This is a genomic window from Exiguobacterium sp. s194, from assembly GCF_018618275.1.
GTDB lineage: Bacteria > Bacillota > Bacilli > Exiguobacteriales > Exiguobacteriaceae > Exiguobacterium > Exiguobacterium chiriqhucha.
This window is the reverse complement of the sequence record NZ_JACSLT010000006.1, coordinates 56984-172326: the sequence shown is the minus strand read 5'-3', so window position 1 is coordinate 172326 and position 115343 is coordinate 56984. Positions and strand designations below refer to the sequence as shown.

The window sequence follows — 115343 nt, the reverse complement described above, 5'->3', positions numbered from 1 at the left end:
TTCGTTTTTGACGTCATTCCAACACGTGCCGGTGCTATTGATTGATGACATCGGGGCCGAGGCGATCAGTCCGTGGGTACGGGATGAACTGTTCGGGATCATCTTGCAGTATCGCATGATGCATCGCTTGCCGACGCTTTACAGCTCGAACTTCAGCGGAGAAGAGCTCGAGACCCACTTCTCGATCGACGGTTCGCCACAGAACAAAATGAAGGCGCAGCGGCTCATGCAACGCATCTCGACGACGACGACGCAAATCGAGTTAAAAGGTGAGAATCGACGGCGGTAAAGGGATTGTATTTCTGGAACGAGTTGACTATACTAATAAGCATATAACCGATGCATTGAAGAGGACATGAGACGTCGTAACGGGTTTCAAAGCGAGGGAAGGCTGGTGAGAGCTTCCTAAACACGCCGATCGCCTTACTCCCTCAGAGCACCGTACGGGTCAATCGTGCGGCGATTCACACTCGTTATCGTGTGTTCGAGCCAAGCGGATCGCTTGGGAACGAGGGTGGTACCACGAGAATCAAAGCTCGTCCCTTTCATAGGGATGGGCTTTTTTTATTTTCTTTTAAATGTAGAGAGGGGAAGTTGACACATGATTCAATTGACATTTCCAGATGGGGCCGTCAAGGAGTTTGAGGCCGGCATCACAGCAGAAGAAGTAGCGGGTTCAATCAGTCCAGGACTTCGTAAAAAAGCAATCGCCGCCAAAATCGATGGTGAGATGATCGATTACCGTCGTCCGATTGAACACGACGGTAAAATCGAGCTCGTCATGCCCGACTCAGAAGACGGCATCGATTTGATGCGCCACTCGTCAGCCCACTTGATGGCCCAAGCCATCAAACGGTTGTACGGCGAAGAAGGTAGCATCTACCTCGGCATCGGACCGACAATCGAGAACGGGTTCTATTACGACATCGAGATGGATCGCCGCATCAACGAGGAAGACCTTCCAGAAATCGAGAAGATGATGAAACGAATCGTCGACGAGAACTTGGACATCACACGCGAAGTCGTCTCGCGCGACGAAGCGCTCGAGCGCTACAAACAGCTCGGGGACCCACTCAAAATCGAATTGATTGAAGATATCCCGGCGAGCGAGACGCTCACGATTTACCATCAAGGCGAATTCTTCGACTTGTGCCGCGGACCGCACGTCCCGTCGACATCGAAATTGAAAGTGTTCAAGTTGATGAGTGTGGCCGGTGCTTACTGGCGCGGCGACTCGGACAACAAAATGCTCCAGCGGATTTACGGAACGGCGTTCGCGACGAAAGAACAACTCGCGGAGCACCTGCGTCTATTGGAAGAAGCGAAAGAGCGCGATCACCGCAAGCTCGGGAAAGAACTCGATCTCTTCTTCGTGTCGCAAGAAGTCGGCCAAGGTTTGCCGATGTGGCTTCCGAAAGGTGCCTCGATTCGTCGTACGGTCGAACGTTATATCGTCGACAAAGAGCTCGAACTCGGGTATCAGCACGTCTACACACCGGTCCTCGGTTCGGTCGACCTGTATAAGACATCGGGGCACTGGGATCACTATCAAGACGATATGTTCCCGAAAATGGAGATGGACAACGAAGAACTCGTCCTTCGTCCGATGAACTGTCCGCACCACATGACGATCTATAAACATGAGCCGCGCTCATACCGCGAACTCCCGCTTCGTATCGCCGAGCTCGGCGGTATGCACCGTTACGAGATGTCAGGGGCGCTCACAGGCCTCCAACGCGTCCGTTACATGGTGTTAAACGACGGGCATACGTTCGTCACACCGGAGCAGATGAAACAAGAGTTCAAAGATATCGTCCATTTGATTCAAGAAGTGTACGCTGACTTTGGCATCAAGGATTATCGCTTCCGCTTGTCGTACCGTGACCCGGCCGATAAAGAGAAGTACTTCGACAACGATGCGATTTGGGAAACAGCCCAACGTCAATTGAAAGAGACGATGGATGAGCTCGGTCTCCCGTATTTCGAAGCGGAAGGCGAAGCGGCGTTCTACGGACCGAAGCTTGACGTCCAAGTCCGCACAGCGCTCGGCAAAGAAGAGACGTTGTCGACGGTCCAACTCGACTTCTTGCTCCCTGAGCGATTCGACTTGACGTACACAGGACCAGACGGCAAAGACCATCGCCCGATCGTCCTTCACCGTGGTGTCGTCTCGACGATGGAGCGTTTCGTCGCTTACTTGATCGAAGAGTATAAAGGAGCGTTCCCGACATGGCTCGCCCCGGTTCAAGTCAAATTGATTCCTGTCTCGCACGTTCACGACGAATATGTCGCAGAAGTGAAGGCAGAGCTCGTCAAGCGCGGTGTCCGTGTCGAAACGGACCTCCGTGACGAGAAGCTCGGCTATAAGATCCGAGAAGCACAGATGAAGAAAATCCCGATGACACTCGTCCTCGGTGATAAAGAGCGCGATGAGCGTGCGGTCAACATCCGCCGCTATGGACAGCAAGAACAAGTATCGGCCACACTCGATGCGTTCTTGGCATCCCTCACAGAAGAAATCGCGAACCGTTCACGTTAATCGGTCGACCATCCTTCGCCGGAAGGGTGGTCGTTTTTTCGGTCTCAAGACGGATGCGGAACGGATGATGGAAACGTAAGGTAGAAGAAAGGAGTGATTCATTTTGAATTATATGAAACCATTAGTGGCGTTGACGATCGGTTCGGTCGTCGCGACAAGCATGATTCCAAAAGTAAACGCAGAAGCCATCGTCGATGACACGATTGTCACACTCGGTGAATCATTATCAGCCAGCCAACGGGATTGGGTGCTCGAACGAGTTGAGGCACCGGCTGGAATTGAACCGATCATCACGACCGCGGCCGATGAAGATAAGTACTTAGGGGATGCCGTCCCACAAGCACAACGCGGCGGGGGTATGTATTCATCAGCCCGTATCAAACTGACTGACGGGACTGGACTCGATATCAAAACGGAAAACGTGACATGGGTCACCGAAGATATGTATGCGAACGCGCTCGTGACCGCCGGTGTCACCGATGCCGACATATACATCACATCTCCGATTCGTGTCACCGGGACGTCGGCCTTGACGGGCATCATGAAAGCGTACGATCAGACAGCGGAAGAGACAGGCATTCAATTGTCCGAAGAGCGGAAAGACTTGGCGCAGGAAGAACTGGCTGTCACGTCTGAAATCGGGAAGACAGTTGGTCAAGAAGATGTGGCCGGTCTCATGAACGAGATTAAAGCTGAGATTGCGAACAAGGCACCGGAGACGAACATCGAGATTCGCGATATCGTCATCCAAGTGTTGAATCAAAACAACGTCCAATTGTCTGATACGCAGTTGACGCAATTGACGACGCTGTTCGAGAACATGCAGCAAGCGAACCTGGACTGGGGAGCGATCAGCAACGGGCTACAAGGGGCCGGACAAGACGTCCAGGCGTTCCTCGAGACCGAGGAAGTTCAAGGTTTCTTCGCCCGCTTGTTCGAAGCACTCAGCAACTTCTTCAAATCATTAACGAATTGATCGACGTTGACCACGTGACAGATGGTATTGAAAAAAGGGCGAGCGCCCTTTTTCAATACCATCGTTTATGGATATAGTCGCGAGCGGACTCATGGTCGTCGACAATCTTCAACGTGATTCGGTTCATTTCTTCTAATAAGTCCGTCAAAATCGCTTCGAGCTTGGCATCACTCACCTCATGGTGGCGCATCGTCTCTTGTACGATGTGTTTGATTTGGTCGTGATAATCATGGTCGCCTTTCACTTGCTTTCTCCAAGACACGGTCCATCCCTCCTTTTTTATTTTATTCCCTTGGAAAAGGTATTGCGAAACAGCGAAATGACTGTTATCATCATAAAAGTGTGAGCTACCAATTATTCATGCGCGAATTCTTGACATCTTAATCCTATTGGTGTTAAGATGACATAGTGATTAAATACAACAAAGCAGAAGCGCCCGCTTCTCACCTCGTCCGAACAGATTCGGTCAGGTCCATCATGTACGTGAAGCAGTCGAGCCTTGGTCTCTACTGTCTCCGAAATGATGTGTGGGCGGGAAACTGCCGACGCTTTTTTTATTGCCATGTTGTCTTATCAATCTAAAACTCGTGCAACCGCACGATGGAGGTGCTAACCATTAGCAAAGAGCTCTTTATCAACGAAAACATTCGTGCCCGTGAAGTTCGCTTAATTGGAGCGGACGGTGCACAACTCGGTGTGCAATCGCGTAATGAAGCATTACGTTTAGCAGAAGAGGCTGAACTCGATCTCGTCTTGGTCGCCGATAAAGCTAACCCACCGGTCGCTAAAATTATGGACTATGGGAAATACCGTTTCGAACTCCAGAAAAAGGAGAAAGAAGCGCGTAAAAACCAAAAAGTCATCCAATTGAAAGAAGTGCGCCTCAGCCCGACAATCGAGGAAAACGATTTCCAAACGAAATTGCGTAACGCTCGCAAATTCCTTGAAAATGGTAACAAAGTGAAAGCGTCGATCCGTTTCCGCGGACGCGCCATCACACACTCGGAAATCGGCCGACGCGTCATGGAGAAATTGGCGGCGGAATGTGCCGACTTGGCAACAGTTGAGCAAAAGCCGAAGATGGAAGGACGCAGCATGTTCTTAGTGCTGGCTCCGAAGAAAGAAGATTAATCATCGAGTCATAGTGGGGAGGAAATACTCATGCCGAAAATGAAATCGCACCGTGGTGCTTCTAAACGTTTCAAACGTACTGCATCAGGTAAACTCAAGCGTTCACACGCTTACACAAGTCACTTGTTTGGTAACAAATCGACTAAAGCGAAACGTAAGCTCCGTAAAGGTGCTATCGTCTCAGCTGGAGACTTCAAACGCATTCGCAACATGATCGCGAAGTAATACAGAAAGAATTTAGGAGGGAAACCATATGCCACGCGTAAAAGGCGGTTATACGACTCGTCAACGTCGTAAAAAGCAAATCAAGCTTGCCAAAGGTTATTTTGGCTCGAAACACATTCTATTTAAAGTAGCAAAACAACAAGTCATGAAGTCACTCATGTACGCTTACCGTGACCGTCGTCAAAAGAAACGTGATTTCCGTCGTCTTTGGATCACACGTATCAATGCGGCAGCACGCACAAACGGTCTTTCATACAGCCGTATGATGCACGGCCTCAAGCTTGCAGGAATCGACATCAACCGTAAGATGCTTGCTGAGCTTGCTGTGACAGATGCACAGGCATTCGCGTCACTTGCTGATACAGCTAAATCAAAATTGAACGCGTAATCGTTCAATCGACAGCGCCGAGACCTTATCTCGGCGCTTTCTTTTTTCTGATTTATTCCTTAAACTTAAGATAAGGAGGGCGGACTATGAATCCATCTGTTTTGGCCATCGTCGCGTTGGCACTCATCGTCTTGAACGTCTACACCTATTTGCAGGCGAAACGGTACACGCTCGGCGAAGGTGATTTCAACGTCTTATATGCTTATGCCGGCGGTGCGATCGGTGCTCTGTTCGGGCTTCATTTGACGCGGAAAAAGGCGGTTCATGCCCCAAAAAGCGTTCAAATACAAGTATTGATTTTGGCAGTCGGCTGGTCTTTAATGATTTTAGTACTGCTTTGAATGCAGAATAGGAGGAGCAACCGGTGAACTGGACAACATTATTTGATCGGCAGCGTGAATTAGATGAGCGGATCAAAGAAGAACATCAACTATCCGGGAACCAATTTGATGAGCGGCTACTCGCTTTGCTCGTCGAACTCGGTGAACTCGCCAATGAGACCCGTAGCTTTAAATTTTGGTCAACGAAGGGCCCGTCGCCTCAAGACGTGATCTTAGAAGAGTATGTCGACGGCATTCATTTCTTATTGTCGCTCGGTCTTGCCCTCGGGTATGAACGCGATTCGTTCCCAGCAGGTAGCTCGTATCTTGATGCGACTGACGCTTTTTTAGACGTGTTCCGCAAAGTGACGAACTTTGGTTTGTCGAAGACGGAACCGATGTACGAGACGCTGATGGCGGCTTATCTCGAACTTGGCTATACGCTCGGCATCAACGAAGAGTTGATGGTGATGGCGTATATGGCAAAAAATGAAAAGAACCATGAGCGACAAAATCAAGGTTACTAATCGAAACGAAGGAGCGATGTCCCATGAACGAATCATTACATATGCTGAAACGCTTGACGGATGCCACCGGTGTCCCGGGAAATGAAGGAGAAGTCCGCTCATTGATGCGCGAATACTTGGAGCCTCACGTGGAAGCGTTCGAACAAGACGGGTTAGGCAGTCTGTTTGGACGGGTGACGGGCAACGCGGATGGACCGCGTGTCATGATTGCCGGCCATATGGATGAAGTCGGCTTCATGGTGACACGAATCGAAGAAGGGGGCTTCTTACGTTTCCAAGCGCTCGGTGGCTGGTGGAACCAAGTATTGCTCGCGCAACGCATGGACGTCGTCACACGCTCAGGCGAAAAAATCCCTGGAGTCATCGGTGCGAAACCGCCGCACGTGCTTCCGCTCGAGGCGCGCAAGAAACCTGTCGAGATTAAAGACATGTTCCTCGATATCGGTGCGACGTCGAAAGATCAAGTCGCGGAGTGGGGCATTCGCCCGGGCGATACGGTCGTCCCACACTGTGAGTTCACGGTCATGAAAAATGAAGACTTCTTGATGGCCAAAGCGTGGGATAACCGAATCGGTTGTGCCATCGCCATCGAGGCGGCGAAACGATTGAAAGACGACGAAGTTCCGGGTGTTGTCTTTACTGGAGCGACGGTCCAAGAAGAAGTCGGGTTGCGCGGTGCCGTCACGGCTGCCAACTTGGTCAAACCGGACGTCGCCATCGCCGTCGATACGGGTATTCCTGGAGATACACCAGGGATGACACCGGCAGAAGGATTGTCGAAACTCGGGGAAGGCGTTCAAGTCATCTTCTTCGATGCGACGACCATCACGAACCCGCGCCTCATCGATTTGATCGTCGAAGTGGCGAAAGAGAACGACATCAAGTACCAATTGGATTTGACGCCGGGCGGTGGAACGGACGCTGGCCGCTTCCATTTGGCAGGTGTCGGGATGCCGGCCGTCGCGCTCACGGTACCGGTCCGTTATTTGCATACGAATGTCTCAATCATTCACAAAGCAGATTATGAAGCAGCCGTCGATTTGGTCGTAGCGCTCACGAAACGACTCGACCACGAAACGGTTCAATGGTTGAAAGAGGGATAATATGACGAAAATCACGTCTACGAAAAGTGAGACGATTAAGCGCTTAAAGCGTTTGATGACGAAAAAAGGCAGACAAGAGTCCGGACAATTTTTGGTCGAAGGCGAGCATTTGGTCGACGAGGCCATCCGTGCCGGACGTCTCGTCCAGCTGATTATGGGGGAGTCGTATACCCCGAAAGGATCATGGCGCCTTGATGAGATGCCTGTCCTCGAACTATCCGACCATGTGGCCGATTTGTTATCAGAGACGGAGAAAACGCAAGGTGTGTTCGCTGTCGTCAAGATGGCCCCGGTCGAACGAAAGATGAAACATGTGCTCGTCCTCGATCGCATCCAAGACCCAGGTAACCTTGGGACGATGATTCGGACGGCGGACGCGGCCGGCTTTGATACGGTCCTTCTCGGCAAAGGGACGGTCGACCCGTTCAATGCCAAAGTCGTGCGCGCGACACAAGGTTCTTTGTTCCACGTCAACGTGAGCTCGGTCGATTTGCTCGAGACGTTGCCTGAATTGAAGAACGAAGGCTTCCAGATTTACGGCACGGCTCTCGCGAAAGCGACATCGTACGAGCAAGTCGATTTTAGTGAGAAGGTCGCGCTCGTCATCGGCAACGAGGCACAAGGCGTACATCAAGACGTGCTCGACTTGTGTGACACGCGTGTCCATATCCCGGTTCTCGGCGATGCCGAATCGTTGAATGCGGCCGTCGCGGCCGGTATTCTCATGTATCGGATTGCGCTACAATAACCTTGTCAGCACTGACAAATCGTGATAGGTTAATTACATCGAACATAATATCGAATAGACGTTGAAAGAGCATAGTACGCGAACTACCGAACGAGTACAGGGAGCATGGGCCGAGACTGCGAGCCGATGCCTTGGGCGGCGCTGAATTCACTCTCGAGTCGTGTTGGAGACAACACCGAAGTAGCATCCCGATACCGATGCTCTCAAGTGGGCCGATTTCGGCCAAGTAGGGTGGTACCGCGATTATTCGTCCCTTCAGTCATCGACTGAAGGGACTTTTTTTGTAGAGGAGGAAATAAGAATGAAAGAACAGTTGGAACAATTACAACAAGAGGCGTTGCAAGAGATTCAAGCGGCATCTTCGCAAAAAGAGTTGAACGATGTCCGCATCAAATATTTAGGGAAAAAGGGGCCGATGACCGAGGTGCTTCGCGGGATGGGGAAACTCTCACCTGAAGAACGACCAGTCGTGGGTGAACTCGTCAACACGGTCCGGACGACAATCCAAGACACGTTAGAGGCACGGATTGAGGAAGTGAAGGCAGTCGAGCTCGAAGCGAAACTGGCGGCTGAAACGATTGATGTCACGCTCCCAGGTCGGACGTCACTGCCAGGTCATACCCACTTGCTCCAACAAATTGTCAATGAGATGGAAGATTTGTTCGTCGGTCTAGGCTATACGATTGCCGAAGGTCCGGAAGTCGAGACGGATTTATACAATTTTGAGATGCTCAATCTCCCGAAAGATCACCCGGCCCGTGATATGCAGGATTCGTTCTATATCACAGACGAGACGCTCCTCCGGACACATACGTCGCCTGTCCAGGCGCGGACGATGCTCCAAGCAGAAGGGAAGCCGATTCGCATCATCTGCCCGGGTAAAGTATACCGTCGTGATGAGGATGACGCGACACATTCGCATCAGTTCATGCAAATCGAAGGACTCGTCGTCGATGAGCATATCTCGATGGCCGATTTGAAAGGCACGCTCGAAGTGTTCGTCAAACAGTTGTTTGGTGAGACGCGTGAGATTCGTCTCCGTCCGAGCTTCTTCCCGTTCACAGAGCCGTCGGTCGAAGTCGATATCTCTTGTTTCAAGTGCGGCGGCAAAGGCTGCAACGTCTGTAAGAAGACAGGCTGGATTGAGATTCTCGGAGGCGGAATGGTGCATCCACGCGTGCTTGAGATGGCAGGCTATGATTCGACGAAGATGTCCGGATTTGCATTCGGAATCGGTGTCGAACGGATGGCGATGTTAAAACATGGGGTGGACGATATTCGTCACTTCTATACAAACGACTTACGCTTCATCGAGCAATTCTAAGGGGGATCACACATGTTATTATCAAAAAAATGGTTGAATCAATATATTGACGTATCCGATTTGAGCGGACAAACGCTCGGTGACTTAATCACGAAAAACGGGATTGAAGTCGAGAGCGTCGTCAGCCGGTCGGAAGGCTTGTCGGGACTCGTCGTCGGGCATGTCCTCGCTTGCGAGAAGCATCCTGAGGCAGACAAATTGAACGTGACGACGGTCGATATCGGTGCGGATAGCCCGGTTCAAATCGTCTGTGGCGCGCCGAACGTCGCCGCTGGTCAACACGTCATCGTGGCGACGGTCGGAGCTCGTCTCCCAGGCCTTAAAATTAAGAAAGCGAAGCTGCGCGGCGTCGAGTCGCAAGGGATGATTTGCTCGCTCGAGGAACTCGGGTTCGAGAAGAAACAAATTCGTGAAGACGAGCAGGATGGCATTCACACGTTCCGCGAACCGGTCGAAGTCGGTGCGGACATCATCCGTCTGTTAGACCTCGACGATGAAGTGATCGAGCTCGGATTGACACCGAACCGTTCAGATTGCTTAAGCCTTTACGGGATCATTCATGAAGTCGCGGCCATCCTTGAGCGCCCATACACATTACCGACTGCCGACGTGACGACAGATGTCGCGAACACGGTCAGCGTTCGTCTCGAGACAGATAACTGTCCGTACTATGCGACACGCCGTGTCGACGGCGTCGTCATCGGTGACTCGCCGCAATGGTTGAAAAACATCTTGATTGCAGAAGGCGTTCGCCCAATCAACAACGTCGTCGATGTGACGAACTACGTCATGCTCGAGCTCGGTCAACCGCTTCATGCGTTCGATACGGCGAAACTCGGAACGACGATTGCTGTTCGCCAAGCGTATGACGGGGAAGAAATCGTCACGCTCGATGACGTGACGCGAACGCTCGATACCTCGATGATGGTCATCACGAACGGCGAGCAGCCGGTCGCCATCGCTGGCGTCATGGGGGGAGCGAACACCGAAGTCGATGCGACGACGTCGAGTATCATCCTCGAGTCGGCCTACTTCGCACCGGCATCGGTCCGTAAGACGAGCCGTACGCTCGGTTTACGCTCGGATTCGAGTGCCCGCTTTGAAAAAGGGGTCGACCCGGAACGGTTACAATTGGCCCTTGACCGTGCGGCCGAACTCATCGTCGAAGTGAGCGGTGGCACAATTAGCGACATCGTCATCGCTGGGGACAAAGACTCTGCGGCTCGGACGATTGATGTCTCGGTCGCTTATATCAACCATCGACTCGGAATGGACCTCGAGCAAGAGACGATTGTCCGCATCTTGGAACGTCTCGGTCTCGATGTGACCGGGGACGAGACGTTGACGGTCCACGTACCGTCGCGTCGCCCTGACTTGGAGTTGCCGGCTGACATCACGGAAGAAGTGGCACGCCTCTATGGCTATGACAGTCTTCCGTCGAGCCTTCCGGCGTCACACTCGAAAGGTTACCTCCCGAAAGAAAACGTGTTGCGCCGTCGCGTCCGTCGCATCCTCCAAGGCGCAGGATTGTCGCAAGCGATCACGTACTCGCTTACGAGCGTCGGGAACGCCTCACGCTTCAGTGGAGCCGACTTGACGCAAGTGAACTTGGCAATGCCGATGAGCGAAGAGCGTTCGGTACTCCGGACATCGCTCATTCCAGGTCTGTTGGAGGCGGCTCGTTACAATACGTCGCGACAACAAGCGAACGTGCGATTGTATGAGACAGGACGCGTCTATGTTGAACAAGGCGAGACGTTGCCACGTGAAACGGAGCGCGTCGCCGGCGTATTGACGGGACTTTGGTACGATCACCGTTCACAAGGTACGCGTGTCCCGGTCGACTATTTCGTCGCTAAAGGAGCCGTTGAGACGCTCTTGTCTGCGCTACGTGTCGAAGCGACGTATGAGGCGGCCGTGATTGCCGATATGCACCCAGGTCGTACCGCAAACGTGCTCATCGACGGACGTGTCATTGGTTACGTCGGACAAGTCCACCCAGGTGTGTCGAAAGACGTGTATGGATTGAAAGAAGTGTACGTGTTCGAACTCGACTTGGACGTGTTGCAACAGTCAGCCGAGCTCATCTATGAAGACGTACCACGTTTCCCATCCATCACACGTGATTTGGCGCTCGTGTTGAAACGGGACATCCCGGCCGGTCAAGTCGAAGCGACCATCAAACAGGCGGCAGGACCGCTCTTGATTGACCTCGCCTTGTTCGATGTCTATATCGGGGAGAACGTAAGGGACGATGAGAAATCAATCGCCTTCTCGCTCAAGTATCAAGATCCGACCCGCACCCTTCAAGATGAAGAAGTGACGGCGTCGTATGAAGCGATTCTCACTGCCGTTCAAGCGGCACACGGTGCGGAAGTTCGCGCATAACTTAAAAAGGTGTCCACCACGTGTGGACACCTTTTTTGAGTTTACTGGACTTCAAGAGCCAAGTCGCCAAACTTTGTCCAACCGACGAGGCATGTCACTTTATACAAGACGAGCGTGATGACGGCTGGAAGGACGACTCCCGTTCCAACGAAGATGAGGAACGCGTCCATTCCTTGCGCGGCAAGGATGTTAAGCGGTGCAATCAATGAGTTGAGCCCGAGTCCCGCGATCTCATAAGGGACTTCGAGTGAGAAGACGAGCGTCGCAATCGGCGCGCTGATCATCGCCGCGATGAAAGGCGGCATGACGACGCGAGGGTTTTTGACGACGTTCGGGAACTGGACTTTCGGTGTGACGAAGAACGAGGCGACCAAACCGCCCGGATCTGTTTGACGATATGCCATGAGCGTGAAGCCGACGAACTGGGCCGTACATCCGATCAACGCGGCGGCACTGGCGACCGGGTCGAGTTGAAGCGCGATGGCGAGTGCGGCCGATGAAGCAGGTGACATGAGCATGACACTAAATACGAGCGCGATGACGAGTGATGTCGCGATTGGTGACGTATTGACCGAAGCGGTGATGCTGGCGCTGATTGAGTTGATGAGCGGTGTCGTGACGGCTGCTGCACCGACTCCGACGATGCCGCCTCCAAGGACAGCCGTGACCGGGACGACCATCATATCAAATTTCGTTTTCCCGAGGACACGTTTGCCTAACCATACCGCAGCCGCTGCTGCAATCAAGGCGCTGATCGGTTGACCGGGCACGAGGACGAGCCCGCTCTCGGTCGCTTGGAGCGCCGCACCACCGACGGTTGCCGCAATCATCGAGCTGAACAAAATGAGCGTATTGCCGCCGAGGTGATAAGCGACACCGGCACCGAGTGCCGGGGCGAGCAATGATTTCGCGACTTGCCCAATCAAGACGAGTGTCTCGATGCCGGCCATCTTCCCAATCGTTTCAATCAAGAGTCCAACCCCGAGCGTGACGAGGACGGCGCTTGCCATTCCTGCTGATATTTTGATCATTCGGTCCATTGCGTACTGTTTCACTTCCATCATCTCCTCTATGTGTGTCAATCCAATAAAAAAACCTATCCGGATGGGATAGGCGCGTCGGTCATACCATGAGCGCCTCGTCCGAAACCATCGAAACAAGGGCCCAAAAATTCGTCTCGGTCATCGAGTCGATTTTCAGTCCCTCAGTCGAATAATAATCAGTAGGCCGTGTTGCGCATGGGTTTTCATCATTGCCAGCTCCTCCGTTTGTTAAGATTTGTCTAAGAGTAACACGATATTTTTCAATAATCAATATTTTCTGAAAATTTATTTGAAAAAAATTGAAAACAGTCCAAAAAGAAAGACGACCCAATGAAGGATCGTCTCGTATTAAGACGTGCTGGCTGCAAGAGAGCCGACTTGTTGATCGATGAATGCCATCGAGATTGAATTGAAATGATCGGGTTGGTCGACATTCACGACATGGCCCGAGTCAGTGACGACTTGGACGCGTGCCGTCGGCTGATGTTTCGCGGTCCGTTCGACGGCTTCGAGGAACATGTAGTCCTCGTCACCCATAATATAGAGAATCGGTACGTTCGTCTCGATCGAAGAGAAATGACGAAGCAACGGATTCATATTCTCGGTCATCTTGAACCAGCGGATGAACTCGCGCTGACACAGGTTGGCCGCATCGCGGACGAACATCATGCGTGATTTCTTATGACGCTTCTTCGGTAATAAAATCCACGCGAACAGCTGATATAGCCACATGTACGGCACGAAGCTCTGTACGAGACTACCGAGGCGAATCAACAACGTCGAGCGGACGTTGAACTTGACGATGGCCCCGCCGAGCACGACTGAAGCGATTCGTTCCGGATGGTGCTCGAACATCGCTTGAATGACAATCGTCCCGAGCGATAGGCCGACCATGTGGCCTTTTTCAATCTGTAAGTGGTCCATGACCTCGACGACGTCTTCGACAACGACATCGAGCGTATACGCGTTCAGCGGTTGATTCAACGACTGTTCTGCGTTGTAAGAGCCGCCATGTCCGCGTAGGTCGAGCAGGAGCACGTTATATTTCTTTTTGAACGGCCGAATTTGACGATACCAATGCGACAGACTTCCACCCGCGCCATGGATGAAGATGACCCAAGGATGGTCGTCGCTTAATGTGTACGTTTTATAATGCAACATGAACGCTATCCTCCAAAAATTTTTAAGTTCATTAAACCCTAAAAATAATATACCATATCTACAAATGTAGGACTATCGTTTCAACTCGCTCAACCGGATTGCTTTTTTCGTGTTGGCGAAGTGAACTTTCGCGACCTCGTTCAAACGGGATTGACCATAACGAAGAATCAAATCGGCCGCGACTTGGTCGACTTTGGCGCCGGCGCCTTTCGGTAACGTGACCCCGAGTGTCGCACTTAACTTGTCCATTTCTTTTAAGAACAAGGCGCGAGCGAGAATCGAGGCGGCGGCCACGGCGACATGCAGTCCTTCCGCTTTCGTCGAGAAATAGACGTCGTCTTTGACGACTGCTTTTTCGGACCGAAGGTGGTTATAGTAGATGTTCTTTTCAGCGAACTGATCGATTAAAATGGCGTCCGGTGTCGCATCGAGCTTCTGTAATAAGGCCGACAAGGCGGCGTTATGGGCGACGGCCGTCATTTTGCCTTGCGTCATCGTCCGTTGCATTTTATTATACGCCGGATTGTGCAACGTCGCCTTCTGATAGGTGATGGTGACGTGCAAGTCTTTGGCGATTCGGACGATCTCTGTGTCCGACAGCAGTTTGGAGTCTTTGACCCCGAGCTCTTTGACGAGAGCGATTTTCTCTTTTGGCACGTAGGCGGCGACGACGACGAGCGGTCCGAAATAATCACCTTTTCCGACTTCGTCGCTCCCGATGACAGACCAGTCCGAAAAGCCTTCCGGCAGAACATTTTTCGGAACGCTCGGTTCTTTTTTAATGCTCGTTCCCCATTTGGCGGCTTCCGTGTCGGCATCACGTCCTTGGAACATGACTTTACCCGAATTGTAGACCGTAATCACACACTGAGGTGTTTTAGCACTGAATCGTGCGTGTGGCGGAGGATTGACTGAATGGGCCCGATAACTCGCGATGAGTTCCTCCTGGGCGGTAGCTGATAATTTAATGACTTGATTGCCCAATGTGAGCACTTCCTTTCTAACGCTAGCAAATCAATCTTACATTTTTTTTAGTTATTTTGAAACCAAAGTTTCGCTCTAAACGTATAGACAAGTGAGTAAAGAAAGAAGCGAGGTGAGTCGGAGATGTGGTGGCGCGATGACACGGATGAAGATGAGGCAGAATCTCTCTATAAACATATTCTCGAGCTAGAAGCTCGGATTGCAAAACTGATCGCCCATCAAGTCAGGGTGCGTCGCTTGCTCATGCAGGAATCGTCGGAAGCGGCGACCGAGCAAATCATTGCGTTACAAGCGGAAGTCGATCACTATTTGTCACTTCTGCGACAAGAACGGATGGAGGCGGTCGACCGCTATGATCGCTTACGTCTCGAGCAGACGTTAGGACGGGTCCGACAGTCGGTCAATCAACCGACCCGACCGTTGGCAGAGTGGGACACGATTGAACAGGCGCTCGCGCTCGAAGTCGAACATTTGCGCCGCGTCCTTTCGTACGAACGACAGCGTCGCGCCGAGGAGGAGTGGTAATGGAATCGTTAGATCAGCTGTATTGGTGGGTACTCATCATCGCGGGTCTCGGTACATTCGTGTACATGATTTTTTCAGATGCGTTCGATGTATTTGATGGTTGGTTCAATCCCGCCGTCATCTTATCCTTTTTAGCGCTCGGTGCGGGAATCGGATTGATTTTAAATGCGCTTGCCCACGTGTCGCCAATGATAGGGCTTGCCGTCGCCCTCGTCGGTTCATTCGCGCTCACGACGCTCCTGTACTTATTCGTCCTCTTGCCGCTATCGAACGCGGAAGAATCGATCGGAATGACCGATGAATCCCTCGTCGGCCTGATTGGTCGATTGACGGTCCCGGTCCCAGAAGGTGGGTTTGGCGAAGTGCTCGTCGAATCGGTAACGGGATCCGTACTAAAAACGGCCAAGAGTGTCGACGGAAAAGCCATCGATACGACACAACGCGTCGTCATCATCGAAGTCGAACGAAACATTGCGGTCGTCATGGAGTATGACGAACCGACAATCCGAAAGGAGTTTTAACGTATGAACACAGCTATTTTAGCCAGTATTATCGTCGGGGTGATTTTGCTCGCCTTAATTTTCGTCTTCGTGTTGAAGTATCGCACGGTCGGACCAGATGAGGCGCTCATCGTTACCGGCAGCTACTTAGGGAAAAAGAACGTCCATAGCGACGCGTCAGGCAACCGTGTGAAGATTATCCGTGGGGGCGGAACGTTCGTCTTGCCGGTGTTCCAGCAGGCTGAACCACTCAGTCTTCTCTCGAGCAAGCTCGAAGTGACGACGCCGGAAGTGTATACCGAGCAAGGTGTACCGGTCATGGCGGACGGGACGGCCATCATCAAAATCGGCGGCTCGATCAGTGAGATTGCCACGGCGGCCGAACAATTCCTCGGCAAACCGAAAATCGAACGCGAGAACGAGGCGAAAGAAGTGCTCGAAGGTCACCTCCGTTCAATCCTCGGTTCAATGACAGTTGAAGAGATTTATAAGAACCGTGATAAGTTCTCACAAGAAGTGCAACGCGTCGCCTCACAAGACTTGGCCAAGATGGGGCTCGTTATCGTCTCGTTCACCATCAAAGATGTTCGTGACAAGAACGGCTATCTTGAATCACTCGGGAAGCCGCGAATCGCGCAAGTGAAACGAGATGCCGATATCGCCACGGCCGAAGCGGACAAAGAGACGCGCATCAAACAAGCAGAAGCGATGAAGGACGCGAAGAAAGCGGAACTCGAACGTGCTTCAGAAATCGCGGAAGCCGAGAAAGAGAACCAGCTTCGCATCGCAGCGTATCGCCGTGAACAAGACGTCGCCAAGGCCCGCGCCGACCAAGCGTATGAGCTCGAAGAAGCGAAAGCGAAGCAAGAAGTCACCGAGCAACAGATGCAGGTCCAAATCATCGAACGTCAAAAGCAAATCGAGCTCGAAGAGAAAGAAATCATGCGTCGTGAGAAACAGTACGATTCTGAAGTGAAGAAGAAAGCCGACGCCGACCGTTACGCAATCGAGCAGTCAGCCGAAGCCGACAAGGCACGTCAAATCGCCGCAGCCGACGCCGAGAAGTACCGCATCGAAGCGGAAGCGAAAGCCGACGCCGAACGGGTCCGCCTCGCCGGTGTGGCCGAGGCCGATTCGGAACGGGCCAAAGGGGAAGCCGAAGCCGACATTATCCGCTTGACGGGTCTCGCCGAAGCCGAAGCGAAACAAAAGATTGCCGAAGCGTTTGAGCAGTATGGTCAAGCCGCCATCCTCGACATGGTCGTCAAGATGCTTCCGGATTATGCGAAACAAATCGCAGCACCGCTTGGCAATATCGACAAGATTACGGTCGTCGATACGGGCAGCGGCAAAGACGGCGGAGCCGGCAAAGTCACGGGTTACGCCACCGACTTGATGGCATCGCTGCAACAGACGCTCAAAGCGTCGTCAGGAATCGATATGAAAGATTTACTCGACAACTTTGCTGGAAAAGGCAACGTTCAGACGAGTGCGAATCGCGAGTTGAGCGAGTCAACGTTCGCCGCGACGGAAGAATAAGTAGGGAGCCACAGACAAGTCATCGTCTGTGGCTTTTTTTGTTTCACTCAAATTCCCCTAAATTTGAAACGAAAGGCTTCAAACTCGATCGGTTTCTGACGATAAGTGAGATGTCAGACCATTAGAGAGAGGAAGTAGCGATTATGAAGAAATCACTCATCATCGGCTTGTTGGCCGCATGTGTGACTTGGTTACCAGGTTGTCAGTCTGTGATTGACCAACCGGAAGCAACCGTTGAAACCCGTCAATCGATGGGCGTTGTGTTGTCTGATGTTGGTCTCGGGGACCAGTCATTCAGCGATGCGGCGATGCGCGGCATGGGACAACTCCGTGAGACGGGGGAATGGTTCGTCGATTACCGCGAGTTGGATGAGACGGAAACGTACAAGGCCGGGTTCGAACAGCTCGTCGCCGACGGACATGACGTCATCATCGGGCTCGGGTTCGCTTGTCAAGAGGACTTGGAAGCGGTAGCGGCCGAACATCCGGAGCAACAGTTCGCGTTGATCGATGCCGTATCGACATTACCGAACGTCATGTCCGTGACGTTCAAAGAGACGGAAGGAAGTGCGCTAGCCGGTGCAGTCGCGGGGCTCGAGACGGAATCGAACAAAATCGGATTTATCGGGGGCGTCGACAACGAACTGATTCAAAAGTTTGGGACTGGCTTCGAACTCGGAGCGAAAAGTGTCAACGATGACGTGACGATGCTCGTCGACTATGCGAACGATTTTGCATCACCTGAAATCGGGCGCGAATTGGCAGAGAAACAGATTGAAGCCGGAGCGGACGTGTTATACGCCGCTGCAGGACTGACAGGGGTCGGAGTTCTAGAGGCGGCTGAGCGGAACGGTGTGAAGGCCATCGGGGTCGACAGTGATCAATCGATGATTGCACCGGACGCGGTCATCACGTCGATGTTGAAACAAGTTGATTTGGCCATCGTTGAAATCGCGAATCGACTCGAGAACGAGGCGTTCAATACCCACGTCGAACTCGGAATCGATCAAAACGGTGTCGGTTTGGCCGCTCTTCGTCGTGTCCAGTGGGATGACGAAGAGACAAAACAGTTTGAGGCGTTTCAGAAACAGTTGATGGAGGGGACGCTGAAATGAGTTTACGGAAACGGTTTATCTTTTCGACCGTGTTCACGGTCTTGTTGATTGTGTTGATGATGAGTTACGTTTTGACGACACTCAATCGTCTGCAGACGTACAATGAACAGTATGGGATGCAAATGATCGAGCTGTCACAGCTCGAGACGTCGCTCTTGCAAGAACAGTCGCTTTGGACATCGCTCGGCGAGCAGATGAGTCAATCGACGCTGACGCAACTCGAGCGCATCCGGGCGACGAACGGAGAAACGTTTGCGATGCTCGAACAGACATATCTGATTCCAGAGTTCGCGACGCACCTTGAACGGGCGACAACGAAGTATGAACGGATTGAAGCTGAAGTGGAGACGGCCGAGGCAGGCGGAATTGCGGCCCGGATTCAAGCCGCCAAACTCGAAGGAGTATTGAACGATGTGAACACGCTCCTCTTGAAAAATGGTACGTTCTATGAAGCGCTACAGGCCGAGGCGGCGAGCGAGACGAAACGTCTCCTGCTCGTATCGGTATTGTTGACGGTCTTCGTCATCGGCGCACTCAGTGTCTATAACTTCTTCTTCGCCCGCTCGATCACCCATCCGCTCGAGCGAAACGTTGAGGCGGCGGAAGCAATCGCGGCCGGCCGGTTAATCACGTTGCCGGATTCGACGCGCCGTGATGAAATCGGACGGTTAGAGCGGGCCATGCAAGAGATGACGATGTCGCTCCAGACGGTCATCGGGTCCATTCGCGTCACTTCGATGAAAGTGAACGATATGACGGAGACAGCGGCCGCCGAGAACGAGGCCGTGGTCAGCACGACGTCGAACATCACGAATGCAGTCGATGAGATGGCGAACGGGGCACAGTCGATTGCAACGGAACTGCAAGAGACGCTCGAATCGGTCGGCATCATGGCGACCTCGTTCGAGACGAGTTTGAACCAGACGAAGCAGACGACTGAACAGACGACCGAGATGACTCGTGAAGTCGCGGCCGGTATCGAGACGCTGACGGACCAGGAAGCGATTCTAGAGCGCTCTAGCGCGCGCAACGCATCACTCGTCAATCGGATGGATGACTTCGCCCGGAAGACCGAAGAGATTGAGAAAATGGCGAAACTCGTGGAAGACGTCGCCGCCCAGACGAACCTGCTCGCCTTGAACGCCGCCATCGAGGCTGCACGGGCTGGCGAGGCCGGACGAGGGTTTGCAGTCGTTGCCAGCGAAGTCAAGAAACTGGCTGAAGAAAGTAACGTGGCGACACGTTCGATTTTCGGAGTCGTCCAGACGATTCGCGATGAGGTCGCCCGCTTGACGGACATGGTCGAAGAGTCGAGTCGTGAGCAGACGGCACAGCTCGAGGCGTTCGGATTGACGAAGCAGGCGTTCAGTCGAATCCATGACCGGACCGATCACGTCGCCTCGTTCGTCGGGACGATCGAGCGCGAGATGGTCGCATCGAGCACGGAAGTCACGAACGTCTTGAAACGGGTCGAGGAAGTGAGCGGCGTGACCGAGGAACTCGCGGCGGGCAATGAAGAAGTCGCGGCCTCGATGAGAGAGCAACAAGCGAGCTTCGATCAAATTTTCGCCTTGATGCAGGAGTTAGAAGGGCAGGCCGCCGCACTCGCGAGCCAAGTCCAACATTTTGAAGAGCACTGAGACAAGTTTCGGCTTGTCTCTTTTTTGTCGTCTCGAAGCGGATGCGACACACGTCCATCAGGGTCATAAGCGCGTCAGAAACGTCAAAGGAGGAACGGGCGCACCGATGTCTATTTGCTCATACTAGAGGGGAGACTCACGCGAGGAGGAGACGTATGGAAAAGTGGAGACGGTATGTCGTCGTGCTGCTCGTCGGATTATTCATTGGGGTGGGCTATATGTTTTACTCGAAAGAACCGGAGACGCCGATGGTCGAACAGTTCGTGGCGACACCCAAGCCGGAAATCGAGCCGAGCGTCCCGACTGAAATCGTCGTCTATGTGACCGGGGCGGTCGAGGCGCCCGATATGTATACGATGCCGCAAGGGGCCCGTGTCGGGGATGTGTTGTCTCTCGCCGTCTTGACGGACGAGGCTGATCCCGAACAATTGAATTTGGCCCAATTGCTCGTCGATGGGACGAAAGTGAGCGTCCCGAAAAAAGGGGAGACGGTCGTTGTGCCGGCCGCTGAAGAAGCGGGCGGGGGGACGAACGGGGTCCATGTCAACAGTGCGACGAAGGACGAATTGATGACCGTACCGGGCATCGGTCCGGCCAAAGCCGAGGCGATTCTCAATCATTTGAAACAGCATGGGCCGTTCAAGTCATACGAAGAGATCGGCAACGTCAAAGGGTTCGGGGAGAAGACGTTAGAAAGTATGGAAGGTTATCTCTTGGTTCCATGACATGCCACTATATCCATTGTTGCCAATCAGCCTATTCATTGCCGGGATACACGGATCAGTCGCCCTCTGCCTCCTGTTGTCTGTCGCCATCGCCTTCACTTGGCGTGGTCAATCCGTCTATGCGCACATTGGTGCCGTCCTGCTCGTCCTGTTCGTGTTCGTACGTCCTGACGCCGAGCCGTTGCCGGTGGACGGACCCTATCTGTTCGCCATCGAGAGCAGGCGGAACAATGGCCAATCGGGGCGGCTGTATGGACAAATCGACGGAAGGGAAGGTGTGTTGACCGGTCGTGACCTCTCGCTCGGTCGTCCCGGAGAGACGTGCCTCGTCACGTTCACGCAGACCCCGTTCGCACCGTTGCGCAATACGGGTGGGTTCGACGAGGCGGCTTGGGCGTACGGGGCCGGACTTGCGTTCAAAGGGAGTGACGTCGCCATCGAGGCGTGTCGTCCGAGTGACGGCATGAGTGGACGGATGCTCCGTTGGAAGGAACGACAGCTCGCAAGAATCGAGACGACGTATCGGCCGGATGTGGCGCTTTATATGGAGGCGTTATTGTTCGGGGAGAGTCGGTTGCTCGATGAGGATACCTCGTTTTCTTACCGGGTGACCGGTCTGCTCCATCTGCTCGTCATCTCCGGGTCACATATCGCGCTCCTCGTGCTCGGATTGCGTTGGACGACGCGGCCGTTGCCGCTCCGACGAGAGACGAAGACAATGTTGATTCTCGTTGTGGTCACGTTGTTCGGATGGTTGACCGGGTTTTCGCCGCCAGTGGCGCGGGCCGTGCTCGTCGCCGACGTGTTGCTCGGGCTGTCACTGTTCGGTTACCGTGTCCGCGACCCGATTCGGTTGCTCAGTTGGTGCGCGGCGTTCTTGCTCGCGTTGCAACCGTACTTGCTATGGAATTTAGGGTTCCAGTTGACGGTTGCGATGACGTTGTTCTTGCTCGTGACTCGCCCGATTTGGACAGGACCGTTCGGGCTAGCCGTATATGCTCAATGGTTCGGGCTCATCTTGTTATGGCCCGTTCAACCGATTATATCGGTGTTAGCACCCGTGTATAACGTCGTCGGCGCTTTCTTAATTTCCTGGATCGTCATTCCGCTCGCCCTGTTCGCGTATATCGTGCCGACCGCTGAACCGCTCCTGCATCCGATCCTCGATGGCCTGAATGGAACGTTCGCCCTGCATCACGATTGGCGGCCTTGGCTTCCGCTGCATGAGTTTACGTTTTGGCACGCTCTTGGCCTCGCTGTCGTCCTGTGGGGCGGATTGATGCTCCTTGAGTGGAAACGATGGAGCGGTTGGGGGCTTGCCGTGATTGCGCTCTTGCTCATGCATGGCGTCCTTGAATGGGTCGAAGAGCCGCGCGTCACGTTTTTAGACGTCGGACAAGGCGATGCCGTCGTCGTCGAGTACGGCGAGGTCACGGGAGTCATCGATGTCGGCGGAGTGTTTCAAGACCCGAAAGAATCGAAACGGTCCACCTATGACCCGGGAGCGGACGTCGTCGCCCCGTACATATGGAAGCGAGGGGAGACGCGCCTCGACTTCTTATTGCTTACCCATGCCGATCATGATCACGTCGGCGGACTGTCCGGTTTGCTCTCGTCCATCGAAGTCGATGAGGTGTGGCTCTCGGCGGAAGTAGCGGATCAAGGCAAACGAGACGAGTTACTGGCCGAGCTGGAGACCTATCAAGTCCCGGTCAGGCTCCTGTCGAGCGGGGATAGGCCGTATCCATGGATGTGGGTCGTCGCACCGGGAGAGGCGGGCGAGGACGAGAATGCGAACTCGGTGTCGCTGTTCATGCAGGTCGGGGCGCTCACGTATTTATTGACTGGGGATTTGCCGGACACGCGGGAAGAGATGATTCCGACCGTTGACGTCGATGTGTTCAAATTAGGGCATCATGGGTCGAACACATCGTCGAGTGAGGCGCTGTTGAACCGAATCAATCCGGAATGGGTCATCATCAGTGTCGGAAGGAACAATCGTTACGGACATCCGCATCTTGACACGCTGCAACGTCTCGAGGGAAAGCGGGTATTACGGACGGACGAGGACGGGATGGTCGTCTGTGAACGAAATCGGTGTCGCGGGATTGTGACGAAGGCAGTACCGCCATGAAAAACTATGATAAACTAAAAAAGCGATTGCTCCCCCGGGGCAATCGCTTTCTGACTGACTTATAAGCTCAAGAACTTGATGAGGACACCAATCGCGAAGATGGTGAAGAAAAAGCCGAACGGGACGATGAAGCCGATTGCTGAATCGATGGCATCGTTACGTTTGCACTGTACGTCGTTCTCGAACGGGTTTTCGCTTTGTGGGCGAACAGAGTTAATATGCATAGTGAGTCCCTCCTTGAAATGGTTCCGTCCTAAGTATAGCGAATCAGTGAAGGATAATCTATGTTTAGATAAGAATAAATTGTGAAAGTGGTGTGTGTTTTGAATGAACCGTGGCTGCATAACGGAAAGTTGTCGAACGTGTACGTCCTGTTTGGGACAGAAAAATATTTGCTAGAGACGTGGGAGCGGGCCATTATCAAAGCGGCCAACCCATCTGGTGACCACTTTGATGTCATGCAGCTCGACTTGCACGAGACGTCACTCGACACGGCGCTCGATGAGGCGGAGACGGTACCGTTCTTTAGCGAGTATCGGACCGTCATCGTCAAACAAGCGCAGTTCTTGACGGGGGCAAAAGAGAAGCAAAAGCAAAACGTCGAGCGATTGACCGAATACGCGTTACAACCAGCGCCTTATTCCGTACTCGTCTTTATTATCGAAGCGGAGAAGCTCGACGAACGGAAAAAAGTCGTCAAGCGCTTAAAAGAGCGGGCCATCGTGCTCGAAGCGAAAAAGCCGAGCCAGTCGGAGCTGATGCGCTACGTAGGCGACGAGCTGAACCGGCGCGGCCAAAAAATGGAGCGGGCGACCGTCGAACGGCTGTTGTTCCTCTGTCAGGATGATTGGGGCAAACTCGTCCGAGAGCTCGAGAAGTTGCAACTGTACGCGAGTGAAGGGGCAGAGATTCCGATTGATATCGTCAACGATCTCGTCCCGCGGACACTCGAAGACAACGTGTTCCAACTGTCCGAATTCTTAGTGGCCCGTCGTGCGGATGCGGCGCTTCGGCTCGTCCGTGATTTAGAGAAGCAAGGTCAAGAGCTGATCGGTTTGTTAGCACTCCTCGCGCGACAGTACCGGAATATGTATCTCGCGAAACAGCTGTCGGAGAAGGGGTATGGCGAGAAGCAAATCGCCTCGAAAATCGGGGCGCATCCGTATACGGTGAAACTGGCCTCGCAAGCGAGCCGAAATTTCTCCGAGGCTCAGCTCGGACGGGCACTGACATTGATTGCCGACGCGGATGAGGCGATGAAGACGGGACGGGGTGACAAGCAGATCGTGTTTGATACGCTCGTCTGCCAATTGACATTACTGTGAGGTGAGGACATGGGGTTACAGGAAGTAGGGTTAGAAGCAGTGATTCCGCTTCGACATGAAGTGTTGCGGCCAGGATTGCCGGTGGAGACGTGTTATTTTGAAGGGGATGACGCGGAGACGACGCGTCACTTCGCCTGGGTCGAAGGCGGTCGTGTCGTGTCGATTGCGACCGTCATGCGGCAACGCCGTGAGTTTGCGGGCGAATACGTGCCGTTTCAATTGCGCGGCATGGCGACCGCTCCCGATGTCGCCGGGAGGGGCATCGGCTCTGCCTTCTTGCAGGCGCTCCATCGTGAGCTCGACGCCGACTGGTGGTGTAACGCTCGAGCCGTAGCGGTCCGGTTTTATGAACGGAACGGATTGGAGACGGTCGGTGACGCTTTTGACATCCCAGGCATTGGTGACCATTACGTCATGCGAACTCAAAAAACAGCCGGCTCCTAATGGAGGCGGCTGTTTCGTTTTAGTCTCTAATTAGAGAGCTGCGATGCGAGCTGCAAGACGTGATTTGTCACGGCCAGCTTTGTTTTGGTGGATAAGACCTTTTGCTGCAGCTTTGTCGATTTTCTTCGTAGCGAGGACGAAAGCTTCTTGAGCAGCTTCTTTGTTTCCTTCGAGTACGAGAGCGTCAACACGTTTCACTGCTGTACGCATTGCTGCTTTCTCTTGCGAGTTCGCGACGCGACGCTTTTCAGAAGTTTTTGCACGTTTGATTGCTGATTTGATGTTTGCCATTGTTTTGTCACCCCCTGAAACAAGAAAGTGTATGTTCTTATTACTTCAAGTAATCATTCAACAGAACAAGCACAATTGTAGCAAACGCTTATTCGAAAAGCAACCACTTGATGATTATTCTGAAAACTATATGTGGTATTGTTGAAGTAGGTCGTACACATTAACTTAGGATTTTGATATAATGACACGGTATGCATGAGAAGGATAGGTGAACCCATATATGAACAAACAAGAATTAGAGAATCGTCAGAAGAAGATTCGGAACTTTTCTATCATCGCTCACATCGATCATGGGAAGTCGACGCTCGCTGACCGGATTCTCGAGAGAACTGGTGCGCTCACGGCGCGTGAAATGAAAGAACAGACGCTCGATGCGATGGATCTCGAACGGGAACGTGGGATTACAATCAAGTTGAACGCCGTTAAATTGAACTATACCGCAAAAGACGGAGAAGAGTACATCCTTCACTTGATCGATACACCGGGACACGTCGACTTCACGTATGAAGTGTCACGTTCACTCGCAGCATGTGAAGGGGCTGTCCTCGTCGTCGATGCGGCGCAAGGTATTGAGGCCCAGACGCTCGCGAACGTTTATCTCGCGCTTGATAACGACCTTGAAATCATCCCGGTCATCAACAAGATCGACTTGCCATCTGCGGACGTCGAACGCGTCCGTCAAGAGATTGAGGACGTCATCGGTTTGGATGCGAGTGATGCCGTACCGGCTTCGGCCAAAGCGGGAATCGGGATTGAAGAGATTCTCGAACAAATCGTCGAACTCGTCCCAGCACCGACGGGAGATCCGTCAGCGCCACTTCAGGCGTTGATTTTCGACTCGTATTATGACGCTTATCGCGGCGTCGTCGCTTCGATTCGAATCGTCAACGGTTCGGTCAAAGTCGGAGACAAGGTACAAATGATGTCGACGGGCAAATCGTTTGAAGTCACGGACCTCGGCGTCTCAACACCGAAACCGTTATCGGTGAAAGAATTGAATGTCGGCGATGTTGGGACGCTCTCGGCGTCGATTAAAACGGTCGGCGACGTTCGTGTCGGTGATACGATCACACTCGCCAAAAACCCTTCGACGGAACAACTCCCGGGTTACCGGAAGATGAACCCGATGGTATACTGCGGTCTCTATCCGATTGACGCGGCGAAGTACAACGATTTGCGTGAAGCACTTGAACGGCTTCAGTTGTCGGACGCGGCGCTCGAGTTCGAGCCGGAGACGTCACAGGCACTCGGATTCGGATTCCGGAGCGGATTCCTCGGCATGCTCCACATGGAAATCATTCAAGAGCGAATCGAGCGCGAATTCGGCATTGATTTGATTACGACGGCACCGTCGGTTATCTATCACGTCACGACGACAGCAGGGGACGTCATCCACGTCGACAACCCGTCGAAGATGCCAGAACAGCAAAAAGTTGAATTGATTGAAGAGCCATACGTCAAAGCGGCCATCATGACACCGAACGATTATGTCGGTGCCATCATGGAGCTCTGTCAGAAGAAACGCGGTAGCTTCATCGATATGCAGTATATCGACACGACCCGCGTCAAAATCACGTACGACATCCCGCTCAGTGAGATCGTCTACGACTTCTTCGACCAGTTGAAGTCGAGCACGAAAGGCTATGCGTCGCTCGATTACGACTTGATCGGCTATCGTCCGTCGCGACTCGTCAAGATGGATATCCTCCTCAACAACGAGCTCGTCGATGCCTTGAGCTTCATCGTGCACCGTGATTTCGCCTACGAACGTGGGAAGGTCATCGTCGAGAAGCTGAAAGCACTCATCCCGCGGATGCAGTTCGAAGTGCCGATTCAAGCAGCAGTCGGAACGAAGATTGTGGCCCGCTCGACAATCAAGGCACTCCGTAAGAACGTTCTCGCCAAATGTTACGGTGGTGACATCTCGCGGAAACGTAAATTGCTCGAGAAGCAAAAAGAAGGTAAAAAGCGCATGAAGATGGTTGGTTCCGTCGAAGTGCCACAAGAAGCATTCATGTCCGTCTTGTCGATGGACGAAGAATAATCGTTCGCCCTTATCTCCGGATAAGGGCGATTTTTGTCATTTGGCAGGATTCGGCACGTCGGGCACGGAATAGTACGTACTTACAGAGAAATAGAGGAGGAGTGGCGGTGATCTATAATTTTTCAGCCGGGCCGGGCGTCTTGCCGGAACCGGTCTTACGTGAAGTGCAAGCCGAGTTTCTTTCCTATAAACAAGGGGTGTCCATCGTCGAGATGAGTCACCGTTCCGACACGTTCGCCACAATCGTCGAGCAGCTCGAGGCGAGACTGCGGCGATTGATGCAGATTCCTGACGACTATGCCGTCCTGTTTCTACAAGGCGGTGCCACCCTACAATTCTCGATGGTGCCGATGAACCTGCGCGAGTCGGGGCGCTTCGCCTATCTCGACAGCGGGATTTGGTCGAAAAAAGCGATTGCTGATGCGAAACACTACGGTGACGTCGTCGTCGCCGGCAGTTCGGCAGCGGTCAAGTATCGAGACCTTCCCGCATGGCCAGAGACGATTTCAGACGTCGACTATCTTCATGTGACGTTGAACAACACGATTGAAGGGACGCGCTATACGAAACTGCCGGACACGGGAGTCCCGATCGTCGCCGACGTCTCGTCGAACATCTTGGCGGAAGCGATTGACGTCAAGCGCTATGGGCTATTATATGCCGGTGCCCAAAAAAATATCGGGCCGGCCGGATTGACGCTCGTCATCATCCGTCGCGATTTGATTGTCGACCGTGACTTGCCGTCATACCTCGCGTACAGCAAGCACGTCGATACGCTGCTCAACACGCCATCGACGTTCAGTCTATACGTCGCCGAGCGCGTGCTCGCCTGGGTCGAGGGAGAAGGCGGGGTCGAGGCGATGGAACGTCGCAACGTCGAGAAGAGTGGTCTATTTTACGACGCCTTGGATGCATCGCCAATGTTTCATGCCGTCGTCTCGGGCAAGCAGCGGTCGCTGACGAACATCCCGTTCACGACCGGGGATGCCGAGACGGACCGGGCGTTTCAACGATTCGCCGAGGCACGCGGATTAATCGAGCTCGGGGGTCACCGTTCGGTCGGCGGCCTGCGAGCCAGTCTATACAACGCGATGCCGCTCGAAGGCGTGAAGCGTCTCATCGATGTGATGCATGAGTTTGAACAGGAGGGACAAGATGTTTCATATAAAAACGTATAATCAAATCGCAGAAGACGGGTTACGGCGTTTCGAGCCGAGCGAGTATGCCGTAAATGACGCCGAACAAGCGGACGCCTGGGTCATTCGGAGCCATGACGTCCATCAGGCGGACATCCCGCCTTACTTGCTCGCCATCGCCCGGGCCGGTGCCGGCGTGAACAACATCCCGCTCGACCGGCTCGCCCGTCAAGGGGTCGTCGTGTTCCATACGCCGGGCGCGAATGCGAACGCGGTCAAAGAACTCGTGCTCGCCAGCATGCTGTTATCGGTCCGTCCGATTTTGGAAGGGGCGAACTGGGTCAACGATCACACGTTTGCCGATCAGACATCGCTCGAAGAAGCGATGGAACAACAGAAACGGCGTTTCGTCGGTTCCGAACTGCGAGGCAAGCGCGTCGGCATCGTCGGTCTCGGTGCAATCGGGGCGTCGCTCGCGAACGATTTGCTCCATCTCGGCATCGACGTCATCGGGTACGACCCGCACTTATCGGTCGACGGGGCCTGGAATATCTCACAACAAGTGAAACGGGCGAAGCAGTTGAGCGAGTTGCTCGCCGACGTCGACATCCTGACGATTCATATGCCGCTTACGGATGACACGCGCCACATGATTGATGCGACATGGTTCAAGCAGATGAAACCGGGCGCCACCGTTTTGAATTTCGCGCGGGGTGAACTCGTGAATGACGCCGATTTGTTAGAAGCGCTTGATGACAACGTGGCGACATACATCACCGACTTCCCGAAACAAGTGCTGCTCGGACATCCGCAAGTCGTCGCGTTCCCGCACCTCGGCGCCTCGACCCACGAGTCTGAGGTGAACTGTGCAATCCAAGCCGTCGATACGCTCAAACTGTATCTCGAGACCGGTAGTATCCGAAACTCGGCCAATTTCCCGAACACGGAACTCCCTTACGTCGGCAAGCGGCGTTTGGCCGTGCTCCATTTGAACGTCCCGAACATGGTCGGTCAAATCGCCAGCCGGCTCGCCGAGAACGGAATCAATATAGATAACATGGTCAACCGGAGCCGCAACGACGTGGCCTATACGTTGATCGACATCGACAACCATAAACATGAGACGCTATCTGTGCACGCCCTGTACGACATCGAGGGCGTCATGCGCGTCCGCGAATTTTAAGGAGGAATAATTATGGTCGTATTCAAACCGTTTGCCCCATACATGCCAACCCATCCCGAGAACGTCGCAGCCGACCCGTACGATATCGTCAGCGTCGAACAAGCACGTGAAGACGTCAAACTGCGTCCCGACTCGTTCCTTGCGGTCGATAAACCAGAAGTGTTCACGGCGGACATGCCGCTCGAGGCGTGGGGACAACGAGCCCGTCATGAGCTCGAACGGCTTTACGAGAGCGAGTTGACCGAACGGACCCACGGATTTTATGTTTACCGGCTCACCGATCAAGGGCGTGTCCAGACAGGGCTCGTCGCCACATTCTCGGTGACCGATTATGAGGCCGGTCGCATCAAGATTCATGAGCACACCCGTGCCGCGAAAGAACGCGAACGCGTCGAGCACGTATCGGCGACGAAAGCGCACACTGGCCCGATTTTGATGAGCCACGCGCCGGACGAAGGGTTGCGTCGCATCTTGGACGATGCGACGACAGGAGAGGCGTTGTTCGCCTTCACGGACAGTGAAGGTGTCATCCATGAAGGCTATGCCGTGCCATCCAAGCATCAAGCACGCGTCATCATGCTCGGGGCCAGCATTCCGGCCATCTATATCGCCGATGGGCATCACCGGGCCAAAGCCGCAGCCGTCGTCGCACGGAGCCCGATTCATGAAGGGGAATCGAAACAAGAGCGGGATCACTTCCTCGGCGTCTTGTTCCCGAGCGATGAGCTGACGATTTTGCCATATCACCGGATCCTGAATCAAGTGGGCACAGAAGAAGTGATGGTACTGCTCGAAAATCTGGATTTATCGTATGACCTCGAGTCGGTCCCTGCTTTGTATGTCCCGAACGAGCGGGGCACGTTCGGTTTGTCTTACCGGGGCGAGCATTTCATGCTCAAAAAATTGCAGACGACGACGTCGCTCGACGTCGCGACGCTGCAACGGGATGTGCTCGAACCGTATTTTCACGTCACGGACGTTCGCACCGATCACCGAATCGATTTCATCGGCGGCAAGGACGCACCGAAACGTCTCGCCGACTTGGCTAAACGTGATGACGTCGTCGTATTGACGTGTCATGCCACGGCGATGGAAGAGCTGATGCGCGTCGCCGACGAGAACGGTCAAATGCCGCCAAAATCGACGTGGTTCGAACCGAAACTGAAGAGCGGTCTGTTCATTCATCGGTTCGATTGAACGTGCAGAGTGGCGTCCCGGCGTGAAAAGCGTTATAAATGGAAGAGAAGAAAGGGGTGGCCGCCATGGCTAAAGCCGTATATCTTCACATTCCATTTTGTGAACATATTTGTTATTACTGTGATTTCAACAAGGTGTTCTTAAAGAACCAACCGGTTGATGACTATTTAGATGCACTTGAACGGGAAATCATCCTCTCGCTCGAACAATACCCGACCGATACGATCGAGACGATCTTTATCGGCGGTGGGACACCGACGGCGCTCAATGAGGCGCAGATGAAACGACTCATGGACATGGTCGCACGTCATCTGCTCCCGCTCGCGTCTCCGAATTTGGAGTATTCGGTCGAGGCGAACCCGAACTTCGTCAGTGCGGAGAAACTCGACACGATGAAGCAAGGAGGAGTCAACCGCGTCAGTTTCGGCGTCCAAACGTTCGACGACGGCGGACTCGAGCGCATCGGACGGACGCACCGGGCCGATGACGTGTTTGCGACCGTGACGGAAGCTGCGAAGCGATTCGATAACATCTCGATCGACTTGATGTTCGGGTTGCCGGAACAGACGCTCGAGCAGATTGAGCGCGACCTCGACTTGGCGTTCGAGCTCCCGATTCAACACGTGTCTTCCTATTCGTTGATTCTCGAGCCGCACACCGTGTTCGCGATTCAAGAGCGAAAAGGGAAGTTGCGCCTTCCGGGCGAAGATATCGAAGTCGCGATGTATTTAAAAGTGATGGAGACGCTCGAACGGCGTGGATTGAAACAATATGAGATTTCAAACTATAGCCTTGAAGGACGGGAGAGCCGTCATAACCAAGTGTACTGGCGCAACGAAGAGTATTACGGCTTCGGCGCCGGCGCGCACAGTTATTTGAACGGGGAACGTCGGGCGAACATCGCACCGATTCCGCACTATATCAAAGCGGAGGGGTTACCGGTCCGCAATACGACGACGCTCGAGATATTCGAGAAGATGGAAGAAGAACTGTTCCTCGGACTCCGGATGCGCCAAGGCGTGTCGTTTGCGACGTTCGAGTCGAAGTACGGTGTATCGATGCGTTCGGTGTTCGGGCACGTCTTGACGGAGCTCGAGGCGAAGCGCTTGATTGAGACGACGGACACACACGTCCGCTTGACCCAGTCGGGACTCCCGCTCGCCAATGAGGCATTCGCGGCCTTCATCGGTGAAGCGCGTGTGAATGACGCTCACGATCAACCTTCATTATCATAAAAATAGGGCGGACCCGACTTGGGTCCGCCCTTGATTGTTTATAAGACTAGGTCTCGATAAATCGGCATGAGCCGGCTGAACGTATCCTCGACGAGCGCCAGGAAGGCGGCTTCGTTTTGAAGGATCGACGCATCGGCCGGAAGTTGGCGGCCGATTAAGAAGTCAGCTTTTTTCACGGTCGCGAAGCGTTCCGTCATCGTCTCAATCGATTCGGCTGACATATCCTCGATTAAAAACGCGTCTTTCTTCATATGGTCCCCGGCGATATGGAAGTCAGGGAAATCCGATTTGAAGTCGAGTGCCATAAGCCGGCGGCCGATTGCTTCCTTGTTCGGCATCTCATAGATGAAGGCGAGCCAGACGAAGACGCGGTCGTCGAATAAGCCGACCTGGAAATGGGGATGTTTCTTATAGCCGCGTTTGTCATGGCAGATCGCCATCCACGTGTCCTTCGGCGGATTGACCGTCCGGCGGGCATGCTTGGCGACATGTAAATAGAGCGGGATGCCGACGTCGGCTTCGAGCTGAGGCCCGACCTCGTCATAAATCCGGTGGAACAGCGGTTGAATCTCTGAGCGGATCCCGGCCATCCGGGCGTCGAGTCCGTCTTGCGTGAATACGTCGAATTGTTGTGTTGTAAACATCTAATCACCTCATTTCGTATCATACCGAATGTTGACGAAACATGCATATCCGAACGCTTGAACGGACTGGAAAAAATGAGCCAAATGAATTGACAAATAAGGAGAACATGATAATATTTGAAGTGTGATTAGCACTCAGTAAATATGAGTGCTAATAAAGCGAGGCCAATCCTTCAGAGAGGAGTGATGTTGTGCTGACAGAGAGACAATTGCTCATTTTACGAGCGATCATCGATGATTATATTCAGACGGCCCAACCGGTAGGGTCGCGGACGTTATCGAAGCGGGATGACTTATCATTCAGTTCGGCGACGATCCGTAACGATATGGCCGATTTAGAAGACATGGGCTTGATTGAAAAGCCGCATACGTCGGCCGGACGAATCCCGTCCGAAATCGGCTATCGGTATTATGTCGACCATCTCGTCGAGACGAAAATCATCGACGAGCGCGAGACGTATCGTCTCGGTGAACGACTGCGCGCTTCGGCCCAAGAGTCGGAAGTGCTCATCCGTCAAGCCGCTGACCTGCTCTCTGATTTGACCAACTATACGACGGTGGCACTCGGTCCGAACAGCCAGATGAATCGCCTGGCCCGAATCGACTTGATGCCGCTCGACGAACGGCGCGGCGTCGTCTTGATCGTGACCGATCAAGGCCACGTCGAACATCGGACGGTCGTTTTCGACTCTCCGATGGCGCCTGACTTGGTCGAACAGACGATTCGTTTCTTGAACGATCGTCTCAAAGGGACTCCACTCGGTCAGCTAAAGTTCCGAATCGGGGAAGAAGTGGCCAAACTTCGACTCGCGCACCAGGAACAATTTGAGTTCATGATGCAACTCATTCAATCGACCGTCGAAGTCCAACATCCTGCTTCGCTATATCTAGGGGGGAAGAAGAACATCTTCAACCAACCTGAGTTTCAGACGCTCGACACGTTGCGTCCGTTCCTCGAATGGATCGATGAACAGGAACGGTTGACCGACTGGCTCGAATCGTTGCCAAACCGCGAGATTTATGTGAGCATTGGTAGCGAGAATGGCATCGTCGCGCTTCAAAATTGTAGCGTCATCACGTCCGACTATACGCTCGACGGGAAGACGTTCGGGACAATCGCCATGATTGGACCGACCCGGATGGACTATCGACACGGTGTCCAAATGATGGGACAAATCATTGAGGCGTTAAGGCGAACGAAATTAGAAGAGTGATGGAAAGGAGCCTCATTATGACAACTGACAAACAAAACGGGCCTGAACCAGAAGAAGTGCTCGAAGAAAAAGATTTTGATCCGAAACAGACAGAGGCTGTCGAAGCAGAAGAGGTTTCAAATGTTGAGTTTGTGGAAGAAACTTCTGAAGGGACGGATTTACAAAAAGAAATCGACGCACTCAAAGCGAGCGAGCTCCGCATCCGTGCGGACTTTGATAACTTCCGTCGTCGGACGAACGAAGAGAACGCGAAACGCGTGAAGTTCGCGTCACAGACGGTCGTCGAGAAGTTGATTCCGCTCATCGATAACTTCGAGCGCGCGCTCCAAGTCGAGGCGACTTCGGACGACGCCAAGCAGATTCAAGCGGGCGTCGACATGATTCACCGCCAGTTACTCGACGTCTTGAACGGTGAGAACGTCGAAGTGATTGAAGCGGTTGGCCAACCGTTCGACCCGAACTATCATCAAGCGGTCATGCAAGAGCCGAGCGATGAGTTCGAATCGGGCATCGTGACGATGGAGCTTCAAAAAGGGTACACGATGCACGGACGCGTCATTCGTCCGAGCATGGTAAAAGTCTCAGAATAACATTACTTAATTAGATGGAGGAATAGACAATGGGTAAAATTATCGGAATTGACTTAGGTACAACGAACTCATGTGTGGCAGTTATGGAAGGTGGCGAAGCAGTCGTCATCTCGAACGCAGAAGGGAACCGTACGACACCATCTGTCGTCGCATTCAAAGGCGAAGAGCGTCAAGTCGGAGAAGTAGCGAAACGTCAAGCGATCACGAACCCGAACACGATTCAATCGATTAAGCGTCACATGGGAACGTCGCATACGGTCGAAGTTGACGGTAAGAAGTTCACACCGCAAGAAATCTCGGCAATCATTTTGCAGAAATTGAAAAAAGATGCAGAAGACTACCTCGGTGAAACGGTGACGGAAGCAGTCATCACTGTACCTGCCTACTTCAACGATGCGGAGCGTCAAGCGACGAAAGATGCAGGGAAAATCGCCGGTCTCGACGTCAAACGAATCATCAACGAGCCGACGGCAGCTGCACTCGCTTACGGTCTCGATAAAGGTGAAGACCACACGATCTTGATTTATGACCTCGGTGGCGGTACGTTCGACGTCTCGATTCTCGAACTTGGCGACGGCGTCTTCGAAGTTGTCGCAACAGCAGGGGACAACCGTCTCGGTGGTGACGATTTTGACCAAAAAGTCATCGACTATCTCGTAGCAGAATTCAAAAAAGAGAACGGCATCGACCTCGCTCAAGACAAGATGGCGCTTCAACGTTTGAAAGATGCAGCCGAGAAAGCGAAGAAAGACCTTTCTGGTGTGACGAGCGCGCACATCAGCCTTCCGTTCATCACGGCCGGAGCAGCTGGTCCGCTTCACCTTGAAACGACACTCACACGTGCGAAATTCGAAGAGTTGACAGCCGACCTCGTCGAGCGCACGATGGAGCCGACACGCCGCGCGTTGAAAGACTCAGGTCTTACACCGTCTGACCTCGACAAGATCATCCTCGTCGGTGGTTCGACACGTATCCCAGCGGTTCAAAAAGCGATTCACGACTTCACGAAGAAAGAGCCGTTCAAAGGCGTGAACCCGGATGAAGTCGTCGCCCTCGGTGCCGCCATCCAAGGTGGCGTCCTTGCCGGTGACGTCAAAGACGTCGTCCTTCTCGACGTGACTCCGCTCTCGCTCGGTATCGAGACGATGGGTGGCGTGATGACGAAGTTGATCGATCGCAACACGACGATCCCGACTTCGAAATCACAAGTCTTCTCGACGGCGGCTGACAGCCAGCCAGCGGTAGACATCCACGTCCTCCAAGGGGAACGTCCGATGGCACCAGACAACAAGACACTCGGTCGCTTCCAGTTGACGGACATTCCGCCGGCACCACGTGGCGTGCCACAAATCGAAGTCAAATTCGACATCGATGCGAACGGAATCGTTCACGTATCGGCGAAAGACCTCGGTACGAACAAAGAACAGTCCATCACGATTCAATCGTCTTCAGGGATCGACGAGGCTGAAATCGAGCGTATGGTAAAAGAAGCGGAAGCGAACGCGGAAGCTGACAAACAACGTAAAGAAGAAGCTGAACTCCGCAACGAGACAGACCAACTCGTCTTCGCAACGGACAAGGCGATCAAAGACCTCGGCGACAAAGTCGACGCTACGGACAAAGAGCGCGCTGAAGCTGCGAAAGAAAAAGCGAAAACGGCACTCGAAGGCACAGACCTCGAAGCCCTCCGTACGGCGAAAGACGAATTGTCGAACGTCGTGCAAGAGTTGACGCAAAAAGTATATGCGAACATGGCTGAACAGCAAGGTGCTGAAGGTGCAGAGACGCAGACGGAAGCGAAAGACGACAACGTCGTTGACGCTGAGTTTGAAGATCTCGACGATCGCAAATAAGGCAACCGATAGAGAGGAGAGCGCCAAAGCAGGTTTCTGCTTTGGCTCTTTCCATGTTAAGGTAGATTCGGTAGAATTTTAGTTTAGACAGTGTAGAGGAGAGAGTAACGTGGCGAAACGAGATTATTATGAAGTGCTTGGCCTAGATAAATCGGCCTCGGCACAAGACATCAAACGTGCTTATCGCAAGCTGGCACGCCAGTATCACCCTGACATCAACCAAGAGCCGGATGCGGCCGACAAGTTCAAAGAGCTCGGTGAAGCGTACGAAGTATTGTCAGACGAACAAAAACGGGCCCAATACGACCGTTTCGGTTTTGAAGGGGCCAGCCAATTCGGCGGCGGTGGCGACTTCCAAGGCGGCTTCGGTGACATCTTCGACATGTTCTTCGGTGGCGGTGGGGGACGTCGTCAAGACCCGAACGCCCCACGACGCGGGGAAGACTATCAATACGTCGTCGACCTCGATTTCATGGTGAGTGTGACCGGCAAGACGGAAATCATCGATCTTGAGATTGAAGTCGAATGCGACACGTGCATGGGCAGCGGCGCCAAACCGGGAACAAAACCGGATACGTGCGGCCGTTGTGGCGGCAGCGGTGTCGAGACGGTCGAACAGAACACGATTCTCGGCCGGATGGTCAATCAACGGACGTGTAGCCAATGTCACGGAAGCGGGAAGACGATTAAAGAAAAATGTGAGACGTGTCACGGCTCTGGCCATGTGAAGAAACAGAAGCAAGTCGAAGTCAAGATTCCAGCTGGAATCGACAACGGCCAACAAATCCGTCTATCAGGCAAAGGTGGTCCTGGCTTTAACGGCGGCCCAGCCGGCGACCTGTATATTGTCGTTCGCGTCCGGGCGCATGAAATCTTTGAACGGGTCGACCAACATATCACGATGGAGATGCCGGTCACGTTCGCCCAGGCCGCACTCGGCGCGGAACTCGAAGTTCCGACCGTCCACGGCAAAGTGAGTTTGAAAGTTCCAGCCGGCACGCAGACCGGTTCGCGATTCCGGTTGCGCGGCAAAGGGATGCCGAGCGTCCGCGGCGGCGGCAATGGCGACCAGTACGTCAATATCGTCATCATGACGCCGACGAATATGACCGACCGTCAAAAAGAATTGCTCCGTGAATTCGAAGAGATTAGCGGAGAAGCAGGCGTCGAAGAACAACACGGCCTGTTCCAAAAGATGAAGAAGTTTTTTAGCCAGTAAAAGGAGCGTGTTCAAACAATGAAATGGTCTGAAATTTGTGTCCACACGACACAGCAGGCAGTCGAAGCCGTATCGAATTTACTACATGAAGTGGGGGCACAAGGGGTCGTCATCGAGGACGTCGAAGATTACGACCAGATGATGGCCGAAGACCATTTCGGCGAGATTTGGGACGTGTCGGGCCGCGAATCGTATCCAACATCAGGTGTGTACGTGAAAGCATACGTACCGGCCTCAGGTGATTTCCAAGACACGTTCGCCGCGTTCAAAAAAGAAGTGGACGGCTTGCGTCATGTGCTCGATATCGGCACCGGTGACGTGACGGTCGTCGAGATGGACGAAGAGGACTGGGCCCATTCGTGGAAGCAGTACTACAAGCCCGTCAAAATCTCACAACATTTGACGATCGTCCCGCTTTGGGAAGATTACGAGCCACAACCGGAAGAGAACGTCATCTTGCTCGATCCGGGTATGGCGTTCGGGACGGGGACGCATCCGACGACGATGCTCTGCATTCAGGCGATCGAGAACTATATCCGACCGGGTGACCGATTGATTGATGTCGGCACGGGTTCAGGTGTCCTCGCCATCGCCGCTGCGAAGCTTGGCGCCGAACGAGTCGAGGCACTCGATTTGGATGCGGTCGCCGTCGAATCGGCGCGTCAAAACGTCGAGACGAACGGTGTCGGCAACGTCATCGACGTGAAGACGGGTGACTTGTTGAAAGGGATGACGGGGGAGTATGACCTCGTCGTCGCCAATATTTTGGCCGACGTCATCATGCTGTTCATCGATGATGCATATGCGCGCGTCAAACCGGGCGGCTACTTCATCACGTCGGGTATTATCGGACAGAAGCGGGCCGAGGTGACAGAGGCGCTCAAGGCGTCCGGATTCGCGATTGAAGAGACACGGGTCATGGAAGACTGGGTCGCCATCATCGCGAAGAAAGGATGAGCCATGCAACGATACTTTTTACCGCGTGAGTCATTTGTTAATGACACGGCCACCTTACCGGCCGACGTCGTCCATCATATCGGGACAGTGCTCCGGGAGACGCCCGGTTATCGCATGGTGCTTTTAGACGGTACCGGCCTCGAATATGAGGCTGAGGTCGTGACGCTCGAGAAGAAGACGGGCACGGCCCGGGTGCTCGAACGCCGTCAAGCGACGACCGAACTTCCCGTCGACGTGACGCTCGCCTATGCGCTTCCGAAAGGCGATAAAGTCGAACTCGTCGCCCAAAAAGGGACTGAGCTCGGCATGCATCACTTCTGGGTGTTCGAATCGAAGCGCTCGGTCGCCAAATGGGACGCCAAAAAGGCACCGAAAAAAGTCGAACGGCTCCAGAAAATCATGCAGGAAGCGGCCGAACAGTCGTACCGCGCCGTCGTTCCGATGTGCCAACACATCACACCACGGGAACTGACGGACCGCATCGATTCGTTCGATGCCGTCGTCATCGCCTATGAAGAACAAGCGAAGCAAGGGGAGCAAGCAGCGTTTGCGACGGTGTTGAAATCACTTCGACCTGGGGCGAAGCTCCTGCTCATCGTCGGGCCGGAAGGCGGCTTTGACGAAAGTGAAGTGAATGAGTGGACGGAACGCGGGGCACAGGCCTGTGCTTTCGGACCACGCATCTTGCGTTCGGAGACGGCGCCGCTCTATGCGCTCGCCGCTGTCTCTTATGCGCTCGAATTGAATTAACACATCAAACGACTCTCGCGGATGCGGGAGCCGTTTTTGTACCTAGAAAAAACAGGCTCGCGATTTGGGCGCGAGCCTGTCGAATTATTATTTGACGAGTGTGATCGTCTTCGTCGTCACGTTGCCGGCGAGGTCGGTCGCCTCGAACGTGAACGTGTTCTCACCTGACGTCACAGGAAGCGTGACCGTCTGTGTTTTCGCGAATGAACGCATCTCATACGGTTCTTTCAGCGCTTGGCTGAATTTCAAGTCGCCGTTGACGAGAAGTTTCACTTCGTCGAAGTTGTCTTTCACCGTTACAGAGACGTTGACCGTCGATTGTTTTTTACCGATTTTTTTCGGTAGTTTTCCAAGTTCGATGCTGGCAGGTGTCGTATCCACAAAAATCGCACGTTGGAAGTTGGTCACGTTTCCAGCCGCATCCTCGGCGACGAACCGCAACTTATGGACACCGTCTGCAAACGTCCGCGTCGTGTTGAAGACGTGTTCTTTCTTCGTATCGTCCCATGTGAGCGGTACGTCAACACCGTCGACTTGGAACGACTGGATGGCAGATGCATCTTGAATCGTTCCAGCGACCGGGATGACCGATGTCGCGTATGGCGTCAAAGCGAGCGGGGCGTTCACGAACACTCCAGGCTTATCCGCGTCTGTCGAGTAAGCGACCGTCTTCGTTGTGCTGTTGCCAGCGTGATCGACGACGCGAACACTGACTTGATCGGCGTCGCTGACGCCTGTGAACTTATAGGCTTTGCCATCAGCTTGCTTGGCGACGGATTTTCCGTTCAAGAAATATTCGACCGAATGGATGCCAGAGAATTCATCTTTCGCTTGGACCGCCAAGCTCTCCCCTTGCCATTTCGTCGTGAACGTCGGGTCCGTGTAATCGACTTTGACTGGGAAGCGAAGCGTCTGGGCTTGTTTTTTCATGTAATCGATGCTTCCTTCGATTTCATAGAAGTATTTGCCGGCCGGGGCTGGTTTGCCATTCAACTGACCATCCCATGTGTAAGCGGCCGAGTAGTAATAAGGTGTGTTGGCACCGCCGTCAAAGTAGTTCTTGCGAAGTTCTTCGTCTTGGAACAACGTCCGGACGACATTGCCGGCCTCGTCGACGATGCGATACTTGACGTCCTTGGCGTTACGGAGCAACGAGAACACCGGTACAGCGACATCCTTTGAGCCATCTTTGTCTGGTGAGAAGGCGATTGCGTCGGCATCAACGGATTGGTCAAGGTTCGAACCGAGATAGTTCCCTGTTTGATCGACCATACCTGATACTTCGTAGAACGAGCCGTCTTCATAGATGGAGGCATCGAAGATTGGCGCCTTGCCCCAGTCTCCTTCGAAACCGACGAACGGTACGACGAGTGACGGGTTGCCCTCAGGACCGTTAACGTCCGTCAAGCGGACGAATCCATCAACGAAGTAACCGTTCTCGAAGACGTCTTTCGCCGGTACGAGACCGTCGAGCGTTTTCGGATTGAGAACTTTCGCTTTCGAGACGTCAAGTGCGACTTTGAGTTCTACTTTCGCGTTCGGTTTTACTTTGACCGTACTGACTTTCTTCCCGTTGACGGTCACTTTTGCATTCTCGAGCGCTTGGGCTTCCATCGCGTTCTGAACGAGTCCGGCCGTCTGCTCGATAGCGAGGTCGGTCTGGAGTGACGAAGACACGTTATACGACACGGCCTTGTCCGACAAGTTCTCGACGACAAGCGTGAACGTCGCCTTGCTGCGGTTCAATTCCTTGAGCGCGACTTTCGCTTCTTTCGTCTTCTTCTCGTACGCGATTGCCGGTGTCGAGACGGCAGCATGCAATTGCATGAGACCAGCTCCACCACGACGTGGCGTGTAAGGGAGGTTTTGTTGTAACTGTTTGTTGAGCGGTCCGATATCCGTGACAGCTTTCGATGTGTTGATGAGCAAGTTCTTCGCCATCGTGACGCGTGCTGTTCCTGTCAAATTGAAGTCGCGGTCGACGCGTTCGAGGACGAGGGCAGCTCCGCCGGCCACGTGTGGGGCAGCCATCGATGTACCGCTCATCAAGCCGTACTGGTTATCGTTCAACGTCGAGAAGATCTGTCCGCCCGGTGCTGAAATCTCTGGCTTGAAGTCGAGGTTTGGCGTCATGCCCCACGACGTGAAGTTCGAGAGCTGACCGGCCGCGCCGTTCGTGACACTGAGGCGATCGCCGGCAAAGCCGATTGTCATCTGTTCACCAGCGAGGAGACGTTGTTGCAACGTGTTCCCGTCTTTGATGCTAAGCGAGGCCATCGGGATTTTCGGGTTGGCCAATGCCATGCTCACATAATCGCCGTGACCGACAGCTCCACGGACAATGACGCCAGCTGCGCCGTTCGCTTCGGCTGTCTGTTGAATGTTTGAATAGAAGTAACTGCCGTCGCGAACCGCGAGGACGATTTTTCCTTTAACGTCTTTTCCGACGTATTGGCTCGGTTGGCCGTCGCCGACGTAAACGAGGTCGTAATTGCCTTGCGTGAAGGCAGGACCGTCTTGTTTTTTCCAACCGATTTTGTCAGTGGCGTCACCCGACTTGACTGAGAACGCGTCCAATTGAATTTGATCGTTCTCGAGCGAAGCGACGGATGTCGACGCCGAGCTGACACTCGGGGCACCGACGACGCCCGTGTCCGGATTATCGGCGTACGGAAGGTCGTAACCGTTGCCGAAGTAGGCCGAGTTTCCAGCCGAAATCGACATGAAGACACCGTTATCGACGGCACGTTGGACGGCTTGTTGTTCCGGTGAGTCGGCATCGACGAATCCGGCCGTTGAGCCGAGACTCATGTTGATGACGTCCGCACCGAGTTTGATGGCGTCATCGATGGCTTTAATGTAGATATCGCCGTATGTCGAAGCATAGTTCGGATCGTTACTGAATACTTTGAGCCCGAGCACTTGTGCCTCAGGAGCGACACCTTTCAAGCCACCGGCCGCTTCATCCCCGTTGGCGGCGACAGTACCCGAGACGTGCATCCCGTGCATCGAGGCGCCAGGTGAATCGTCACGGATATCATCGTTCTCATCATAATAGTTATAAGCGTATGGGACTTTCTCGTTTATGTAAGCTCCAGGCATGCCGAACGTGCTGACGGCCGTCTCGACTTCTGTTTGAGACAACTCGGCTTTTGAATCATCCGTAAGACGGAAGTCACGGTGGTCGGCGTCAACGCCTGTATCGATGACAGCGACGATTGTCCCTTCGCCCGTGAACCCGTAATCGCCCCACGTCTGCTGTGATTGGACCATGCCATTACTCGTGACCATGTCCGGTTTGACTTCTGGACGTTCGTACTCGTTGACGACGTGGACGCTTGCGACTTCAGGCAACGCCTCGACCTTTTTGACGTCGGTCGCTGTGAGCATCGTACTGAAACCGTTGAAGACGGTCGTGAACTCTTCGAGCGTCACGGCCTTGACGCCTTTTTTCGAGATGGCAGCTTTCGCTTTCTTTTGTTCGGCTTTGACGAGCTTTTGAGCGCCGTCTTTCTCCGTTTTCGTCAACTCGTTAAACTTTTTACCCTTTTTCTTTGCTTGTTCGATGGCTGGGGCACCGACAAGTTCGACGACGACGCGCAATTTCTCATGTTTGTCGGTCGAGCTCACGCTTTGTTTGACAGATGGCTTGGCTAGGACAGGTTCTGCGCCGAGGCCGAGTAGGCCGGGCGTCAACGCGAGGCAAGTCGCGAGGGAGACGTTCAAATAAAATTTCGGTTGTGGCAATTTAGTATCCTCCAATCGTTTTTTGAAAAAATAAATCCATTTGTGGAAAATGATAGCGGATTTCAAACCAAAATTCTTCCTGTTTTTTAAACGATAGGGTAATGAATTTGAACAAATTAAAAGATTCTGACAATTACTTTGGACCTATCCACGTCAAAATGTGGATAGGTCTTTTCTCATTTCCTGACTCTTTCATCGGATTAACAATAAATAATTCATCTCTCTCAAACAATATGGGCAATTCGCTTGAGATTTTAATCTAAAGTTGATACAGTCTGTAGTAGATAAATCATATAAAACTTATCGATATAGTCGGAATAAAGACGATGGGGTGACAATATGGGATTACAATTCATGGATATTTTTAAGGAATGGGCGTCAGAATATGACGCGACCGTGACCGGACATGACGAACAGTATCGTGAAGTGTTCGCCGGGTACGAGACGATGCTCAACGAGGTCGTCGACCAATTAGAAGGCCGGGTCATGGAATTCGGAAGCGGGACAGGGAACTTGAGTGCAAAAATCTTGGAGCGCCACGAATTGATTTCGGTCGAACCGTCTCCGGAAATGCGGGCCGTCGCGGCCGAGAAGTTACAGCTCGATATCGTCGACGGTGACTTTCTCAACTATCCGACGGATCAACAGGTCGATACAATCGTGTCATCCTATGCGTTCCATCATTTGACGGATGATGAGAAACGGACGGCGATTCGAAGTTACGTCGAACACCTCGACGCCCCGCGCTTCGTCTTGCTCGATACGATGTTCGCCTCGCAAACAGCGAAACGGGACATCTTGGACTGGGCCGAAGCGAACGGCTATACCGATTTACTCGAGGATTTGAATCGAGAGTTTTATCCATATACCCAGACGATTCAAGCGATGCTCGAAGCAAACGGCTATACGGTTACGCTCACGCAAAAAAATAAATTCGTCTGGCTCGTCGTGGCCACGAAACAATCAGGAGGAACTCAATCATGAAAAGTTATAAAGTCGAAAGCTTTAATTTAGACCATACAAAAGTACAAGCGCCTTACGTCCGTTTAGCTGGAGTGAAGAAAGGGACGGCCGATACGATTTATAAATATGACATTCGCTTCATTCAACCGAACGAAGGGCTTATGCCGATGCGCGCCGTCCATTCGCTCGAGCACTTGATTGCCGAGAACAGCCGTAGCCACTCGAATCAAATCATCGACGTCTCGCCGATGGGTTGCCAGACAGGCTTCTATTGGACGATGTTGAACGACGGGGATTACGAAGCGATGCTCGACCTCGTCGAAGCGACACTCCGCGATGCAGCAAATGCGACAGAACTTCCAGCGCAAAACCCGATTCAATGCGGCAGCGCGAACCATCACGATTTCGAGGGTGCGAAGAAGCTCGCGGCCGACATGCTTGCTAAGCGTGACGAGTGGCACATCATCTTCAAGGACGAAGCGTAAATGATTGTCCAAAGCGTCTATGAATTGATCGGGGAGACGCCTCTTCTCGAATTGCGGACGTTACCGGTTCCTCCGGGTGTCAAAGTGTACGGCAAGCTCGAGATGATGAACCCGGGCGGTAGTGTCAAGGATCGGCTCGGTCTGCAATTGATTGAACGGGCGCTTGAACGTGGACAACTCGTACGCGGGGGAACGGTCGTCGAACCGACGGCCGGGAACACCGGGATCGGGCTCGCACTCGCCTGTCAACGTCACGGCATCAAGTTGATGACCGTCACTCCGGAGAAGTTCAGTCAAGAGAAGCAAGCGCTCATGGCGCTTCTCGGGGCGACCGTCGTCAACACGCCGACGGAGCTCGGGATGAAAGGGGCCATCGCGCGGGCGAAAGAGCTCGCCATCGAACATGACGCCTATGTGCCGGAACAGTTCTCGAATCCGGATAATCCGGACGCATACGTCGACACGCTCGCGTTCGAGCTTCAGGCCGACCTGCCGAACATCGATGTGTTCATCGCCGGGGCCGGCTCAGGGGGGACGTTTACAGGTGTCGCGAGCAAGTTGCGGCCGAACGGGACGAAGACGATCGTCGTCGAGCCGGAAGGGTCGATTTTGAACGGTGGAGCACCAGGGCCGCACAAGACAGAAGGCATCGGCGTCGAGGCGTGGCCGGCGTTCTTGCCGCGCGAGCTCGTCGACGGGATTTACACGATTACGGACGAAGAGGCGTTCTATTATGTCGCCCACCTCGCCAAACAAGAAGGTTTGCTCGTCGGAAGTTCATCCGGAGCGGCCATCGCGGCATGCGTACAAGAAGCGGCTCAGATGACAGAAGGCGTCATCGTGACGATTTTACCGGACAGCGTTGAACGTTATTTAAGTCAAGGAATAGTCAAGGAGGCAGAATATGCGTACAAAAACAGCACTCATTCACGGCGGTAAAACAACGGACCCGTTGACGGGAGCCGTCACACCACCGATTTATCAGACGAGCACGTATAAGCAAGACGGCATCGGCAATCTCCGCGAAGGGTATGAATATTCGCGGACGGCCAACCCGACACGGACGGCACTTGAGACGCTCATCGCCGATATCGAGGGCGGTGCCAGCGGGTTTGCGTTCGGTTCTGGGATGGCAGCCATCTCGACGATTTTAATGTTAATGAAATCAGGGGACCACGTCATCGTCGGTTCTGACGTATATGGGGGAACGTACCGTGTATTCAATCGAGTATTTCAATCACTTGGCTTGGAGGCAACTTTTGTCGATACGGCCGATACGCAAGCGGTCCGTGAAGCGCTCCAGCCGAACACGAAAATGATTTACGTCGAGACACCGACAAACCCGTTGTTGAACGTGACGGACATGCGCCTCATCCGCGCCATCGCCGACGAGGCGGACGTCCTGTTCGTCGTCGACAACACGTTCATGACACCGTACTTCCAAAACCCAATCGAATTGGGGGCGGACTACGTGCTTCATAGCGCCACAAAATATTTAGGCGGCCATAGCGACGTCGTCGCCGGTCTCGTCGTCGCCCGCACGGAAGAGCTTGGGGAGCGTTTGGCGTTCTTGCAAAACTCAGTCGGCGCGGTACTCGGACCACAAGACAGCTTCCTCGTTGTTCGCGGCATCAAGACGCTCGCGGTCCGCATGGAAGCGATTGAAGCGAACGCGCTCGCGCTCGTCGACTACTTGACGAAGCATGAATCAGTCAGCCGTGTCTTGCATCCGAGTGTCGGCAGTGAAGAAGCGAAGCGGGTCCACTTGTCCCAGGCACGTGGTTTCGGTGGAATGATCGCCTTCGACGTCGGTTCAGCCGAAGCGGCCGAACTCGTCGTCGCGAAGACGAAGTACTTCACACTCGCCGAGAGTCTCGGCGCGGTCGAGAGCTTGATTAGCGTACCAGCTCGGATGACGCATGCGTCAATTCCTGCGGAACGCCGTCTCGAACTCGGGATTACGGACGGACTCGTCCGCATCTCGGTCGGCCTTGAAGATGTACAAGATTTGATTGAAGATTTGGAGCAGGCGCTCGCGACCGTGGCGACGATTCCGAACTAAGTTGCATAGCGATACGAGGTGCGCTCGCGAGCGTGCCTCTTTTTGTCGTGTGCAAGGTGAAAGAATTCGCTTGAATGTCCTAATCGCATCGACTACACTGACGATAATTGATTACGAGAGCGGGTGAACAGAGTGAACAAAGGCGTCATGCCAACGGTCGGGGCCTACGTCATGTGGGGCGTCCTACCGATTTATTGGAAGTTTTTGCAGGAAATACCGAGCGGTCAAATCTTGGCCCATCGCATCGTCTGGTCATTCCTCTTCATCTTACTCGTCTTGAAATGGACGAAACAGTGGACCGAGTTCAACTATGCGCTTCGGCACCGGGCGACAAGGAACGCCTTTATGTTGAACGGATTTATCGTCAGTGCCAACTGGTTCGTCTACATATGGGCGGTCAATCACGGCTATATCATCGAAGCGTCACTCGGCTATTACATCAATCCGCTCGTGAGCATGGTGTTAGGTGTGCTTGTTTTTCGGGAATCATTAAATCGAGTACAATGGCTGGCGGTGACCGTGGCGGCAATCGGCGTGCTCGTCTTGACGTTCGGCTATGGGTCGTTCCCGTGGATCGCGTTCATTTTGGCCAGTACGTTCGGGTTTTACGGGATGGTGAAAAAACGCCGTCCACTTGCCTCGACGGTTAGCCTCGGCATCGAGACGCTCGCGGTCGTTCCGGTCGCTATCATTTTCTTGGGATGGCAAACGTCTCAGGGAGGATTGACGATGACGACCGAACCGGTCATTTGGGTTGCGTTGGTCGGGACAGGCGTGATGACGGCGCTACCCCTTCTTTTGTTCGGGTACGGGGCGCAACATATCCCGTTCACGCTCGTCGGGTTTCTTCAGTTCATCGCACCGACGCTCAGTCTCGCAATCGGGGTCATTCTCTATAATGAACCGTTCACGGGCTATCACGTTTTTGCGTTCACATGTATATGGATTGCCATTTTCTTCTTTAGTTGGAACAGTTGGATCCAGACGCGGAAACGCCGTCAACTCGTCTGAATTGAAAGCTGTTACATTTCAAGAAAACATGATAATATGTTAGATGTCAGACCTATATGTCAGACCGATACATCAGAGGAGGAATTTTACGATGGAATTAGCACGTTATATCGACCACACAGCCTTGAAGGCAGAAACAACGAAAGATCAAGTTACAAAACTTTGTGCCGAGGCGCTCGAATACAAATTCGCAAGCGTCTGTGTCAACCCGACATGGGTGAAGTACGCGGCGGAACAACTCAAATCAGATGACGACGTCAAAGTATGTACGGTCATCGGCTTCCCACTCGGAGCTAACACGCCAGAAGTGAAATCGTTCGAAACTAAAGACGCGATTGCAAACGGCGCAGACGAAATCGATATGGTCATCAACATCGGTGCCATGAAAGACGGCGACTTCGATCTCGTTGAGCGCGATATCCGCGCTGTCGTCGAAGCGGCAAACGGAACGCTCGTTAAAGTCATCTTTGAGACGTGCCTCCTTACGAAAGAAGAAATCAAAAAAGCGGCTGAGCTTTCAGTCAAAGCAGGCGCAGACTTCGTGAAAACGTCGACTGGCTTCTCGACAGGCGGTGCGACAGTAGAAGATATCCGCCTCATGCGTGAGACGGTCGGACCAGATCTCGGCGTTAAAGCTTCAGGCGGCGTACGTGATTTCGAAGGCGCACAAGCGATGATTGATGCCGGCGCGACGCGCATCGGCGCATCAGCTGGAATCGCCATCGTTACAGGCGGACGTTCAGACAGCGACTATTAATAACTAGTGGTTGACCGCACGACTTACTTTCACTATAATATGTTATGACGTGTGAAACACGTTTCCTTAGTCGTGTAATTCGGAGGGAGGGAAAACTAGTGGAAACTCGTGTCCGTAAAAACGAATCGCTTGAAGACGCTCTTCGTCGTTTCAAACGCGGTGTTTCGAAAGATGGCACTCTTGCCGAAGTTCGCAAACGTCGTCACTACGAAAAGCCAAGCGTAAAACGTAAATTGAAATCAGAAGCTGCGCGTAAGCGTAAGAAATTCTAATTTCAGTTTCATTTGTAGAGAGGGTGTTAGCTCATGAGTCTTCAAGAACGCTTGACGGACGACATGAAGCAAGCCATGCGCGCGAAACAAAAAGATCGTCTCACGACGATCCGGATGGTCAAAGCGTCGCTCCAAAATGAGGCCATCAAATTTGGTCGACAAGATCTAACTGAGGAAGAGGAACTCACGGTGCTCAACCGAGAGATGAAACAGCGCAGAGACTCCCTCCGAGAATTCGAAAGCGCTGGTCGTGAAGACCTTGCTTCTAAAGTAGCTGACGAGATTGTCGTACTAGAGGCCTATATGCCTGAACAACTTTCTGAAGATGAAGTCACGGCAATCGTGAAAGCAGCTATTGCTCAAACGAATGCTACAGGCCCGTCGGATATGGGTAAGGTGATGGGCGTCGTCATGCCTCAAGTTAAAGGCAAGGCAGACGGTGGTCTTGTGAACCGCATTGTCAAACAACAATTGACGAATTAATGAGAGAGACAGGGATTTTTGGGTCAAACCAAAAGTTTCTGTCTTTTTTTGCGTATTCCGAAACCAAAAGCGAACTTGTTTCGTATACACTAGAGATAAGAGGTAGCTTGTGAACTCGGAAGGGGGTTGCAATACGATGACATTTGGTCTCGGAGTGATTCTGACGGTGTTTTTTGTCGGGATCGTCCTTCTAGGAATTGAAGTGTTCGTTGCCGGTTTTGGATTGTTCGGCGTGCTAGGGATTGGGGCGGTCGTCGCCAGTTTGATTATGGCGGGTGCCACAATCGGACAACTGTGGTTGTCGCTTGGTTTAGCCACGGCCATCGTCGCTGGACTCGGATTTTGGGCATATCGTCGCCTACAGTCCAATCGATCGCTCATGTATAAAGGGTTGATTTTGACCGATTCGACGTCAACAGACAAAGGGTATTTGTCCCACGATGACCGCAAACGGTTGCTCGGGAAAGTCGGGGTCACGTTGACGCCGCTTCGCCCGGCGGGTACCGCTGAGATTGACGGAGAACGGATTGATGTCGTGACAGAAGGTAGCTATCTCGATTCGCAAACGAAAATTCAGGTGTATAAAGTCGATTCAGGACGCGTTGTCGTCCGCAACTTTATAGAGCCTAAGGAGGATGTAACAGAATGACACCAGAACTATTGACCACGTTACTCATCTCGGGTGGAGGATTGATTGCGCTCGCCGTATTCTTCACGTTCGTACCGGTCGGGCTGTGGATCAGCTCGTTCGCCGCTGGCGTCCACGTCTCGATCTTCACACTAATCGGGATGCGACTCCGTCGCGTCGTCCCATCGAAAATCGTCAACCCGCTCATCAAAGCGGTCAAAGCCGGCATCGGCTTGAACACGAACCAGCTCGAGAGTCACTTCTTGGCCGGGGGTAACGTCGACCGTGTCGTCAACGCCTTGATTGCGGCCCACCGTGCCGATATCGAATTATCGTTTGAACGTGCCGCAGCAATCGATCTTGCTGGCCGTAACGTGTTAGAGGCGGTTCAAATGTCCGTTAACCCGAAAGTCATCGAAACGCCGTTCATCGCTGGTGTGGCCATGGATGGGATTGAAGTGAAGGCGAAAGCCCGCATCACAGTCCGCGCCAACATCGATCGTCTTGTCGGGGGTGCCGGGGAAGAGACGATTATCGCCCGTGTCGGTGAAGGGGTCGTCTCGACGATCGGTTCACAACACAACCATAAGCACGTCTTGGAGAACCCTGATATGATTTCACGTACCGTATTGACGAAAGGTCTCGATTCAGGGACCGCGTTTGAAATCCTATCAATCGATATCGCCGACATCGATATCGGTAAAAACATCGGGGCGGTCCTCCAGACCGACCAAGCCGAAGCTGATAAGAAAATCGCACAAGCGAAAGCGGAAGAACGCCGCGCGATGGCAATCGCCCGTGAGCAAGAGATGAAATCATCGGTCGAAGAGATGCGCGCCAAAGTCGTCGCGGCCGAGGCGGAAGTCCCGCTCGCGATGGCCGACGCACTTCGAAATGGCAAACTCGGGGTCATGGATTACGTCAACTACTTGAACGTCCAAGCCGATACAGAAATGCGTAAAGCAATCGGTCATCCTGTCGAATCTGATAGAGAGTAACGGACATGGATGGACTCTGGGTACTACTCTTAGCCGCTTTCGGGATTGCCTCGGCGGTCATGAAGCGGATGGAGAAACCATCATCTACTGGAGAACGACCACCGAGTACGGATTTGAAACGTTATCTCGATACGGTCGGTGACATGATGAAAGAAGTCGAGGCGACGTTCGATGAGCCGCGCAACAAGCAAGACAAACCGGCTCCTCAGAAACTACGTCGCCGTGTCGCCGCACCGGCCGAAACGACAGACCGACATGCACCGCGTCGACGTGAAGAGCTACCGCACGTGAGTGCCCAGTTCGAACAGACGGTCAAAATTCCACCGATTACCGAGTCGACCGAGTCGCGGCCACAACCGCGCATCTCGATGAAGCAAGTTCGGCAAGCGGTCGTGTGGAGTGAAATTTTGCAACCGCCGGTGTCGAAACGCCGTCGTTAAACCTGAGGCAGTGACTCCGTGTCACTGCTTCTTTTTGTTGGAGGAATGGACGGTCTTTCTTTCACGAACGGCTTGATAGTGCTAAAGTAAAGAAGGAACAATCTACTGATGGGGAGGAGAAACAACCATTGATTATGACTGATAAAATTCCGTTCGTCATGGAACATGCGAACGAAGCGCAGGCGCTCCTCGGACCGAAGGACGAGGTATTTCAAGCCATCGAAGCAGAACTCGCGGTCGCACTCACTCCTCGTGGAGAAGAATTAATCATTCAGGCCGATACGGCCGATACGCTCGAATTGACGAAGGCCGTGATCAAGACGTTGCAACAACTCGTTAAAAAAGGGGCTCGCTTGAACGAAAGCGATGCCATCAGTGTGATTCAACACATCAAGGTCGGCAAGGGCGACGAGTTGCTCGAGCATTATGAGCGAGTCGTCTTCACGACGAACAAAGGGAAACCGATTCGGGCGAAGACGGTCGGACAGAGCCGATATGTCCGGGCCATCGAAAAACGTGACCTCGTGTTCGGAATCGGACCGGCGGGGACCGGGAAGACATATTTGGCCGTCGTTTTGGCAGCGCGTGCGCTGAAAGAAGGCCAAGTCAAACGAATTATTTTGACGCGTCCGGCGGTCGAAGCGGGTGAAAACTTGGGCTTCTTGCCAGGCGACTTGAAAGAGAAGGTCGACCCGTACTTACGGCCGTTGTACGACGCCTTGTTTGACGTCTATGGCGTCGAACAGACGAACCGATTGCTCGAACGCGGCACGATCGAAGTCGCGCCGCTCGCTTACATGCGCGGCCGGACGCTTGAAGATGCGTTCGTCATTTTAGACGAGGCGCAGAATACGACGAAAGAACAGATGAAGATGTTTTTGACGCGACTCGGTTTCGGCTCGAAAATGGTCGTCACCGGTGATTTGACGCAAGTCGATTTGCCGAAAGGCAAAGCGTCAGGACTGCAAGAAGCGTTACATCTGCTTGAAGGAGTCGATGGGATTCATTTTGAACATTTCACGTCGTCCGACGTCGTTCGCCATCCGCTCGTCAAGAAAATCATTAACGCCTATAGTAACGAACTCACATAACCAAAAGGGGGGGCACTGATGCAGCAAGCACGTCATTGGACGGTCGCGACAATCTCCGTCCTCTTTTTTCTCATTTTAGGCGCGATTCTATACTTTACGGTGCGCCCATCCATCATTAGTGTCGAGCCGCTCGGGATTGCCGAACAGGACATTCGCTCGCCGGTCACGATTGAAGACCGGACGGCGACGGAGCGGTTACGACAAGATGCGATCAATAGCGTCGGCAGTCAGTTCTCGTTGCGGCGCGAGTTTGCCGATCAACAGATCGCCAAAGTCGAGCAACTGTTCGCAGCGTTCGAAGAGACGGAAGATGACACCGAGCTATCAGACATCAAAAATCGCTTGAATTCGACCGAGGTGAACGGATTCCTCGGTGATGATGAACTGAACCTTCTGCTCGAGGCGAGCGAGAACACCCGTCGTACGGTCGAAGACGTCACCGTGACGGCGCTCCAAGAAGTGATGGGTAACCGCATCGACACGAGCTCACAGTCCATCTCAGAAGCGAGAGATCGGGCTGAGACACTTGTCGACCAATCACCGCTCTCACTCGAGTTCCGGGCGATCGCTAACAGCCTGAGCGATCAATTGATCGTACCGAACTACGTGTTCGATTCTGAAGCGACACGTGAGAAAGAACAGCAGGCGGTCGATGCGGTCGAACCGGTCATCATTCAAGAAGGCCAGTTGCTCGTCAACCAAGGCGAGGTCGTGACGCGCGAAATCTACCGCAAACTCGAATTGACAGGGGCTATCGATCCAAATCGTTCGTTCGCACCGCTGTTCGGGGCTTACTTACTGAGCGGACTGTTGACGATCGGTTTTCTGTTCATGTTAATCCGTTCGAAAATTCAACAACTGTTACTCCGCCCTAAAATCTTGATTACTGTCTATGGATTATTATTGTTACAGCTCGGCATCTTCTTTGGTGTCGGTTATATCGGTATCGAGTTCACGACATATGCGTACGTGCTCGCACCGACGGCATTCGTCGTCCTGTTGCTGCGTATCCTCGTCGATGAACGGGTCGCGCTCGCCTCGGCGTTGATCACGATGATTGCCGGGTCGATTGTGGCGAGTTTCGGGCAAAACACGAGCTTCATGACCGTCGTCTATTTCGCGACCGGAAGTTTCTTGGCCGTCTTCCTCGTCGAACCGAAGATTCAGCGCAAACGACTATTCTTGTCCGGTGTGTTGCTCGGCATTATCAATATCATCATGGTGCTCGCGCTCTTGTTCTTGCGCAACACGCAAGTGACGTGGGAGATGGTCGCCTACTTATCCGGTTTCGCCATCACGAGCGCGCTGTTGTCCATCGTGCTCACGTTCGGCTTCTTGCCGTTCCTTGAACCGTGGTTCGGCGTCCTATCGTCGGGTCGCCTCATCGAATTGATGAGTCCGACGCATCCGCTGTTACGCAAGTTGTTGATGGAGGCTCCTGGGACGTATCACCACAGCATGATGGTCGCCAACTTGGCCGAATCGGCTTGCGAGGCGATTGGTGCCGACGGACTGCTCGCCCGGGTCGCCAGTTATTATCATGACCTCGGTAAGACCGAGCGTCCGCTGCATTTCATCGAGAATCAGCAGAACGGCGTCAACCCGCACGACCGGCTCACACCGGAGGAATCAGCCGACATCATCATGGCCCATCCATATGACGGGGCCGATCTGTTGAGTCGTTATAAGTTGCCAAAAGAGATTATCGATATCGCCGAGCAACATCACGGCACATCGCTCTTGAAGTTCTTTTATGTGAAAGCGAAAGAGACGCGTGACGTCAATGAATCACGATTCCGCTACCCGGGACCGAAGCCGCAGACACGCGAGGCGGCGGTCGTCATGATCGTCGATTCAATCGAGGCGGCGGTCCGGTCACAGAAGCAACCGACACCAGAACGGATTCGTCAGCTCGTCAGTGCGATTATTCGTGATAAGCTACAAGACGGGCAATTCGAAGACTGCGAGTTGACGACGAAAGAAGTATGGCGCGTCGGGGAAAGCGCGTGTGAGACGCTGACCGGCCTGTTCCATGAACGAATCGAGTATCCAGAACTGAAGAAAGAAGGAGACTTACATGCAAATCATTTCGAACGATGAGCACGGCTTATTGTCGGATGCTCAAATCGAGCTCGTTGAATCCATATTGGTCCATGCGGCGATGGAAGAAGACGTCGAAGAACCGAGTGAGCTATCGGTCACGTTCTTGACGAACGATGAGATTCAAGCCATCAACCGCGAATGGCGCGGGAAAGATACGGCGACCGACGTCATCAGTTTCGCCTTCGATGAGATGGGAGAAGACGAGATGGACTTCATGCTCGATGAAGACGAGCCCCGTCTCTTAGGGGACTTGCTCATCTCGGTCGAACGTTGTCGCGAACAGGCGGCCGATTATGGCCACTCGTTCGAACGGGAACTCGGGTTCTTGGCGATTCACGGATTCCTCCACTTGCTCGGGTATGACCATATGACGCCCGAGGAAGAAGCGGAGATGACGGCGCGCCAAGAACAAGTGCTCGCTCACTTCGAGCTGAAACGAGGCGAAGTGTGAAACCGTTCTGGTTCGCCGTGCACGGCATCGTGCACGCAGTGCGGACCGAACGCAACATGCTGATTCATCTCGTATCGAGCCTGCTCGTCGTCGTGTTTGCCTGGTGGCTCCCGACGACGAAACTCGAGAACTTGATTCTGTTCGGCTGGGTCGTGCTCGTCATCGCGCTCGAGCTGATGAACACGGCGGTCGAACGCACGGTCGACCTCGTCACGAAAGACATCCACCCGCTCGCGAAGCAAGCGAAAGACGTCGCGGCCGGGTCGGTCCTCGTCGCAGCGATCGGGGCCGCCATCACGGCACTATTCATTTTTGGCCCTTATATAATCGACAAATTCGTTATATGATTGAACGTATTGGAAATTTAGAAAGCAGGTGCACTATGTATCAAGAAGATTTTAAATCAGGTTTTGTGTCCATCATCGGTCGTCCGAACGTCGGGAAATCGACGTTCTTGAATCGGGTCATCGGACAAAAGATTGCCATCATGTCAGACAAGCCGCAGACGACGCGCAATAAGGTCCAAGGTGTGTATACGACGGATGATTCGCAAATCATCTTTATCGACACGCCAGGGATTCATAAGCCGAAACACCGTCTCGGCGATTTCATGATGAAAGTCGCGACGAACGCACTACGTGAAGTCGACGCGATCCTCTTCATGGTCAACGTCACGGAACCGCGCGGCGCCGGCGATGAGTTCATCATCGAGAAGTTGAAAGGGCTCGACACGCCAATCATTCTCGTCATGAACAAAATCGACTTGATTCATCCGGACGAGATTCCGGCTGTCATCGAGCAGTATACGAATCAACTCGATTTCGCGGCGTACGTCCCGATTTCGGCACTTCAAGGCAACAACGTCGAACCGCTCCTTAAAGAAATCAAAAAGTTGCTCCCGGAAGGACCGATGTATTATCCGGCCGACCAAGTGACCGACCATCCGGAACGGTTCATCATCTCTGAATTGATTCGCGAGAAAGTGCTCCATAAGACGCGTGATGAAGTGCCACACTCAATCGCGGTCGCCATCGAGTCAATCAAGAAACGGGAAAACTCGGAAATGATTGATGTCGAGGCCGTGATCATGGTCGAGCGTGATTCTCAAAAAGGAATCGTCATCGGCAAAAAAGGTGCGATGCTCCGCGAAATCGGGACAGAAGCGCGCCACGACATCGAGGCGCTCCTCGGGACGAAAGTGTATTTGAACCTATGGGTGAAAGTGCAAAAAGATTGGCGTAACAAGATGGGCCAACTCCGCGACCTCGGTTTCCGCGACGACGAGTATTAAGCCATGTTGCAAAAGGTCACGGGAATCGTCATTCGGACCGTCAGTTACGGAGAGTCGAACAAAGTCGTCACCTTGTTCACCGAAGAGCTCGGAAAAGTTGCCGTCATGGCACGAGGGGCGAAAAAGCCGGGCAGCCGTCTGCATTCGTCGAGTCAGCCGTTCGTCGAAGCGGTATATATCTTTCCGGCGAGTCGTGGCCTAGGCCAATTGAAATCGTCGGATGTGATCACGTCTTATCCGGAAATCCGAAAAGACGTCGAGCGGATGGCATACGCCATGTATTGGCTCGAACTCGTCGACCGGACGGTAGAGGACCGCGTCCCGAACCGTCCGCTCTATCGCATCTTGAACGACGCCCTGCAGGCGCTCAATGCAGGGATGGATCCGGAAGTGATCACGCATCACTTCGAACTGCGCATTTTGCACTTGCTCGGGGTCGCACCGGTCTTGACCGGCTGCATCCGGTGCAACGATGTGACCGACCCGATGTACTTCTCGGTGACGGCCGGCGGCTTCCTCTGCGCCCGGCACCAAGAAGAAGGATCGATTCGCATGAGCGAGCGTCTGGCGAAGTTGCTCTATTTGATGAGCCGGCACGAACTGTCCGAATTCAGTAACGTTCCGCTCACGAAAGAGACACGGATTCTGCTCCGACAGCTGTTTGATGCGTATATGGACTCCTATAGCGGCCTGCGGCTGAAGACGAAACGGGTCCTCGACCAAATGCAGCGATTGTACTTGAACGATGATTGACTTTTTCGACAAGATTCGATACCATAATCTACGATTAGACAAATGAAATAGCGTGCGCAATGAAGGAAAACAAGTAGCTTTTTTACCGTGGGTGCAGCGAGTTCGGGAAGGTGGAAGCCGAACGCCAGGTTGAAGTGAATGGCAATTCCAGAGCGCCCACAATCCAAAGAGTGGCCTCATCTCGAGGCAAGTAGGGTGGAACCGCGGGTAATCCCGTCCCTATGTGCATGGCACATAGGGGCGTTTTTTGTCGTTTCAATACTTTTGGAGGTGTCACATATGAAGCACATGACCGTGCAAGAAATTATTTTGACGTTACAAAATTTCTGGGCGTCGAAAGGCTGTTTGACAATGCAAGCGTATGACGTTGAGAAAGGGGCCGGTACGATGAACCCGATGACGTTCCTACGGAGTCTCGGACCCGAGCCGTGGAACGTCTGTTACACAGAGCCATCACGTCGTCCGGCGGATGGACGGTACGGAGAAAACCCGAACCGCTTGTATCAGCATCACCAATTCCAAGTCATCATGAAGCCGTCGCCAAGCAACATCCAAGAGCTTTACTTAGAGAGCTTAGAGTTGATCGGGATCAACCCGCTCGAGCACGACATCCGTTTCGTCGAAGACAACTGGGAGAACCCGACGTTCGGTGCGGCCGGACTCGGTTGGGAAGTCTGGTTGAACGGGATGGAAATCACTCAGTTCACGTATTTCCAACAAGTCGGTGGCATCGAGTGCGATCCGATCGCCGTCGAGATCACGTACGGTCTTGAACGTCTTGCGTCATATATCCAAGAAGTCGAAAGCGTGTTTGACCTCGTCTGGACAGACGGATTCAAATATGGCGATATCTTCTATCAGCCGGAATTCGAACATTCAAAATATACGTTCGAGCTCTCGGACGTCGATATGTTGTTCACATTGTTCGATACGTATGAAAAAGAAGCGAAGCGTGCCTTGGACGAAAACCTCGTCTTCCCGGCTTACGACTATATCCTTAAATGTTCGCATACGTTCAACCTTCTCGATGCGAAAGGCGCCATCTCGGTGACAGAACGGACTGGTTTCATCCAACGCGTCCGTAACATGTCCCGTGCATGTGCCGCCAAATTTATCGAAGAGCGGGAACGTCTCGGTTTCCCACTTTTGAACCAACAGAAAGCAGGTGCCCTTGATGCGTGACCTTTTATTAGAAATCGGACTTGAAGAATTACCAGCCCAATACGTCCTCCGTTCAGAAAAACAATTGGCGGAACGCGTAACTACCTTCTTGACGGAAGCCCGTGTCCAATTCGGTGCCATCACCGTTTATTCGACACCGCGCCGCCTCGCCGTTCTCGTCAAAGACGTGGAAGAGAACCAACAAGATTTGACGGAGACGCTTCGCGGACCAGCGAAAAAGATTGCTCAAGATGCTGAAGGAAACTGGTCGAAAGCAGCCGCCGGCTTTGCCCGTGGCCGCGGCCTATCGGTCGACGACTTGTACTTCGCCGAAGAGAAAGGTGTCGAGTACGTCTTCGCCGACCGTCATGAATCAGGTCAACCGACGAGCACGTTGCTCCCAGCACTCGAAGACGTCGTCCGTGGCATGACGTTCCCGAAAAACATGAAGTGGGGCACGAGCAGCCTACGCTATATGCGTCCGATTCGTTGGCTCGTCGCCTTGTTCGGTACCGAACAAATCGATTTCGAAATCGAAGGCGTGAAGACGGGGAACGTGACGCGTGGTCACCGTTTCTTGAGTAAGGGTGACGTCGTCATCACGGAACCGGCTGCCTATGCTGAGACGCTTGAACGCGAGTTCGTTGTCGCTTCGTACGAAGACCGGAAAGGGCGCATCGAACGTCAAATCGAGGAGTTGGCTTCAGAACAGGGTTGGACCGTCCCGCTCGATGCCTCGTTGCTCGAAGAAGTGACGAACCTCGTCGAGTGGCCGACAGCGCTATTCGGTGAATTCGATGCCCGTTATCTCGAACTTCCAGAAGAAGTCTTGATTACGACGATGAAAGAACATCAGCGCTATTTCCCGGTTTATATCGGTGAAACACTCAAAAACTATTTCGTGACCGTCCGTAACGGAAATGCCGAACACCTTCAAAACGTTGCCAAAGGGAACGAGAAGGTCATCCGGGCCCGCTTGGCAGATGCCGTCTTCTTCTATGAGGAAGACCAAAAGACGAAGATTGACGAACAACTCGTCCGTCTCGACCGCATCGTCTTCCATGAGAAGTTGGGTACGACGGGAGACAAGGTCCGTCGCGTCGAACAGCTCGCAGGAACGCTTGCGCCATTGTTCAATGCGGATACAGCCAAAGTGGCGCGTGCCGGTGCCATCCATAAGTTCGACCTCGTCAGCCAAATGGTGTATGAGTTCACAGAACTCCAAGGAGTGATGGGTGAGAAGTATGCGCTCCAACAAGGTGAGGACGCGGAAGTGGCCGCAGCAATCCGTGAGCACTACATGCCACGTTTTGCTGGTGATGCCTCGCCGGCGACATCGACGGGTGCCGTACTCGCACTCGCCGATAAACTGGATTCGATTGCTGCCTTCTTCGGAATCGGCATGATCCCGAGCGGTTCACAAGATCCGTTTGCGCTCCGTCGCCAAGCCCAAGGGGTCGTTCAAATTTTGGCGGATTGGAAGATTTCCTTGCCACTCGACAAATTACTTTCACAAGTTGTCGATTCGCAACTTCAGGCAGGACTTTACGATGCCGATAAAGAACAAGTCAAGGCGCAACTCGAGGACTTCTTCATGCTTCGCTTGAAGTATCGTCTGCAAGAGCGACAAGTCCGTTATGACGTCATTGACGCCGTCTTGACGACTGGCCTTGCGATCGACCGACTCGATGCGAGAGCGGATGCGGTTCAAGCCATGCTCGCGAGCGAGGCGAAACTGCTCATCGAACAATTGACACGCGTCGTCAACATCGCTAAAAAAGGCGAGACCGGTGACGTCGATCCGTCATTGTTTGAAAATACGGAGGAGAAAGATCTCCACGCTGCCATCGAAGCGACGTTACCGGAGACGGAACGCGCGGTCGAGGCGGGCGACTATCATCAAGCAATCACATCATTGCGCGCCCTAGAACATCCGATTAGCACTTATTTTGAAAATACAATGGTCATGAGCGATGTCGAGGCGATTCGCGAGAACCGTCTGCGTGAGATGAAGCGACTCGCTGCGACAATCGAGAATGTCGCCGATTTTAGCGCGCTCGTACTCTGACCAAACTTGAGGGGGTTGGCTATGCAGCTGAATGAACGCCAACAGAAGATCGTTGAAATCGTAAGGGTCAACGGACCGATCACGGGGGAGCAGATCGCCCAAGAGCTATCGCTCACCCGGGCCACGCTCCGACCGGACCTTGCCATTTTGACGATGACTGGAATACTAGAAGCCCGACCGCGTGTCGGCTACACGTTCGTCGGCAAACGAAACTCATCCCTGCTTCGGGAAAAGCTTGACTCGTTGACGGTCGGAGACTTCATGTCGTCGGCGAAAGTCGTCAGTAACGAGATGACGGTGTATGACGCTGTCGTGACGTTGTTCTTGGAAGACGTCGGCTCGCTGTTTGTCGTCGGGAAAGACAATGAGCTCGTCGGCGTCCTATCGCGTAAAGACTTACTCCGGGCTGCCATCGGTAATCAAGATCTCGATCAGTTGCCGGTCAACGTCATCATGACCCGGATGCCGAACATCACGGTATGCGAGAAGGGTGAGACGTTGATTCGGGCCGGAATGAAGTTGATCGAGAAGCAAATCGATGCCATGCCGGTCGTTGAAGAGAAGGATGGCAAGCTGATTGTGCTCGGTCGCATGACGAAGACGAACATGACGAAAGTATTAATCGCGCTCGCTAACGATGAGTCGTTCTGAGGAGGAATCTGGTTTGACACTGACACAAAAACAACTCGTATTTGTCGTGAGCGATTCAGTCGGCGAGACGTGTGAACTCGTCGTCCGGGCCGCGAGCATCCAATTCCATGAGAATGCGATTGAGACGCTCCGCATCCCGTTCGTCGAAGATGAACAGACGATTCACGACGTCGTGACACAAGCGCGTGCCCAAGGAGCGGTCATCGCCTTCACGTTGGTCAATGAAGAACACCGGTCGTTGCTCGTCCGTCTCGGACAAGAGTACGGTGTGAAGACGGTCGATTTGCTCGGGGATTTGCTCGATGTGCTCGCTGGTCAACTCGGTGAGAGTCCGCGCGAAAAACCAGGACTCATCTATCGTTTGGACGAAGATTATTTTCGGAAAATCGAAGCGATGGAGTTTGCGGTCAAGTACGATGACGGACGTGATCCGCGCGGGTTGAAAAAGGCGGACATCGTCCTCGTCGGCGTCTCACGGACATCGAAGACACCGCTCTCGCAGTATTTGGCCCTGAAGCGCTATAAGGTCGCGAACGTGCCGCTCGTGCCGGAGTCACGCCCGCCGGAAGAACTGTTTGAATTGCCGCCTGACAAGTGTGTCGGCTTGATTATCTCACCTGACAAATTGATTTCGATTCGGATGGAACGGTTGAAATCGCTCGGATTAAAACCCGAGGCCGATTACGCCCAACTCGAACGGATTAACCGGGAGCTCGAATACGCCCGTGGGATTTACGAGCGGATCGGTTGTGAGGTCATCGATGTGACGAACAAGGCCGTCGAAGAGACGGCTGGCATCATTTTGCGGATGCTCGATCAATCAAAAGAGGATTGAGCACTCGGATTAGTAATCGACTGGTGATAACGGTATAATAGAGTACTGACATGACATTGAAACGGAACGTGGTGAACGTTCCGTTTCGTTGCGAGTTTGGATAGGGAGTGGTCAAGTTGCCGCGCATACCGGATGAAGTCATTGCGGAAGTAAAACAAGCCACAGATATCGTTGATTTAATTAGTGAACGCGTTGAATTGAAGAAGCAAGGACATCGTCTCGTCGGGCTTTGCCCGTTCCACTCGGAGAACAGCCCATCGTTCTCCGTGTCCCCGGAGAAAGGGATGTATCACTGTTTCGGATGCGGCGCCGGCGGGAACGTGTTCACGTTCGTTATGGAGACGGAAGGACTATCGTTTCCAGAGACGATTGAACGCCTCGCCACGCGAGCGAATATCGCAATCGAAGGTGGCGTGTCGGGCGACGAGGAATTATCGCGAGACCAAGTCCTCCGTAAACAGATGCGCGATGCGCATCGGGTCGTGGCCGACTTGTATCACGAGGTGTTGATGAAGACCGAGGCGGGCGAAGTCGGATTGACGTATTTGCAGCAGCGCGGTTTAGAGGAGTCGACGATCGGTCAGTATAAGATCGGTTACGCGCCCGACCATCGCCGATTCACCGTGGATTCATTAGAACGAAGAGGTTTCGACCTCGAGGTCATGGTAGAAGCGGGATTGATTTCTAAGTCTAGATCCGGTGAATATTTCGACCGGTTCGAAGGCAGAGTCGTCTTTCCGATTGCGGATCGAGACGGCACCATCGTCGGATTTAGCGGACGGGCGATCGATGAGCGACAGCCAAAGTACGTCAATACGGCGGATACTCCGTTATTTAATAAGAGTGAACTCTTATTCGGGTTCTCACAGGCCCGCGCCACGATGCGCAAACAAAAACGTGTCTTGCTCGTCGAAGGAAACGTCGACGTCTTACAAGTCGCGCAAGCCGGGACGAAAGAAGTCGTCGCCTCGCTCGGGACGGCGTTCTCGTCCCAACATGCCCGCGCCTTGGCCCGCATGGTCGAAGAAGTCATCATCTGTTACGACGGCGATACGGCCGGACAGGAAGCGACGATGAAAGTCGTCCGCTTGCTCGAAGGCTATCCGCTCGACGTGCAAGTGTTGATGTTACCTGAGAAGACCGACCCGGACGACTACATTCGGACGAACGGGGCGGAACAGTGGCGTAAATTGGTCGAATCGGAACGGTTGTCCGTCCTCGATTTCATGAACCGCACGCTCCGGCGTGGGAAAAACATGAATCGAGAAGGAGAACGGATACGGTTTATTGAATCTATGCTTGTGGAAATTAGTAAAACGGATAACTCGATTCGCCGTGACCTGTACTTGAAGAAGCTGGCCAACGAATTTGAGATTCCGGTCGAGACGTTATTGTCGCGGATGCCGAAGACGTCTTCGAAAGAAGCCGTCCCACAGCCCGTCCGCGAACCGGAGCCGGTCCGCCGGCGTTCGTCTAAAGCAAACGAGCCACGCTACGTCAAAGCGGAGAAGTTATTGCTGCGGGCGATGTTGAGTGGTCCGGAACGGGTTCGTTTCGTCCGGGACCGCCTCGGTCTGTCCTACCAGGACGAGGTGCACCGGATGTTGGCGACGGCATTGTATGAAATCGTCTCCGAGGACATGACACACGAGGAGTTCGAACAGGTCGCCCCTCCGTTCATGGAACGATATTGTGACCAACGTCCGGACTATGCGAATCGTTATGCCGAGATTCGACTCATGGCCGCACCGGATGAACTGACCGAAGAGGTTTTAGATGAATACATTAAGGTCATAAACAGTTATGAGGAACAGCGTCAAATCGAGCGGGCGAAAAGGGAAATCGGACAAGATGCCGAAAGTATAGTAGACCAGGCATCCAAGTTACAAGAATTGATTACCCGGAGTCGTCGGCTTCGTGAACGATGAACGTGGAGGAAGTTTGGAAGGAGTTGAACTGCTAGATGGCAGAGAAGAAAAAAGAGGATTTATTTAACGCCATAGAGGAACTTGAGAAATTAGGGAAGAAAAAAGGCGTCGTATCGATGCAGGAGATTCAAGATCGCCTCAGCCATTTCGAGGTGGACTCAGACTTTATCGATAACTTCATCGAAGATTTAGAAGGTAAAGATATCCGCGTCACAGAAGATGCGGCCGATGCCGAAGAGACGCCATCGAAAAAAGAAGACGAAGAGGTCGATTTGAACGACCTATCTGTCCCACCGGGCATTAAAATCAATGACCCGGTCCGCATGTACTTGAAAGAAATCGGACGCGTCGATCTTCTTAGCGCGAAAGATGAGACTGAACTCGCGAAGCGGATTGAACAAGGCGATGAAGAGGCGAAGAAACGCCTTGCCGAAGCCAACCTCCGTCTCGTCGTCTCGATTGCGAAACGTTATGTCGGGCGCGGCATGCTCTTCCTCGACTTGATTCAAGAAGGAAACATGGGCCTCATTAAAGCCGTCGAGAAGTTCGACTATATGAAAGGGTTCAAGTTCTCGACATATGCGACGTGGTGGATTCGTCAAGCAATCACACGTGCCATCGCGGACCAAGCCCGGACAATCCGGATTCCGGTTCACATGGTCGAGACCATTAACAAATTGATTCGTGTTCAACGTCAATTGTTGCAAGACCTCGGACGCGAACCGTCGCCTGAAGAGATTGCCAAAGAGATGGAGCTCACACCTGAGAAGGTGCGTGAAATCTTGAAAATCGCTCAAGAACCGGTGTCACTTGAGACGCCGATTGGTGAAGAAGACGATTCACACCTCGGTGATTTCATTGAAGACCAAGATGCGATGGCTCCACAAGATGCCGCCGCGTATGAATTGCTCAAAGAACAACTCGAAGACGTGCTCGACACGCTCACGGACCGTGAAGAGAACGTACTCCGTCTCCGCTTCGGACTCGATGACGGCCGCACGCGTACGCTTGAAGAAGTCGGTAAAGTGTTCGGCGTCACCCGTGAGCGGATTCGTCAAATCGAGGCGAAGGCACTTCGGAAACTTCGTCACCCGAGCCGTTCGAAACGCTTGAAAGACTTCCTCGATTAATTGTGTTTTTGAATAAAATGTGAAGTTTTAGAAGAAAGGAAGGAAAATGAGTGATTTTCCTTCCTTCTTTATTATTTTTTGAGTAAAATAGTGATGGGTAGAAATTTGGAATGAACATGAGGGGGAAATGCAATGCGTAATCCATTGTTACCGTTTGCAGCGATTGCGATCGTCGCAATCATTGCCATGGTCTCATTATCGTATTTTGGCGTAAACCAAGCACAACAAGCTGCTGAAGGTCCGTCTGTCACTGAGATGAACCCAGAAGACTTGTATGCGGCTAAAGGCTGCACAGGTTGCCACGGTGGAAATCTCGAAGGAGGCGTCGGTCCTGCCTTGACTGGTGTCGGCGAACGTTTATCGGCTGAAGAAATCACGAACATCATCGTCAACGGTAAAGGTGCGATGCCAGCTGGCCTCGCGACTGCCGAAGAGGCGGACGTGCTCGCGACTTGGTTGCTCGAACAATAAGAGGGAAACGTACTCCTAACGGGGTACGTTTTTTATTGTCCTGGCTATCAATATTCGTTACCCTAATAGTGAAGAAGTAGAAAAAGGAGTTGTCCCTATGCAAGAACAAGTGACGTTAGACCGGCGGCTGAAGCAAGTCGTCGATTTCATCCCGAAAGGTAGCGTAGTGGCGGACATTGGATCTGACCACGCTTACGTGCCGTGCTACCTCGTCCAACAAGGCATCGTCAATCGAGCCATCGCCGGCGAAGTGAACCGCGGACCGATGGAGGCGGCAAAAGCGCAAGTCGCGTTGATTGGCGCGACTGAACAGATTGACGTCCGTCTCGGGGACGGACTCGCCGTCCTCGAAGCAGATGAGGCGACCTGTATTTCAATATGCGGGATGGGAGGAAGTTTGATTCGATCGATTTTAGAGAGTGGCCGTGACAAGTTAGGCGCGGTCGAACGACTCGTCTTGCAACCGAACGTGGATGGACAACACGTCCGCGAATGGTTGCTCGACGCAGGTTTCGTGTTGATCGCCGAGTCCATCGTCGAAGAGAACGATAAAGTATATGAGATTCTCGTCGGAGAACGTGGTACGGAGACCCGCTATAGTTCGGATGAAACGGAACGGGCTTGGCAGCTCATGTTCGGACCTTACTTGCTCGAGACACGGCCTGAGGCGTTCAAGCTGAAATGGGGACGCGAAGCGGACAAGCTCGATTATGTGCTCGGTCAAATGGCCGAGGGGGCACAGACCGAGGCGCTCATCCAGAAACAGGAGGAGTTCAAGACGTTACGTGACAAAATGAGAGAGGTGAGCAACTAATGGCGAACGGAAACCATGTCATCCAATTGTTTGACGAATTTGCCCCGAAACATCTTGCCGTCGAGGGCGATAAAATCGGTCTCCAAATCGGTACGTTGAATAAACCGGTACATCGGGTCATGGTGACGCTCGACGTGCTCGAATCGGTCGTCGATGAGGCCATCGAACGAGACGTCGACTTGATTATCGCCCATCATCCACCGATTTTCAGTGCTCTCGAACAAGTGAACGACCGCAGTGCGGCAGGGCGCATCGTCATGAAATGCATTCGGCATGACATCGCCGTCTATGTGGCCCACACGAACTTGGACGTCTGCGAGGGCGGGGTCAACGACTGGATGAGTGAGGCACTCGGGTTGGTCGATCCGACGGTGCTCATCCCGACGTATGAAGAACCGGTGTATAAACTGTCCGTGTTCGTCCCGACGACGCATCGACAAGCCGTGTCGGATGCGCTCGGCCGGGCCGGAGCCGGTCGTCTCGGAGATTATGGGGACTGTCAGTTCACCGTCTCGGGAGAGGGTCAGTTCACACCACTCGAAGGGTCGGACCCCTATCTAGGCCAACACGGCAAGATGGAACATGTCGAGGAAGTGAAAATCGAGACGATTGTCACGGAGAGCCAAAAGAAACGAGTACTCAAGGCGATGACGGACGCACATCCATATGAAGAGGTCGCCTATGATTTGATTCGGGACGACATCGAGGGGCGTGTGTTCGGTCTCGGGCGCATTGGTCGTCTGTCGACCCCGCTCACACTCGCTGCGTTCGCAGAGCACGTCAAGGCGAGCTTTGGCGTCGAGGCGGTGCGTATCGTTGGCAATCCGAACCGGACAATCGAGAAAGTGGCCGTCCTCGGTGGTGATGGGAACAAATACGTGTCGGCCGCCCATTTCAAAGGCGCGGACGTGTATGTGACGGGTGACTTGTATTTCCATGTGGCGCACGACGCGATGGCTCTCGGTCTTTCGGTCGTCGACCCGGGTCATCATGTCGAGAGTGTCATGAAGCAGGGTGTCGTCGACGTCATGCGGCAAAAAGGAGAACGTGCGAAGCTCGATGTCGAATTCTTCGTGTCCGAAGCCGATACGAATCCGTTTCGTTTCTATTGATGATGTGAAAACCCCGTCCTCTCACGAGGACGGGGTTTGATGTCACTTACGGAGCGCCTTCACTTTCGGGAGGATGCTACGGAGTTCAAGATAAGGGGTCTTGTCATGTGTGCTCAAATCGAGCGGGTCATATTGGCTCAAGAAGTCGATCACTTTCTTTGTGATCGGCGTCGGTGTCGACGCGCCTGACGTGACGGCGACCGTCTCGACACCATCGAGCCAAGCCAGGTCGAGCTCGCTCAAATCACCAATGCGATAGGCATTCGTGCCGGCAATCTCTTTAGAGACTTGGGCCAGGCGGTTCGAGTTATTCGATTTCGGGTCGCCGACGACGATTAACAGTTCGCAATCGCCGGCTTGTTCGGCCACCGCTTCTTGACGGACTTGTGTCGCGTTACAGATCTCATTATGCACTTCGACGTGTGGATAACGCTCTTGAATCATTTCGATCAAGGCCGAGACGTCCCATTGACTCATCGTCGTCTGGTTCGTGACGAGGATTTTCGTCTCATAGAGATGGGCCGGCAACGCCTCGAAATCCCGTTCATATTGTACGAGATGAACTTTGCCCGGGGCGACGCCCATGGCACCCTCTGGTTCCGGGTGTCCGTGCTTCCCGATATAGATGACCTCATAGTCGAGGGCCGTCTTTTCACGAATCAAATCGTGCGTGACCAAGACGTCCGGGCACGAGGCATCGACAATCGTCAATCCTTTCTCGATGGCACGTTTACGTACGAGCGGCGAGATGCCGTGAGCGGTAAAGACGACCGTTCCGCGGTCGATGGTCTCGAGTGCTTTCATGCGATCCTCGCCGTCGACCGTCTTGACGCCGAGGTCCTCGAACGCTTGGGTGACATGTCGGTTATGGACGATCATGCCGAGTATATGGATAGGACGCGGTAAATCTGGGTTGGCCACCGCTTCGTTGGCGAGCTTCATGGCATCGACGACGCCGTAGCAGTATCCGCGTGGACTGATTTTTTTAACTTTCATTTTGTAAGGAACGCTCCTTTCGCGATGCTTTCATACGTATTAGTCTAACATTGTTTCGAAAATACGAAAAGAATTGCGTGTATTCATGCTATAATCTTAAGGTTAGAAAGGAGGGACACCGTGGAACGCTTGAGAACATTGCTTGAAGTTCGAAAATCGTACTTCTTTCAGATTACATTTATTATCTTCATTATACTAGGACTTGTCATCTCTTCACTAGCGTTCTCTGCCGATCGTGTGACGGTGTCCCGGGCGGAAGAGCTAGCGAAAGAACAATTTGATTATGCGATTGACGGAAGTATCGAGAACCTAGAGACGCGACTCGGTAAACTGTATGAAGACTTGGTCTATCTCGGCGCCTACGTCGGAAACGAGACGTATATCGAAGAACGGATTCGAACCGGCTATTTGAATCAGCGCACGAGCTTTACCTCGATTTTTTATTACGATTTACGGGACGATGCCTTTAAATGGTACTCGCAACGTCAAGTGCCGGCTACGACGCTGAAAGCCGATGCAAAGTTTAACGAAGTGCTCAACGGTGGAGGCAACGACTTATTCATGAGTGAACCGATTTCCATCTCCGGTGACGTCGGGACATTTTTGTACGTACCGGTCCTTGAGGATAACCGGTTGGTCGGGATGTTCGGCGGCAGCATCAGCGTGCTCAACTCCGATTTATATCGACGCATGCTCGAATCGGCGAACGACGATATGATTCTTTACTTGTTGAACGAGCGGGGCGAGGTGTTATCGACGTCGTTCAATCTCGTCACGGACGCGGAACGTCGTCTGCCTCGCTCGATTATCGAGGCGACGGACGACTATGCGGTCCGGACGATTTTCAGCACTAAGGATGACGTCATCATGTATGAACCGGACGCCCGCGTCGCCGGCTGGAGCGTCCTCGCCAAACATAGTACTGATTCTGTGTACGAGGCGGTCTATGCGACGCGCTGGCAATATTTAATGATTACGCTCGTCACGTTCTTTTTAAGTATCATGGTCGGTTTGCTCTTGTCGAAGACGTTGACGAGCCCGCTCCTCGAGCTCGTGCAAAACATCAAGAAGCAGCAGTCGCTCGAACCGATTCAACTAGAACGGACCGGCTCCAAAGAAGTCGAGACGTTGCTTGATACGTATAACGACTATTCCCGCCGCATGGAGACGGCACGACGGGAACAGCTTAGCCAGCAACAACTGTTGCTTCAGCAAGAGAAGCTCGCCTCGCTCGGACAGCTTGCGGCCGGAATCGCTCATGAGATCCGCAACCCGCTCACACCGGTCCAAATCACGTTACAGATGGTGAAAGAGGGGCATAGCAGCCAAGAAATGCTTGACCTCGCCCTCTCAGAGCTCGACCGGGCCAACCATTTGATTACGACGATGCTCACGCTCGCCAAGCCAGATCAGGCGAAACTGCAAGAAGAATGGCTCGATATGACAGAGTTTGCGAGTCGCCTTGAATTCTTGCTCGACGCCGAGTGTTATAAACGGGTCACGAATTGGGAGTTGAACTTCCCGAACGACATGCCGCCGTTTTACTGCTCGAGCGACATGCTCATTCAAATCATTTACAACTTGTTCAAAAATGCGGTCGAAGCCGTCGACTCGAAAGGGGCCGACGGGAATGTGACGGTCACCATTCAGTTCACGGAGCGGGATTATCGCTTTTTGATTGAGGATAACGGCATCGGCATGACCGAGGCTCAAGTCAAATCGGTCGGATCGGCGTTTTACACGACGAAAGAGAACGGCAACGGCTTAGGTCTCTACATGATTCGCGAATACTTGAAAGCCGTGAACGGTGACATGAACATCGAGAGCGTTGAAGGAGAAGGTACGGCCATGATGATTAAAATCCCAAGGCGGTCGCACCCATGACGAAAGGATTCAAACATTACTGGTTATGGCTACCTGTCGTCTGGGCGTTGACGATTTTACTGATCACCTCGATTCAATTGCCGGAACGTTCGAGTGAGAACAACGAAGTCGGTTTCGTCTTCGTCAGTGAAAAGCATGAGCACGCCAATAAATTGTTGGCTGCTTTCGTCAGGACGGCGAATCAAAAAGGGTTCATCCCTGTCCCGACGACGAGCGAGGACTCACGGGTGTTAGAGAAAGAGAAGTTGGACGCCTTGATTGACCGCGGGGTCGAAGCGATTTTTGTGACGACGCTCGACGAGGCGTTCATTCGTCCGTCGCTCGAGCGTGCCAAGCGGGAAGGGATCCCAATTATCGCGATTGACCGCATGATTGACCATGAGAGCGTCTTGACGTCCGTCATGTCCGACAACGTCGAGATCGGCCGCATGGCGGCGAACCATATCGCCGCCCAACACGCGGGGCTCGACCGTCCGATTCGAGTCGTCGAAGTGCGCGGGACGGCCAAAGTCCGCTCGACGATTGACCGGAGTCTCGGATTGACGGAATATGATAAGGCGAACGACAACCTTCAAGTCGTCGCTTCCATCACCGGAAACTATGATACGTTCCAAGCGGAGATTGAGATGTCACGTTGGCTCGAGGCTGATATCCCGTTCGATGCCGTCTTCTCGCATAACGATGACAATACGTTCGGTGTCGTCCGCGCCCTTGAAAGTCATGGGCTCAGCGACAAAACGCTCGTGTCGGTTGACGGGGTGACAGAAATTTATCCGCTCATCCACAACGGCAAAGTGAATGCGACGGTCGTCCAATCTCCGAACGAGATGATCGAGGTCGGATTTAAAGCGCTCGAACTACATTTGAGCGGCAAAAAAATCGCACCACACTACTACACATCGAGCTATTTATATGAAGGGCTCGCAAAAGATTAATTGACAAATGATTAGATTCCGCTATGCTAGGAAAAGTGGAAAGAAACAGGAGGTGTATCGATTGAACAGCTTCCAACAGTTCAAATTGTTACCGTTTATCGTCGATGCCTTGACAGAAAAGCGCATCACAGTACCGACGGACATTCAGGCCCGGATTATTCCGGCTGCGATGAATGGCCGCGATATCATTGGGAAATCACAAACCGGGACGGGGAAGACGCTTGCGTTCCTCTTACCTATTTTAGAAGCAATCGATCCGAAAGAAGAATCGGTCCAAGCCATCGTCGTCGCACCGACGCGCGAACTCGCTTGGCAGATTCACGAAGAGTTGAAAACACTCCTCGTCAAACAGCCGGACTATATTAAGACAAGTCTGATTGTCGGAGGAACTGACCGGGAACGACAAATCGACAAGATGAAAAACCCACCACAACTGATCATCGGGACACCAGGTCGTTTGCTCGACTTGATGAAAGTCCAAGCGTTATTCCCGCACAAAGTCACGCACTTCGTCGTCGATGAAGCTGACCAAATGCTTGACATGGGCTTCTTGCCTGAAGTCGACCGCATCGCGCAGTCGTTGCCAGAGAAACTTCAAACGATGGTCTTCTCAGCGACAATCCCTGAGAAGTTACAGCCGTTCTTGAAGAAATACTTGCACGACCCACGCTACGCGGAAGCGAGTGAAGAGCACCGTGTCGTTCCGAAAATCAAGCATCACGTCATCCCGGTCCGTCACCGTGACCGTAAGGCGTTGACGGTCGAAATCGCAAAAACGATTAACCCGTTCGTCTGTCTCGTGTTCACAAACACGAAACAAGATGCAGATGAGTTGGAGACGTCGTTCCGCGAGGCGGGACTCAACGTCGGCACGCTTCATGGGGACATGCAAGCTCGTCGCCGGAAGCAAGCCATCAAAGACATTAACGACGCGAAATATCAGTTCGTCATCGCCACCGACTTGGCGGCGCGCGGCATCGATATTAAAGGTGTGTCGCACATCATCAACTTCGGGATTCCAAAAGACCTTGACTTCTATACGCACCGCGTCGGCCGGACGGGCCGCGCCGGTGAGACGGGTGAAGCGTACACGTTGTATGAAGATCACGAGAACGGTCCGATCAATCGACTCGAAGAGCGTGGTTTCACGTTCAAGCACGTCGATGTGAAGAACGGGTCACTTCAAGAGATTAAGACACGCAAACGCCGAACGACCGACCGGAAGATGAAAGTCTCGCAAACGGCGCACAGCCGGATGGCGGGCGAAATCAAGAAGGCGAAGAAAAAGGTCAAGCCTGGTTACAAGAAGAAGTTCAAGTATAAGTTGAAAGAGACGGCCTCACGTGAACATATGCAGAGCCAACGTCAGGAACGTCGCGAAGTTCGTAAGAAGAACCGTCGCTAACCAAAAGAAGAATCGACTTCGTGGAGTCGATTCTTCTTTTTGTGTACACTAAAGACAGATGAGAATGAAGGAGAAATGACTATGTTAAAAATTGGTTCCCACGTTTCAGTTTCCGGTAAGAAGATGTTGCTCGCAGGAAGTGAAGAGGCCGTATCTTACGGTGCCAACACGATGATGGTGTATACGGGTGCGCCCCAAAACACACGTCGCAAACCGATTGAAGACTTGAATATCGAGGCGGCGCTCGTTCATATGGCGGCACACGACATCGAGGAAATCGTTGTCCATGCCCCTTATATCATCAACTTGGGCAATACGACGAAACCCGAGACGTTTGAACTCGCCGTGTCGTTCTTAGCAGCCGAGATTAAACGGGCCGAGGCGCTCCAAGTCGCGCGCCATGTCGTGCTCCATCCCGGGGCCCACGTCGGTGCCGGTGAAGACGTCGGACTCGCTCGCATCATCGAGGGCTTGAACGAAGTGCTCACTGGCGATGAGACGGTTAAAATCGCGCTCGAGACGATGGCTGGGAAAGGCAGCGAGCTCGGCAAGACGTTCGAGGAGCTAGCGACCATCATCAATGGAGTGACGCATAACGATCGTCTCTCGGTCTGCTTCGATACGTGTCACGTCCATGACGCAGGTTACGACCTCGTCGGTGATTTGGACGGCGTCATCGAACAGTTCGACCGAATCGTCGGATTGGATCGGCTCGGTGTCATCCACGTCAACGACTCGAAGAACGTCCGTGGCGCGAAGAAAGACCGGCACGAGAATATCGGATACGGGGAGATCGGCTTTGATACGTTGAACCGCATCATCCATCACGAGGCGTTCACCCACTTGCCGAAGATTTTAGAGACGCCATATATTCCAATCAGTGAGAAGACGAAAGTGGCACCATACAAGCAGGAAATCGAGATGTTCCGGGCGAACCGCTTTGACGCCGAGTGGCGCGAACAGTTCACGCTCGCGCACCAATAAGATGAGCGTCATCCGAATCAACCCGAACGTATATGACGTCTGGTCTGCGCTTCCGACATATTTTCAAGAAGCGAGCCCGTTTTATGTGGAAGGGCAGATTGACGAGGCGACAGCGTGGATTGAGATTCTCGGATATGGAATCGTGGCCGAAGTCGAAGTCATGCTCGTCGAGAAGACGCAGCGCCCGTTCGACCGCTATTGGCGGACGGAGGCAACGCCCGAGGTGACGGCGTATAGTCTCGTCGATGTGATCGGCCTCGACTTTCATCATCCGCTGCTGCGAACGGGCCTGTATGAAGGGGACACGGACGTCGAGATTCGTGATAAGTGGGAGCGGGGGTACCGCGTCCCTTCTGCGAAGTGGACCCGGGAGACGTTCCGCGCCCATTTGGCGGACGAGCAGGCAAGGTTACAACTCGCCCCGACGACTGTCTGTGAGGCATGCGGGGATGACTTGAGCCGTTTTGGAGCATTTGGGGTTCGTCTGATGGAGTATCATCTCGAAGCAGGAAGCGGTACATGGCTTTGCCCGACGTGTCACAAAGCAAGACATTACGATATGTAAAAAAAACGAAGCCCGCGGGCTTCGTTTTTTGAATTAAAATGGCCAGTTCGCGAGTGCGAATTGATATACTTTCATCCCAAGAAACACACCGAAGATGCCGATGACACCAGGTAAAACGGGTGGGGCAGGGAGCGGCAACTTCAAAGCGGTGAAAATCATGCCACAAATAAGACCAGCGAGCAATGACAATAGGATTTCTTGCATGAATGATTCCTCCATAATCGAAATGAAAACGCTTTATTAACAGGTAACCGAATTCATTATACAATGTTCATTCTCGTTTGAGAAGTCTAACATCAGTCATCTGTCATTTTCTCATTTTCAGCTCGTAAGCGAAGGACTTCCCGTTCGGCCCAGTTCGAAGGTTCCCGTTCAAACACGCTCGGAATGTTGTTCCAGCGGCCGCCCGTGTATTGATGGATGATGATTTGTGATTGAATTTGTTCTTGTCCGGCTTCTTGTTTCAAATACACATAACTGCCGTCAGCACGCTGGATTCTGGCTTTCACGTTATCGACGAGTTGTAGCGCGAGCATGTCTTTAATATACGACTTATGTCCCGCATCGAGGATTGGGAATAGAATCTCAATCCGTTTGCGCATGTTACGGGTCATCCAGTCGGCAGAGGAACAATATAAGTCTTCTTTCCCGTTTTGATAGAAGTAGAAGATACGCGAGTGTTCCAAATAGCGATCAATGATGGAGATGACACGGATGTTTTCCGAGATGCCTTTAATGCCCGGACGCAGACAACAGATGCCGCGGATGATTAAATCGATTTTGACGCCGGCCTGTGAGGCGTCGTATAGTTTCGTGATAATTGGCTTGTCGGTAATCGAGTTCATCTTGGCGACGATGCGGCCGTTGCCGTATTTCTCGTGCAGTTTAATTTCGTCCTCAATCTTTTGAAGGAAGAAGTCGTGCATGTCGTCCGGTGACGTCTCGAATTTATGCCACGACGGACGTTCTCCGTACCCCGAGAGCCAGTTGAAGAAGTTGGTCGCGTCTTCGGCGAGCTCTTCGTTCGTTGTCAACAAGCCGATGTCCGTGTACAGCTTGGCGGTCGAGTCGTTATAGTTGCCGGTACCGAGATGGACGAACCGTTGCAAGACGCCGCCTTCAAGAATACGGACGACGAGCGTAATTTTCGAGTGCGTCTTTAACTCTTTATAGCCATAAATGACGTGGGCGCCGGCTTTCTCGAGCTGTTTTGCCCATTGAATATTCTTCTCCTCATCGAACCTGGCCTTCAATTCGACGAGCACCGTCACTTGCTTCCCGCTCTCGGCGGCATCGGTCAGCGCCTTGATAATCGGCGAGTCACCGGACACCCGATATAACGTCTGCTTGATGGCGAGGACGTTCGGGTCTTTGGCCGCCTGGGCGATGAAGCGGACGACCGGGTCGAACGAATGGTACGGATGGTGGAGCAAGTAATCTTTTTTCAGTACCGCTTGGAACAAATCTTTCCCCGGTTCAAGTCCTTCCGGGACGAACGGAATGAGCGTCTCGTTAATCATCTCATCATACTCGATCCCGATTTTATTATAGACCCCGAACAAGAACGTCAAATCGATTGGACCATCGACGAGGAAGATGTCCCGGTCATGAAGGTCGAGCACGTCCTGGAGCATGAACAACAGCTCTTTACTGAGTGACCGTTGCTGCACCTCGAGCCGAATCGCGACCCCGTAGCGTCGTTTCTTCAACTCTTTCTCGATTTGTTTCAAGACGTCGCGGCTGCCTTCCTCATGGAACGGCATATCGGCGTTTCGGGTGATTCGGAACGGCATCGTCGACTCGACTTCGAACCCTTTGAACAACGAGTCGATGAACTGGATGATGACATCCTCGAGCAACATCAAGTCGGTATGGTCCTCATCCTCGGTCGGTAGCTCGAGATAGCGTGGCAAGACGGCCGGCACTTGGACGAGAGCGAGCCGTTTCTTGCCTTCATCGGTCGAGGCGATCTCGACGGCGATATTCAGTGATTTAGACAACAACATCGGGAACGGCCGGTAGGCGTCGACGGCAATCGGCGTCAAGACAGGGAAGACATGCGTCCGGAAATAGAGTTTGACGAACTCGAGTTGCGTCTTATTCAAATGTTTCGGCCGCAAGAAACGGACGTTCTCCGCGGCGAGCTGCTTGAGGATTTTCTTATATGTCGCGTACTGGACCTCGACGAGCTCTTGCGCCTTGATGGAGATGGCTTTGATTTGCTGCTTCGGCGTCAGACCGGCCTTGTCTTCCGGACGGTTGAAGCCGGCGAGCACCTCGTCTTTCAATCCGCCGAAACGGACCATATAAAACTCATCGAGGTTCGAGCTGAAGATGCCGAGAAACTTCAGCCGTTCCATGAGCGGATTGCGTTCGTCCATCGCTTCTTGCAAGACGCGTTCGTTGAAGCTCAGCCAGCTGAGCTCACGGTTATTGAAATGTTCGGGTAAGTAGATGGTCATGAATCTCTCTCCTCTACGCGTAACTCGATTGATTGGTCAATCGCACGTTCCAAATGTTTTTTATGGCGGATGCCGCGTTGCAGTTCAAAGCGCGGGGATGTGTGCGTATGAAGCGTGAAGACAAGTCCTTCCTCGGTCGAGGATACGTCGACGTTCTCTACGACTTGACGTTCGGTCAAATCGAGCGCGTCGACGAGCTTGACGATGGAGCCGAGCAGCTCTAAGCTCTTCAACATCTTCGAGTCGAACCATTCGGGGAAGCCTTCGATATGTTGTTCGAGCAGGCGTCGTGATTTATAGGACGTCACCAAGGCGAGGGCGAGCCTGTCCTCGTTGTTCATCCCTTTAAAATCGTTCGTCGTAATCAAGTGGAACGTGTGGTCGCTCTTGTTATTATGGTCGATATATTCCCCGACATAAGCGAGCCGGCACGCCCCTTCTAAAAGACCGGGTTCGAACGGTTTCGGCTTAATCGTCTTCGTCTCAATCAAGCCGGTGTAAATTTGGCGGGCGAGATGAATCAAGTGTTGATGACGGACCGGGTCGACGGCATACTGCTTCTCGAAATGACGGAAACTTTCTTCTTTGACGTCACCGAAACGGACCCGATTGTTTTCCTTTAAGTAGTACTCATAGAACAAGCCCTCGCGTAGTCCGTTGTTGCTCATCATGAACTCAGGAACTTTCAAATACTTCGCCAGTTCATCGATGGCGGTCACGGCCGGGGCGATGATGTCCATCCGGTCCTTCGACAAACCGTCGAGACGCCCAAGTTGTTTCGGCGACATTTGTATGAGTTCGTCGACGACATCATGCAGGCGGTCGGCCCCGAGCGTGTATTGATGAATTCCCTCGAGTGGGAACAAGGACATCGACTGTTCGACCCGAACGAGGTTTCGAGCCGTGCCTCCGACACCGACGAGCGGTATACCGTGCGGCTCGAGCCAGTCGATCTCTTTGAACGACTTTTTCAAGAACGTCGTCAATTGTTTACGCTCGTCTTTCGTGAGCGTGTCACCCTTCATGAAGTCCTCGGTCAATGTGACGGCTCCGAACGGGAAGCTGTGATAGAAGACGAGTTCACGATCTTTGAAGTAGGTCACTTCCATTGAACCACCACCGATATCGACTGAATAGCCGTCCTCGATATACGTCGAGTTGATGATGGCCGAGTAGCCGTAAAACGCCTCCTCATAGTCGCTCAACAACCGAATCTCCATGCCGGTCGCTTGCCGGACTTCTTCTAAAATGGCCTCGGAATTGCTGGCGTTGCGGATGGCGGCCGTCGCGACGGGCAACACTTCTTTCACTTCGTGATGCTCGTTCAAGCGATTAAAGTGATTCAGCGTCTCGATGAGCGCCTCGATGCCAGACTCGGACAGTTCATTGTCATCGGTGATATGGCTCGACAGCCGTGCCACTTCTTTCACGTTCAACCGTTCAAAATACTGACCGTGGCCGTTCACTTCAAAAATGACGTTACGAATCGAGTTGGACCCGATATCGATGACTGCTAGTTTTTTCTCCACGGAAAAACCCCCTCTGCGTTATCTCTAGTGTACAACGAAGATCATAAAATTACATACGGATTTCAGTTCGTGCGCCGCCAATCGGCTCGCATTGCCTCTATACTTGAAGCATGGACTGATATTCTGTATAATACAGACGCCAAGCAAGTAGAAATGATTACGATTTATAACACGAGAGAAGGGTAGCTTATGACGACATCCGTCGTAAAATTAAATCATGTTTCCTATCATTACGATGGGACCGCCGCGCTACAGGACGTGTCCATCGATATTAAACAAGGCGACTTTGTCGCCGTCGTCGGGGAGAACGGTTCCGGCAAATCGACGCTGATTCGGACGATTCTCGGATTGTTATCGCCGCAAACCGGATCGGTCGAACTGTTCGGCCGTCCCCAAGGACAGTTCAAAGACAAGTCTCGTATCAGTTACGTTTCCCAAAAAGCCGCGTCGTTTAACTCTGGATTTCCGGTGACGGTCGAGGAAGTCGTCGCCATGGGCCGCTATGGACGCCTCGGTCTATTCAAACGATTGAATATCGAAGACAAGGCGGCCATTCAAAATGCACTCGAGACGGTCAATATGTGGCAGTTTCGACATCGGAAAATCGGCAGCCTGTCCGGCGGTCAGCAACAGCGCGTCTTTATTGCTCGAGCGATCGTCAACCAACCGGACTTGCTCATCTTGGATGAGCCGACGGTCGGGGTCGACCAAAAACATTTGCGTGATTTTTATGAGGTGCTCCATCTGTTGCGCGAGCACACGTCATGTACGTTCATTCTCGTTACCCATGACTTGAACGTCGTCACCGACCTCGTCACGAAAGTCGTCCATCTCGATCACGGACGTATGGCATGCAACTGTGGATTAAAAGAATATAGTGAACTCGGCGAATTGACGGCGATTAAGCCGTACCCGGTCAAAGTGCTCGTCCATGAAGGTACGTCATGATCACGGATCTGTTCACGTACAGCTTTTTACGTTATGCGTTCATCGCAGCCGTCGTCATCGGGTTCACCGCGCCGCTCATCGGCTCGTTCGTCGTTGTCAGACGGATGAGCTTAATTGCCGACGCATTGTCCCATATGACGCTTGCCGGAATCTCGTTCAGTCTGTTCCTCGGACAGTATATTCTGCTGTTCAGCGACTTGAACCCGCTTTACTTGGGGACGCTCGTCTCCGTGCTCGCCGCGCTCGGCCTCAATTGGCTCCGCGGAAAATACGTCCATTTCCAAGAGTTGTCGATTCCGATCATGATGTCGGCCGGGATGGGACTCAGTGCGATCTTCATCTCGTTGTCGCGCGGGTTTTCCATCGATTTGTCGACGCTCCTGTTCGGGTCAATCTCAGCGGTCAGTCTATCAGACATCTGGATGATTTTGGCGGTGGCGGGTTTCACGCTACTCGTCATTATCGTGTTCTATAAACAGCTGTTGTTCTTGTCGTTCGATGAAGAACAGGCGAAAGTGTCGGGTCTGCCGAGTACGATGCTCCACGTGCTGTTCATGTTCGTCGTCGCGCTCGTCATCGCCGTCAGCATGCGCATCGTCGGCACACTGCTCGTCTCGAGTCTGATCACATTACCGGTCGCGGCTGCGCTCCGGTTCACGAGCAGCTTCAAGCAAACGATTCTCTGGTCAATCGTGTTCGGAGAAGTCGCGACGATTGGCGGACTCATCCTCGCCTATGAGCTCGATGTCGCCCCGGGTGGTGTCATCGTTCTGCTCGCCGTTATGATTTTAGCCGTCGTCATGTTGGCCGAACGATTCGGACTCGCTCGGAAGAAGGAGGTTCGTTATGAAGGAAACTGAACAATTGACCCGTCTGCAATCGTCGTCGCTCAAAGTGACACCGAAACGGATTGAGATGTTTGCCTTTCTCGCGGCGGAAGAGCGTTACGTCAGTGCCAAGGACGTGCTCGACTATATGCGCGCGAAACATCCGACGATGAGTTTTGACACCGTGTACCGCAACTTGAAGTCATTCGCCGAGGAAGGATTGCTCGAAGCGACCGAATTGAATGGAGAGAAGGCGTTCCGCGTCACGTGCGGGTCGAATCATCATCATCACCATTTGATTTGCCGCGGTTGCGGTAAGACGAAGCTGCTCGAGCTCTGCCCGATGCGCTATGTCGAGACGCTCGATCCTGATTTTGAGGTCGTCGATCATAAATTCGAAATTTACGGGTATTGTAAACAATGTAAGTGACGAGAAGGGATTGTGGATGCAATCCCTTTTTTGTCGAATCAAGAGAGGGGGAGTCGAGATGATTTACACCGCAGCCGAAATCAAACAAGCCGATGCGACGGCGCTCCGGCAAGGGATGCCGGCCGACGTGTTAATGGAACGGGCAGCATCGGCCGTGGCGGCCCGTCTGACCTTCCGGCCACGCTCGTCGGTGCTCGTCATCTGCGGCACCGGCAATAACGGTGGGGACGGCTGGGTCGTGGCTCGAGAATCGGCACAGCGAGGGTGTGACGTCTTTGTCTATGCCCCATTTGGCGAACCGAAGTCGTCGGAAGGGGAACGGCATGCAGCATATGCGCGCCGTTTCGTCACCATCGTTGAGGAGCCTCGAGACGCCGATTATGTCGTCGACGCCTTGTTCGGGGTCGGATTTCATGGTCCGGTCACCGGAAAGGCGAGGAACGTCATCACTTGGATTCGTGAACAGTCGGCGCCGGTCATAGCGATCGATGTGCCGTCCGGTGTCCCAAGTGATGAGGCGTCAGAATTTGACGGACATGCGGTTAAGGCAGATTCGACGTTTTCGCTACACGGCTATAAGCGGAGTGCCTTTTTAACAGAGACGGCCCCATACTATGGGACGGTCGAGGTAGTCGAGATCGGACTGCCTCACACGTCTGAATGGCGCGTGTTGACCGAGTCAGACTTTGATCGGGGCTTGCTCGAGCGCGACCCGTACGGTCATAAGAATCGATATGGACATGGATGTTTGATTGGCGGCAGCCGTCATTTGATTGGAGCCCCGTTTTTGGCGGCCCGGGCGGCGCTACGGACTGGCATTGGCTTACTGGACCTGGCCATCCCATCGGAGGCGCACATCATGGCATCGAGTTTACCTGAGGCGATGTATTACGACATCGATGAATTGCCGGACAAGGAGTATGCAGCTACGGCGATTGGGCCAGGTCTCGTCGACGATGAACGGTCGGACCATTTATGGCAAACCGTCCGTCGTCAATCGAAACCGCTGATCGTCGATGCGGGCGCCTTGACGACGGAACATCTCGAAGCAGAAGGTCCTCTCACGTTGACGCCGCACCCGGGAGAGTTCGCTCGCTTGACGGGACGATCCGTCGCCGAGATTGAAGCGGACCGGTTCCATATCGCGTCAGACTTCGCACGGCAACATGGGATTCACCTCATCTTGAAAGGGACGCATACGCTCATTGTCAAACCAGACGGGACGGGGGCGGTCAATACGGTTCAAGCCGCGGCGCTCTCGAAAGGAGGGAGCGGCGACGTCTTGACCGGAATGTTGCTCGCGCTCTGGGCGCGGACGGACCGAATCGACACCGAGTCGTCCCCGAACGAACAAGCCGTCCTATGGCACGCCTTGGCGGCACAAGCCGCGAGTCGGCAGATGCATCCGGCGAGTGTCCTCGCAACGGACGTCATCGAAGCAATCGGACGCATATAAAAAAGCCCCGTATACAGTGGATATTCCTATCCAACGTATATGGGGCTTTTTTTAAATGGTGATGGACTTGGTCGTCTCGAAGCGATTGACGATGTGGAGCGCCTCGTTCCAAGATGTGATCCGTTTCACCCCGTCCGGTAACGGTTTGCGGTTATACGGCGCATCGAACAACAGGACCGGAATGGTCGTCTGTTCATGGATCGAGATCGCGTTCTCATAACGGTCCTCCATGAATAGGTCGAGTTCGAGCTGTTTGACGACGCCGACCTTGTCATGGCTCCCTGTCATGATGAGCGAGTCGAGTGGGAGTTCATGCTGCCGAATCCACTCCTCTGTGACGGCGCGGACGGCTTCGCTGCGGGCCGTGACGTAATGGAGACGGTGTGCTTTTCGCATGTGCCAAAGGACGTCGTTCACTTCAGAGTGGGGAAGTGAGCGACGATAAATCGCTTCCTCGTGGCCTTGCTCAATCATGAAGCGCCAAAACGCTTCTTGCGTCATATCGGTATACGTATGCAACTCGTATTCGGTCGCTTGATGATAATCGATGGCGTACCCGAGTGCGTCGTTCATATAGTGAAAACAACTTTGCGGATCCGTGACGGTTCCGTCGAGGTCTATTCCAATGTGCATCTTCGTCCCTCCTTGCTCATAACCCTTATTGTACCAAAAGCCCGCTCGGTTGCAACCGAGCGGGCGAAGGATTAGTTAGATTGGTTGGCGAGTTCTTGCTCCTCGAGTTCGCGAGCGGCAAGTTTCTCGGCGACAATGGCGTCGATTTCTTTCTTCAACTCTTCGACCATCGTGGCTTCAGGCACTTTACGGATGATTTTCCCGTGACGGAAGAGCAGGCCTTCGTTGCGGGCACCGGCGATGCCGATATCGGCTTCACGTGCTTCACCCGGTCCGTTGACCGCACAGCCGAGCACAGCGACCTTGATGTTGACGTTAATGTTTTGGATATACTCTTCCACTTCTTTCGCAATCGAAATCAAGTCGATTTCGATGCGTCCACATGTCGGGCATGAGATGAGCGTCGCCGCGTTGGCCGCGAGACCGAACGATTTGAGCACTTCTTTGGCGACTTTGATTTCTTCGACCGGGTCGTCAGATAGTGAGACACGGACCGTCGAACCGATACCGAGCGAAAGGATTGCCCCGAGGCCGGCAGCAGACTTGAGTGATCCCGAGAAGAGCGGGCCTGATTCCGTGATTCCGACGTGGAGCGGGTAATCGAACGTCTTGGCTGCGAGCGTATACGCTTCGAGGGCCAAGTTTACGTCAGATGCCTTAAGCGAGATGATTGTGTTATAGAAACCGAGGTCTTCTAAGATTTTGACGTGGTGCATGGCACTCTCGACCATTCCTTGAGCCGTCGGATAACCGTACTTTTCAAGGAATTGCTTTTCGAGTGAGCCGGCGTTGACACCGATGCGAATCGGGATGCCTTTTGCTTTAGCGGCGTTGACGACCGCTTCGACTTTCTCGCGACGACCGATGTTACCCGGGTTGATTCGAATCTTATCGACACCGCTCTCGATGGCTTTGAGCGCCAATTTGTAGTCGAAGTGAATATCGACGACGAGCGGGATATTGATGCGGCTCTTAATCTCAGCGAGGGCATCGGCAGCGCGCTCATCCGGACAAGCGACGCGGACGACTTGGCAGCCTGCTTCTTCAAGACGCAAAATTTCGGCGACGGTCGCTTCGACGTCATGTGTTTTCGTTGTCGTCATCGACTGGATGACGACCTCATTCGATCCCCCAATGATGAGGTTGCCGACACGAATCGGACGGGTTAATGAACGATGCAAAATTTCTGACATATACGTAATCTCCTTCTTTTGGAAAGGTTCCAATCGATTTAAGATGAGTGGTTTCCTTATTATCATAACGAAATGTTTGTGAAAAAGCACCCGGCAAGCGCTTGCGAGATGTGCTCTTACGAAACGCTAACGTTATCTTAACAGATGCTTCATAATTTTCCACCGTCTGAAGACCGATATATTCAATGAAATGACGTGTGAAGAGGTGGAATGAAGGATGTTGAAGCGATTTAAACGATTGAAGAGGATGAAGCGTCGAAACGAATGGACGATGGCAAGTCGGTTGACTTGGACGTTGATGCCAATCATGCTCATATCATTTTCAATTGTATTCGGTTGGTTCGCCATGAAAGCCGAACAGTTGATGACCGACGAAATCGAAAAACGGTTGCATCGAGAAGCGACTGTGATGCGGGAGACAATCAAGACGACGTATGGTGCGTATGTCGCGAACGAAAAGATGTTAACCCGTTCTTTAAAATCGACGTATATGCAACAGGCTTCGATCCTAGCTGCAGACGGACTCGAAGCGAGTCAGTATTTGGTGACCAATGATAATATCGAAAAATTGAGTGGGAAAAAAGTTGAAGACCGGTTTAGCAATCGCCTAGATGAGATTTTAGTGGAAGACGTGAGTGTCAGTGATCAACATGATGAGTTTATCGTTGCGACGCCGATTCCTGAACTTCAGGCTCATTACGTCATTGTTGTGACGAAACAGTCGGTACTCGGTTCGATGTGGGCACTACGAGAAATCGTCTTCGTTGGCCTGATCAGTATGCTCGTGTTCATGATTGGCTTGTTTGCCGTCATGATTCGTCGTGAGGTCAAGCCGTTGACGCAGTTTGCCGAACGATTGCGTGAGTCGGTGGCGACGCGCTCATTCACAGCAGTTACATTAGACGCCAACTCAATTGAAATGCGAAGTCTAGAGCAGGCATACAATACGTTAATTGGATTATGGACGCGCTCGCTCGTGACGATGACCGAGACGTCAACAGCATTCGAATCAAGCTTGCCGCTGTTCAGAAGACAACTGGAGGCGAATGAACAGCAAATCGTGGGCTTTAAGGAAGTAGCGGCAACGGTCGCGCTGACAAGTCAGTCTTACCAGTCGTTCACGACCGAGTCGACCCATCGGTTTACCGATATCGCTGCCCACGTTCGTTCATTCGAAAAAGATATCGCTGCAATCGATCAACGGACAGAGTTACTAAATCGAACGATTGCTTTAGAAATGGAATCGTTCTCGAGCGTCAAAGGAGCGAGTGAATCGTTTGCCATCAAAGCGGCAGCGGTCCAGCAACGATTATTAGACAGCGAGGCGACATCAGAGCGAGCGGATGATGCGCTAAAGAAAATCCTTTCTGTCGCGGCTGCGACGAAAATGTTAGCGCTCAACGCCTCGATTGAAGCAGCACGTGCCGGTGAACATGGCAAAGGATTTGCCGTTGTCGCCAGCGAGGTCGGACAGTTGGCGAAAGTGACGAACGAATCGACGTTATCCGCTGTGGCTACGATTGAAGCCATTCGGCAAGAACGAAGCGAAGTGTTCATGGAAATGGAACGCTTCGAATCCGACATTAAATCATTAGGGGCAGCGTTACGTGACGTCGAAGCGGGGATCGAGAAAATTGATCACGAGGTCACAAAACAAATGAGCCAATTCCAAGCGATCACGGAACAGACATCGCAAACCGGACAGCAGTTGCTTGAAATGGCGGAAGCGAATGGTCAATTGACCGAAATCGGAATGATGCTCGAGCAAAAACTGCATGACTTACAAGACGGTGTCGAAGAATGGACGGATACACAACGAGCTTTACAAACGGCAGGAACCCATCTCGGCAATCAAAGCGAACGTCTTCACGACGTCTTGCATGATTTGGCACCACTCCAATAAACAAGGCCGGACGAGCGCATAGAAGCGTTCATCCGGCCTTGTTTTATGATGTTCGTTTAATCGGGATTCGCGATAATGGGAAGACTAGATAAATGAATAATAGAAGAATCCCGAACCACGACGCGGACGGAGAAACGTGATACAGGACGACGAGACTGACTGTCGGAATGAGCGACATCGCGACCGCATACGGCCATGCTTGTCGATACGGCCACATCTTTTTCGTGCGCCATTTCGTGACGAGTTGGACGAGGAGGGCACTGAGGGCGACGAGTCCCATATAGAAGAAGAAAATCGCAAACGCATGTAAGAACAACCACATCGGCCAAAAGAAATTTGGTTGTAACACGATGTAATCGAGTACCGTGACGGTCAACGTCAACACTAAACTCGCCATCATATAGGCGTGAAGCGGGGCCAAGCGGAGACGTAACGCCTGCTTGGACGGGTAAAGGCTATGGAGGATAAACTGAATCGTTGTCTTGAACATAAATGGAACTCCAATCTGTTATAGTACAAAACTAGAAAAACAAACAAAAATCATACAGTGGTTTAATAAAACCTTAACATTAAACCTGTTTACATCGAATGGGTGATGCGGGCATAATGAGTAGGGCATTAAAAACCAAGCAAACACAACTAATTCATAATCAAAAGGAGTACAAAAATCGTGGAATACAATTTGCAAGAAATGTTATTCATGTTTTTTGGAGGATTAGGGATCTTCCTCTTCGGTATCAAATCGATGGGAGACGGCCTCCAAAAGTCAGCAGGTAACCGCCTGCGTGACATCCTTGATAAGTATACATCGAATCCGTTCCTCGGAGTACTAGCTGGTATCATTGTAACAGTCTTAATTCAGTCATCGTCAGGTACGACTGTCATCACGGTCGGTCTTGTCAGCGCCGGGTTCATGACGCTCCGTCAAGCAATCGGGGTCATCATGGGGGCGAACATCGGTACGACAGTGACCGCGTTCATCATCGGTTTCGATGTCGGCGCCTACGCGTTGCCTGTTATCGCCGTTGGTGCGGTGTTGATTTTCTTCTTTAAAAAAGAAAAGTTGCAACATTTGGGTCAAATCTTCTTCGGTTTCGGGATGCTGTTTTACGGTCTTGAGCTCATGGGAGAAGGTATGAAGCCGCTCCGTTCGAGCGAATACTTCATCGACTTGACGCAATCAATGAGTGATAACCCGTTCCTCGGTGTCGTCGTCGGTACGGTATTCACTGTCATCGTCCAATCGTCATCAGCAACGATCGGGATTTTGCAAGAATTGTATGCCGGTGGATCAATCGACTTGGACGCGGCACTTCCAGTCTTGTTCGGAGACAACATCGGGACAACGATTACAGCGGTACTCGCTTCAATCGGTGCTTCGGTAGCAGCCCGTCGTGCGGCAGCAGCCCACGTCATCTTTAACATTGTCGGGACAATCTTATTCATGATTGCACTCGTACCGTTTACAGCATATATTTACTGGATCACAGATGTTTTAGCGATTGAAGACAAGATGCAAATCGCCTTCGCCCACGGGACGTTCAACGTCGTCAACACGTTCATCCAATTCTGGTTCATCGGAACGATTGCTTGGATCGTGACGAAAATGGTTCCTGGTGAAGATTCAATCGTCGATACGAAAGCACAGCATTTGGATCCAATCTTCATCCAACAGTCACCATCGATCGCCGTCGAACAAGCGAAGTTTGAAGTCATCCGCATGGGCGACTTCGCAAAACTTGGACTTGATGAAGCGCGCAACTATATGACGACTGGCGATAAGAAACATGCCGAGAAGTCAGCGCACATTGAAGAGGCGCTCAACTCGCTTAACTCAAAAATCACAGATTACCTCGTGAAACTCGCTGCCGTTGATTTGACGGAGCAAGAATCACAAGAACATAAGACACTCATGCATGCCATCAACGATATCGAGCGAATCGGTGACCACGTCGAGAATATTATCGAATTGATCGATTATAAGACGGCGACACGTGTCACACTATCGACCGGTGCTCAGAAAGAGTTGACGGAAATGTACGATTTGACACGGGCCACGCTCGAGAAGTCACTTCAAACGTTGGCGAGCGGAGACATGGTCGAAGCGCGTCAAGTCATCGAGATGGAAGCGAAACTCGATATGCTGGAGCGTCAGTTCCGTAAAAATCACGTCGTCCGCTTGAATACAGGTGAGTGTGACGGCCAAGCCGGTATGTTCTTCGTCGATATGCTCTCGAACTTGGAGCGCATCGGTGATCACGCCATGAACATCACAGAAATCACGCTTGAAGATAGAAACGAAGCAACAGTCTAATCCAACGGTCCTTCCGGCTCATTTGAGACGGAGGGACTTTTTGGTTCAATGTGACTTTTGATTGACAGTGACGCGTTCATTCAGTATATTATTACTGTATAACAACGTGGCGGTGTAGCTCAGCTGGCTAGAGCGTACGGTTCATACCCGTGAGGTCGTGGGTTCGACTCCCTCCGCCGCTACCAATAAAGGACCCTTAGCTCAGCTGGTTAGAGCAGACGGCTCATAACCGTCCGGTCGTAGGTTCAAGTCCTACAGGGTCCATTTTGTGAACAGCTTTCTGATGAAAGCTGTTTTTTGTTTTCATTTTTAGTTTTCAAACTCGAAGTCCTGGGTAAATATCCGTTAGCATTTTGTTTTTTGAAAAATATGAAATGAGGCGAAGCGAGATGGAACGAAATCATACGATGATGCAATTTTTTGAATGGCACGTCCCGGCTGATCAGAAACATTGGAAGCGATTGAAAGAACGAGCTTCTGAATTGAAGGAAGTCGGAATTACCGCATTATGGTTGCCCCCTGTCACGAAAGGACAGAGCGACGAGGATACGGGATATGGCGTGTACGATTTGTATGATTTAGGGGAGTTTGACCAAAAAGGAACGGTCGCGACCAAATACGGAACAAAAGAGGAATTACTCGAGGCGACGAAGCATGCCCAAGAACTTGGAATGCAAGTCTATATGGATGTCGTCTTAAACCATAAAGCCGGGGCCGATGCGACCGAGAAGTTCGATGTGCTCGAAGTCGACCCGGAAGATCGCACGAAAGTGCTGTCAGAAGAGCCGTTCGAGATTGAAGGCTGGACCAAGTTTGATTTCGAAGGTCGAAACGACAAACATTCCTCTTTCAAATGGAACTTCCATCACTTTAACGGTACAGATTATGACGCTGCGAACGACCATAGCGGTATCTTCTTCATCCTCGGTGAAAACAAAAAATGGAACGACAACGTCGATGACGAGTTCGGTGTCTATGACTATTTGATGTTCGCCAATATCGATTATCACCACCCAGAAGTCCGTGAAGAAGTTCTTAGCTGGGGCAAGTGGTTTATCGAAGAGACGCAGTGCGACGGGTTCCGACTCGATGCCATCAAACACATCAACTATGATTTCGTTAAAGAGTTCAGCCAGAAAATGAAAGCTGAAAAAGGCGACAACTTCTACTTGGTCGGTGAGTTCTGGAAGTCAGAGCTCGATGCATGCCGTGAGTTCCTCGACAACATCGATTATCACGTCGATTTGTTCGACGTGCCGCTCCATTACAACTTGCAGCGTGCCTCGACAGAAGGAGAATCGTTCGATATGCGGACGATCTTTGACGATACGCTCGTCCAGTCCCACCCGCTCCACTCAGTGACGTTCGTCGATAACCACGATTCACAACCGGCGGAAGCACTCGAGTCATGGGTCGAAGATTGGTTCAAACAAATCGCCTACGGTTTAATCTTGCTTCGCCAAGACGGGTACCCTTGTGTGTTCTATGGGGACTACTACGGCATCAACGGACCGCACCCGGCCGATGGGAAGAAAGTGGCAATCGATCCGCTCCTTTATGCACGCCGGGAGAAAGCGTACGGTCAACAGGACGACTACTTCGATGACGAACACGTCATCGGTTGGGTCCGTCAAGGTGTCGAGGAGATCGAGCGTTCGGGTTGTGCTGTCCTCATCTCGAACAGTGAAGCAGCCGAGAAACAGATGTTCGTCGGCGAGCACCGTGCCGGCGAGAAATGGGTCGATTTGACACAGACCGTCGATGAGGTCATTGAGATTGATGAAGACGGACATGGGGTATTTAAAGTAGCGGCAGGTTCGATTTCGGTTTGGGCGTTACCTGAACAAGACGTCGAGTGAAGCATTACAATTGAGTCGACCGTCACAAATCTGTTACATTTAAAACGAACGTTGTTCAAACCAATTTAAGGGGGATTTTAGTTATGGCTAAATTTGAATTACCACAACTTGATTACGCATACGATGCACTTGAACCACACATTGACGCACGCACGATGGAAATCCACCACACGAAACACCACAACACTTACGTCACGAACGTAAATAATGCACTCGAAGGAAAAGACGTGAACTACTCTTCACTCGAAGAGTTGCTTCAAAACCTCGATTCACTTCCTGCTGACATTCAAACAGCGGTCCGCAACAACGGTGGCGGTCACTGGAACCACTCATTCTTCTGGAAATTGTTGAAGAAGAACGAGAACGGTGCTCCGACGGGCGAACTCGCTTCTGCAATCGACGAAGCGTTCGGCAGCTTCGACGCGTTCAAAGAGGAGTTCACGAAAGCAGCGACAACACGCTTCGGCTCTGGTTGGGCTTGGCTCGTCGTGAAAAACGGCAAACTCGAAGTCACATCGACTCCAAACCAAGATTCACCGATCATGGAAGGCGTTCAGCCAATCCTCGGTCTCGATGTTTGGGAGCATGCGTACTACTTGAACTACCAAAACCGTCGTCCGGATTACATTCAAGCGTTCTTCCATGTCATCGACTGGGATTACGTCGCTAAGCTCTACGCAGACGCAAAATAATGACACAGTCCCGGGATTCGATTGAATCTCGGGATTTTTTCTACATTTCATTATTTTGTAAACAAATTATGATATAGTGAAAATCGAGTCGAAAAATAGAAATAACACTGACATATAGGTCACCTATACTTATAGAAGGAATTGAATCAGAAAGGAGACAACTGAATTGGCCAGAAACCGTGTGAAAGTGCCGAAGAAACGGCGCAACCACCTTCCGTTGCGATTGAACTTATTGTTCTTTATCGTCTTCATCTTATTCGCGACACTCATTTTCCGTTTAGGCGTCGTCCAAATCGTCAACGGTGAGTTGATTGCCCGTGAAGTTCAGAAGACCGAATCAAGCAAAATCAAGTACGAGGTACCGCGCGGTAAAATCTATGACCGCAACGGCCAAGTGCTCGCCGACACCATCTCGAACTACTCGGTCATGTATCGCCGGTCGCAAGTGACGAAGACGGAAGAGCGGCTCGAAGTCGCCATCAAGCTCGCGGAAATCGTCGACGTGCCGGAGAAGGACCGTAAAGTGACGGAGCGGGACCGCAAGGATTATTGGATTGCCATCGATCCGGAGCGCTCGCAAGAACGGGTCCAAAACCTGTTGGCTGATTTATCGGAAGAAGAACGGGCCGCCATGTCGAACCAAGACGTCGACCAGTTGTTGCTCGATTCCATCACGGACGCGGAAATCACGTTTGATGATGCGACCGAAGAAATCATCGCTATCAAACATAACATGGAGTCAGGCTATGCGCTCGACCCACAAGTCATTAAAATCGGGGCGTCTCCAAAAGAAATGGCACTGATTGAAGAAAACTTGGAACTGCTCCCTGGCGTCAGTGTTGAACCGTATTATCAGCGGGATTATCCGTTCGGTGAGACGTTCCAAAGCTTCCTCGGAAGTTATCGTCAAATCCCAGCCGAGCAGCGCGCTTCGTATCAAGCGAAGGGGTATGGCTTGAATGATCGGGTCGGAACGTCTTATCTCGAACAACAGTATGAGGACGTGCTACGCGGGACCCCGGCCTATGACGTCTTCACGACGTATAAAGGGGAACCGGTCGGAGAACCGACTCGCGTTAGCGGGAACCCAGGGAAAGATATCATCTTGTCGACGGACATCGAATTCCAAAAAGAAATCGATGAGATTTTGAAGAAAGCGATTCGAGCCGGCCGCTCGGGCAGCCCGCACTTTGACCGTGCCTTCGCCGTCGTCATGAACCCGCAAACGGGTGAATTGCTCGCCCTCTCGGGACAAGAGCTCGACTATGAAACGAACGAATTCAAAGACGTCTCGACCGGGACGGTCCTGCGGGCGAGTCAAATCGGCTCGACAATCAAGGGAGCGACGGTCGCGTTCGGACTTGAAGAAGAAGTCATCCAACCGGGTGAATATATTTATGACACGCCGATTCGTATCGGTTCGTCACTTAAGTCGTCGTACCGGAACATGGGGAACATCAACGACCTTGATGCCCTCGCGTTATCATCGAACATTTATATGTTCCAAATTGCCCTGCGGCTCGCCGATTACTACTCGACCGGCCAAATCGTCGGAGAGAACGTGACCGAGGCATTCAATACGATGGAACATTACTATAAGCAGTTCGGACTCGGAATTGAGACAGGGATCGACCTCCCATATGAATCAATCGGATTCCGTAGCGTACCGGACCGTGTTACGCTCCTCATGGATATGTCGATCGGTCAGTTCATCTCATACACGCCGATTCAATTGGCGCAGTATACGTCGACGCTTGCGAACGGCGGATACCGGATTCAACCGCATCTCTTGAAAGAAATCATCGAACCTGGCTCGCTCGACGAAGCGAACAAGCAAGTCGTCAGCACGTTCCAACCGAACGCGCTCAATAAAGTCGATATTCGTGATGAATTTCTTCAACGGGCGCGCCAAGGATTCCGGCAAGGGGTCGAGAGTGGAACGTCTCGTATCCTGCAACAGACGGGAATCACGGCGGCCGGTAAGACCGGTACCGCTCAAGCGATCGCGGAAGGGCCAGATGGTCAAGCGAAGCGAAACGCGAACGGTGAACCGATTAAGACACTCAACTCGAACCACGTCGGCTGGGCGCCATATGATGACCCGGAAATCGCTTGGGCCATCATCATGCCAGGCCTCGAGGCGGAAGGGATCAACACCCGTGTCGCGCACGACATCATGAAGGCGTATTTCGACTTAGAAGACGTCCAAGCACAGATTCAATAAAGAAGTCACTTCGGTGGCTTCTTTTTTTCGTCTTTACAATTCTTTTACGTTCCGTTTATTTCTCGTTAATAGTAGTTTATTAGGATGTTAATTGTAGGACAGAACAACGAAGCCACAACACAAATCAAAGCAAACTCAAGGAGGACGTCAGAAATGTCTTGGATGAAAAAATCAGCTTTAGTCGCTTCAATCACTTCGGTGGCCATCATCGGTGCCGCGTGTGGGAATAATGAAGAAGGTGGCGGCGCAGCCGACGGTGAAGGACTTTCAGGTAAAGTCGTCATGGACGGTTCGTCAACAGTCTTCCCGATTATGGAAGCCGTAGCCGAAGAATATTCAGCTGAACAGCCAGACGTTGAAGTCACGGTCGGTGTCTCAGGTACGGGTGGCGGATTTAAACGTTTCGTAACAGGCGAGACAGACTTCTCGAACGCGTCACGTGAAATCAAAGAAGAAGAAGCGGCTGAAGCCGAGAAGAACGGTGTCGAGTATACACAACTCGCTGTCGCTCTCGATGGTCTCTCGCTCGTCGTCAACCCAGAGAACGATTGGGCTCAAGACATCACAATCGACGAACTCAACAAGATGTGGACTGACCCTAACGTGAAGACATGGAAAGACGTACGCTCAGACTGGCCAGACGAAGAAATCTCATTCTTCTCACCAGGTAAAGACTCAGGAACGTTCGACTTCTTCAATGAAGCCGTCCTTGAAGACACGGACATTCGTGAAGACGCGCAATTGTCAGAAGATGATAACGTCCTCGTGACAGGGGTCGCCGGTACGAAAGGTGCGATCGGATTCTTCGGTTATGCGTACTACATTGAAAACCAAGATACGCTTCGTGCGATGAACGTCGAAGGCGTCGAACCGACGACAGAGACGATCAACGATCTTTCATACCCGCTCTCACGTGAGATTTACACATACGTGAACAACGCGTCATTGAAAGATAAGCCACAAGTCGCTGACTACACACGCTTCATGAACGAAAATGCAGCAGCACTTTCTGAAGAAGTCGGATATGTCGGCATGGAGCAAGCCCGTTACGATGAGAATGCCAAAATGATCGACGAGATCGCTGGCGAGTAAATAGCGCAGATGGCAGAAGGTGAGACTCGGTCTCGCCTTCTCGCCGTGCTTTCTAGTATGAAGAGGTAGGGAGCGATACACGAGATGAATCAACCAAACAAAGGGTTTTCAATTCGAGAGATGATTGAAATCAATAAGAAAAAGAAATATAGTACGACGAACGTGTTTGATAAAATCATGCCGTTCTTATTATTCTTGAGCGCATTCGTTTCGGTCGTCACGACGGTCGGCATCGCGTTCACACTCGGTTTTGAACTGTTCAAGTTTTTCGAGCGTGTACCGGTCGCCGAATTTTTAGGCTCAACCGAATGGTATCCGCTTAGTGCCGATCAACGGTTCGGCGTCTGGGCCCTCGTCATGGGGACTCTACAGATTACCGTCATTGCCATGATTGTTGCTGTACCGCTTGGTTTGGCGTCAGCGATTTATTTGAGCGAATATGCGTCTGAACGTGCTCGCACGATTTTGAAGCCGATTCTTGAAGTACTCGCCGGTGTTCCGACGATCGTCTTCGGATTTTTCGCCTTGTCGTTCGTCACACCAATCTTGCAAGCGCTCATTCCTGGATTAAAGATTTATAACGCGCTTAGTCCAGGGATTGTCGTCGGGATTATGATTATCCCAATGATTGCATCGATTTCGGAAGACGCGATGAGTGCTGTTCCGAAAAAGATTCGGGAAGGGGCGCTCGGACTTGGCGCGACACGTCTCGAGGTCGCCATCAAAGTCGTCATGCCAGCTGCTCTATCCGGGATTATCGCCTCGATCGTCCTTGGGATGAGCCGGGCCATCGGTGAGACGATGATTGTGACAATCGCAGGTGGGTCGCAACCGAACTTCGAGTTCAACCCACTTAACGCGATTCAAACGATGACGGCTTATATCGTCCAAATCGCCAAAGGTGATGCAGGATATGGAACAATCGAATACTACAGTATCTATGCGGTCGGTGCGCTGTTGTTCGTCTTCACCCTAGTGATGAACTTGTTCGCGAACTGGGTGACGCGCCGCTTCAGAGAGGAGTACTAATATGGCATTGCCGAACAGTGAGTTCAAGAATACGAAGAACTTGATGGACCGTGATTCCGTTTCACAACGAATCAAGCGTCGTCTCCAATTAAATGAAATCTTTAAGTACGTCTTTTTAGCAGGACTTGTCTTTGCCCTGCTCGTCCTATCGACATTGATTTATGATGTCGTCTCTAAAGGTGGCGGTTGGGTGAACTTGGACTTCCTCCGCAACTTCCCGTCGCGCCGTCCGGAACAGGCCGGATTGTATCCAGCCCTGATCGGGACGCTCTGGTTGATGGTGCTCATCGTCCCGATGGTCTTCATCGTCGGTGTCGGTGCTGCCATCTATTTAGAGGAGTACGCACCGAAAAACCGGATCACGTCGTTCATTGAAGTGAATATCTCGAACTTGGCCGGTGTCCCGTCAATCGTCTTCGGATTGCTCGGTTTGACGATTTTTGTTCGCATTATGGAACTTGGGAACTCCATCATGGCCGGTGCGTTGACGCTCGGGTTGATGAGCTTACCAATCGTCATCGTCGCCTCACAAGAAGCGCTCCGTTCCGTCAAGATGGAATTGCGCCACGCGTCACTTGCACTCGGAGCCTCGAAGTGGCAGACGACGTTCAACGTCGTCTTGCCGTCAGCGATTCCAGGGATTATCACGGGGATCATCTTGGCCGTATCACGTGCCATCGGTGAAACGGCCCCATTGATTATGGTCGGTGCGGCGACGTTCATTTCGACGACGCCAAGTAGCGTGTTCTCTGATTTCACGGCGCTTCCGATTCAAATCTACAACTGGACGAGCCGTCCACAAGCTGAATTCCAAAACTTAGCAGCTGCCGGAATCATCGTATTGATGACGATGTTGATCATCATGAACTCGGCTGCCATCTATATCCGTAACAAGTACACGAACCGACATTAAGTCGTAGCAGGTAACGAGGAGGACTCTCGAGATGATGAAACAAAAAGAACTCAAAGGAGATCATGAAGTGAATACAACGACGACTCAACCAACCGGAACGGTGATGCAAAAAGACAGTGCCTATGTCGTGAACAACTTGAATTTATGGTACGGCGACGATCAGGCATTGATCGACGTCAACCTCGACATCAAGAAAAATGAAGTGACGGCCATCATCGGACCGTCTGGTTGTGGGAAGTCTACGTTCATCAAGACGTTGAACCGGATGGTCGAGCTCGTGCCGTCTGTCCGTACGAATGGTGAAATCTTGTATCATGGCCGCAACATCTTCGATCGTGACTATAAAGTGGAAGATCTTCGGACATCGGTCGGCATGGTGTTCCAACAACCGAACCCATTCCCGAAATCGGTATATGACAACGTGGCATACGGGCCACGCACGCACGGCATTAAAAACAAAAAAGTGCTTGACGAGATTGTCGAGCGCTCGCTTCGCGGCGCTGCAATCTGGGATGAAGTAAAAGATCGCTTGAATGAGAATGCCTATGGCCTCTCGGGTGGACAGCAGCAACGTCTCTGTATCGCCCGGACACTTGCCATCGAACCGGACGTCATCCTTATGGATGAACCAACGTCGGCCCTTGACCCAATCTCGACTCTCAAAGTCGAAGAGCTCGTCCAAGAGTTAAAAGAGCAGTACTCGATTATCATCGTTACACACAACATGCAGCAAGCGGCCCGTGTCTCGGATAAGACAGCGTTCTTCTTGAACGGAGAAGTCGTCGAATTCGATGCGACTGACAAAATCTTCTCGAATCCAACGGACAAACGGACTGAAGACTATATTTCTGGCCGGTTCGGTTAAGAAGGGGAGACTACCATGGCACAAAATCGCACATTTTTTGATATCAAGTTAACTGAACTAGAAGATAAAGTCGTTCGCTTAGCGAATTTGACGATGCGTCAAACGGCTACGGCCATCGAAGTGCTCGAAAAACACGATCTCGAGCTCGCCCAGACGGTCATTGACAACGACAATGAACTCGATGATCTCGAGCTCGAAATCAATGACGAGGCGATTCTATTGATCGCGAAACAACAACCGGTCGCGACTGACCTGCGTCGCTTGATTGTGACGATGAAATCGGCGACAGACCTTGAGCGCATCGCGGACTATGCGACAAACATTGCCAAAGCCGTGACCCGCATCGAACACGTCCCGTACGTGTTGGATATCAAGCCGCTTAAGCAAATGGCCGAGCAGTTGATTGACATGCTCGAGCTGGCGACGCGTGCTTATCGAAAAGGCGAGGTCAGCCGAGTCCGTGACTTGAACGAGATGGACAAAGTCATCGATGACTTGAACTTACAAACAATTAAGCAATACATGGGCTCTGTGCCGACGATGGCTGTCGGGACGAACGACGTCTATGAATTTTCGAACATCGCCCGCTACTTAGAACGGATGGGCGATCACGTGACCAATTTCGGCGAACACCTCATTTTCCTCGAAAAAGGGAAACATTATGATTTAAACCAGTAAGAAGAGTGGTAAAGAACAACAGACCAGTTGTTCTTTACTTTTTTTTGTGCAGGAATTCACGGGTTGGAGGCGAATAGTAGAACACATGGATTTTTTTTAGGAAGGGAGCCACAAATAGATGGAAGAGAAAATCGTTTCCTTGAAGCAACAAGGACTAACGTTAAAACAGATTGCAGAACAATTAGACATGCCAGTCGGGAAAGTGCAGTACGCTTGGCGTAAATGGCGTTCCCAACACGGCGAACCAGCCAAACCGGTAGCCGCCGCTCCAAAACGAAAGACCGAAGGGAAGAAAGCAATGAGTCCGAAACCGAAGCAAGTACCCGCCTCATCTGGGACGCAGGTCGCTTCGACGCTGCAACATGAGCTGCCAGTCCAATCACCACTGTTAGATAAAGGCCCAGACGGGTTCTGGAAGCTTCCAGACCGCTATGATCAAGATTTGATGCATGCGGTCGTCCAATCGCCGAACGCCGTCTACGTCTTTTGGGAAGTGTCTGACAGCGTCAAAGAGACGTTATCGATGCAGTTCATGCGTCCGTGGGAAGATTTGCCGAAGGCGTTCCGGATCCTTGACATCACGTTGCTCGATTACGCGAGCGGTCATGCGAACCGGTCGTATACGTTCGAATTGCCGGAGATGACGAACAGTTGGTTCGTTCGGCCACTCGACCCGAACACGACGTATGTGTTCGAGTTTGGCATTCGGACGATGGAAGGGGAGTTCCTTCCGTTGCTCGCGTCTTCACCGATTGATACGCCACGGGCAGAGCCGGCCGGCCATGGTCGTTTCGCTGAACCGGTACGACGTTGGCAATACGGGGAAGTCGAGTCTCCTGAACTTCTCGACACGCTACCTAAATATTCTGCATATCGATTCGTGCGCTGAGGAGGATTTATTTGATGAAACCAGGTTATTTTTCACTCGTCCTTCATGCCCACCTTCCGTACGTGCGACATGAAGAGAAACACCGCTTAGAAGAGAGATGGGTGTATGAAGCCATCTCCGAGACATATATCCCGATTCTGTGGCAAGTCGACCGTCTGCAGAGACCGCTCCATTGGACGGTCAGTATCTCACCGCCCGTCGTCGAGATGCTCGCCGACCCGCTCGTCCAGGACCGTTACGTGGAGCACTTGGATGAGATGCTTGAATTGATTGACATCGAGCTCGCCGAAGGGCGAAGCGAACCGGAAGTCGAGACGCTTCATTTTTATCGTCAGCGCTACAATGACTTAAAAACGACGTTTCTTCATTGGGAGAAAAACTTGAACCATGCGTTCCGTACATATCGTGAGCAAGGGTTCATCGATATGGTCACATGTACGGCGACGCACGGCTTCAACCCGCACTTGTTCACGGAGCAGGCCGCCCGCGCGGAAATCCGTACCGGTTTGAACTGTTTCGAGCGTCATTACGGGTTCCGCCCGACCGGTATTTGGTTGCCGGAGTGTGCCTATACGCCGGGTGTCGACCGCATCTTGTACGAGGAAGGCGTTCGTTATACGTTCGTCGATGAGCACGCTTTACTCGATGCCGACCCTACTCCGGACAAGGGGATTGGCGCACCGGTCTACTCGCCGCATGGCGTCGCCTTGTTCCCGCGTGACCAAATCATCTCCGGGAAGATTTGGAGCTCGATGATCGGGTATCCGGGCCATCCTGACTATCGCGAGTTTTATCGTGACCTCGCCTATGACCGCGACTGGGCGTATATTGAAAAGTTCATGCACCCAGAAGGGATTCGATTCGATACCGGTCTGAAGATGCACCGCATCACGGGCGACTCGGATGAGAAAGACTATTATGTCCGCGCCTGGGCCGAACATCAAATCGACAACCACGCCCTCGATTTTGCGCAGACGCTCGAAGGGCATCTCGAGGCCCATGGTGGACAAATGTTCCCGCCGTTCCTCGTGACGGCACCGTTCGATGCCGAGTTGTTCGGACATTGGTGGTTTGAAGGACCTGAATTCCTCGGCAAGGTCGCCGAGCGGCTCGAAGAGTTCGGAATCGAGACGATTACGCCGGCCCTGTTCCTCGAGCGCCACTTCCAAGACCTCGAGACAGTACACGTCTCGATGAACACGTGGGGGCGTAAAGGTTATGGTGACGTGTGGATCAACGAGCGCAACGAATGGATGCTCCGCCACTTGCACATGATGGAGACACAACTCGTCAAAGACGTGGCCGATTATCGTCACGCCTCACCGCTCGTCGATCGTGCGCTCATTCAACTCGTGCGACATTACGTCCTCGCCGTATCGAGTGACTGGGCCTTCATCCTCGACGGACAGACGACGGCTCAATATGCAGCCGAACGCTTCCGCGAGCACACACGCCTGTTCGCTGAGCTCGAGACGGCACTGTATCAAGACAAGTTATCGGATGAACTGCTCGCCGACCATTATCGCGCGTATCCGTTCCTTGATGATGTGGACATTGACATCGACACGTTCCTGTCTCCGCACGACTATTACGTGACTGAGGAACGTGACAGTGAAGGCGAGGCGATTCTCGTCTTGACGCCAGAATATACAGGCAACGTCGTCGGTGATCTCGGACGCCGTGTCATCGACGAGGTCGAAGCCCGGGCGGCGGAAGGCGAGACGGTGTACGTCTTGACCCCGTTCAAGGAAGGGTTACCGGAGTATGAACGTCACAACCACGTCCACGTGTACCGCGTTCGTCTGACGAGCCCGTTCTTGGAGCACGTGATGAACCAAGTCGCGGCCCAAAACGTGGCGTACGTCAAACTTGCGCATGAGCTCGTGGCCAAAGTTCCGTTCAAAGCGATCCATCAATTTGATTGGATGACGATTCCTGCGGCACGTTCGCTTGCGAAAGCACTACAAGTTCCGTTATACTCAACTATGTTGTCCTTTGAAACGACCCGCAATCCGCACGGACACGGCGGTCTGTTCGACGCGATTCACCGAATCGAGAACAGCGTCCTCGCTGAAGCCGACACGGTGTACATCTGCGAACAACTATCGACTGAGGAAGTCGGAATGCGCTATGCGATTGGTGATAACGTAAAAACCTGCCTGCCGCTCGATGCTTCGCCATACGGGCAAAAACGTTTGAAAAAGAACACGAAATAACCTTGCTTTTTCAAATAAAAATTGGTAGGATAATTGAGTATGCTTAGACTGTAAAGCAAAAGCACTTGATACAACATTAGTAAGATGGGAGTGAAAGAAATGCGCGTTAAAATCACACTAGCTTGCACAGAAACAGGCGATCGCACGTACATCACGAAGAAAAACAAACGTAACAACCCAGAGCGCCTCGAATTGCGCAAATACAACCCACGTCTCCGTCGTCACACGCTTTACCGCGAAGTGAAATAATGAGACTGGCCGTCACTCATGTGGCGGCCTTTTTTTTGAACAAGGGGGAATTGAAATGATTGAAAAGAAACAACTTCGGCAAGCCGTACATCGTCAAATCCGTGAACTCGACGACCGGTCGGACCGGGACCGCGTCATCATACATACATTGACCGAACTGAAGGCGTGGCAAGAGGCGGACACGGTGGCTGTCACGCTCGCCCTCGATTTAGAGATTGATACGTTGCCGCTCATCCGCTTAGCATGGAAGGCAGGAAAATCGGTGTTTGTGCCGAAAGTTACGAAACAGGGACTCACGTTCCATGAGATTCATTCGCTAGAAGACCTCGAGCCGGGCGTCATGAATATATTGGAGCCGACGACTGAAGCGACGATGCGCTCGATTGACGTCTGTATCGTCCCCGGCCGCGTGTTTGACCGGTCCGGCTATCGAATCGGATGGGGAGGCGGCTATTATGATCGCTACCTCGCCACGTACAAAGGGACGACCATCGCGTTGGCCTATGACGTTCAACTGCTCGATGAGATCCCGATTGAGCCACACGACATTCCTGTCGAATTCATCGTGACGGAAAGGGAAACGATTTTATGTTCGCCATCTTCCTTGTAACTTGTTTGGTGGCCTTTGCCGGCTATCGATTGCGCTCGTTGACCCGCTCCGGTGCCGTCTTGACGGTCGTGACGGGGACGGTCATCGGCTACGGTTTCGGTTGGTTCGGGCTCTATTTACTCGGTGTCTTCTTCTCGACATCGTCGCTCGCCTCGAAATATCGTGCCCGGGACAAGGCGCCTGTCGATGAGATTGTTGAGAAATCGGGTCCCCGTGATTTCGTACAAGTGCTCGCCAACGGGGGCGTCGGCATGGTAACGGCGCTTGGAATGATTTTTGCGCCAAACGACGCCTGGTTATTCGCTTATGTCGCCTCGATTGCCGCGGCGACGAGTGATACGTGGGGATCTGAGTTCGGCGTCCTCGCCAAGCAGAAACCGCGCTCGATTCGGACGTTCCGTGAAGTCGAACCGGGAACGAGTGGTGGGGTGTCCGTGTTCGGTACGGTCATGTCGATCGTCGGGGCCACGGTCATCATCCTCGCCGCGCTTCCATTTATCGAGATTGATGTGACGTTCGCGCTCGTCTTGATCGCCCTCGGATTGAGCGGCAGCGTCGTCGACACATTGTTAGGGGCCACGGTGCAAAGGAAATACCGATGCCGTGTGTGCGGCAAGTTGACCGAGAAGAAAATGCATCATCGTGAGCCGACGGCTTATGTGTCGGGCTGGCGTTTTCTCGGCAATGACGCCGTCAACTTTTTGTCGATTGCCGCGGCCGCGACGATTAGTTTCCTCTTGTTACGATGAGGGTAGTACAGAAAATGTAGATGTTTCAAACGAATGTGAATTTTGTCACAATATCGCCAAAGTGAAAACGGTTTCCTTAGTAGTGAGTGTTTGTGAATGATGTTACAATCTTTATGTAACAGACATAACAAAAACATGAAACAGATTGTTCGAAGGGTGGAGAATCAATATGGAAACATTAAATCATGCAAAAGTAACACGCGTCGCGCTCGTCGGGGCCGGAGCGGTCGGTGCCAGCTTTGCGTACCAATTGACGACAGCAAGTCTTTGTGAGGAACTCGTCATTATCGACATCAACAAATCGAAGGCGGAAGGCGAAGCGATGGACTTGAACCACGGCGTCTCGTTCGCTTCTTCACCGATGCGCGTCTGGGCAGGGGACTATACGGACTGTGGTGCAGCAGATATCGTCGTCATCACTGCCGGTGCTCCGCAAAAACCGGGTGAAACTCGCCTCGACCTCGTCGAGAAGAACGCCAAAATCATGAAATCGATGATTGGGGACATCATGGCATCTGGATTCGACGGCATCATCATCATCGCCTCGAACCCGGTCGACATCATGACACATTTGGCTTGGAAATACTCAGGTTTACCGAAACACCGCGTGTTCGGATCAGGAACGGTACTCGATACGTCACGTCTCCGTTACATGCTCGGTGACTATTTCAACGTCGATCCACGCAACTGCCACGCCTACATCATGGGTGAGCACGGAGACACGGAATTCGCGGCCTGGAGCAACGCCCGCATCTACGGGAAGTCGGTCGAGCAGTTGCTTGAAGAGAACGACGAATATACATGGGAAGACCTCGAAGACATCTACGTCAACGTTCGGGACGCGGCGTACCACATCATCGAGCGCAAAGGCGCGACGTACTACGCCATCGGCCTCGGTTTGCTCCGTCTCGTCAAGGCTGTGCTCCGTAACGAGAACACGTTGTTGACGGTCGGCGCACATTTAGATGGTGAATACGGCTTGAACGATATCCATATCGGTGTACCGGCCATCATCAACCGCCAAGGAGTCCGTCAAGTCGTGGAAATCGAGTTGTCAGACGAAGAAAAACAAAAGATGCATCATTCGGCAGAAGTGTTATTGAAAACGATGCAACCTGTCTTATAAGAACGATTACTCGTTCTGTCATGACCGTAGTTGGCTCCCGCCACTACGGTTTTTTTGTGGACCGACGGAAGAGCGGGGCAGATTGGGGCGATGCTCGATTTTGTCGTCCTGCCTAAATTCCTTTAGAATGAAAGTATAGAAGGAGGTGAGCCAACATGACAGAACCAGCTTGTTTTTGGGAAGATGTATATCGTGCCGTCGAAGCAGGAGGACGCATCGAGGGCGTCTTAGAGCCGTCGCGGGCACTTTTATTGTTCGACACGAAAGCGGGGGATGTCTATCACCTCTACATACGGACAGATAAGGCGTGGGCGAACCATGTCGCCTTGGACGTCGAGGCGGTCATGAACTCGTTTCGCTTGGCCCGAATCGGCCGCGAGAAGCTCCATGTCCACATTTATGGTGACCCGCTCGTCGATGAAGAGCGTCTGTCGTCGCTCACGTTCCCGATTGCGGCAAAAGTGAAGCTCGAGATGCGGCCGTGCGCCGAAACGGAAACGTCATATCGCCCGCGTGCCGTCGCCCTCGACCAACAACGGAAAAATGAACTGAAGCAACGGTTCGCCTTTGGGAAGCCTCAGTTCGTCTATGCGCTCATGTTCGTGACGTTCCTCGTCATGTGGTTCGCCGAATCAATCGGCTCGACGCTCGATCCGAACACGCTCATCCGCTTCGGTGCGAAAGTGAATCCTCTCATCGACGAAGGAGAATGGTGGCGTCTGATCACACCGATGTTCCTTCATATCGGTTGGTTCCATTTCGCCATCAACATGTTCGCGCTCTGGTCACTCGGCCCGCTCGTGGAACGGATGTACGGGTCGACGCGTTTCGCCACCATTTATCTGTTGGCAGGTGTCATCGCCACGGTCGCCTCGTATGCGTTCAGCGAAGCCATCTCGGCCGGCGCGTCCGGGGCATTGTTTGGGCTTGTCGGCGCACTGCTCTATTTCGGACTGCGCGACCGCTCCTTATTTATGAAGACACTCGGCCCTCCACTGTTTATTATGTTAGGATTAAACGTGGGACTCGCTTTCGTCCTTGGCGCTAGTTTGGACCATTCCGCACACGCGGGTGGACTCGTCGGGGGCTTTCTGATGGCGGGAGTGGTCGGCTTACCGGATGAACACGTGAAGAAACGTCGCCTGCTATTTGCGGGGCTCGTGTTCGTGGCGTCCGGCATATTATTTTGGCTCGGCTACAATCGATGACAAAGGAGTAAGGGTATGATTGAAACGTTGAAGCAATTGGTTGAAATTCCAAGTCCGTCCGGGATGACGGACGAGGCGATCGGATTCGTCGAACAAGAACTGACGGCACTCGGGATCCCCACGAAACGCTTGAACAAAGGGGCGCTTCTGGCGACATTTGAGGGCAAATCGAATCGAGCCCGCCTGTTGACGGCCCATGTCGATACGCTGGGCGCGATGGTGAAAGAAATCTTGCCGAGCGGCCGCTTGCGCTTGACGCAAGTCGGTGGATACGCCTGGACCGCAATCGAAGGGGAGAACTGTCTGGTTCATGCCGAGACGGGTGCGCCGATTGAAGGAACGATTCTCATTCATCAATCGAGCGTCCATGTCTATAAGGATACGAATAGCGCCGAACGGACGGCGTCAACGATTGAAGTGCGCTTGGACGCGGACGTCCATACAGCCGAAGACGTAAGGGCCCTCGGTATCGAGGTCGGGGACTTCGTCTCATTCGACCCGCGCTTCCGTCAGACCGACGCCGGTTATATCAAATCACGTCATCTCGATGACAAGGCGTCCGTTGCCATCTTGCTCGATTTGGCGAAAGATCTGGTCGAGGCGGAGTTGCCACACCCGGTCCATTACTTGATCTCGAACTATGAAGAGGTCGGGTTCGGGGGCAACGCCGGAATTCCCGAAGCGGTGACTGAATATATCGCTGTCGATATGGGTGCGCTCGGGGACGGGCAACACTCGGACGAGTATACAGTTTCGATTTGTGCGAAAGATTCGTCAGGCCCGTATGATCTCGGGTTGCGCCGTCAATTCACCGCGCTATGCCGGGAACATGACATCGCCCATAAAGTCGATATCTATCCGTACTATGGATCGGACGCCTCGGCTGCAATCGGAGCCGGCTACGATGTGCGCCACGCGCTCGTCGGACCAGGCATCGAGTCGAGCCATAGCTATGAGCGGACGCATCTCAAATCGCTCGAAGCGACGCGGGAACTGCTGTACCGTTTCGTGCTCACCGCGATGGAGGACGAACGATGAAAAATTTTTATGACGTCCAGCAATTTTTGAAATCGTTCGGCACGATCATTTATATCGGGGAGCGCGATGCCGAGATCGGGCTCATGATGATGGAACTCGATGAGTTGCATGCGGGCGGAATGATTGAACAACGGGAATATGATACGGCCAAGATTATTTTGACCCATGAACTGAAAAATTCAAGAGATTGACAGAAAAACCCCTAGTGCAAAGGTTTGCACTAGGGGTTTAATAGTGTAAACTATGGGATGAAAGCGATTTAATCGAGACGAGGAGTGGAACACATGAAGTGGTTATTAGGAATCGACATTGGTGGAACGACGGTGAAGATGGCCGTCCTCGATATGAACGGGATTATTTCTGACAAGTGGGAGATTACAACGGATATTCGTGAGAACGGGGTACATATTCCGACTGATATTGCCGCTTCATTCGAAGCCTATTTAGAAACGTCGGGCAAAGCGAAGCAAGATTTCGCAGGAGCGGGCATCGGGGCACCAGGCTTTATCAACTTTTCAGAAGGTGTGGTCGAATATTCACCAAATATCGGCTGGAAAAACTTTGCGCTCGTCAGCGAGTTCGAGAAAGCGGTCGGTTTGCCGGCCGTCTTAGAGAATGACGCCAATGCTGCCGCACTCGGTGAAATGTGGAAAGGGGCAGGCGAAGGCGCGTCAGAACTGCTCGCCATCACGCTCGGCACAGGCGTCGGCGGCGGTGTCATCACGAACGGCAATATCGTCCACGGGGCTGCTGGTATGGCTGGGGAGATTGGCCATATCACGGTTGAACGTGACGAGTCGAAAGCCGTCATGTGTGGCTGCGGCCGTAAAGGTTGCATCGAGACGATTGCTTCGGCTACAGGGGTCGCTCGTCTGGCGCTCCAAAAACGTAAAGGTCGGACGACGTCCTTGAACGAACTGAACGAAGTGACGGCACGCGACGTGTTCGAAGCGTATAAAGCGAACGATGTCGTCGCGACAGAAGTCGTGAACGAGATGACCGAATATCTCGGATTGACGATTTCGAATATCGCCAACACGTTGAACCCGAAGATGATCGTCATCGGCGGAGGCGTCTCGAAAGCACGCGAAGCACTCCTCGAGCCGCTCGACGAGCAGTTCAAACGGTTCGCCCTCGAGCGCGTCTATGCGTCGACGGCGTTCAAAATCGCGGAACTCGAGAACGATGCGGGTGTCATCGGTTGTGCGTGGCTCGCTCGTAAACACTTTATCCCGACTCGTGTATAACGTTTGTCCATGTACGCCTGCGATTTGACGCAGGCGTGTTTTTTATTTGGAACGGGTATGGGATAATGTAAAATTTGTAATGACGGAGTTGATTTTTTGTTAAAAAAGGGGTAAGATTTGGACTTGATACCGGACTGTTATCGTACGTGAAATGGATAACAAGCCAATTGGACTTATAAAAAATAGGGGGACGCGAATCAGTTGGTCTCGTCGCCCGTTGAACAGAGGAGGAGGCCGTCAGATGAAGTCATCTCAGAGCTTCTCGAAGCTTACTATGCGACTGAATGATACGGTCCGCGCTTCGTTTCATGAATATCGGTTATTTTGGATTTTCTCGCTATTACTTTGGACGAAGACGTACGTAGTTTACCAATTTTTCTTCAATATCCCGATTGAAAACACCGCTCAGGCATTCATTCTGCTGATCAGCCCGATCAGCTCCACTCTATTCCTATTCGCGTTCAGTTTCTTCTTTAAAGGAAATAAGCAGAAATGGGTCTTGTACATGCTGTATGCCGCAGCATCGTTCATCTTGTTTGCGGATGCCGTCTATTACCGCGAGTTTACCGACTACTTGACGATGCCGGTCATCTTGCAACCGTCGAACATGGAGACGTTGTCGACATCGTTCACGTCACTGTTGGAATGGAAAGATTTGATTATCCTCGGGGACGTTCTCATCTTGCCGTTCATCCTATGGCGCATCAACGCGACAGCGACGGCTGCCTCTCATCGGAGAGCGCTCGTGACGTTCGCGACGGCCGTCGTCGTGTTCTTGTTCAACTTGTCGCTCGCTGAAACAGAGCGTCCGGAACTGTTGACTCGTTCGTTCGACCGGGAACTGTTGGTCAAGAATATCGGGACGTTCAACTTCCACGTCTACGATGCGATGCTTCAAACGAAAACGTCGGCCCAGAAGGCGATGGCTGACGGGTCAGAACTCGCCAAAATCGAGAAGTACACCCGTCAACACTATGCAGCACCGAACCCGGATTACTTCGGGAAATATAAAGGCAAGAACGTGGTCGTCGTCTCGTTCGAGTCGGCCCAAAACTTCACGCACAACATGAAAGCGTCGAATGGCGAGTACATCACACCGAACTTGAACAAACTGATCGAAGAGTCCCACTACTGGCCGAACTATTACCATACGGTCGGTCAAGGGAAGACGTCGGATGCCGAGTTCGCACTCGACAACTCGCTATACGGACTTCCGCGTGGTGCCGTCTACTTCACGAACGCCGATAACGAGTATCAGGCACTCCCTGAATTGATTAAGGAAGATAATTACTACTCGGCCGTGTTTCATGCGAACAACAAATCGTTCTGGAACCGAGACTTGATGTATAAAAACATCGGCGTCGACCAGTTCTTCGATGAGAAGAGCTATGACCTTGGCAACCCCGAGGACATGACGGAATGGGGACTGCTCGATGACAGTTTCTTCGAACAGTCGATTCCGATGCTCGAGGAGCTACCGGAACCGTTCTATGCGAAGTTCATCACGCTCACGAACCACTTCCCGTACACGATGCCGAGCGAGGACTACGAACTCGTGCCGAAATTCGAGACGAGTTCGACGACACTCAACAACTTCCCACAAGCGCTCGCGTATCAAGATTATGCGCTCGGCTTGTTCATCGATGAGTTGAAGGCGAACGGCATGTGGGACGACACGATTTTCGTCGTCTACGGTGACCATTACGGGATCTCGACGAACCATAATGACGCCATGGCCGACTTGCTCGGCAAAGACGAGTTGACGCCATACGACGTCGCCAAGCTCCAGTCCGTCCCGTTCGCGGTTCATCTACCGGAACAAGACAAGGGTGAAGTGCACGAGACGATCGGCAGTCATGTCGATATGAAGCCGACGATCTTGCACTTGCTCGGGATCGACACGTCGGACACGGTAGGCTTCGGAAGTGACTTGTTATCGGAAGACCGGACAAGCCGCGCCATCTTCCGGGATGGCACCGTCATCACCGACGAATACGTGTGGACGCAATCGACATGCTATGACGCTTCGAGCGGTGAAGTCGTCGAGGACGTCTCGCTCTGTGGACCGGATAGTGCAGAAGCAGAGAAGATTCTCCAAATGAACGATGATTTGATTTACTCAGATTTGCTCCGCTTCAAAGAGCAGACCGAACAATAACAAATAGCGCCGTCCCGCTTAGCCGGGACGGCGCTATTTGTTATACAAAAAAAGACGACCAGAGTCGTCTTCGTGCTCATTAGCCTGGGATTCCACCGTAAATCAATGTCGCGACGCCGAAAAATCCGAATACGAGTACAGTGACCGCGGCGAAAGCAAGTGGAAAGAATTGGCGCTTCTTAAACGAACGGGCCATTCCCCAGATTGCAACGAGTGCAACGATGAGCGAGATCCATCCAAATGGTTCATACAAATGCATGACGAGTTCCCCCTTTATTATACGTCATGAAATTCATAAAAATTTCACTGAAATATCATTATTATTTTATCCGATAATGTAGACGCTGTCGAGAAAAGAAAGCCTCCGCTACAATTTTGCCACAATATCGATTAGAATGATGGGGGAGGTGTTCTGGATGAACATAGTAAGAATCACATCGGGCCTGGCCCAAGAGAACGGATACGTACTCGAAAAAGAAGGTACGGTCCTCATCGTCGACCCGGGCACGGATGACCCGAAATTCTTCGAGGCAGTGGAACGATTCGGTGGCTTGAACGCCATTCTGTTGACACATGCCCACTTTGACCATATCGGGGGAATCGATGCCTTGCGTGACCGTTACAACGTCCCGGTCTACGTCCATGAAGCGGAACGGACGTGGCTGATGGACGACGAGAAGAACGGGGCGGCGAAGTTTCATCTACCAAGTGCGGCGATGCGACCGGCCGAACGGATCTATCAAGGCAAGACGCTCGAAATCGGTGCGTTCACCATCGAGTTGCATCACACGCCGGGTCATTCGCCGGGCAGCGTCACGCTTCACTTCCCGACCGAACGCATCGCCTTCTGTGGGGATTTGATTTTCAAACAGTCGGTCGGACGGACCGATTTGTACGGTGGTGACCAAGCGACGTTGCTTGGATCGATCGATCGCATGCGTCAGTTATTACCGGGTGAAACGGTGCTCTATTCAGGTCATGGGCCGAAGACGACGCTCGAGGCCGAGATTCGGACGAATCCGTTTTTCGACAGATAACTAAAAAAAGATTGTCTCACGAGGAGACAATCTTTTTTTACATTTGGAAGTTACTCCAATACGTGAAGACGACGAAGAAGACAGTCAAATAAGCGCCGAACACGTATACATACGTTTTTTCAGTGAGTTTCAAGTAGCCTAGTGCGACGAAGAAAATAGTTTGAGCTAAAAAGACAAGACCCATTACGACGAAGTCACCACTATGTTCGCTACTGCTTTGATCTCCACCGAGTGCGCCTACGAAAGCAAGCGCCGCGATCAACCCAGTCCAAAAGCCTAGGACACGGAACATTCTCGCCATGTTAATCCCCCCATACGTGCATTATTCCATTCTCATTCACTATTTTACCAACACATTCAGAAAAATGCTATGAAAACGTGTGAATTGAGCAAAATAATCGTGAAAAATATGTGAAATAAAAACGTTGGGCAAGGTTGTACAAAAAATTAAAAAACTTGTACAAACTATGTACAAAACGGGTATAAGGTTGTATAATCAACTTACACACATCGAACGAATCGTTCCACACATTATAGAGGAGGTATTGGAATGGCAAATGAATTGATGTTCTACACGTACCCGAGCTGTACTTCATGCCGTAAGACGAAAGCGTTTTTACAGGAGCAGCACCTTGAGGTAAGCGAGCGCCATATCTTCCGCAACGCTCCGACCGTGGACGAATTGAAGACGCTATTGGCACTGAGCGAAAACGGAGTCGACTCGCTTCTCGCAACGAGAAGTCAGGCGTTCAAGCAATTAGACATTGACGTCGAAGATTTAAAGCTGAGCGAGTTGCTCAAGTTGATGAGCGAAAATCCGAAACTATTGAAACGCCCGATTTTGACGGATGGCAACGAAGTCATTGTCGGTTATGACAAGGCGACAATCGAGGCGTATGCCCGCCGTTTCGAATCGACAACTGCAAACGTTTCATGACGCAAGTCCACTTTCCAACGAGTGGGCTTTTTTTTTATGCTCATGTTGAGGTGGCGGAGATGATGCGAATAATTGAGCGAGTGATTGATGCGGCACGTACGTTGCAGGCAAGTGATGTCCATTTCATGCCGTTAGGGGACGAGGTGATGATTCAAGTACGGCATGGGGCACACTTGCAACGATTGGAGATGATGACACATACAGACTATGAACGATTGACCTTACATATGAAGTATTGGTGCTCGTTGACGGAAACAGATCATCGCGTGCCCCAGTCCGGTATGTACGCCGGGTCAGTTGAGGCAATCCGGGTCACTTTCCTACCATCGTTCGACCGTACGCTCATGTCGTGGCGGCTTCCGAACGCCTCGTTCCACTTAGCGGAGTTGTTAGATGACAAGGACGTCCATCGGTTCAACGAATGGTCGACGTTGCGGCAAGGTCTGCTCTTAATCGGGGGCGCGACCGGGGCGGGGAAGACGACCGTCCTATATGCGTTTTTACAAAGTTTAGCCGGTCGACGCATCGTCACGATTGAGAACCCTCCGGAGAAGCAAGTGCCGGGCGTGATTCAACTCGAAGTCAATCTGAAAGCGGGACTCGACCATCGCACGTTGCTGAAAGAGACGCTCCGGGCCGATCCGGATGTGATTGTCATCGGAGAGATCAGGACGAGTGAGGAGTTGAGGGTGGCGCATGATGCGGCACTCAGCGGTCATATGACGATTGCGACGTTCCATACGGCGAGTGTGACCGATGGCGAACGGCGACTCGAACAGCTCACGGGGAAGATGGAAGTCACACGGCATTGGTGCATCCTGCACCGGGAAGACGAGGTGAGCTGTACGTGGTCCGAGACCAATTGAGCAAGGAGTTGGCCATCATTCGCCGCTTCCTCAGACTCCAGTCACGTGGAGTCGGGTTGAAGAAGACGTTCGAGACGCTCGAACTGCATGAACGTGGAAAAATGAAACTAGTCATCCGTGAGATGCGGAATCAACTTGAGCAAGGACGCCCGCTCGCCAACGTGTTCGAGGGACTCGTCACCGACCCGAGGATGCGAGAGATGCTCGTCACAGCCGAACGGGGTCATCATTTTTTGGAAGGGCTTGAGCAAGTGCTCGTCTTATCGACGATGCGCCGCAATCTACGGCAAGAACTCAGCCAGTTGGCACGGTACCCGCTCGTGATTTTGACGATGCTGCTCGGGCTCGGTGCGATTTACGCCCTGTATATCTTCCCAAAGCTGTTGACGATGGTAGAGGTCGATACGCTCGATGGGCTGAACGCGATTCTTCTGTCGCGATGGTTTTTCCCAGGTCTGTTCGTCGGATTGCTCGTGACTGGGGCCGGCCTCTATTGGAACGGCCGACGCGGCCGACTCGTGCCGCTACGTGTCGTCGAGAGAGGTAGACGGCTGTACGTGACGTACTTGTTCGTCAGTGAGTTAGCCTTGTTGAGTGAAGGACAGGGTTCGGTCCGTCACATCATCGAGCGGCTGTCACGAGGAGACGGTGAAGTGGCGAGCATCGCGAGACGGATGCATGAGCGCATGTCGGCCGGGTGCGAACTCGAGGCGGCGGCGCGGCAAGAGCGTTTGCTCGAGCATGAAGTCGTCAGTCTGTTCGGCGTCGGGACGGTGAGCGGGGAGCTCGGATCAATCATGATGATTCATCGGGATCTCGTGTTCGAAGAGATGGAGCTGTATTGGAAGCAGCTGATCGCCAAGGCGGAACCGATGTTATACGGATTTTTAACGGTGATGGTCACGATGATCTTTTATACGATTTATTTGCCGGTCAAACTAATCATGTCTCAACTATGACAAGGAGGAATCTGATTATGACACGCTTCAAATCAGAACAAGGATTCACGCTCGTCGAAATGGCCGCCGTCTTGCTAATTATCTCGGTGTTGCTCTTGCTCCTCGTCCCGTCGATGTCAGACGGGAAGTCACGAGCGGACAGCGTCAGTTGCGAGGGCAGTGTGCGCATCGTCGAGTCCGAAATCAATTTGTATTACGCGGAACATAAAGCGTACCCTGAGACGTTAGTGGCGATCGACCGTGCCACGACTGAGAGTCCGCTCGAATACAGTTGTCAGTCGCTCGTGTACACGTATGCGCCGACGACCGGTACGTTGACGAAACAGTGAGGCGAGACGGCTATACGTTAATCGAGACGACGGCCGTCCTCGTCATTTTGGCACTCCTGCTCCTCATGGCGACCCCGGTCGTCCGGTCGATGGACCGGTTGGCATTATTCGATTTCACGGAGGCGCTCGTGAGTGACATCGCCGAAGTGGGACAAGCGCCCTACGTCGCCGCCGACGGCTCGTGTGTGCCGCGTTTACGTTGGTATCTCAAAGAACGGCGCTACCAAATCGCTTGCGGGACGACACCAATCGTGTCCCGCGTGGTGCCGGAAGGGGTCGATCTGAGTTTGCCGACCAATAGTGAAATCGTCTTTTCACGCACGGCAGCGACGTATGCGGGACAGTGGAAGTTCTATTCAGGAACGACGATGGTGACGTTGAAATTCAGGATGGGGACGTACGAGCCGGAGGTGTTGCGCGTTGAAGGGAAATGAGCAAGGAGTCACGTTTTGGGAGATTTGCCTCAGTCTGGCGCTCTTACTGGCTTGGGTCGGTGTCGTTGCCCCATTCATCGAGGCGGCGACGGAACGGGTCGAGCGCCTCGAGACGACCGTCCGTACGTATGAACGGCTCCAAGGGGAGGTGCTGCGCGATGCCGCGAACCCGAGCGGACGCCAAACAATCTGTGACGGCGACCTTTGCCTGCCGACGCTTTGATTCGGGCTTCACCTTGCTCGAAGTGAGTCTCACGATGTTGATCATCCCGCTCTTCATCGGGCTGATGGTCCACTTCCTCGTCCTCGGACAAGCATTTTATGAACAACCTCGGGCGAAAGTTCAGACGACGCCGCAACTGATGGTGCGGAAACTGTTCGAGAGCCGCGATTGTGACGTCGTGTCGGGCCGTCTCGTCGGTACGCACGTGCGCCCGGACGGGACGACATGGACGTGGACGCTCAAACAAATCGACCGGAACTTGGTCATGGTCGGAGACGGGGGAGGGAATTTGCTATTTTTAAGAGGAATCGAGGCGTACCGGGTCGAACCGGTAGGGGAAGGTTTTCGAATTCAATGGAACGATGCGACCGGGCCGCGCGAGAAGAACGTGATGTGCATGCGCGCGGATACTTTGTGATGTCGACGTTAATCGTATTGACGTGGTTACTCGGCGGGGCAATGTTTTGGTATACTGATATCGAACGAAGCACTGAACAATTGGCGCTCGATGCCTTGGCGATTCGCTTCGAGGCTCACGTGATGGTGGCGGAGCGGACGTGCGGGTCGACCGCGGTCGCGTTGACGAGACCGACCGGCACAATCCAATGCCGTCCGCTCGGCACTGGGACGATTGAGGTCGACGTACGGCTTCAGACCGGTGAACGACATAAAGAGGTGATTTATTTCGATGACTAAACCGTTTTACATCATTGGATTTATGGGTACAGGTAAATCAAGCTTAAAACAATATCTTGCAAAATCGAATCACGTCATCGATTTGGACGAGTTGTTTGAAACACATACCGGTATGGACATCCCGGCATATTTCGATCGTTACGGCGAAGCAGCGTTTCGGCTCCAAGAGAGTCGACTGTTACAAAATGCGCGCGCTGACTATATCGTGACGGGCGGAGGGATTGTTGAACGGGAAGCGAATATGGAATGGATGCGAGAGCAAGGTGTCATCATCACGCTCGACTTGCCGTTTGAAGCTTGTTGGGAACGGATTAAAGACTCGGACCGTCCACTCGTTCGTAACGGAAAAGCGGCCGTTCACACGTTGTACGAACGTCGTCGACCGCTCTATGCGCGCGCAAATCACGTGCTTGACGCTTCGCTCTGCACAGAGGCCATCGCGCATACATTGAATCAGTTGAAGGAGGTAGAAGGATGATTTGGATTAATCTTGGGATTATCGTACTCGCACTTGTCGGGCTCGGCTTGTATGGCTTCTTATTGTACCGTAATAAAATGAAGGCAGACCTTCGTCGCGTGAAGCGCTTGACGGAACGGTTCCAAATCCGTGCCGACGTCATCCAAGGGCTCGTCAATGAGATTAAACAACACGTGGATACGGTCAATGCATCGGTGAAACAGATGAAAGCCTATTCGGTGAAAGTGAAGGACGAGACGATGGAGCTGAAACAAGCGACCGTCGGCTTGACGAAAGAAATTAAACGGACCGCTGGAATCGAACGCCCAGACGTTTCCACTGAGACTAAAATATGAAATAATGAGGATGAAAACGTTTTCGTTTTCCATCCTCTTTATTTTTGCCCATTTTGGCTAGGCAGAGCCGCAAAAAATTGATAAAGTGGAATAGAAAACGAAATATTTCACGAAATACATTATTTACGTTCGGGATTGGGGGATAATATGGAGAAAGTATCGTTAAAACGTACGCCTTTATATGATTTGATTTCCGTAAAGGCGAAGATGGTGGATTTTGCGGGGTTTGAGATGCCGATCATGTTCTCATCGATTAAAGAAGAGCATCAAGCGGTTCGCAACAACGTCGGGATGTTCGATGTGTCACACATGGGGGAGATTCGCATCGAAGGACCGGATGCGCTCAAGAACGTGCAACGTCTTGTCACGAACGATGTGTCTAAATTACAAATCGGTCAGGCGCAGTATAATCTGTTCTGTTTACCGAACGGCGGTGTCGTCGACGACCTGCTCGTCTATCGACTCGATGAAGACGCATTTTGGCTCGTCGTCAACGCCTCGAATATCGAAAAAGATGTGGCGCACGTCCGTGAATATGTCACAGGGGACGTCACAGTGACGGATGAGTCGAACGCCTATGGTCAAATCGCCATCCAAGGACCGATGGCTGAACAAGTGCTCGGCCGTTTGACGGATTTGCCGCTGGCCGACATCAAGTTTTTCCGGTTCATGACCGGCGACGTGGCCGGCGTGTCGACCATCGTTTCACGCAGTGGCTATACGGGGGAGGACGGGTTTGAATTGTATGCCCGCGCCGAAGACGTAGCCGCAATTTGGTCAGCGTTAGAAGCTGAAGGCGTCACGCCATGCGGGCTCGGCTCGCGTGACACGCTCCGGTTCGAAGCGTGCCTCCCGCTCTATGGGCACGAGCTTGATGAGACGGTCACTCCGTTCGAGGCGAACTTGAACTTTGCCGTCAAA

At 52.6% G+C, this 115343-nt stretch carries 117 protein-coding genes and 2 tRNA genes (2 of these 119 running past the window's edge); 102 read left to right on the top strand and 17 right to left on the bottom strand.

Annotated features, from left to right (window positions below):
• From dnaI to KNP85_RS09315, 3 genes are all read left to right on the top strand, one after another.
• Positions 1 to 289, top strand: partial view of a primosomal protein DnaI gene (dnaI, locus tag KNP85_RS09325; RefSeq protein WP_029595191.1) — the 3' portion only. Its footprint begins 626 nt before the window's first position; 289 of the gene's 915 nt are visible here — the last part of the coding sequence; the start codon falls outside the window, past its left edge; it ends in the stop codon at positions 287 to 289.
• 312 nt (positions 290 to 601) lie between these two features.
• Positions 602 to 2539, top strand: coding sequence for a threonine--tRNA ligase (thrS, locus tag KNP85_RS09320; protein ID WP_214714591.1), 1938 nt, complete (start codon positions 602 to 604; stop codon positions 2537 to 2539).
• A 112-nt stretch (positions 2540 to 2651) separates the two neighbouring features.
• The gene (locus KNP85_RS09315; protein WP_031199847.1) at positions 2652 to 3515 is read left to right on the top strand and encodes a DUF1002 domain-containing protein; all 864 of its coding nucleotides are present in this window, start codon (positions 2652 to 2654) and stop codon (positions 3513 to 3515) included.
• Positions 3516 to 3567: 52 nt separating this feature from the next.
• On the opposite strand, the gene KNP85_RS09310 is transcribed toward KNP85_RS09315, so the two are convergent.
• A complete protein-coding gene (locus KNP85_RS09310) occupies positions 3568 to 3777 on the bottom strand; it encodes a hypothetical protein (RefSeq protein WP_214714593.1) in 210 nt (69 codons plus the stop codon).
• Between the two features lie 338 nt (positions 3778 to 4115).
• Between KNP85_RS09310 and infC the strand changes: the two genes are divergently transcribed.
• From infC to pheT, 9 genes are all read left to right on the top strand, one after another.
• Positions 4116 to 4646 carry a translation initiation factor IF-3 gene (gene infC, locus KNP85_RS09305; RefSeq protein WP_021065640.1) on the top strand — a complete coding sequence of 177 codons (531 nt, stop codon included), beginning with the start codon at positions 4116 to 4118 and terminating at the stop codon, positions 4644 to 4646.
• A 30-nt stretch (positions 4647 to 4676) separates the two neighbouring features.
• Entirely contained in the window at positions 4677 to 4871 is a 195-nt protein-coding gene (gene rpmI / locus KNP85_RS09300) for a 50S ribosomal protein L35 (RefSeq protein WP_021065641.1), read from the top strand.
• 28 nt (positions 4872 to 4899) lie between these two features.
• Positions 4900 to 5259, top strand: coding sequence for a 50S ribosomal protein L20 (gene rplT, locus KNP85_RS09295; RefSeq protein WP_021065642.1), 360 nt, complete (start codon positions 4900 to 4902; stop codon positions 5257 to 5259).
• Positions 5260 to 5345: 86 nt separating this feature from the next.
• Positions 5346 to 5600: a hypothetical protein gene (locus KNP85_RS09290; protein WP_021065643.1), complete on the top strand. Its 255-nt coding sequence runs from the start codon at positions 5346 to 5348 to the stop codon at positions 5598 to 5600.
• A 23-nt stretch (positions 5601 to 5623) separates the two neighbouring features.
• On the top strand, positions 5624 to 6106 hold the full coding sequence (locus KNP85_RS09285; RefSeq protein ID WP_029595195.1) for a dUTP diphosphatase: 483 nt from the start codon (positions 5624 to 5626) through the stop codon (positions 6104 to 6106).
• A 23-nt stretch (positions 6107 to 6129) separates the two neighbouring features.
• Entirely contained in the window at positions 6130 to 7209 is a 1080-nt protein-coding gene (locus KNP85_RS09280; protein ID WP_021065645.1) for a M42 family metallopeptidase, read from the top strand.
• A 1-nt stretch (position 7210) separates the two neighbouring features.
• Positions 7211 to 7957: a TrmH family RNA methyltransferase gene (locus KNP85_RS09275; protein WP_029595196.1), complete on the top strand. Its 747-nt coding sequence runs from the start codon at positions 7211 to 7213 to the stop codon at positions 7955 to 7957.
• Positions 7958 to 8258: 301 nt separating this feature from the next.
• Positions 8259 to 9281 carry a phenylalanine--tRNA ligase subunit alpha gene (gene pheS / locus KNP85_RS09270; protein ID WP_214802778.1) on the top strand — a complete coding sequence of 341 codons (1023 nt, stop codon included), beginning with the start codon at positions 8259 to 8261 and terminating at the stop codon, positions 9279 to 9281.
• A gap of 12 nt (positions 9282 to 9293) precedes the next feature.
• The gene (gene pheT / locus KNP85_RS09265) at positions 9294 to 11669 is read left to right on the top strand and encodes a phenylalanine--tRNA ligase subunit beta (RefSeq protein ID WP_214802775.1); all 2376 of its coding nucleotides are present in this window, start codon (positions 9294 to 9296) and stop codon (positions 11667 to 11669) included.
• A gap of 41 nt (positions 11670 to 11710) precedes the next feature.
• Here pheT and KNP85_RS09260 read toward each other — a convergent pair whose 3' ends face one another.
• The 3 genes from KNP85_RS09260 to rnhC all read right to left on the bottom strand — a co-directional run bounded on the left by KNP85_RS09260 (position 11711) and on the right by rnhC (position 14857).
• Positions 11711 to 12733 carry a PTS sugar transporter subunit IIC gene (locus tag KNP85_RS09260; protein WP_214802844.1) on the bottom strand — a complete coding sequence of 341 codons (1023 nt, stop codon included), beginning with the start codon at positions 12731 to 12733 and terminating at the stop codon, positions 11711 to 11713.
• A 327-nt stretch (positions 12734 to 13060) separates the two neighbouring features.
• A complete protein-coding gene (locus KNP85_RS09255; protein ID WP_021065650.1) occupies positions 13061 to 13873 on the bottom strand; it encodes an alpha/beta fold hydrolase in 813 nt (270 codons plus the stop codon).
• Between the two features lie 72 nt (positions 13874 to 13945).
• On the bottom strand, positions 13946 to 14857 hold the full coding sequence (gene rnhC / locus KNP85_RS09250) for a ribonuclease HIII (protein ID WP_021065651.1): 912 nt from the start codon (positions 14855 to 14857) through the stop codon (positions 13946 to 13948).
• 123 nt (positions 14858 to 14980) lie between these two features.
• Between rnhC and KNP85_RS09245 the strand changes: the two genes are divergently transcribed.
• From KNP85_RS09245 to KNP85_RS09215, 7 genes are all read left to right on the top strand, one after another.
• Positions 14981 to 15382 carry a hypothetical protein gene (locus KNP85_RS09245; protein ID WP_021065652.1) on the top strand — a complete coding sequence of 134 codons (402 nt, stop codon included), beginning with the start codon at positions 14981 to 14983 and terminating at the stop codon, positions 15380 to 15382.
• A complete protein-coding gene (locus KNP85_RS09240) occupies positions 15382 to 15903 on the top strand; it encodes an NfeD family membrane protein (RefSeq protein WP_021065653.1) in 522 nt (173 codons plus the stop codon). Before KNP85_RS09245 ends, KNP85_RS09240 begins: the two co-directional genes overlap by 1 nt.
• Before the next feature lie 3 nt (positions 15904 to 15906).
• A complete protein-coding gene (locus KNP85_RS09235; RefSeq protein WP_214802773.1) occupies positions 15907 to 17421 on the top strand; it encodes a flotillin lipid rafts scaffold protein FloT in 1515 nt (504 codons plus the stop codon).
• A gap of 143 nt (positions 17422 to 17564) precedes the next feature.
• Positions 17565 to 18536: a BMP family lipoprotein gene (locus KNP85_RS09230; protein ID WP_021065655.1), complete on the top strand. Its 972-nt coding sequence runs from the start codon at positions 17565 to 17567 to the stop codon at positions 18534 to 18536.
• Positions 18533 to 20176, top strand: coding sequence for a methyl-accepting chemotaxis protein (locus KNP85_RS09225; RefSeq protein WP_214802770.1), 1644 nt, complete (start codon positions 18533 to 18535; stop codon positions 20174 to 20176). The genes KNP85_RS09230 and KNP85_RS09225 overlap by 4 nt, the downstream gene beginning before the upstream one ends.
• A gap of 155 nt (positions 20177 to 20331) precedes the next feature.
• Positions 20332 to 20901, top strand: coding sequence for a helix-hairpin-helix domain-containing protein (locus KNP85_RS09220; RefSeq protein ID WP_214802767.1), 570 nt, complete (start codon positions 20332 to 20334; stop codon positions 20899 to 20901).
• Position 20902: 1 nt separating this feature from the next.
• Positions 20903 to 23035 (top strand): ComEC/Rec2 family competence protein, encoded by a 2133-nt coding sequence (locus KNP85_RS09215; protein WP_214802764.1) that lies wholly within the window; start codon positions 20903 to 20905, stop codon positions 23033 to 23035.
• A 59-nt stretch (positions 23036 to 23094) separates the two neighbouring features.
• On the opposite strand, the gene KNP85_RS09210 is transcribed toward KNP85_RS09215, so the two are convergent.
• On the bottom strand, positions 23095 to 23259 hold the full coding sequence (locus KNP85_RS09210) for a YqzM family protein (protein WP_016508105.1): 165 nt from the start codon (positions 23257 to 23259) through the stop codon (positions 23095 to 23097).
• 90 nt (positions 23260 to 23349) lie between these two features.
• On the opposite strand from KNP85_RS09210, the gene holA reads away from it, so the two are divergent.
• Positions 23350 to 24360, top strand: coding sequence for a DNA polymerase III subunit delta (gene holA, locus KNP85_RS09205; protein WP_353048936.1), 1011 nt, complete (start codon positions 23350 to 23352; stop codon positions 24358 to 24360).
• Positions 24361 to 24369: 9 nt separating this feature from the next.
• Positions 24370 to 24804, top strand: coding sequence for a GNAT family N-acetyltransferase (locus tag KNP85_RS09200; protein ID WP_021065660.1), 435 nt, complete (start codon positions 24370 to 24372; stop codon positions 24802 to 24804).
• A gap of 30 nt (positions 24805 to 24834) precedes the next feature.
• Here the strand turns inward: KNP85_RS09200 and rpsT are convergent, their stop codons facing one another.
• Positions 24835 to 25095: a 30S ribosomal protein S20 gene (rpsT, locus tag KNP85_RS09195; protein ID WP_021065661.1), complete on the bottom strand. Its 261-nt coding sequence runs from the start codon at positions 25093 to 25095 to the stop codon at positions 24835 to 24837.
• 220 nt (positions 25096 to 25315) lie between these two features.
• On the opposite strand from rpsT, the gene lepA reads away from it, so the two are divergent.
• The 5 genes from lepA (at position 25316) to hemW (ending at position 31890) form a co-directional block, all read left to right on the top strand.
• Positions 25316 to 27139 (top strand): translation elongation factor 4, encoded by a 1824-nt coding sequence (gene lepA / locus KNP85_RS09190; protein ID WP_021065662.1) that lies wholly within the window; start codon positions 25316 to 25318, stop codon positions 27137 to 27139.
• 101 nt (positions 27140 to 27240) lie between these two features.
• Entirely contained in the window at positions 27241 to 28317 is a 1077-nt protein-coding gene (serC, locus tag KNP85_RS09185; RefSeq protein WP_214802759.1) for a 3-phosphoserine/phosphohydroxythreonine transaminase, read from the top strand.
• Positions 28295 to 29458, top strand: coding sequence for a phosphoglycerate dehydrogenase (locus tag KNP85_RS09180; protein WP_214798488.1), 1164 nt, complete (start codon positions 28295 to 28297; stop codon positions 29456 to 29458). Before serC ends, KNP85_RS09180 begins: the two co-directional genes overlap by 23 nt.
• Before the next feature lie 12 nt (positions 29459 to 29470).
• A complete protein-coding gene (locus KNP85_RS09175) occupies positions 29471 to 30655 on the top strand; it encodes a DUF1015 domain-containing protein (RefSeq protein WP_214802756.1) in 1185 nt (394 codons plus the stop codon).
• 65 nt (positions 30656 to 30720) lie between these two features.
• Complete coding sequence (gene hemW / locus KNP85_RS09170) at positions 30721 to 31890, top strand: radical SAM family heme chaperone HemW (RefSeq protein WP_214802753.1); 1170 nt, start codon at positions 30721 to 30723, stop codon at positions 31888 to 31890.
• Positions 31891 to 31928: 38 nt separating this feature from the next.
• Here the strand turns inward: hemW and KNP85_RS09165 are convergent, their stop codons facing one another.
• On the bottom strand, positions 31929 to 32534 hold the full coding sequence (locus KNP85_RS09165) for a DUF1054 domain-containing protein (RefSeq protein ID WP_214756530.1): 606 nt from the start codon (positions 32532 to 32534) through the stop codon (positions 31929 to 31931).
• A 191-nt stretch (positions 32535 to 32725) separates the two neighbouring features.
• Here KNP85_RS09165 and hrcA point away from each other — a divergent pair, with 191 nt between their 5' ends.
• The 6 genes from hrcA (at position 32726) to KNP85_RS09135 (ending at position 39117) form a co-directional block, all read left to right on the top strand.
• Positions 32726 to 33748: a heat-inducible transcriptional repressor HrcA gene (gene hrcA / locus KNP85_RS09160; protein WP_029595209.1), complete on the top strand. Its 1023-nt coding sequence runs from the start codon at positions 32726 to 32728 to the stop codon at positions 33746 to 33748.
• Between the two features lie 17 nt (positions 33749 to 33765).
• The gene (grpE, locus tag KNP85_RS09155) at positions 33766 to 34338 is read left to right on the top strand and encodes a nucleotide exchange factor GrpE (protein WP_029595210.1); all 573 of its coding nucleotides are present in this window, start codon (positions 33766 to 33768) and stop codon (positions 34336 to 34338) included.
• 29 nt (positions 34339 to 34367) lie between these two features.
• Positions 34368 to 36191, top strand: a complete 1824-nt coding sequence (gene dnaK / locus KNP85_RS09150; RefSeq protein WP_029595211.1) for a molecular chaperone DnaK — start codon at positions 34368 to 34370, stop codon at positions 36189 to 36191.
• A gap of 109 nt (positions 36192 to 36300) precedes the next feature.
• Positions 36301 to 37410: a molecular chaperone DnaJ gene (dnaJ, locus tag KNP85_RS09145; RefSeq protein WP_214802750.1), complete on the top strand. Its 1110-nt coding sequence runs from the start codon at positions 36301 to 36303 to the stop codon at positions 37408 to 37410.
• Positions 37411 to 37428: 18 nt separating this feature from the next.
• On the top strand, positions 37429 to 38367 hold the full coding sequence (gene prmA, locus KNP85_RS09140; RefSeq protein WP_214802747.1) for a 50S ribosomal protein L11 methyltransferase: 939 nt from the start codon (positions 37429 to 37431) through the stop codon (positions 38365 to 38367).
• A gap of 3 nt (positions 38368 to 38370) precedes the next feature.
• The gene (locus KNP85_RS09135; RefSeq protein ID WP_214802744.1) at positions 38371 to 39117 is read left to right on the top strand and encodes a 16S rRNA (uracil(1498)-N(3))-methyltransferase; all 747 of its coding nucleotides are present in this window, start codon (positions 38371 to 38373) and stop codon (positions 39115 to 39117) included.
• 87 nt (positions 39118 to 39204) lie between these two features.
• On the opposite strand, the gene KNP85_RS09130 is transcribed toward KNP85_RS09135, so the two are convergent.
• Complete coding sequence (locus KNP85_RS09130) at positions 39205 to 42864, bottom strand: S8 family serine peptidase (RefSeq protein ID WP_214802741.1); 3660 nt, start codon at positions 42862 to 42864, stop codon at positions 39205 to 39207.
• Between the two features lie 339 nt (positions 42865 to 43203).
• On the opposite strand from KNP85_RS09130, the gene KNP85_RS09125 reads away from it, so the two are divergent.
• The 26 genes from KNP85_RS09125 (at position 43204) to KNP85_RS09000 (ending at position 66822) form a co-directional block, all read left to right on the top strand.
• Positions 43204 to 43848: a class I SAM-dependent methyltransferase gene (locus KNP85_RS09125; RefSeq protein ID WP_131471279.1), complete on the top strand. Its 645-nt coding sequence runs from the start codon at positions 43204 to 43206 to the stop codon at positions 43846 to 43848.
• Positions 43845 to 44312, top strand: coding sequence for an S-ribosylhomocysteine lyase (locus tag KNP85_RS09120; RefSeq protein WP_021065678.1), 468 nt, complete (start codon positions 43845 to 43847; stop codon positions 44310 to 44312). The genes KNP85_RS09125 and KNP85_RS09120 overlap by 4 nt, the downstream gene beginning before the upstream one ends.
• On the top strand, positions 44313 to 45251 hold the full coding sequence (locus KNP85_RS09115) for a PLP-dependent cysteine synthase family protein (protein ID WP_214802738.1): 939 nt from the start codon (positions 44313 to 44315) through the stop codon (positions 45249 to 45251). It begins immediately after the preceding gene.
• On the top strand, positions 45217 to 46374 hold the full coding sequence (locus tag KNP85_RS09110) for a bifunctional cystathionine gamma-lyase/homocysteine desulfhydrase (protein ID WP_214798478.1): 1158 nt from the start codon (positions 45217 to 45219) through the stop codon (positions 46372 to 46374). The genes KNP85_RS09115 and KNP85_RS09110 overlap by 35 nt, the downstream gene beginning before the upstream one ends.
• A 123-nt stretch (positions 46375 to 46497) precedes the next feature.
• Entirely contained in the window at positions 46498 to 47385 is an 888-nt protein-coding gene (rarD, locus tag KNP85_RS09105) for an EamA family transporter RarD (protein ID WP_029595218.1), read from the top strand.
• 91 nt (positions 47386 to 47476) lie between these two features.
• The gene (gene deoC / locus KNP85_RS09100; RefSeq protein ID WP_214802736.1) at positions 47477 to 48142 is read left to right on the top strand and encodes a deoxyribose-phosphate aldolase; all 666 of its coding nucleotides are present in this window, start codon (positions 47477 to 47479) and stop codon (positions 48140 to 48142) included.
• Between the two features lie 77 nt (positions 48143 to 48219).
• Complete coding sequence (gene rpsU / locus KNP85_RS09095; protein ID WP_029334745.1) at positions 48220 to 48414, top strand: 30S ribosomal protein S21; 195 nt, start codon at positions 48220 to 48222, stop codon at positions 48412 to 48414.
• Positions 48415 to 48447: 33 nt separating this feature from the next.
• Positions 48448 to 48897, top strand: coding sequence for a GatB/YqeY domain-containing protein (locus tag KNP85_RS09090; RefSeq protein ID WP_021065683.1), 450 nt, complete (start codon positions 48448 to 48450; stop codon positions 48895 to 48897).
• Positions 48898 to 49033: 136 nt separating this feature from the next.
• Positions 49034 to 49546 (top strand): NfeD family protein, encoded by a 513-nt coding sequence (locus tag KNP85_RS09085; RefSeq protein WP_021065684.1) that lies wholly within the window; start codon positions 49034 to 49036, stop codon positions 49544 to 49546.
• On the top strand, positions 49543 to 50523 hold the full coding sequence (gene floA / locus KNP85_RS09080; RefSeq protein WP_021065685.1) for a flotillin-like protein FloA: 981 nt from the start codon (positions 49543 to 49545) through the stop codon (positions 50521 to 50523). Before KNP85_RS09085 ends, floA begins: the two co-directional genes overlap by 4 nt.
• A 5-nt stretch (positions 50524 to 50528) precedes the next feature.
• Positions 50529 to 50963 (top strand): hypothetical protein, encoded by a 435-nt coding sequence (locus KNP85_RS09075; RefSeq protein ID WP_029595221.1) that lies wholly within the window; start codon positions 50529 to 50531, stop codon positions 50961 to 50963.
• A gap of 134 nt (positions 50964 to 51097) precedes the next feature.
• Positions 51098 to 52054, top strand: a complete 957-nt coding sequence (locus KNP85_RS09070) for a PhoH family protein (protein ID WP_029595222.1) — start codon at positions 51098 to 51100, stop codon at positions 52052 to 52054.
• Positions 52055 to 52072: 18 nt separating this feature from the next.
• Entirely contained in the window at positions 52073 to 54154 is a 2082-nt protein-coding gene (locus KNP85_RS09065; RefSeq protein ID WP_021065688.1) for an HD family phosphohydrolase, read from the top strand.
• Positions 54132 to 54608, top strand: coding sequence for an rRNA maturation RNase YbeY (gene ybeY, locus KNP85_RS09060; protein ID WP_029595223.1), 477 nt, complete (start codon positions 54132 to 54134; stop codon positions 54606 to 54608). The genes KNP85_RS09065 and ybeY overlap by 23 nt, the downstream gene beginning before the upstream one ends.
• Positions 54605 to 54955 carry a diacylglycerol kinase family protein gene (locus KNP85_RS09055; RefSeq protein ID WP_214802733.1) on the top strand — a complete coding sequence of 117 codons (351 nt, stop codon included), beginning with the start codon at positions 54605 to 54607 and terminating at the stop codon, positions 54953 to 54955. Before ybeY ends, KNP85_RS09055 begins: the two co-directional genes overlap by 4 nt.
• Positions 54956 to 54990: 35 nt before the next feature.
• Entirely contained in the window at positions 54991 to 55899 is a 909-nt protein-coding gene (era, locus tag KNP85_RS09050; RefSeq protein WP_029595225.1) for a GTPase Era, read from the top strand.
• A 3-nt stretch (positions 55900 to 55902) separates the two neighbouring features.
• The gene (gene recO / locus KNP85_RS09045; protein WP_214802729.1) at positions 55903 to 56652 is read left to right on the top strand and encodes a DNA repair protein RecO; all 750 of its coding nucleotides are present in this window, start codon (positions 55903 to 55905) and stop codon (positions 56650 to 56652) included.
• Between the two features lie 288 nt (positions 56653 to 56940).
• Entirely contained in the window at positions 56941 to 57834 is an 894-nt protein-coding gene (gene glyQ / locus KNP85_RS09040) for a glycine--tRNA ligase subunit alpha (protein WP_370447070.1), read from the top strand.
• Positions 57827 to 59881 carry a glycine--tRNA ligase subunit beta gene (gene glyS, locus KNP85_RS09035; protein WP_214802726.1) on the top strand — a complete coding sequence of 685 codons (2055 nt, stop codon included), beginning with the start codon at positions 57827 to 57829 and terminating at the stop codon, positions 59879 to 59881. Before glyQ ends, glyS begins: the two co-directional genes overlap by 8 nt.
• A 21-nt stretch (positions 59882 to 59902) precedes the next feature.
• A complete protein-coding gene (gene ccpN, locus KNP85_RS09030) occupies positions 59903 to 60532 on the top strand; it encodes a transcriptional regulator CcpN (RefSeq protein WP_021065695.1) in 630 nt (209 codons plus the stop codon).
• Positions 60519 to 61367, top strand: a complete 849-nt coding sequence (locus KNP85_RS09025) for a pyruvate, water dikinase regulatory protein (RefSeq protein WP_051627707.1) — start codon at positions 60519 to 60521, stop codon at positions 61365 to 61367. The genes ccpN and KNP85_RS09025 overlap by 14 nt, the downstream gene beginning before the upstream one ends.
• A gap of 107 nt (positions 61368 to 61474) precedes the next feature.
• Complete coding sequence (gene dnaG / locus KNP85_RS09020; protein WP_353048932.1) at positions 61475 to 63295, top strand: DNA primase; 1821 nt, start codon at positions 61475 to 61477, stop codon at positions 63293 to 63295.
• Positions 63296 to 63330: 35 nt separating this feature from the next.
• Positions 63331 to 64425 (top strand): RNA polymerase sigma factor RpoD, encoded by a 1095-nt coding sequence (gene rpoD / locus KNP85_RS09015; protein WP_021065698.1) that lies wholly within the window; start codon positions 63331 to 63333, stop codon positions 64423 to 64425.
• A gap of 132 nt (positions 64426 to 64557) precedes the next feature.
• Positions 64558 to 64896, top strand: coding sequence for a cytochrome c550 (cccA, locus tag KNP85_RS09010; protein WP_021065699.1), 339 nt, complete (start codon positions 64558 to 64560; stop codon positions 64894 to 64896).
• A 97-nt stretch (positions 64897 to 64993) separates the two neighbouring features.
• A complete protein-coding gene (locus KNP85_RS09005; RefSeq protein WP_021065700.1) occupies positions 64994 to 65710 on the top strand; it encodes a tRNA (adenine(22)-N(1))-methyltransferase in 717 nt (238 codons plus the stop codon).
• Positions 65710 to 66822 (top strand): Nif3-like dinuclear metal center hexameric protein, encoded by a 1113-nt coding sequence (locus KNP85_RS09000; protein ID WP_214756525.1) that lies wholly within the window; start codon positions 65710 to 65712, stop codon positions 66820 to 66822. Before KNP85_RS09005 ends, KNP85_RS09000 begins: the two co-directional genes overlap by 1 nt.
• 42 nt (positions 66823 to 66864) lie before the next feature.
• Here the strand turns inward: KNP85_RS09000 and KNP85_RS08995 are convergent, their stop codons facing one another.
• Positions 66865 to 67818, bottom strand: coding sequence for a 4-hydroxy-3-methylbut-2-enyl diphosphate reductase (locus KNP85_RS08995; protein WP_029595228.1), 954 nt, complete (start codon positions 67816 to 67818; stop codon positions 66865 to 66867).
• A gap of 120 nt (positions 67819 to 67938) precedes the next feature.
• Between KNP85_RS08995 and KNP85_RS08990 the strand changes: the two genes are divergently transcribed.
• The 5 genes from KNP85_RS08990 (at position 67939) to KNP85_RS08970 (ending at position 73591) form a co-directional block, all read left to right on the top strand.
• On the top strand, positions 67939 to 69702 hold the full coding sequence (locus KNP85_RS08990) for an ATP-binding protein (protein WP_131471275.1): 1764 nt from the start codon (positions 67939 to 67941) through the stop codon (positions 69700 to 69702).
• Positions 69699 to 70637, top strand: coding sequence for a sugar ABC transporter substrate-binding protein (locus tag KNP85_RS08985; RefSeq protein ID WP_214802720.1), 939 nt, complete (start codon positions 69699 to 69701; stop codon positions 70635 to 70637). Before KNP85_RS08990 ends, KNP85_RS08985 begins: the two co-directional genes overlap by 4 nt.
• A gap of 52 nt (positions 70638 to 70689) precedes the next feature.
• Entirely contained in the window at positions 70690 to 72042 is a 1353-nt protein-coding gene (locus tag KNP85_RS08980) for a DEAD/DEAH box helicase (RefSeq protein WP_031199865.1), read from the top strand.
• Between the two features lie 81 nt (positions 72043 to 72123).
• The gene (locus KNP85_RS08975) at positions 72124 to 73026 is read left to right on the top strand and encodes a deoxyribonuclease IV (protein WP_214802717.1); all 903 of its coding nucleotides are present in this window, start codon (positions 72124 to 72126) and stop codon (positions 73024 to 73026) included.
• Positions 72983 to 73591 (top strand): hypothetical protein, encoded by a 609-nt coding sequence (locus tag KNP85_RS08970; protein WP_251128647.1) that lies wholly within the window; start codon positions 72983 to 72985, stop codon positions 73589 to 73591. Before KNP85_RS08975 ends, KNP85_RS08970 begins: the two co-directional genes overlap by 44 nt.
• Before the next feature lie 33 nt (positions 73592 to 73624).
• Here KNP85_RS08970 and KNP85_RS08965 read toward each other — a convergent pair whose 3' ends face one another.
• The 3 genes from KNP85_RS08965 to KNP85_RS08955 form a co-directional block, all read right to left on the bottom strand.
• The gene (locus tag KNP85_RS08965; RefSeq protein WP_021065708.1) at positions 73625 to 73795 is read right to left on the bottom strand and encodes a DUF1427 family protein; all 171 of its coding nucleotides are present in this window, start codon (positions 73793 to 73795) and stop codon (positions 73625 to 73627) included.
• Positions 73796 to 73887: 92 nt separating this feature from the next.
• Positions 73888 to 76053: an RNA degradosome polyphosphate kinase gene (locus KNP85_RS08960; RefSeq protein ID WP_058763938.1), complete on the bottom strand. Its 2166-nt coding sequence runs from the start codon at positions 76051 to 76053 to the stop codon at positions 73888 to 73890.
• A complete protein-coding gene (locus KNP85_RS08955; RefSeq protein WP_021065710.1) occupies positions 76050 to 77582 on the bottom strand; it encodes a Ppx/GppA family phosphatase in 1533 nt (510 codons plus the stop codon). Before KNP85_RS08955 ends, KNP85_RS08960 begins: the two co-directional genes overlap by 4 nt.
• A 189-nt stretch (positions 77583 to 77771) precedes the next feature.
• Here KNP85_RS08955 and KNP85_RS08950 point away from each other — a divergent pair, with 189 nt between their 5' ends.
• From KNP85_RS08950 to KNP85_RS08935, 4 genes are read left to right on the top strand one after another with little or no spacing between them, the layout of a single operon-like run.
• Positions 77772 to 78530: a metal ABC transporter ATP-binding protein gene (locus tag KNP85_RS08950; protein ID WP_021065711.1), complete on the top strand. Its 759-nt coding sequence runs from the start codon at positions 77772 to 77774 to the stop codon at positions 78528 to 78530.
• Positions 78527 to 79390, top strand: a complete 864-nt coding sequence (locus KNP85_RS08945) for a metal ABC transporter permease (protein ID WP_214802713.1) — start codon at positions 78527 to 78529, stop codon at positions 79388 to 79390. The genes KNP85_RS08950 and KNP85_RS08945 overlap by 4 nt, the downstream gene beginning before the upstream one ends.
• The gene (locus KNP85_RS08940) at positions 79377 to 79787 is read left to right on the top strand and encodes a Fur family transcriptional regulator (RefSeq protein ID WP_021065713.1); all 411 of its coding nucleotides are present in this window, start codon (positions 79377 to 79379) and stop codon (positions 79785 to 79787) included. Before KNP85_RS08945 ends, KNP85_RS08940 begins: the two co-directional genes overlap by 14 nt.
• Positions 79788 to 79845: 58 nt before the next feature.
• A complete protein-coding gene (locus KNP85_RS08935) occupies positions 79846 to 81243 on the top strand; it encodes an NAD(P)H-hydrate dehydratase (protein WP_214802711.1) in 1398 nt (465 codons plus the stop codon).
• Positions 81244 to 81294: 51 nt separating this feature from the next.
• On the opposite strand, the gene KNP85_RS08930 is transcribed toward KNP85_RS08935, so the two are convergent.
• On the bottom strand, positions 81295 to 81876 hold the full coding sequence (locus tag KNP85_RS08930) for a hypothetical protein (RefSeq protein WP_236355694.1): 582 nt from the start codon (positions 81874 to 81876) through the stop codon (positions 81295 to 81297).
• Positions 81877 to 81947: 71 nt separating this feature from the next.
• Positions 81948 to 83069 (bottom strand): flavodoxin-dependent (E)-4-hydroxy-3-methylbut-2-enyl-diphosphate synthase, encoded by a 1122-nt coding sequence (gene ispG / locus KNP85_RS08925; protein ID WP_021065716.1) that lies wholly within the window; start codon positions 83067 to 83069, stop codon positions 81948 to 81950.
• A 217-nt stretch (positions 83070 to 83286) separates the two neighbouring features.
• Here ispG and KNP85_RS08920 point away from each other — a divergent pair, with 217 nt between their 5' ends.
• Positions 83287 to 84972, top strand: a complete 1686-nt coding sequence (locus KNP85_RS08920; protein ID WP_214802708.1) for a methyl-accepting chemotaxis protein — start codon at positions 83287 to 83289, stop codon at positions 84970 to 84972.
• Positions 84973 to 85015: 43 nt separating this feature from the next.
• Here KNP85_RS08920 and KNP85_RS08915 read toward each other — a convergent pair whose 3' ends face one another.
• A complete protein-coding gene (locus KNP85_RS08915) occupies positions 85016 to 85462 on the bottom strand; it encodes a hypothetical protein (protein WP_251136272.1) in 447 nt (148 codons plus the stop codon).
• A 180-nt stretch (positions 85463 to 85642) separates the two neighbouring features.
• On the opposite strand from KNP85_RS08915, the gene KNP85_RS08910 reads away from it, so the two are divergent.
• The 22 genes from KNP85_RS08910 (at position 85643) to KNP85_RS08805 (ending at position 108128) form a co-directional block, all read left to right on the top strand.
• On the top strand, positions 85643 to 87286 hold the full coding sequence (locus KNP85_RS08910) for a Na/Pi cotransporter family protein (protein ID WP_214802705.1): 1644 nt from the start codon (positions 85643 to 85645) through the stop codon (positions 87284 to 87286).
• 108 nt (positions 87287 to 87394) lie between these two features.
• A tRNA-Met gene (locus tag KNP85_RS08905) sits at positions 87395 to 87471 on the top strand.
• 5 nt (positions 87472 to 87476) lie between these two features.
• Positions 87477 to 87550: transfer RNA gene (locus KNP85_RS08900), tRNA-Ile, on the top strand.
• Between the two features lie 125 nt (positions 87551 to 87675).
• Positions 87676 to 89145, top strand: a complete 1470-nt coding sequence (locus KNP85_RS08895) for an alpha-amylase (RefSeq protein ID WP_214802702.1) — start codon at positions 87676 to 87678, stop codon at positions 89143 to 89145.
• Positions 89146 to 89228: 83 nt separating this feature from the next.
• On the top strand, positions 89229 to 89837 hold the full coding sequence (locus KNP85_RS08890; protein ID WP_021065721.1) for a superoxide dismutase: 609 nt from the start codon (positions 89229 to 89231) through the stop codon (positions 89835 to 89837).
• Between the two features lie 166 nt (positions 89838 to 90003).
• Entirely contained in the window at positions 90004 to 92061 is a 2058-nt protein-coding gene (locus KNP85_RS08885) for a peptidoglycan D,D-transpeptidase FtsI family protein (RefSeq protein ID WP_214802699.1), read from the top strand.
• A 153-nt stretch (positions 92062 to 92214) separates the two neighbouring features.
• Positions 92215 to 93153, top strand: a complete 939-nt coding sequence (locus KNP85_RS08880; protein WP_214802696.1) for a PstS family phosphate ABC transporter substrate-binding protein — start codon at positions 92215 to 92217, stop codon at positions 93151 to 93153.
• Positions 93154 to 93237: 84 nt separating this feature from the next.
• Complete coding sequence (pstC, locus tag KNP85_RS08875; protein WP_214802693.1) at positions 93238 to 94182, top strand: phosphate ABC transporter permease subunit PstC; 945 nt, start codon at positions 93238 to 93240, stop codon at positions 94180 to 94182.
• Between the two features lies 1 nt (position 94183).
• Positions 94184 to 95095, top strand: a complete 912-nt coding sequence (gene pstA / locus KNP85_RS08870) for a phosphate ABC transporter permease PstA (RefSeq protein WP_214802690.1) — start codon at positions 94184 to 94186, stop codon at positions 95093 to 95095.
• 103 nt (positions 95096 to 95198) lie between these two features.
• The gene (gene pstB, locus KNP85_RS08865) at positions 95199 to 95960 is read left to right on the top strand and encodes a phosphate ABC transporter ATP-binding protein PstB (protein WP_251026185.1); all 762 of its coding nucleotides are present in this window, start codon (positions 95199 to 95201) and stop codon (positions 95958 to 95960) included.
• 15 nt (positions 95961 to 95975) lie between these two features.
• The gene (gene phoU, locus KNP85_RS08860) at positions 95976 to 96638 is read left to right on the top strand and encodes a phosphate signaling complex protein PhoU (protein ID WP_214714626.1); all 663 of its coding nucleotides are present in this window, start codon (positions 95976 to 95978) and stop codon (positions 96636 to 96638) included.
• A gap of 118 nt (positions 96639 to 96756) precedes the next feature.
• Positions 96757 to 97527 carry a DUF4912 domain-containing protein gene (locus tag KNP85_RS08855; protein ID WP_214714628.1) on the top strand — a complete coding sequence of 257 codons (771 nt, stop codon included), beginning with the start codon at positions 96757 to 96759 and terminating at the stop codon, positions 97525 to 97527.
• A gap of 14 nt (positions 97528 to 97541) precedes the next feature.
• Positions 97542 to 99743, top strand: coding sequence for a 1,4-alpha-glucan branching protein domain-containing protein (locus KNP85_RS08850; RefSeq protein ID WP_214714630.1), 2202 nt, complete (start codon positions 97542 to 97544; stop codon positions 99741 to 99743).
• A gap of 84 nt (positions 99744 to 99827) precedes the next feature.
• Positions 99828 to 99992, top strand: a complete 165-nt coding sequence (rpmG, locus tag KNP85_RS08845; protein WP_255313299.1) for a 50S ribosomal protein L33 — start codon at positions 99828 to 99830, stop codon at positions 99990 to 99992.
• 55 nt (positions 99993 to 100047) lie between these two features.
• Complete coding sequence (locus tag KNP85_RS08840; RefSeq protein WP_131471269.1) at positions 100048 to 100602, top strand: 5-formyltetrahydrofolate cyclo-ligase; 555 nt, start codon at positions 100048 to 100050, stop codon at positions 100600 to 100602.
• Complete coding sequence (locus KNP85_RS08835) at positions 100581 to 101351, top strand: DUF92 domain-containing protein (protein WP_214714632.1); 771 nt, start codon at positions 100581 to 100583, stop codon at positions 101349 to 101351. The genes KNP85_RS08840 and KNP85_RS08835 overlap by 22 nt, the downstream gene beginning before the upstream one ends.
• Before the next feature lie 169 nt (positions 101352 to 101520).
• Positions 101521 to 102477: an L-lactate dehydrogenase gene (locus KNP85_RS08830; protein ID WP_021065732.1), complete on the top strand. Its 957-nt coding sequence runs from the start codon at positions 101521 to 101523 to the stop codon at positions 102475 to 102477.
• A gap of 155 nt (positions 102478 to 102632) precedes the next feature.
• The gene (locus KNP85_RS08825; protein ID WP_131471267.1) at positions 102633 to 103685 is read left to right on the top strand and encodes a rhomboid family intramembrane serine protease; all 1053 of its coding nucleotides are present in this window, start codon (positions 102633 to 102635) and stop codon (positions 103683 to 103685) included.
• Between the two features lie 15 nt (positions 103686 to 103700).
• Positions 103701 to 104723: a M42 family metallopeptidase gene (locus tag KNP85_RS08820; protein ID WP_214714634.1), complete on the top strand. Its 1023-nt coding sequence runs from the start codon at positions 103701 to 103703 to the stop codon at positions 104721 to 104723.
• Positions 104720 to 104914 (top strand): YqgQ family protein, encoded by a 195-nt coding sequence (locus KNP85_RS08815; protein WP_021065735.1) that lies wholly within the window; start codon positions 104720 to 104722, stop codon positions 104912 to 104914. Before KNP85_RS08820 ends, KNP85_RS08815 begins: the two co-directional genes overlap by 4 nt.
• Positions 104915 to 105007: 93 nt before the next feature.
• Positions 105008 to 105970, top strand: coding sequence for an ROK family glucokinase (locus tag KNP85_RS08810; protein ID WP_214714636.1), 963 nt, complete (start codon positions 105008 to 105010; stop codon positions 105968 to 105970).
• A 241-nt stretch (positions 105971 to 106211) separates the two neighbouring features.
• Positions 106212 to 108128: an LTA synthase family protein gene (locus KNP85_RS08805; RefSeq protein WP_214802685.1), complete on the top strand. Its 1917-nt coding sequence runs from the start codon at positions 106212 to 106214 to the stop codon at positions 108126 to 108128.
• Positions 108129 to 108207: 79 nt separating this feature from the next.
• On the opposite strand, the gene KNP85_RS08800 is transcribed toward KNP85_RS08805, so the two are convergent.
• Positions 108208 to 108387 (bottom strand): DUF2759 domain-containing protein, encoded by a 180-nt coding sequence (locus KNP85_RS08800; protein WP_029595254.1) that lies wholly within the window; start codon positions 108385 to 108387, stop codon positions 108208 to 108210.
• 157 nt (positions 108388 to 108544) lie between these two features.
• On the opposite strand from KNP85_RS08800, the gene KNP85_RS08795 reads away from it, so the two are divergent.
• Positions 108545 to 109165, top strand: coding sequence for an MBL fold metallo-hydrolase (locus tag KNP85_RS08795; protein ID WP_029595255.1), 621 nt, complete (start codon positions 108545 to 108547; stop codon positions 109163 to 109165).
• A 37-nt stretch (positions 109166 to 109202) separates the two neighbouring features.
• Here the strand turns inward: KNP85_RS08795 and KNP85_RS08790 are convergent, their stop codons facing one another.
• Positions 109203 to 109466, bottom strand: coding sequence for a DUF2626 domain-containing protein (locus tag KNP85_RS08790; RefSeq protein ID WP_021067727.1), 264 nt, complete (start codon positions 109464 to 109466; stop codon positions 109203 to 109205).
• A 249-nt stretch (positions 109467 to 109715) separates the two neighbouring features.
• On the opposite strand from KNP85_RS08790, the gene KNP85_RS08785 reads away from it, so the two are divergent.
• The 11 genes from KNP85_RS08785 to gcvT all read left to right on the top strand — a co-directional run.
• Positions 109716 to 110102: a Spx/MgsR family RNA polymerase-binding regulatory protein gene (locus KNP85_RS08785; RefSeq protein ID WP_021067726.1), complete on the top strand. Its 387-nt coding sequence runs from the start codon at positions 109716 to 109718 to the stop codon at positions 110100 to 110102.
• Between the two features lie 62 nt (positions 110103 to 110164).
• A complete protein-coding gene (locus KNP85_RS08780; RefSeq protein ID WP_251136271.1) occupies positions 110165 to 110968 on the top strand; it encodes an ATPase, T2SS/T4P/T4SS family in 804 nt (267 codons plus the stop codon).
• The gene (locus tag KNP85_RS08775) at positions 110950 to 111927 is read left to right on the top strand and encodes a type II secretion system F family protein (RefSeq protein WP_058763902.1); all 978 of its coding nucleotides are present in this window, start codon (positions 110950 to 110952) and stop codon (positions 111925 to 111927) included. Before KNP85_RS08780 ends, KNP85_RS08775 begins: the two co-directional genes overlap by 19 nt.
• Before the next feature lie 17 nt (positions 111928 to 111944).
• Positions 111945 to 112256, top strand: coding sequence for a prepilin-type N-terminal cleavage/methylation domain-containing protein (locus tag KNP85_RS08770; protein WP_021067723.1), 312 nt, complete (start codon positions 111945 to 111947; stop codon positions 112254 to 112256).
• Positions 112253 to 112690 (top strand): prepilin-type N-terminal cleavage/methylation domain-containing protein, encoded by a 438-nt coding sequence (locus KNP85_RS08765; protein ID WP_214802679.1) that lies wholly within the window; start codon positions 112253 to 112255, stop codon positions 112688 to 112690. The genes KNP85_RS08770 and KNP85_RS08765 overlap by 4 nt, the downstream gene beginning before the upstream one ends.
• Complete coding sequence (locus KNP85_RS08760; protein ID WP_021067721.1) at positions 112677 to 112913, top strand: hypothetical protein; 237 nt, start codon at positions 112677 to 112679, stop codon at positions 112911 to 112913. The genes KNP85_RS08765 and KNP85_RS08760 overlap by 14 nt, the downstream gene beginning before the upstream one ends.
• On the top strand, positions 112849 to 113331 hold the full coding sequence (locus tag KNP85_RS08755; RefSeq protein WP_165569415.1) for a prepilin-type N-terminal cleavage/methylation domain-containing protein: 483 nt from the start codon (positions 112849 to 112851) through the stop codon (positions 113329 to 113331). Before KNP85_RS08760 ends, KNP85_RS08755 begins: the two co-directional genes overlap by 65 nt.
• Positions 113331 to 113609 carry a hypothetical protein gene (locus tag KNP85_RS08750; RefSeq protein WP_021067719.1) on the top strand — a complete coding sequence of 93 codons (279 nt, stop codon included), beginning with the start codon at positions 113331 to 113333 and terminating at the stop codon, positions 113607 to 113609. The genes KNP85_RS08755 and KNP85_RS08750 overlap by 1 nt, the downstream gene beginning before the upstream one ends.
• Positions 113602 to 114087, top strand: coding sequence for a shikimate kinase (locus KNP85_RS08745; RefSeq protein WP_021067718.1), 486 nt, complete (start codon positions 113602 to 113604; stop codon positions 114085 to 114087). Before KNP85_RS08750 ends, KNP85_RS08745 begins: the two co-directional genes overlap by 8 nt.
• Positions 114084 to 114422: a hypothetical protein gene (locus tag KNP85_RS08740; RefSeq protein WP_021067717.1), complete on the top strand. Its 339-nt coding sequence runs from the start codon at positions 114084 to 114086 to the stop codon at positions 114420 to 114422. Before KNP85_RS08745 ends, KNP85_RS08740 begins: the two co-directional genes overlap by 4 nt.
• A 147-nt stretch (positions 114423 to 114569) precedes the next feature.
• Positions 114570 to 115343, top strand: partial view of a glycine cleavage system aminomethyltransferase GcvT gene (gene gcvT, locus KNP85_RS08735; RefSeq protein WP_214802677.1) — the 5' portion only. It continues 300 nt past the right edge of the window; the window shows 774 of its 1074 coding nt (coding positions 1-774); it begins with the start codon at positions 114570 to 114572; the stop codon falls past the right edge of the window.

Coding starts and splice junctions, on each gene's coding strand:
- KNP85_RS09245 (WP_021065652.1), top strand. CDS start 14,981: ATGTGGTGGCGCGATGACACGGATGAAGATGAGGCAGAATCTCTCTAT.
- glyS (WP_214802726.1), top strand. CDS start 57,827: ATGCGTGACCTTTTATTAGAAATCGGACTTGAAGAATTACCAGCCCAA.
- KNP85_RS08890 (WP_021065721.1), top strand. CDS start 89,229: ATGGCTAAATTTGAATTACCACAACTTGATTACGCATACGATGCACTT.
- KNP85_RS08745 (WP_021067718.1), top strand. CDS start 113,602: ATGACTAAACCGTTTTACATCATTGGATTTATGGGTACAGGTAAATCA.
- KNP85_RS08985 (WP_214802720.1), top strand. CDS start 69,699: ATGACGAAAGGATTCAAACATTACTGGTTATGGCTACCTGTCGTCTGG.
- pheS (WP_214802778.1), top strand. CDS start 8,259: ATGAAAGAACAGTTGGAACAATTACAACAAGAGGCGTTGCAAGAGATT.
- KNP85_RS08880 (WP_214802696.1), top strand. CDS start 92,215: ATGTCTTGGATGAAAAAATCAGCTTTAGTCGCTTCAATCACTTCGGTG.
- KNP85_RS09280 (WP_021065645.1), top strand. CDS start 6,130: ATGAACGAATCATTACATATGCTGAAACGCTTGACGGATGCCACCGGT.
- KNP85_RS08995 (WP_029595228.1), bottom strand. CDS start 67,818: ATGAAAGTTAAAAAAATCAGTCCACGCGGATACTGCTACGGCGTCGTC.
- KNP85_RS08965 (WP_021065708.1), bottom strand. CDS start 73,795: ATGCAAGAAATCCTATTGTCATTGCTCGCTGGTCTTATTTGTGGCATG.
- rpoD (WP_021065698.1), top strand. CDS start 63,331: ATGGCAGAGAAGAAAAAAGAGGATTTATTTAACGCCATAGAGGAACTT.
- KNP85_RS08840 (WP_131471269.1), top strand. CDS start 100,048: ATGATTGAAAAGAAACAACTTCGGCAAGCCGTACATCGTCAAATCCGT.
- floA (WP_021065685.1), top strand. CDS start 49,543: ATGACACCAGAACTATTGACCACGTTACTCATCTCGGGTGGAGGATTG.
- KNP85_RS09110 (WP_214798478.1), top strand. CDS start 45,217: ATGCGTACAAAAACAGCACTCATTCACGGCGGTAAAACAACGGACCCG.
- KNP85_RS09090 (WP_021065683.1), top strand. CDS start 48,448: ATGAGTCTTCAAGAACGCTTGACGGACGACATGAAGCAAGCCATGCGC.
- ccpN (WP_021065695.1), top strand. CDS start 59,903: ATGCAGCTGAATGAACGCCAACAGAAGATCGTTGAAATCGTAAGGGTC.
- KNP85_RS09175 (WP_214802756.1), top strand. CDS start 29,471: ATGGTCGTATTCAAACCGTTTGCCCCATACATGCCAACCCATCCCGAG.
- pstC (WP_214802693.1), top strand. CDS start 93,238: ATGAATCAACCAAACAAAGGGTTTTCAATTCGAGAGATGATTGAAATC.
- glyQ (WP_370447070.1), top strand. CDS start 56,941: ATGACCGTGCAAGAAATTATTTTGACGTTACAAAATTTCTGGGCGTCG.
- KNP85_RS08770 (WP_021067723.1), top strand. CDS start 111,945: ATGACACGCTTCAAATCAGAACAAGGATTCACGCTCGTCGAAATGGCC.
- rpmI (WP_021065641.1), top strand. CDS start 4,677: ATGCCGAAAATGAAATCGCACCGTGGTGCTTCTAAACGTTTCAAACGT.
- KNP85_RS08795 (WP_029595255.1), top strand. CDS start 108,545: ATGAACATAGTAAGAATCACATCGGGCCTGGCCCAAGAGAACGGATAC.
- KNP85_RS08960 (WP_058763938.1), bottom strand. CDS start 76,053: ATGACCATCTACTTACCCGAACATTTCAATAACCGTGAGCTCAGCTGG.
- KNP85_RS09200 (WP_021065660.1), top strand. CDS start 24,370: ATGGGGTTACAGGAAGTAGGGTTAGAAGCAGTGATTCCGCTTCGACAT.
- KNP85_RS09070 (WP_029595222.1), top strand. CDS start 51,098: ATGACTGATAAAATTCCGTTCGTCATGGAACATGCGAACGAAGCGCAG.
- hemW (WP_214802753.1), top strand. CDS start 30,721: ATGGCTAAAGCCGTATATCTTCACATTCCATTTTGTGAACATATTTGT.
- KNP85_RS09275 (WP_029595196.1), top strand. CDS start 7,211: ATGACGAAAATCACGTCTACGAAAAGTGAGACGATTAAGCGCTTAAAG.
- phoU (WP_214714626.1), top strand. CDS start 95,976: ATGGCACAAAATCGCACATTTTTTGATATCAAGTTAACTGAACTAGAA.
- rplT (WP_021065642.1), top strand. CDS start 4,900: ATGCCACGCGTAAAAGGCGGTTATACGACTCGTCAACGTCGTAAAAAG.
- KNP85_RS08740 (WP_021067717.1), top strand. CDS start 114,084: ATGATTTGGATTAATCTTGGGATTATCGTACTCGCACTTGTCGGGCTC.
- KNP85_RS08785 (WP_021067726.1), top strand. CDS start 109,716: ATGGCAAATGAATTGATGTTCTACACGTACCCGAGCTGTACTTCATGC.
- thrS (WP_214714591.1), top strand. CDS start 602: ATGATTCAATTGACATTTCCAGATGGGGCCGTCAAGGAGTTTGAGGCC.
- era (WP_029595225.1), top strand. CDS start 54,991: ATGTATCAAGAAGATTTTAAATCAGGTTTTGTGTCCATCATCGGTCGT.
- KNP85_RS08940 (WP_021065713.1), top strand. CDS start 79,377: ATGAAGGAAACTGAACAATTGACCCGTCTGCAATCGTCGTCGCTCAAA.
- KNP85_RS09075 (WP_029595221.1), top strand. CDS start 50,529: ATGGATGGACTCTGGGTACTACTCTTAGCCGCTTTCGGGATTGCCTCG.
- KNP85_RS08895 (WP_214802702.1), top strand. CDS start 87,676: ATGGAACGAAATCATACGATGATGCAATTTTTTGAATGGCACGTCCCG.
- KNP85_RS08805 (WP_214802685.1), top strand. CDS start 106,212: ATGAAGTCATCTCAGAGCTTCTCGAAGCTTACTATGCGACTGAATGAT.
- KNP85_RS09135 (WP_214802744.1), top strand. CDS start 38,371: ATGCAACGATACTTTTTACCGCGTGAGTCATTTGTTAATGACACGGCC.
- rpsT (WP_021065661.1), bottom strand. CDS start 25,095: ATGGCAAACATCAAATCAGCAATCAAACGTGCAAAAACTTCTGAAAAG.
- KNP85_RS08945 (WP_214802713.1), top strand. CDS start 78,527: ATGATCACGGATCTGTTCACGTACAGCTTTTTACGTTATGCGTTCATC.
- pheT (WP_214802775.1), top strand. CDS start 9,294: ATGTTATTATCAAAAAAATGGTTGAATCAATATATTGACGTATCCGAT.
- recO (WP_214802729.1), top strand. CDS start 55,903: ATGTTGCAAAAGGTCACGGGAATCGTCATTCGGACCGTCAGTTACGGA.
- KNP85_RS08930 (WP_236355694.1), bottom strand. CDS start 81,876: ATGCACATTGGAATAGACCTCGACGGAACCGTCACGGATCCGCAAAGT.
- KNP85_RS09115 (WP_214802738.1), top strand. CDS start 44,313: ATGATTGTCCAAAGCGTCTATGAATTGATCGGGGAGACGCCTCTTCTC.
- KNP85_RS09120 (WP_021065678.1), top strand. CDS start 43,845: ATGAAAAGTTATAAAGTCGAAAGCTTTAATTTAGACCATACAAAAGTA.
- KNP85_RS08780 (WP_251136271.1), top strand. CDS start 110,165: ATGCGAATAATTGAGCGAGTGATTGATGCGGCACGTACGTTGCAGGCA.
- cccA (WP_021065699.1), top strand. CDS start 64,558: ATGCGTAATCCATTGTTACCGTTTGCAGCGATTGCGATCGTCGCAATC.
- KNP85_RS08790 (WP_021067727.1), bottom strand. CDS start 109,466: ATGGCGAGAATGTTCCGTGTCCTAGGCTTTTGGACTGGGTTGATCGCG.
- pstA (WP_214802690.1), top strand. CDS start 94,184: ATGGCATTGCCGAACAGTGAGTTCAAGAATACGAAGAACTTGATGGAC.
- KNP85_RS08830 (WP_021065732.1), top strand. CDS start 101,521: ATGGAAACATTAAATCATGCAAAAGTAACACGCGTCGCGCTCGTCGGG.
- KNP85_RS09230 (WP_021065655.1), top strand. CDS start 17,565: ATGAAGAAATCACTCATCATCGGCTTGTTGGCCGCATGTGTGACTTGG.
- pstB (WP_251026185.1), top strand. CDS start 95,199: ATGCAAAAAGACAGTGCCTATGTCGTGAACAACTTGAATTTATGGTAC.
- dnaK (WP_029595211.1), top strand. CDS start 34,368: ATGGGTAAAATTATCGGAATTGACTTAGGTACAACGAACTCATGTGTG.
- KNP85_RS08915 (WP_251136272.1), bottom strand. CDS start 85,462: ATGTTCAAGACAACGATTCAGTTTATCCTCCATAGCCTTTACCCGTCC.
- infC (WP_021065640.1), top strand. CDS start 4,116: ATGGAGGTGCTAACCATTAGCAAAGAGCTCTTTATCAACGAAAACATT.
- rpmG (WP_255313299.1), top strand. CDS start 99,828: ATGGGAGTGAAAGAAATGCGCGTTAAAATCACACTAGCTTGCACAGAA.
- KNP85_RS08820 (WP_214714634.1), top strand. CDS start 103,701: ATGATTGAAACGTTGAAGCAATTGGTTGAAATTCCAAGTCCGTCCGGG.
- KNP85_RS09220 (WP_214802767.1), top strand. CDS start 20,332: ATGGAAAAGTGGAGACGGTATGTCGTCGTGCTGCTCGTCGGATTATTC.
- KNP85_RS09125 (WP_131471279.1), top strand. CDS start 43,204: ATGGGATTACAATTCATGGATATTTTTAAGGAATGGGCGTCAGAATAT.
- ybeY (WP_029595223.1), top strand. CDS start 54,132: ATGCAAATCATTTCGAACGATGAGCACGGCTTATTGTCGGATGCTCAA.
- KNP85_RS09235 (WP_214802773.1), top strand. CDS start 15,907: ATGAACACAGCTATTTTAGCCAGTATTATCGTCGGGGTGATTTTGCTC.
- KNP85_RS08855 (WP_214714628.1), top strand. CDS start 96,757: ATGGAAGAGAAAATCGTTTCCTTGAAGCAACAAGGACTAACGTTAAAA.
- ispG (WP_021065716.1), bottom strand. CDS start 83,069: ATGTCAGAAATTTTGCATCGTTCATTAACCCGTCCGATTCGTGTCGGC.
- KNP85_RS09315 (WP_031199847.1), top strand. CDS start 2,652: ATGAAACCATTAGTGGCGTTGACGATCGGTTCGGTCGTCGCGACAAGC.
- KNP85_RS09165 (WP_214756530.1), bottom strand. CDS start 32,534: ATGTTTACAACACAACAATTCGACGTATTCACGCAAGACGGACTCGAC.
- KNP85_RS08815 (WP_021065735.1), top strand. CDS start 104,720: ATGAAAAATTTTTATGACGTCCAGCAATTTTTGAAATCGTTCGGCACG.
- KNP85_RS08750 (WP_021067719.1), top strand. CDS start 113,331: ATGTCGACGTTAATCGTATTGACGTGGTTACTCGGCGGGGCAATGTTT.
- KNP85_RS08835 (WP_214714632.1), top strand. CDS start 100,581: ATGTTCGCCATCTTCCTTGTAACTTGTTTGGTGGCCTTTGCCGGCTAT.
- KNP85_RS08825 (WP_131471267.1), top strand. CDS start 102,633: ATGACAGAACCAGCTTGTTTTTGGGAAGATGTATATCGTGCCGTCGAA.
- KNP85_RS09065 (WP_021065688.1), top strand. CDS start 52,073: ATGCAGCAAGCACGTCATTGGACGGTCGCGACAATCTCCGTCCTCTTT.
- KNP85_RS09210 (WP_016508105.1), bottom strand. CDS start 23,259: ATGCATATTAACTCTGTTCGCCCACAAAGCGAAAACCCGTTCGAGAAC.
- prmA (WP_214802747.1), top strand. CDS start 37,429: ATGAAATGGTCTGAAATTTGTGTCCACACGACACAGCAGGCAGTCGAA.
- KNP85_RS09215 (WP_214802764.1), top strand. CDS start 20,903: ATGCCACTATATCCATTGTTGCCAATCAGCCTATTCATTGCCGGGATA.
- KNP85_RS09255 (WP_021065650.1), bottom strand. CDS start 13,873: ATGTTGCATTATAAAACGTACACATTAAGCGACGACCATCCTTGGGTC.
- KNP85_RS08975 (WP_214802717.1), top strand. CDS start 72,124: ATGTTAAAAATTGGTTCCCACGTTTCAGTTTCCGGTAAGAAGATGTTG.
- deoC (WP_214802736.1), top strand. CDS start 47,477: ATGGAATTAGCACGTTATATCGACCACACAGCCTTGAAGGCAGAAACA.
- KNP85_RS08935 (WP_214802711.1), top strand. CDS start 79,846: ATGATTTACACCGCAGCCGAAATCAAACAAGCCGATGCGACGGCGCTC.
- KNP85_RS09180 (WP_214798488.1), top strand. CDS start 28,295: ATGTTTCATATAAAAACGTATAATCAAATCGCAGAAGACGGGTTACGG.
- KNP85_RS09005 (WP_021065700.1), top strand. CDS start 64,994: ATGCAAGAACAAGTGACGTTAGACCGGCGGCTGAAGCAAGTCGTCGAT.
- KNP85_RS09290 (WP_021065643.1), top strand. CDS start 5,346: ATGAATCCATCTGTTTTGGCCATCGTCGCGTTGGCACTCATCGTCTTG.
- KNP85_RS09225 (WP_214802770.1), top strand. CDS start 18,533: ATGAGTTTACGGAAACGGTTTATCTTTTCGACCGTGTTCACGGTCTTG.
- KNP85_RS09240 (WP_021065653.1), top strand. CDS start 15,382: ATGGAATCGTTAGATCAGCTGTATTGGTGGGTACTCATCATCGCGGGT.
- KNP85_RS08800 (WP_029595254.1), bottom strand. CDS start 108,387: ATGCATTTGTATGAACCATTTGGATGGATCTCGCTCATCGTTGCACTC.
- KNP85_RS09260 (WP_214802844.1), bottom strand. CDS start 12,733: ATGATGGAAGTGAAACAGTACGCAATGGACCGAATGATCAAAATATCA.
- KNP85_RS09085 (WP_021065684.1), top strand. CDS start 49,034: ATGACATTTGGTCTCGGAGTGATTCTGACGGTGTTTTTTGTCGGGATC.
- grpE (WP_029595210.1), top strand. CDS start 33,766: ATGACAACTGACAAACAAAACGGGCCTGAACCAGAAGAAGTGCTCGAA.
- lepA (WP_021065662.1), top strand. CDS start 25,316: ATGAACAAACAAGAATTAGAGAATCGTCAGAAGAAGATTCGGAACTTT.
- KNP85_RS08810 (WP_214714636.1), top strand. CDS start 105,008: ATGAAGTGGTTATTAGGAATCGACATTGGTGGAACGACGGTGAAGATG.
- KNP85_RS08755 (WP_165569415.1), top strand. CDS start 112,849: ATGCCGCGAACCCGAGCGGACGCCAAACAATCTGTGACGGCGACCTTT.
- KNP85_RS08950 (WP_021065711.1), top strand. CDS start 77,772: ATGACGACATCCGTCGTAAAATTAAATCATGTTTCCTATCATTACGAT.
- KNP85_RS08850 (WP_214714630.1), top strand. CDS start 97,542: ATGAAACCAGGTTATTTTTCACTCGTCCTTCATGCCCACCTTCCGTAC.
- KNP85_RS08920 (WP_214802708.1), top strand. CDS start 83,287: ATGTTGAAGCGATTTAAACGATTGAAGAGGATGAAGCGTCGAAACGAA.
- KNP85_RS09025 (WP_051627707.1), top strand. CDS start 60,519: ATGAGTCGTTCTGAGGAGGAATCTGGTTTGACACTGACACAAAAACAA.
- KNP85_RS09000 (WP_214756525.1), top strand. CDS start 65,710: ATGGCGAACGGAAACCATGTCATCCAATTGTTTGACGAATTTGCCCCG.